Source organism: Streptomyces sp. NPDC087263 (assembly GCF_044744645.1).
Classification (GTDB): domain Bacteria; phylum Actinomycetota; class Actinomycetes; order Streptomycetales; family Streptomycetaceae; genus Streptomyces.
This window is the reverse complement of record NZ_JBIUYT010000002.1, coordinates 571717-687059: the sequence shown is the minus strand read 5'-3', so window position 1 is coordinate 687059 and position 115343 is coordinate 571717. Positions and strand designations below refer to the sequence as shown.

General features: G+C 69.5%; 97 protein-coding genes, 2 tRNA genes, 3 pseudogenes and 1 riboswitch (2 of these 103 only partly in view). Of the genes and pseudogenes, 60 read left to right on the top strand and 42 right to left on the bottom strand.

All coding sequences use genetic code 11. The features are described from left to right. Both ACIPC1_RS08300 and ACIPC1_RS08295 read left to right on the top strand, forming a co-directional pair. A protein-coding gene (locus ACIPC1_RS08300; protein WP_402514409.1) for a PHP domain-containing protein crosses the window boundary here: on the top strand, positions 1-473 show its 3' portion. It extends 394 nt beyond the left edge of the window; only the last 473 of its 867 coding nucleotides appear in the window; the start codon falls outside the window, past its left edge; it ends in the stop codon at positions 471-473. 105 nt (positions 474-578) lie between these two features. Further along, positions 579-1184 carry a MarC family protein gene (locus ACIPC1_RS08295; protein WP_402514406.1) on the top strand — a complete coding sequence of 202 codons (606 nt, stop codon included), beginning with the start codon at positions 579-581 and terminating at the stop codon, positions 1182-1184. A 75-nt stretch (positions 1185-1259) separates the two neighbouring features. Here the strand turns inward: ACIPC1_RS08295 and ACIPC1_RS08290 are convergent, their stop codons facing one another. Then, complete coding sequence (locus tag ACIPC1_RS08290; RefSeq protein ID WP_356270542.1) at positions 1260-1412, bottom strand: hypothetical protein; 153 nt, start codon at positions 1410-1412, stop codon at positions 1260-1262. A gap of 215 nt (positions 1413-1627) precedes the next feature. Here ACIPC1_RS08290 and ACIPC1_RS08285 point away from each other — a divergent pair, with 215 nt between their 5' ends. Next, complete coding sequence (locus tag ACIPC1_RS08285) at positions 1628-2524, top strand: NYN domain-containing protein (protein WP_384393688.1); 897 nt, start codon at positions 1628-1630, stop codon at positions 2522-2524. 9 nt (positions 2525-2533) lie between these two features. On the opposite strand, the gene ACIPC1_RS08280 is transcribed toward ACIPC1_RS08285, so the two are convergent. Together ACIPC1_RS08280 and ACIPC1_RS08275 are read right to left on the bottom strand one after the other, a co-directional pair. Beyond that, entirely contained in the window at positions 2534-3406 is an 873-nt protein-coding gene (locus ACIPC1_RS08280; RefSeq protein ID WP_402514403.1) for an alpha/beta fold hydrolase, read from the bottom strand. 534 nt (positions 3407-3940) lie between these two features. Next, positions 3941-6115 carry a DEAD/DEAH box helicase gene (locus tag ACIPC1_RS08275; protein ID WP_402514401.1) on the bottom strand — a complete coding sequence of 725 codons (2175 nt, stop codon included), beginning with the start codon at positions 6113-6115 and terminating at the stop codon, positions 3941-3943. A gap of 472 nt (positions 6116-6587) precedes the next feature. Between ACIPC1_RS08275 and ACIPC1_RS08270 the strand changes: the two genes are divergently transcribed. After that, on the top strand, positions 6588-7373 hold the full coding sequence (locus ACIPC1_RS08270; RefSeq protein WP_402514399.1) for a ferritin-like fold-containing protein: 786 nt from the start codon (positions 6588-6590) through the stop codon (positions 7371-7373). A 69-nt stretch (positions 7374-7442) separates the two neighbouring features. Here the strand turns inward: ACIPC1_RS08270 and ACIPC1_RS08265 are convergent, their stop codons facing one another. The 4 genes from ACIPC1_RS08265 to ACIPC1_RS08250 form a co-directional block, all read right to left on the bottom strand. Continuing rightward, a complete protein-coding gene (locus ACIPC1_RS08265) occupies positions 7443-7712 on the bottom strand; it encodes a hypothetical protein (RefSeq protein ID WP_384393924.1) in 270 nt (89 codons plus the stop codon). Positions 7713-7931: 219 nt separating this feature from the next. Next, a complete protein-coding gene (locus ACIPC1_RS08260) occupies positions 7932-8159 on the bottom strand; it encodes a DUF3107 domain-containing protein (RefSeq protein ID WP_028801993.1) in 228 nt (75 codons plus the stop codon). 206 nt (positions 8160-8365) lie between these two features. Then, positions 8366-9007, bottom strand: coding sequence for a TetR/AcrR family transcriptional regulator (locus ACIPC1_RS08255; RefSeq protein ID WP_402514396.1), 642 nt, complete (start codon positions 9005-9007; stop codon positions 8366-8368). A gap of 264 nt (positions 9008-9271) precedes the next feature. After that, positions 9272-9490: a hypothetical protein gene (locus ACIPC1_RS08250; RefSeq protein ID WP_402514393.1), complete on the bottom strand. Its 219-nt coding sequence runs from the start codon at positions 9488-9490 to the stop codon at positions 9272-9274. Positions 9491-9823: 333 nt separating this feature from the next. On the opposite strand from ACIPC1_RS08250, the gene ACIPC1_RS08245 reads away from it, so the two are divergent. The 9 genes and pseudogenes from ACIPC1_RS08245 (at position 9824) to moeZ (ending at position 20757) form a co-directional block, all read left to right on the top strand. Further along, entirely contained in the window at positions 9824-10882 is a 1059-nt protein-coding gene (locus ACIPC1_RS08245) for an alpha/beta fold hydrolase (protein ID WP_402514390.1), read from the top strand. 8 nt (positions 10883-10890) lie between these two features. After that, positions 10891-12225, top strand: a complete 1335-nt coding sequence (locus ACIPC1_RS08240) for a DUF3152 domain-containing protein (protein WP_402514388.1) — start codon at positions 10891-10893, stop codon at positions 12223-12225. Between the two features lie 119 nt (positions 12226-12344). Then, positions 12345-13115: pseudogene (locus ACIPC1_RS08235) on the top strand (ABC transporter permease); the annotation flags it as partial. 1 nt (position 13116) lies between these two features. Next, positions 13117-13872 (top strand): annotated as a pseudogene (locus ACIPC1_RS08230) (ATP-binding cassette domain-containing protein); the annotation flags it as partial. A 190-nt stretch (positions 13873-14062) separates the two neighbouring features. After that, positions 14063-15913, top strand: coding sequence for a DUF3492 domain-containing protein (locus ACIPC1_RS08225; RefSeq protein WP_402514386.1), 1851 nt, complete (start codon positions 14063-14065; stop codon positions 15911-15913). Continuing rightward, on the top strand, positions 15913-17373 hold the full coding sequence (locus tag ACIPC1_RS08220; RefSeq protein ID WP_402514383.1) for a hypothetical protein: 1461 nt from the start codon (positions 15913-15915) through the stop codon (positions 17371-17373). The genes ACIPC1_RS08225 and ACIPC1_RS08220 overlap by 1 nt, the downstream gene beginning before the upstream one ends. A 445-nt stretch (positions 17374-17818) precedes the next feature. After that, positions 17819-18778 carry an NAD-dependent epimerase/dehydratase family protein gene (locus tag ACIPC1_RS08215; protein ID WP_402514382.1) on the top strand — a complete coding sequence of 320 codons (960 nt, stop codon included), beginning with the start codon at positions 17819-17821 and terminating at the stop codon, positions 18776-18778. Next, a complete protein-coding gene (locus ACIPC1_RS08210) occupies positions 18766-19515 on the top strand; it encodes a spherulation-specific family 4 protein (RefSeq protein ID WP_402514379.1) in 750 nt (249 codons plus the stop codon). Before ACIPC1_RS08215 ends, ACIPC1_RS08210 begins: the two co-directional genes overlap by 13 nt. A gap of 63 nt (positions 19516-19578) precedes the next feature. Beyond that, positions 19579-20757, top strand: a complete 1179-nt coding sequence (gene moeZ, locus ACIPC1_RS08205; protein ID WP_384382683.1) for an adenylyltransferase/sulfurtransferase MoeZ — start codon at positions 19579-19581, stop codon at positions 20755-20757. 74 nt (positions 20758-20831) lie between these two features. On the opposite strand, the gene ACIPC1_RS08200 is transcribed toward moeZ, so the two are convergent. The 3 genes from ACIPC1_RS08200 to ACIPC1_RS08190 form a co-directional block, all read right to left on the bottom strand. Next, entirely contained in the window at positions 20832-22385 is a 1554-nt protein-coding gene (locus tag ACIPC1_RS08200; protein WP_402514376.1) for an alpha/beta hydrolase, read from the bottom strand. Between the two features lie 116 nt (positions 22386-22501). After that, complete coding sequence (locus tag ACIPC1_RS08195; RefSeq protein ID WP_402514374.1) at positions 22502-24046, bottom strand: alpha/beta hydrolase; 1545 nt, start codon at positions 24044-24046, stop codon at positions 22502-22504. A gap of 295 nt (positions 24047-24341) precedes the next feature. Next, positions 24342-27206 (bottom strand): lysylphosphatidylglycerol synthase domain-containing protein, encoded by a 2865-nt coding sequence (locus tag ACIPC1_RS08190; RefSeq protein ID WP_402514373.1) that lies wholly within the window; start codon positions 27204-27206, stop codon positions 24342-24344. Between the two features lie 186 nt (positions 27207-27392). Between ACIPC1_RS08190 and ACIPC1_RS08185 the strand changes: the two genes are divergently transcribed. From ACIPC1_RS08185 to nudC, 5 genes are all read left to right on the top strand, one after another. Continuing rightward, positions 27393-27758 (top strand): MGMT family protein, encoded by a 366-nt coding sequence (locus ACIPC1_RS08185; RefSeq protein ID WP_402514372.1) that lies wholly within the window; start codon positions 27393-27395, stop codon positions 27756-27758. Between the two features lie 306 nt (positions 27759-28064). Then, positions 28065-31529, top strand: coding sequence for an ATP-dependent helicase (locus ACIPC1_RS08180; RefSeq protein ID WP_402514370.1), 3465 nt, complete (start codon positions 28065-28067; stop codon positions 31527-31529). A 199-nt stretch (positions 31530-31728) separates the two neighbouring features. Beyond that, positions 31729-35262, top strand: a complete 3534-nt coding sequence (locus ACIPC1_RS08175) for a UvrD-helicase domain-containing protein (protein WP_402514368.1) — start codon at positions 31729-31731, stop codon at positions 35260-35262. Positions 35263-35272: 10 nt separating this feature from the next. Further along, on the top strand, positions 35273-36685 hold the full coding sequence (locus tag ACIPC1_RS08170; protein WP_402514367.1) for a dipeptidase: 1413 nt from the start codon (positions 35273-35275) through the stop codon (positions 36683-36685). A 109-nt stretch (positions 36686-36794) separates the two neighbouring features. Beyond that, entirely contained in the window at positions 36795-37742 is a 948-nt protein-coding gene (gene nudC / locus ACIPC1_RS08165) for an NAD(+) diphosphatase (RefSeq protein WP_402514365.1), read from the top strand. Between the two features lie 170 nt (positions 37743-37912). On the opposite strand, the gene ACIPC1_RS08160 is transcribed toward nudC, so the two are convergent. Beyond that, positions 37913-38167: a mycoredoxin gene (locus ACIPC1_RS08160; protein ID WP_384382674.1), complete on the bottom strand. Its 255-nt coding sequence runs from the start codon at positions 38165-38167 to the stop codon at positions 37913-37915. A gap of 184 nt (positions 38168-38351) precedes the next feature. Here ACIPC1_RS08160 and ACIPC1_RS08155 point away from each other — a divergent pair, with 184 nt between their 5' ends. The 5 genes from ACIPC1_RS08155 to ACIPC1_RS08135 all read left to right on the top strand — a co-directional run bounded on the left by ACIPC1_RS08155 (position 38352) and on the right by ACIPC1_RS08135 (position 42275). Continuing rightward, complete coding sequence (locus tag ACIPC1_RS08155; RefSeq protein ID WP_402514363.1) at positions 38352-40547, top strand: ATP-dependent DNA helicase UvrD2; 2196 nt, start codon at positions 38352-38354, stop codon at positions 40545-40547. 162 nt (positions 40548-40709) lie between these two features. Then, positions 40710-41033: a hypothetical protein gene (locus ACIPC1_RS08150; RefSeq protein WP_384382672.1), complete on the top strand. Its 324-nt coding sequence runs from the start codon at positions 40710-40712 to the stop codon at positions 41031-41033. Between the two features lie 174 nt (positions 41034-41207). Next, positions 41208-41576: a WhiB family transcriptional regulator gene (locus ACIPC1_RS08145; RefSeq protein WP_266454605.1), complete on the top strand. Its 369-nt coding sequence runs from the start codon at positions 41208-41210 to the stop codon at positions 41574-41576. Continuing rightward, positions 41573-41896 carry a hypothetical protein gene (locus ACIPC1_RS08140; protein WP_384382671.1) on the top strand — a complete coding sequence of 108 codons (324 nt, stop codon included), beginning with the start codon at positions 41573-41575 and terminating at the stop codon, positions 41894-41896. The genes ACIPC1_RS08145 and ACIPC1_RS08140 overlap by 4 nt, the downstream gene beginning before the upstream one ends. Positions 41897-42050: 154 nt before the next feature. After that, positions 42051-42275, top strand: coding sequence for a hypothetical protein (locus ACIPC1_RS08135; RefSeq protein WP_402514361.1), 225 nt, complete (start codon positions 42051-42053; stop codon positions 42273-42275). 11 nt (positions 42276-42286) lie between these two features. On the opposite strand, the gene ACIPC1_RS08130 is transcribed toward ACIPC1_RS08135, so the two are convergent. Continuing rightward, entirely contained in the window at positions 42287-43648 is a 1362-nt protein-coding gene (locus tag ACIPC1_RS08130) for an ABC1 kinase family protein (protein WP_402514360.1), read from the bottom strand. Beyond that, a pseudogene (locus tag ACIPC1_RS08125) lies at positions 43641-44823 on the bottom strand (TOMM precursor leader peptide-binding protein). Before ACIPC1_RS08125 ends, ACIPC1_RS08130 begins: the two are co-directional and overlap by 8 nt. A 218-nt stretch (positions 44824-45041) precedes the next feature. Between ACIPC1_RS08125 and ACIPC1_RS08120 the strand changes: the two are divergent. The 4 genes from ACIPC1_RS08120 to ACIPC1_RS08105 all read left to right on the top strand — a co-directional run bounded on the left by ACIPC1_RS08120 (position 45042) and on the right by ACIPC1_RS08105 (position 48988). After that, entirely contained in the window at positions 45042-45638 is a 597-nt protein-coding gene (locus ACIPC1_RS08120) for a M48 family metallopeptidase (RefSeq protein WP_384382668.1), read from the top strand. Positions 45639-45784: 146 nt separating this feature from the next. Then, positions 45785-47524, top strand: a complete 1740-nt coding sequence (locus tag ACIPC1_RS08115) for a TerD family protein (RefSeq protein ID WP_402514358.1) — start codon at positions 45785-45787, stop codon at positions 47522-47524. Between the two features lie 11 nt (positions 47525-47535). Further along, positions 47536-48216 (top strand): AIM24 family protein, encoded by a 681-nt coding sequence (locus ACIPC1_RS08110; RefSeq protein ID WP_266832316.1) that lies wholly within the window; start codon positions 47536-47538, stop codon positions 48214-48216. Between the two features lie 16 nt (positions 48217-48232). After that, positions 48233-48988, top strand: coding sequence for an AIM24 family protein (locus ACIPC1_RS08105; RefSeq protein ID WP_402514356.1), 756 nt, complete (start codon positions 48233-48235; stop codon positions 48986-48988). Positions 48989-49043: 55 nt separating this feature from the next. On the opposite strand, the gene ACIPC1_RS08100 is transcribed toward ACIPC1_RS08105, so the two are convergent. Both ACIPC1_RS08100 and ACIPC1_RS08095 read right to left on the bottom strand, forming a co-directional pair. Then, a complete protein-coding gene (locus tag ACIPC1_RS08100; protein ID WP_402514354.1) occupies positions 49044-49565 on the bottom strand; it encodes an NUDIX hydrolase in 522 nt (173 codons plus the stop codon). Beyond that, positions 49562-51001 carry a zinc-dependent metalloprotease gene (locus tag ACIPC1_RS08095; RefSeq protein WP_402514351.1) on the bottom strand — a complete coding sequence of 480 codons (1440 nt, stop codon included), beginning with the start codon at positions 50999-51001 and terminating at the stop codon, positions 49562-49564. Before ACIPC1_RS08095 ends, ACIPC1_RS08100 begins: the two co-directional genes overlap by 4 nt. A 194-nt stretch (positions 51002-51195) precedes the next feature. Here ACIPC1_RS08095 and ACIPC1_RS08090 point away from each other — a divergent pair, with 194 nt between their 5' ends. The 4 genes from ACIPC1_RS08090 (at position 51196) to ACIPC1_RS08075 (ending at position 54806) form a co-directional block, all read left to right on the top strand. Then, positions 51196-52308, top strand: coding sequence for an SDR family oxidoreductase (locus tag ACIPC1_RS08090; RefSeq protein WP_402514350.1), 1113 nt, complete (start codon positions 51196-51198; stop codon positions 52306-52308). A 305-nt stretch (positions 52309-52613) separates the two neighbouring features. Further along, positions 52614-53075: a molybdenum cofactor biosynthesis protein MoaE gene (locus ACIPC1_RS08085; RefSeq protein ID WP_402514348.1), complete on the top strand. Its 462-nt coding sequence runs from the start codon at positions 52614-52616 to the stop codon at positions 53073-53075. Positions 53076-53226: 151 nt separating this feature from the next. Continuing rightward, positions 53227-53625 (top strand): hypothetical protein, encoded by a 399-nt coding sequence (locus tag ACIPC1_RS08080; protein WP_402514896.1) that lies wholly within the window; start codon positions 53227-53229, stop codon positions 53623-53625. A gap of 86 nt (positions 53626-53711) precedes the next feature. Continuing rightward, positions 53712-54806 carry a PDZ domain-containing protein gene (locus ACIPC1_RS08075; protein WP_384382660.1) on the top strand — a complete coding sequence of 365 codons (1095 nt, stop codon included), beginning with the start codon at positions 53712-53714 and terminating at the stop codon, positions 54804-54806. A gap of 9 nt (positions 54807-54815) precedes the next feature. Here ACIPC1_RS08075 and ACIPC1_RS08070 read toward each other — a convergent pair whose 3' ends face one another. After that, the gene (locus tag ACIPC1_RS08070; RefSeq protein ID WP_384382659.1) at positions 54816-55358 is read right to left on the bottom strand and encodes a PPA1309 family protein; all 543 of its coding nucleotides are present in this window, start codon (positions 55356-55358) and stop codon (positions 54816-54818) included. Positions 55359-55522: 164 nt separating this feature from the next. On the opposite strand from ACIPC1_RS08070, the gene ACIPC1_RS08065 reads away from it, so the two are divergent. The 4 genes from ACIPC1_RS08065 to ACIPC1_RS08050 all read left to right on the top strand — a co-directional run bounded on the left by ACIPC1_RS08065 (position 55523) and on the right by ACIPC1_RS08050 (position 60869). After that, a complete protein-coding gene (locus ACIPC1_RS08065; protein ID WP_402514868.1) occupies positions 55523-58459 on the top strand; it encodes a UPF0182 family protein in 2937 nt (978 codons plus the stop codon). A 43-nt stretch (positions 58460-58502) separates the two neighbouring features. Continuing rightward, positions 58503-58576: transfer RNA gene (locus ACIPC1_RS08060), tRNA-Met, on the top strand. A gap of 229 nt (positions 58577-58805) precedes the next feature. After that, entirely contained in the window at positions 58806-60620 is a 1815-nt protein-coding gene (locus ACIPC1_RS08055) for a tetratricopeptide repeat protein (RefSeq protein ID WP_402514346.1), read from the top strand. Positions 60621-60795: 175 nt separating this feature from the next. Further along, positions 60796-60869: transfer RNA gene (locus tag ACIPC1_RS08050), tRNA-Met, on the top strand. A gap of 82 nt (positions 60870-60951) precedes the next feature. Here the strand turns inward: ACIPC1_RS08050 and ACIPC1_RS08045 are convergent. Further along, entirely contained in the window at positions 60952-61368 is a 417-nt protein-coding gene (locus ACIPC1_RS08045) for a Fur family transcriptional regulator (protein WP_384382657.1), read from the bottom strand. Between the two features lie 132 nt (positions 61369-61500). On the opposite strand from ACIPC1_RS08045, the gene ACIPC1_RS08040 reads away from it, so the two are divergent. Further along, entirely contained in the window at positions 61501-62970 is a 1470-nt protein-coding gene (locus tag ACIPC1_RS08040; protein WP_402514343.1) for a catalase, read from the top strand. 103 nt (positions 62971-63073) lie between these two features. Here ACIPC1_RS08040 and ACIPC1_RS08035 read toward each other — a convergent pair whose 3' ends face one another. Continuing rightward, positions 63074-63472, bottom strand: a complete 399-nt coding sequence (locus ACIPC1_RS08035; protein WP_402514341.1) for a cyclic nucleotide-binding/CBS domain-containing protein — start codon at positions 63470-63472, stop codon at positions 63074-63076. A gap of 463 nt (positions 63473-63935) precedes the next feature. Then, the gene (gene hisN / locus ACIPC1_RS08030; RefSeq protein ID WP_384382654.1) at positions 63936-64736 is read right to left on the bottom strand and encodes a histidinol-phosphatase; all 801 of its coding nucleotides are present in this window, start codon (positions 64734-64736) and stop codon (positions 63936-63938) included. 507 nt (positions 64737-65243) lie between these two features. On the opposite strand from hisN, the gene ACIPC1_RS08025 reads away from it, so the two are divergent. Beyond that, positions 65244-65849: a TetR/AcrR family transcriptional regulator gene (locus ACIPC1_RS08025; protein ID WP_402514867.1), complete on the top strand. Its 606-nt coding sequence runs from the start codon at positions 65244-65246 to the stop codon at positions 65847-65849. 3 nt (positions 65850-65852) lie between these two features. Here the strand turns inward: ACIPC1_RS08025 and ACIPC1_RS08020 are convergent, their stop codons facing one another. Continuing rightward, a complete protein-coding gene (locus ACIPC1_RS08020) occupies positions 65853-67538 on the bottom strand; it encodes an ABC transporter family substrate-binding protein (RefSeq protein WP_402514337.1) in 1686 nt (561 codons plus the stop codon). Between the two features lie 170 nt (positions 67539-67708). On the opposite strand from ACIPC1_RS08020, the gene ACIPC1_RS08015 reads away from it, so the two are divergent. From ACIPC1_RS08015 to ACIPC1_RS08005, 3 genes are read left to right on the top strand one after another with little or no spacing between them, the layout of a single operon-like run. Further along, complete coding sequence (locus tag ACIPC1_RS08015) at positions 67709-68695, top strand: ABC transporter permease (RefSeq protein ID WP_402514336.1); 987 nt, start codon at positions 67709-67711, stop codon at positions 68693-68695. Then, positions 68692-69591, top strand: coding sequence for an ABC transporter permease (locus ACIPC1_RS08010; RefSeq protein WP_402514333.1), 900 nt, complete (start codon positions 68692-68694; stop codon positions 69589-69591). The genes ACIPC1_RS08015 and ACIPC1_RS08010 overlap by 4 nt, the downstream gene beginning before the upstream one ends. Before the next feature lie 14 nt (positions 69592-69605). Next, positions 69606-71414, top strand: coding sequence for a dipeptide ABC transporter ATP-binding protein (locus tag ACIPC1_RS08005; protein ID WP_402514866.1), 1809 nt, complete (start codon positions 69606-69608; stop codon positions 71412-71414). 28 nt (positions 71415-71442) lie between these two features. Here the strand turns inward: ACIPC1_RS08005 and ACIPC1_RS08000 are convergent, their stop codons facing one another. The 4 genes from ACIPC1_RS08000 to ACIPC1_RS07985 form a co-directional block, all read right to left on the bottom strand. Further along, positions 71443-71766, bottom strand: a complete 324-nt coding sequence (locus ACIPC1_RS08000; protein ID WP_384382648.1) for a DMT family transporter — start codon at positions 71764-71766, stop codon at positions 71443-71445. Between the two features lie 149 nt (positions 71767-71915). Next, positions 71916-72926, bottom strand: a complete 1011-nt coding sequence (rsgA, locus tag ACIPC1_RS07995; protein WP_384382647.1) for a ribosome small subunit-dependent GTPase A — start codon at positions 72924-72926, stop codon at positions 71916-71918. A 16-nt stretch (positions 72927-72942) separates the two neighbouring features. Continuing rightward, positions 72943-74283, bottom strand: a complete 1341-nt coding sequence (aroA, locus tag ACIPC1_RS07990; protein WP_402514330.1) for a 3-phosphoshikimate 1-carboxyvinyltransferase — start codon at positions 74281-74283, stop codon at positions 72943-72945. Positions 74284-74358: 75 nt separating this feature from the next. Then, positions 74359-75081, bottom strand: a complete 723-nt coding sequence (locus tag ACIPC1_RS07985) for a M50 family metallopeptidase (RefSeq protein WP_402514327.1) — start codon at positions 75079-75081, stop codon at positions 74359-74361. Between the two features lie 50 nt (positions 75082-75131). On the opposite strand from ACIPC1_RS07985, the gene ACIPC1_RS07980 reads away from it, so the two are divergent. From ACIPC1_RS07980 to ACIPC1_RS07935, 10 genes are all read left to right on the top strand, one after another. Further along, the gene (locus tag ACIPC1_RS07980) at positions 75132-75947 is read left to right on the top strand and encodes an SOS response-associated peptidase (protein ID WP_402514324.1); all 816 of its coding nucleotides are present in this window, start codon (positions 75132-75134) and stop codon (positions 75945-75947) included. A gap of 1 nt (position 75948) precedes the next feature. After that, positions 75949-76587, top strand: a complete 639-nt coding sequence (locus tag ACIPC1_RS07975; RefSeq protein ID WP_402514322.1) for an alpha/beta family hydrolase — start codon at positions 75949-75951, stop codon at positions 76585-76587. Between the two features lie 258 nt (positions 76588-76845). Next, positions 76846-77538: an RNA polymerase sigma factor SigR gene (gene sigR / locus ACIPC1_RS07970; protein WP_384382697.1), complete on the top strand. Its 693-nt coding sequence runs from the start codon at positions 76846-76848 to the stop codon at positions 77536-77538. Then, positions 77535-77837 (top strand): mycothiol system anti-sigma-R factor, encoded by a 303-nt coding sequence (rsrA, locus tag ACIPC1_RS07965; protein ID WP_384382642.1) that lies wholly within the window; start codon positions 77535-77537, stop codon positions 77835-77837. The genes sigR and rsrA overlap by 4 nt, the downstream gene beginning before the upstream one ends. A gap of 152 nt (positions 77838-77989) precedes the next feature. After that, complete coding sequence (locus ACIPC1_RS07960; protein WP_402514320.1) at positions 77990-79378, top strand: HD-GYP domain-containing protein; 1389 nt, start codon at positions 77990-77992, stop codon at positions 79376-79378. Beyond that, a complete protein-coding gene (locus ACIPC1_RS07955; RefSeq protein WP_402514318.1) occupies positions 79375-80616 on the top strand; it encodes an HD-GYP domain-containing protein in 1242 nt (413 codons plus the stop codon). The genes ACIPC1_RS07960 and ACIPC1_RS07955 overlap by 4 nt, the downstream gene beginning before the upstream one ends. Positions 80617-80833: 217 nt before the next feature. Continuing rightward, complete coding sequence (locus tag ACIPC1_RS07950) at positions 80834-81814, top strand: tetratricopeptide repeat protein (RefSeq protein ID WP_383681745.1); 981 nt, start codon at positions 80834-80836, stop codon at positions 81812-81814. 91 nt (positions 81815-81905) lie between these two features. Beyond that, on the top strand, positions 81906-82556 hold the full coding sequence (def, locus tag ACIPC1_RS07945) for a peptide deformylase (RefSeq protein ID WP_402514316.1): 651 nt from the start codon (positions 81906-81908) through the stop codon (positions 82554-82556). 363 nt (positions 82557-82919) lie between these two features. Beyond that, complete coding sequence (gene cyc1 / locus ACIPC1_RS07940; protein ID WP_402514314.1) at positions 82920-84005, top strand: epi-isozizaene synthase; 1086 nt, start codon at positions 82920-82922, stop codon at positions 84003-84005. After that, entirely contained in the window at positions 84002-85372 is a 1371-nt protein-coding gene (locus ACIPC1_RS07935; protein ID WP_402514312.1) for a cytochrome P450, read from the top strand. Before cyc1 ends, ACIPC1_RS07935 begins: the two co-directional genes overlap by 4 nt. A gap of 24 nt (positions 85373-85396) precedes the next feature. Here the strand turns inward: ACIPC1_RS07935 and ACIPC1_RS07930 are convergent, their stop codons facing one another. Further along, entirely contained in the window at positions 85397-86362 is a 966-nt protein-coding gene (locus ACIPC1_RS07930) for a GlxA family transcriptional regulator (protein ID WP_402514310.1), read from the bottom strand. 183 nt (positions 86363-86545) lie between these two features. Between ACIPC1_RS07930 and ACIPC1_RS07925 the strand changes: the two genes are divergently transcribed. After that, a complete protein-coding gene (locus tag ACIPC1_RS07925; RefSeq protein WP_402514308.1) occupies positions 86546-86740 on the top strand; it encodes a hypothetical protein in 195 nt (64 codons plus the stop codon). 92 nt (positions 86741-86832) lie between these two features. On the opposite strand, the gene ACIPC1_RS07920 is transcribed toward ACIPC1_RS07925, so the two are convergent. From ACIPC1_RS07920 to ACIPC1_RS07890, 7 genes are all read right to left on the bottom strand, one after another. Next, the gene (locus ACIPC1_RS07920) at positions 86833-87789 is read right to left on the bottom strand and encodes a ribonucleotide-diphosphate reductase subunit beta (protein WP_402514864.1); all 957 of its coding nucleotides are present in this window, start codon (positions 87787-87789) and stop codon (positions 86833-86835) included. 53 nt (positions 87790-87842) lie between these two features. Continuing rightward, positions 87843-90239: a ribonucleoside-diphosphate reductase subunit alpha gene (locus tag ACIPC1_RS07915; protein ID WP_402514307.1), complete on the bottom strand. Its 2397-nt coding sequence runs from the start codon at positions 90237-90239 to the stop codon at positions 87843-87845. A 134-nt stretch (positions 90240-90373) separates the two neighbouring features. Then, a riboswitch (cobalamin riboswitch) is annotated at positions 90374-90510 on the bottom strand. Between the two features lie 331 nt (positions 90511-90841). Further along, positions 90842-92449, bottom strand: coding sequence for a monocarboxylate uptake permease MctP (gene mctP / locus ACIPC1_RS07910; RefSeq protein ID WP_384382632.1), 1608 nt, complete (start codon positions 92447-92449; stop codon positions 90842-90844). Next, positions 92446-92700: a DUF3311 domain-containing protein gene (locus tag ACIPC1_RS07905; protein WP_402514303.1), complete on the bottom strand. Its 255-nt coding sequence runs from the start codon at positions 92698-92700 to the stop codon at positions 92446-92448. The genes mctP and ACIPC1_RS07905 overlap by 4 nt, the downstream gene beginning before the upstream one ends. A gap of 129 nt (positions 92701-92829) precedes the next feature. Then, entirely contained in the window at positions 92830-93030 is a 201-nt protein-coding gene (locus ACIPC1_RS07900; protein WP_402514302.1) for a CstA-like transporter-associated (seleno)protein, read from the bottom strand. Further along, positions 93002-95140, bottom strand: a complete 2139-nt coding sequence (locus tag ACIPC1_RS07895) for a carbon starvation CstA family protein (RefSeq protein ID WP_402514299.1) — start codon at positions 95138-95140, stop codon at positions 93002-93004. The genes ACIPC1_RS07900 and ACIPC1_RS07895 overlap by 29 nt, the downstream gene beginning before the upstream one ends. Positions 95141-95255: 115 nt before the next feature. Next, the gene (locus tag ACIPC1_RS07890; RefSeq protein ID WP_402514296.1) at positions 95256-96020 is read right to left on the bottom strand and encodes a GntR family transcriptional regulator; all 765 of its coding nucleotides are present in this window, start codon (positions 96018-96020) and stop codon (positions 95256-95258) included. 404 nt (positions 96021-96424) lie between these two features. Here ACIPC1_RS07890 and ACIPC1_RS07885 point away from each other — a divergent pair, with 404 nt between their 5' ends. The 4 genes from ACIPC1_RS07885 (at position 96425) to ACIPC1_RS07870 (ending at position 101213) form a co-directional block, all read left to right on the top strand. Further along, positions 96425-97705, top strand: coding sequence for an extracellular solute-binding protein (locus tag ACIPC1_RS07885; protein ID WP_402514294.1), 1281 nt, complete (start codon positions 96425-96427; stop codon positions 97703-97705). A gap of 143 nt (positions 97706-97848) precedes the next feature. Further along, entirely contained in the window at positions 97849-98838 is a 990-nt protein-coding gene (locus ACIPC1_RS07880; RefSeq protein WP_402514292.1) for a carbohydrate ABC transporter permease, read from the top strand. Then, positions 98835-99704 carry a carbohydrate ABC transporter permease gene (locus ACIPC1_RS07875; protein WP_384382625.1) on the top strand — a complete coding sequence of 290 codons (870 nt, stop codon included), beginning with the start codon at positions 98835-98837 and terminating at the stop codon, positions 99702-99704. The genes ACIPC1_RS07880 and ACIPC1_RS07875 overlap by 4 nt, the downstream gene beginning before the upstream one ends. A 9-nt stretch (positions 99705-99713) precedes the next feature. Next, complete coding sequence (locus ACIPC1_RS07870; RefSeq protein ID WP_402514288.1) at positions 99714-101213, top strand: glycoside hydrolase family 3 protein; 1500 nt, start codon at positions 99714-99716, stop codon at positions 101211-101213. Positions 101214-101410: 197 nt separating this feature from the next. On the opposite strand, the gene nagB is transcribed toward ACIPC1_RS07870, so the two are convergent. Both nagB and ACIPC1_RS07860 read right to left on the bottom strand, forming a co-directional pair. Then, on the bottom strand, positions 101411-102196 hold the full coding sequence (nagB, locus tag ACIPC1_RS07865) for a glucosamine-6-phosphate deaminase (RefSeq protein WP_402514287.1): 786 nt from the start codon (positions 102194-102196) through the stop codon (positions 101411-101413). Positions 102197-102360: 164 nt separating this feature from the next. Next, the gene (locus ACIPC1_RS07860; protein WP_384382622.1) at positions 102361-103113 is read right to left on the bottom strand and encodes an SDR family oxidoreductase; all 753 of its coding nucleotides are present in this window, start codon (positions 103111-103113) and stop codon (positions 102361-102363) included. 98 nt (positions 103114-103211) lie between these two features. Here ACIPC1_RS07860 and ACIPC1_RS07855 point away from each other — a divergent pair, with 98 nt between their 5' ends. After that, positions 103212-103907 carry a TetR/AcrR family transcriptional regulator gene (locus ACIPC1_RS07855; RefSeq protein WP_402514285.1) on the top strand — a complete coding sequence of 232 codons (696 nt, stop codon included), beginning with the start codon at positions 103212-103214 and terminating at the stop codon, positions 103905-103907. A gap of 398 nt (positions 103908-104305) precedes the next feature. Then, entirely contained in the window at positions 104306-105772 is a 1467-nt protein-coding gene (locus ACIPC1_RS07850; RefSeq protein WP_384382695.1) for a sensor histidine kinase, read from the top strand. Between the two features lie 228 nt (positions 105773-106000). On the opposite strand, the gene ACIPC1_RS07845 is transcribed toward ACIPC1_RS07850, so the two are convergent. Together ACIPC1_RS07845 and ACIPC1_RS07840 are read right to left on the bottom strand one after the other, a co-directional pair. Further along, positions 106001-106258: a WhiB family transcriptional regulator gene (locus ACIPC1_RS07845; protein WP_016639615.1), complete on the bottom strand. Its 258-nt coding sequence runs from the start codon at positions 106256-106258 to the stop codon at positions 106001-106003. 318 nt (positions 106259-106576) lie between these two features. Beyond that, positions 106577-107545, bottom strand: coding sequence for a diacylglycerol/lipid kinase family protein (locus ACIPC1_RS07840; protein ID WP_384382620.1), 969 nt, complete (start codon positions 107543-107545; stop codon positions 106577-106579). 197 nt (positions 107546-107742) lie between these two features. Here ACIPC1_RS07840 and ACIPC1_RS07835 point away from each other — a divergent pair, with 197 nt between their 5' ends. Then, positions 107743-108189, top strand: coding sequence for a hypothetical protein (locus tag ACIPC1_RS07835; RefSeq protein ID WP_402514282.1), 447 nt, complete (start codon positions 107743-107745; stop codon positions 108187-108189). A gap of 32 nt (positions 108190-108221) precedes the next feature. Here the strand turns inward: ACIPC1_RS07835 and ACIPC1_RS07830 are convergent, their stop codons facing one another. The 3 genes from ACIPC1_RS07830 to ACIPC1_RS07820 form a co-directional block, all read right to left on the bottom strand. Further along, a complete protein-coding gene (locus tag ACIPC1_RS07830; RefSeq protein ID WP_402514279.1) occupies positions 108222-109385 on the bottom strand; it encodes an RNA polymerase sigma factor SigF in 1164 nt (387 codons plus the stop codon). Continuing rightward, positions 109382-109795: an anti-sigma regulatory factor gene (locus ACIPC1_RS07825; RefSeq protein ID WP_266454474.1), complete on the bottom strand. Its 414-nt coding sequence runs from the start codon at positions 109793-109795 to the stop codon at positions 109382-109384. The genes ACIPC1_RS07830 and ACIPC1_RS07825 overlap by 4 nt, the downstream gene beginning before the upstream one ends. Before the next feature lie 310 nt (positions 109796-110105). Further along, positions 110106-110366: a UBP-type zinc finger domain-containing protein gene (locus ACIPC1_RS07820; RefSeq protein WP_402514277.1), complete on the bottom strand. Its 261-nt coding sequence runs from the start codon at positions 110364-110366 to the stop codon at positions 110106-110108. A gap of 62 nt (positions 110367-110428) precedes the next feature. On the opposite strand from ACIPC1_RS07820, the gene ACIPC1_RS07815 reads away from it, so the two are divergent. Next, complete coding sequence (locus ACIPC1_RS07815) at positions 110429-112009, top strand: Na+/H+ antiporter (RefSeq protein ID WP_402514275.1); 1581 nt, start codon at positions 110429-110431, stop codon at positions 112007-112009. Positions 112010-112037: 28 nt separating this feature from the next. Here ACIPC1_RS07815 and ACIPC1_RS07810 read toward each other — a convergent pair whose 3' ends face one another. The 3 genes from ACIPC1_RS07810 to ACIPC1_RS07800 form a co-directional block, all read right to left on the bottom strand. Then, positions 112038-113054 carry a 1-aminocyclopropane-1-carboxylate deaminase/D-cysteine desulfhydrase gene (locus tag ACIPC1_RS07810; protein WP_402514273.1) on the bottom strand — a complete coding sequence of 339 codons (1017 nt, stop codon included), beginning with the start codon at positions 113052-113054 and terminating at the stop codon, positions 112038-112040. 487 nt (positions 113055-113541) lie between these two features. Beyond that, entirely contained in the window at positions 113542-114132 is a 591-nt protein-coding gene (locus ACIPC1_RS07805; RefSeq protein ID WP_402514270.1) for an N-acetylmuramoyl-L-alanine amidase, read from the bottom strand. Between the two features lie 185 nt (positions 114133-114317). After that, positions 114318-114551, bottom strand: a complete 234-nt coding sequence (locus tag ACIPC1_RS07800) for a hypothetical protein (RefSeq protein WP_384382613.1) — start codon at positions 114549-114551, stop codon at positions 114318-114320. Positions 114552-114805: 254 nt separating this feature from the next. On the opposite strand from ACIPC1_RS07800, the gene ACIPC1_RS07795 reads away from it, so the two are divergent. Continuing rightward, positions 114806-115343 carry the beginning of a family 2B encapsulin nanocompartment shell protein gene (locus ACIPC1_RS07795; protein ID WP_402514268.1) on the top strand. It continues 869 nt past the right edge of the window, so the window shows 538 of its 1407 coding nt (coding positions 1-538); its start codon is at positions 114806-114808; its stop codon lies beyond the right edge, outside the window.

The window sequence follows — 115343 nt, the reverse complement described above, 5'->3', positions numbered from 1 at the left end:
CTCATGTCGCCTCCGCCCTGGTCGAGCTCGGCGTCGTACCGACCGTGAACGACGCCTTCACCGGGCACTGGCTGTCCGACGGCGGCCGGGCCTTCGTCGAGAAGCACGAGACGGACCCCTTCGAGGCGATCCGGCTGGTCAAGGGAGCGGGCGGTGTCACCGTCTTCGCGCATCCGGCCGCCGGCAAGCGGGGCCGGACCGTGCCCGACTCCGCCATCGCGGAGCTCGCGGCCGCGGGCCTCGACGGCATCGAGGTCGACCACATGGACCACGAACCGGCCACCCGGGCGCGGTTGCGCGGGCTGGCGGCCGAGCTGGGGCTGCTGACCACCGGGTCCAGCGACTACCACGGCAGCCGAAAGACGTGCGTGCTCGGCGAGTTCACGACCGACCCCGAGGTGTACGGGGAGATCACCCGGCGGGCGACGGGGGCGTTTCCGGTGCCTGGGGCGGGTGGGGGCCGGGGCGAGTAGGTCCCTGGTTTTCCGGTTTCCTCTTCCTGGTTGCCCAGTTCGCGCTGCCTGGTTGCTCACTTCCTGTTTTCGGTCCCGCCCCTCCATACCTGCAAGGCCTCAGCTGTGTTCGACGTCGCCGTCTTCGGCTCCCTTTTCCTCACTCTCTTCGTGATCATGGATCCCCCCGGGATCACTCCGATCTTTCTCGCGCTCACCGCGGGTCGCCCCGCCAAGGTGCAGCGGCGGATGGCCTTCCAGGCCGTCTGTGTGGCCGGCGGAGTGATCACCGTGTTCGGGCTGCTCGGGCACCAGATCCTGGACTACCTGCATGTGTCCGTGCCCGCGCTGATGATCGCGGGCGGCCTGCTGCTCCTGCTGATCGCCCTCGACCTGCTCACCGGCAAGACCGACGAACCCAAGCAGACCAAGGACGTCAACGTCGCCCTCGTACCGCTGGGCATGCCGCTGCTCGCCGGACCCGGCGCGATCGTGTCGGTGATCCTGGCCGTGCAGAAGGCCGACAGCGTCGCCACGCAGGTGTCGGTGTGGGCCGCGATCCTCGCCATCCATGTCGTGCTGTGGATCGTGATGCGGTACTCGCTGCTGATCATCCGCGTCATCAAGGACGGCGGTGTGGTGCTGGTGACGCGGCTCGCGGGCATGATGCTGTCGGCGATCGCGGTCCAGCAGATCATCAACGGGGTGACGCAGGTGGTTCGGGGGAGCTGAGTTGCTCTGCCCCCGTCATGAGCAGAGCCCCGTACGGCATGGTTGCCGTACGGGGCTCTGAAGTCTGTCCGCGTGTTATGAAGCGGATGAGTCGGCCGGGCGGATCCAGAGTCGCTGTCCTATGGCGGCAGCCTGCTGAACGATCCGGTTGACGGAGGCGGCGTCCACGACGGTGCTGTCCACGGCTGTTCCGTCGACATCGTCGAGTCGCATGATTTCGAAGCGCATTGGCTTCTCCCTTCGTCTGGTCATCCTCCTGAGGAGAACTACTTGTGAGTGGTGCGTGGGGCGTCGGTGTCCCTCGCTCCATATGGATTCAACGGGATGCGTGTTACAAACATTCCCTACGCTAAGGAAATTTTTCGAGTCGCTAACTACTTGCCGGTAGCGGACTGATTGGGACCGGTTGTGTTCGAAGCGTGACCACCGGGACAATGGAAGCGATGAACGACGACCTCGGGGCGCTCGGCGCCCGCATCGACCACACGAACGAACTGCTCCAGCGCATGCTCGCCGAGGTGGCCAAGACGCCCTCGACCCATGCGATCTTCGTCGACGCCGGGTATCTGTACGCGGCCGCCGGACGGCTGGTCGCCGGCACCGAGGACCGTCGCTCCTTCGATCTGGACACCGGGGGTCTCATCGAGGCGCTCATCGACCGGGCCCGCACCATCTTCGCGGACAGCAGGCTGCTGCGCGTCTACTGGTACGACGGCGCCCGGCGTCGCATCCACACCGCGGAACAGCAGTCCATCGCCGAACTGCCGGACGTGAAGGTGCGGTTGGGCAACCTCAACGCCAACAACCAGCAGAAGGGCGTCGACTCACTCATCAGGTCCGACCTGGAGTCCCTCGCCCGGCACCGCGCCATCAGCGACGCCGCGCTGCTCGGCGGCGACGAGGATCTGGTGTCGGCGGTCGAGGCGGCGCAGGGGTACGGGGCGCGCGTCCACCTGTGGGGCATCGAGGCGCCGGAGGGCCGCAACCAGGCCGAGCCGCTGCTCTGGGAGGTCGACAGCCAGCGCACCTTCGACCTCGACTTCTTCAAGCCGTACGTAGCTCGGCGGACCGCCGCCACGTACGACGCGACGGCGGCTGCCCGGCCCACGCGTGAGGACGTCCGGTTCGTGGGCGCCCAGGTCGCCGCGAAGTGGCTGGCGGCGCGCGGGCGGGAGGCGCTGGTGGAGCTGCTGCCCGGGCATCCGTATCTGCCCGGCTCGGTCGACCAGGATCTGCTGGTCGAGGCCGAGGGGTTGTTGCAGTACTCGCTGCGGGGACAGGCGGATCTGCGGCGGGCGCTTCGGGATGGGTTCTGGGAGCATCTTCGGGCGCAGTACTAGGCCGCAGAACTAGCGTTTGTGGATGTGGTTCCAGAAGTCTGCGAGGGCGCGGGCTGTTTCCTCGGGGCGGTCCGTGTTCGGGGAGTGCTCCGAGCCGTGGATGACCGTGCGGCGCGCGTCGAGGCGTACGGCCATGTCGTCGAGGAGCGGGAGCGGCCAGGTGTTGTCCTCGTCGCCGGACAGGACATGCTTCGGCAGGGGGAGCGCCACGAGTTCGGCGACGCGGTCGGGTTCGGTGCACAGCTGGCGGCCGGTCGCGATGAGCTGCGCCGGGCTGTTGCCGAGCCAGCGGCGGCGTAGGTCGGCGAGGTCGTCGAGGCCCTCGTCGAGGCCGCCGGTGTCGGTGTCCTCCGGCGGTTCCATCGCCTGCATGGCTTCCCACACCTGGGCCATGTCCATGACGGCGAGCGCGTCCCGGAGCAGTTTGACGCGCTGCTGCTGGGAGACGGAGATCTGGGCGGGGCCGGAGGAGATGAGGGTGAGGGAGACGAAGGGGGACGGGTTCAGCAGTACGGCGGCGCGGGCGATCTGGCCGCCGAGGGAGTGGCCGACGAGGTGTACGGGGGTGCCGACGGCGTCCGCCTGCGCGAGTACGTCCCTTGCCAACTCACCCTGCGCGTACGCCGTTTCGTCGTCCCGGGGGCCGGGGGACTCGTGCTGGCCCCGGCCGTCCACGGCCACGGTGCGGTAGCCGTCCGCCGCCAGCGGCTCGTGCAGCGAGATGAAGTCCTCCTTGCTGCCGGTGAACCCCGGCAGGAACAGCACGGTGCCCTTGCGCTGTCCCTGCGCCGCCGCTTCGAGCGTGGCGAAGTCGCCGCGTGCGGTGTGGAGGCGGTGGGCGTGGACGCCGGGGGGAGGGGTGAAGGTGGCGGGCCTGCTCATGGTTCGAGGCTATCCGGCGTTGCTGGTGGTGCGCCGGGTGGGTGGGTCGGGGCCGGGGGCCGGTACATCCGCCCGTCGCCGCCGGATCAGACGTGGGGCAGGGGGGTGGGGTCCGGTGACGCGGACGTACGCGACGGGCATGTGATGTACCGGCCCCCGGCCCCTTCCGCCGTCTTCCGGGTGCGGGTCGCAGCGACGTCCGCATGGGCCGGGCCGCAGTTGTCGCAGTCCTCATCCCGGTTCCCATCCGCGCGATCCCCGCTCGTACGCAGGGGCCCGGCTCTTCGGCTCCGGTCCGGCTTCTGAGGAGGAGGCAGTGCCGTCCCGATCCCCCACCCACCCGTGAGGGGGAGATCTTTTAGCCCGTCCGGCGTTTGAGGACGAGGCCGTTCAGGCCGAAGCGGGGGTGTGGGGGCGGCAGCCCCCAGGTACGGGATGGGTGGGGGCGGAGGGGGCGAAAGAAGTAGCCGGGCGGGAACGCCGATGGCCCGGCCCCACGGGAAGTGGGACCGGGCCATCGGGCAGGGCAGGGGATCAGCCCTCGGACGGCTCCGCGGTGGCCGCGGCCTTGCGGGTGCGACGACGCGGCTTCGACTCGGCCGTCTGGGCCGGAATCTCGGCATCGACGGCCACGACGGTGGTCTTCGCGGCACGGGTACGACGCGGCTTGGGCTCCGCATCGGGCGTGACCTCGACCGCGGGGACGGCGGCCTTGCGGGTGCGGCGCGGCTTGGCCGGGGCCTCCGTGACGCCCTCGGCCGTGTCGACCGCGGCCTCCGCCACCTTGCGGGTGCGTCGGCGCGGTGCGGCAGGGGCCTCGGGCTCCTCGGCCGTCTGGGCCGGGATCCCGGCCTCGACGGTCGCGGCGGCGGCCTTGCGGGTGCGTCGGCGCGGCTTCGCCTCGACGCCTTCGGCGGTGTCCACAGCAGCCTCGGCGGCAACCTCAGTGGTGGCGGCCGTGGTGGCCTTTGTGGCGCGCGTGCGGCGCGGCTTGGCCTCCGTGTCCGTGTCGGGCGTGGCTTCGTCCGTGGCGACGGCGACCTTGCTGCGGGTGCGGCGGCGCGGTGCGGCGGGGGCCTCGGCGGCGTCCTCGGTGATGGCGACGGCCTCGGCCACGACGGTCTCGGCCACGACGGTCTCGGCCGTGACCTGCGTCGTCTCCACCGACTCCGCGGTCCTGCGGGTCCGGCGGCGGCGCGGCTTGGCCGGCTCGGCCGACTCGTCCGTGACGCCCTCGGCGGTCGCCACGGCGGTCTCCGCGGCCTCGGGCACGGCGACCAGATCCGCGGCGCCGTTGCGCGTACGGCGACGGCGGCGGGGGGTGCGGGGCTCGCGCGCTGCCACCTCGGCGGCCTCGGTCGTCACCTCGGGAGAGGTGGACGCCTCGTCCATCGACGCGCCGTTGCGGGTGCGGCGACGGCTGCGCGGCGTACGCGCCGGGCGCTCACGTTCACGCTCGACGACCGGCGCCGGAGCGGCGGAACGGCCACCGCGACCGCGCGGACCGCCACGGCCGCCGGTCTCGCCGAGGTCCTCGACCTGCTCGGCCGCGAGGCCGGCGCGGGTGCGCTCGGCGCGCGGCAGGACACCCTTGGTGCCGGCCGGGATGCTCAGTTCCTCGAAGAGGTGCGGGGACGTGGAGTACGTCTCCGGCGGGTCCGGGAAGCCGAGGTCCAGCGCCTTGTTGATGAGCTGCCAGCGCGGGATGTCGTCCCAGTCGACGAGGGTGACGGCGATGCCCTTGGCGCCCGCGCGGCCCGTACGGCCGATGCGGTGCAGGTACGTCTTCTCGTCCTCGGGGGACTGGTAGTTGATGACGTGCGTGACACCCTCGACGTCGATGCCGCGGGCGGCGACGTCGGTGCAGACGAGGACGTCGACCTTGCCGTTGCGGAAGGCGCGCAGTGCCTGCTCGCGGGCGCCCTGGCCGAGGTCGCCGTGGACCGCGCCGGAGGCGAAGCCGCGCTGCTGGAGCTGGTCGGCGAGGTCCGCCGCCGTCCGCTTGGTGCGGCAGAAGACCATCGCGAGACCGCGGCCGTCGGCCTGCAGTATGCGCGCGACGAGCTCGGGCTTGTCCATGTTGTGCGCGCGGTAGATGTACTGCGCGGTGTTCGCGACCGTCGCGCCCTCGCCGTCCTCCGAGGTGGCGCGGATGTGCGTCGGCTGCGACATGTAGCGGCGCGCGAGGCCGATGACCGCGCCCGGCATGGTCGCCGAGAACAGCATCGTCTGGCGGCGGGCCGGCAGCATGTTCATGATCTTCTCGACGTCGGGCAGGAAGCCCAGGTCGAGCATCTCGTCGGCCTCGTCCAGGACGAGCGCCCGGATGTGCTGGAGGTTGAGCTTCTTCTGGCCCGCGAGGTCGAGCAGTCGGCCCGGGGTGCCGACGATCACGTCGACGCCCTTCTTGAGGGCCTCGACCTGCGGCTCGTACGCCCGGCCGCCGTAGATGGCGAGAACGCGTACGTTGCGGACCTTGCCCGCGGTCAGCAGGTCGTTCGTGACCTGCTGGCACAGCTCGCGCGTCGGGACGACGACGAGGGCCTGCGGGGCGTCGGTGAGCTGCTCGGGCTGCGCCCGGCCCGCCTCGACGTCCGCGGGGACGGTGACGCGCTCGAGGAGCGGGAGCCCGAAGCCCAGCGTCTTGCCGGTGCCGGTCTTGGCCTGGCCGATGACGTCGCTGCCGGAGAGGGCAACGGGGAGCGTCATCTCCTGGATGGGGAAGGGATTGATGATGCCGACGGCCTCAAGGGCCTCAGCGGTCTCGGCAAGGATTCCGAGGTCTCGAAAAGTGGTAGTCAGGGTGCTGCCTGTTCTGTGTACGCAGTGCGAGGCGAGCGCGGGGGGTCGTGTCGGGACCGTGCCGGGGACGTCGGCCGCTCTTGACGGGCGGGCCGAGTGGCATGGGACCACTGCCGACGCTCGAGCTCTCGTACCACTGAGGGTTCCCTCCGGATGTCGTACGCAAAGTGACGTACCGACGTGGAGGGCTGTCAGGTCGGAGCCGATCGGGCCACCGACCGGGCATCCTCATTCATGCGGCCCGTCGAATAGTCGCCGGGCGCATTACCACCATACCCCGGAATCGCGCATATGCGATGGCCGATTTGGTCACGTAGTGGTCGTCACAGTGATTGACCAGGGACTTCCGGGTTGTGGTGAGCGGGCTATTGTGCGCTTCATGACGACGCCCGACAACGCCGCTGACACGCCCGCCGAGGCCGCGGACGACACCGTCCCCGCAGCCACGGACGACACCGCTCCCACGGCCACCGGGATCGCCGCCCAGGCCTGGGAGACGGCCTCCGTCGACCCGCAGTACCGCGCCGCGGTCGTGGATCTCCTCGGAGCGCTCGCGTACGGCGAGCTGGCAGCGTTCGAGCGGCTCGCGGAGGACGCCAAGCTGGCGCCCACGCTGGGCGACAAGGCCGAGTTGGCGAAGATGGCGTCGGCCGAGTTCCACCACTTCGAGCAGTTGCGTGACCGGCTCTCGGCGGTCGGCGCGGACGCGACGCAGGCGATGGAGCCGTTCGTCGCCGCGCTCGACGGCTTTCACCGCCAGACAGCGCCCTCGGACTGGCTGGAGGGACTCGTCAAGGCGTACGTCGGCGACTCGATCGCCAGTGACTTCTACCGTGAGGTCGCGGCCCGCCTCGACTCGGACACCCGCAGCCTCGTGCTCGCAGTCCTCGACGACACCGGGCACGCGAGCTTCGCCATCGAGAAGGTCCGCGCCGCGATCGACGCGGAGCCGCGGTTGGGCGGCCGGCTCGCGCTGTGGGCGCGACGGCTGATGGGTGAGGCGCTGTCCCAGTCGCAGCGGGTGGTCGCCGAGCGCGACGCCCTGTCGACCATGCTCGTGGGAGGCGTCGCGGACGGCTTCGACCTCGCGGAGGTCGGCCGGATGTTCTCGCGGATCACCGAGGCGCACACGAAGCGGATGGCGGCGCTGGGGCTGGCTGCCTAACGCCGCCTCGTCCGGCGCCTCACACGGCGGTCGGTCCGGCGGGCCTTGTGCAGTCGGTCACGCAGCGGGTTACGCCGTCGCCGAGCGGCGGCGAAATCCCTCTGCGGGACGCAGCAGCAGGGACAGCGAGGCGGTGGAGACCGCCACAGCGCCGATGAAGATGACCAGCAGGTGGCCGGCGTCCAGCGCGGTGTGCGTCAGGAAGGCGCCGAACAGGGCTCCGGCGACGCCGGTCGGCAGGACCAGCGTGCGGTTCGGGAGGCGGTGCGGCAGGCGGTACGCGGCCGCCCATGCCAGTGCCAGACCGAGCATCGCGGAGCCGAGCGTTTCCAAGAGCATGGTGGGGGTCCCTCCCGGACGGCCGGTGCGATTCGGTCGTAGCCGGTCTTACCCCTGAGCTGCGGAATACAATCCTCCTCTGTGGTGGATCTGTGCTCCATCTGTGGTGAACATCTGAACTGTCCGAAACTGGACGGAGGCATCCGGCCACCTCCGTGGGCGGATGAGGAGGGGCCCGGTGGCACTGCCACCGGGCCCCTCCTCATCCGCTCGCCAGAACTACAGCGCGCTGAATCCCACCTTGCGCTGGGTGGGCTCGCCGAGCTCCACGTACGCGAGGCGGTCGGCCGGAACCAGGACCTTACGGCCGTGGTCGTCCACGAGGCTCAGCAGCTGTGACTTGCCGGCCAGCGCTTCGGACACCGCGCGCTCGACCTCTTCCGGGGTCTGACCGCTCTCCAGAACGATCTCGCGGGGCGCGTGCTGCACGCCGATCTTGACCTCCACGGCTTTGTCCCTCCGACGGTCAGTGATGTGCGCGTGTGTCCGCGCCGTACGCAGCACACATTAGCCCGGTGAGGGGATGCGCATGCTCCGCCCAGGAACGCCAGGAGCGAACAGTGGGCGGGAACAAACGGACGGCCGGTGCCGACCGGCGCGGACCTGCCGGTCGTCGACCGCCGAGGGCCGACCCGTTCGCACGCGTCAGCCGGTCAGTGGTGATCCGTGCCGTGCAGGGGGAAACCCGCGATGCCCCGCCAGGCCAGTGAGGCCAGTAGCTGGACCGCATGCTCGCGCGGGACGCTGCGGTCGCTGTGCAGCCAGGACCGGGCGACGACCTGGGCCAGGCCGCCGAGGCCCGAGGCGAGGAGCATCGACTCGTCACGCGACAGGCCGGTGTCCCCCGCGATGACCTCGCAGATCGCCTCCGCGCACTGGTGCGTGACCTTGTCCACGCGCTCGCGGACCGCGGGCTCGTTCGTCAGGTCGGACTCGAAGACCAGCCGGAAGGCGCCGCCGTCGTCCTCGACGTACGCGAAGTAGGCGTCCATCGTCGCGTGTACACGCAGCTTGTTGTCCGTGGTGGACGCGAGTGCCGTCCGTACGGACTGGAGCAGGGACTCGCAGTGCTGGTCCAGCAGGGCGAGGTACAGGTCGAGCTTGCCCGGGAAGTGCTGGTAGAGGACCGGCTTGCTGACGCCCGCGCGCTCGGCGATGTCGTCCATGGCGGCCGAGTGATACCCCTGCGCAACGAATACTTCCTGGGCGGCGCCGAGGAGCTGGTTGCGTCGGGCACGGCGCGGCAGGCGAGTGCCCCGCGGGCGCGCTGCCTCTGTCTGCTCGATGGCTGTCACGCCGCCTCCCAAAATTGTCCACATGCGGTGAGCGCCGCGCCGCCATCGTACTTTTCGGTAACCGTGGTGTGCGCGGTGCGAGCGCACAATTTCACGTACCGGACGCCGAGTGACAACGGCACATAGCATGCCGAAAGCGGGCGAGGCGGGCGCTTCGAGCTTTCGGTGCCCTGATGGCCGGGCTGATCAGCGGCTCGCTTCCGGGGCGGCCGCGTCAGGGGCGGCCGTGCCGACAGCTCCGGCGGCGGCCGGGTCACCGGGCCGTCACCGGTAGTCGTCCTCGTCGAGTGTCACGACTCTGGCCTGCTCGGCGAGGTCCCCTTCGTCCGCGTTGGCGGGGTCCCCGACCGTCGCCAGGTCGTCCTCCTGCGGTTCCAGGCCCGTGCGCTGTTCGGCCGCGTCGGCCTCGGGGGCTTCCGGGTCGAGCTCCTCGGGCTCGTCCTCGTTCGCGAATGTCTCGGGGTCTGTGGGGTCGACAGTCATGATTCCTCTTCCCGAGCGGTGCGCGTGATTCCCGGGCGGTATGCGCGTTCCCGGGCGATGCGCGTGATTCCCGGGCGATGCGCGCGCGTGATTCCCGAGCGGTGCGCGTGCGCTCCTGTACGAGATTCGCTCCTGTACGAGATACGAGTGCCCCTGTCTGAGCCTAGGAGACACTCGATCGGGGCGCGATGCGATCAGTTCGCCATGGGCCCGCGGTCTCCGACGGCGAATGATGGCGATCTGTGACGCTGGATGTGGGTGACTTGTGACGTCGAACAGATCTGTGACGGCGAACACACGAACCACTGCGTGATCGTCTCGTAACATTGCCGCATGTCTTCGACCGAGCTGCCCTCCGTGCTGGCCACCACCGTCACACCGAAGGTCGGCGCCGTCAGGGTCGCGGAGGGTGAGCGGCTGAGGTCGGTCGGCCTGCCCGGGATCACGCTGACGGTGCGGTCGCGGCCGCCGGTGCGTGCGGGGCTGCCGCCCGCGCTGTACGTCCATGGCCTCGGCGGTTCCTCGCAGAACTGGTCGGGACTGATGCCGCTGCTCGGCGACCTCGTGGACAGCGAGGCCCTCGATCTGCCGGGCTTCGGGGACTCGCCGCCGCCGGACGACGGGAACTACTCGGTCACCGGGCACGCGCGCGCGGTCATCCGTTACCTCGACTCCTCCGGGCGCGGACCCGTACATCTCTTCGGGAACTCGCTCGGCGGCGCCATCACCACGCGCGTCGCGGCCGCACGGCCCGATCTCGTCCGCACACTGACGTTGGTCGCGCCCGCGCTGCCGGAGCTCCGGGCGCAGCGCACCACGTGGCCGACCGTGATGATCGCGCTGCCCGGGGTGGCGAGGCTCTTCGCCAGGCTCACCAAGGACTTGAGCGCAGAGCAGCGCGTACGCGGGGTGCTGGCGCTCTGTTACGGGGATCCCGGCATGGTGACGCCCGAGGGGTTCCGCGAGGCGGTCGAGGAGATGGAGCGGCGGCTCGCCCTCCCGTACTTCTGGGACTCCATGGCGCGGTCGGCGCGCGGCATCGTGGACGCGTACACGATGGGCGGCCAGCACGGGCTGTGGCGCCAGGCCGAGCGGGTCCTCGCGCCGACGCTCCTCGTCTACGGAGGCCGCGACCAGCTCGTCTCCTATCGCATGGCCCAGCGAGCGGTCCGCGCCTTCCGGGACTCCCGGCTGCTGACGCTGCCGGACGCGGGGCACGTCCCGATGATGGAGTACCCGGAGACGGTGGCCACGGCCTTCCGTGAACTCCTCATGGACACTGGCGAGTTGACTTCTCCATCCGGTCCATCCGGTCCACCGGGTGCACCTGGTCTATCCGGTCCATCGTCTTCATCGGGTTCGTCGTCGACCGCCGCCGGTGCGGGGAGCTGAGGGGGGTCGTGGGACGTCATAGCCGTCGGGGCCGGTCCGACGAGAGGGCCGACAAGGCCAGGAACACCGACAGTGCCGACAGCGTCGGCAGAGCGTCCGGGGCGGACGCCTCGCAGTCGGCCGCGGCGCCGGTCGCCGGGACGCCCGCGCACGGTGTGCCCCGATTCCCCGACGGGACGCCCGCGAGTGGTGTCCCGCAGGTGCGCGGAGGCCATCCCGAGGCGCATGAACCGGGCGGTGGCTGGGGGCAGTTGAGGTCCGGCGCTCCCCAGGGTGTGGCGGCAGGTGTCCCGCAGGGCGGTGAGGCCGGGTATTACGGGCCGCGGATACCACCACAGCGTCACATGTCCGCGCCGAGTGTTCGGCAGGCCTACCTCGACGCCTTCGGCGGCGAACCCGACGAGGGCGACGACCTTTTCGCGTCCCGTACCGGCGCCGCGCGCCGCGGCGACCTCTACGCCTCCGTCACCGACTGGGGCACGGACGTCGACGCGCAGCCGCCGGCGGAGTTCGGGCAGCCGGGGAAGGACAGGGCCGGCAAGGGGCGGACGTTCACCGGGATCGCGGCGGCCGCCGTCACCACCGTGCTCGCCGTCGTCGTGGCCGGACAGGTGGCCAGCGGACGGGAGGGCACCGGGAGCGAGGACAGCGGAGTGCGCGCGCAGTCCACCAACGGTGACAACCGCGGAGTCCTCGACGTCTCGGCGGCACCGGCCCCCTCGGTGACACCGAGCGCGACGCCACTGACGTACGACCAGAAGATGACCAAGAAGTACGCGCTCGGCGCGACGCTCGACGGATCGGGGGAGTTCGACGCCGTCCCCGGGCTCGCCAAGGCGCCCGGCAAGGGGCAGAAGTTCACCTATCGCGTCGACGTGGAACAGGGGCTCGGTCTCGATGCCTCGCTCTTCGCGCAGGCCGTGCAGAAGACTCTGAACGACGACCGGAGTTGGGCTCACAACGGCGGCCGTACTTTCGAGCGGATTTCCTCAGGGAAGCCCGACTTCGTGATTACCCTGGCGAGCCCGGGCACCACCGCCGAATGGTGTGCCATGTCCGGGCTCGACACGACCGAGGACAATGTGTCGTGCGACTCGGCGTCGACCGAGCGCGTCATGATCAACGCATACCGCTGGGCGCAGGGCTCCGAGACCTACGGTGACCAAATGCAGGCATACCGGCAGATGCTGATCAATCACGAGATCGGTCACCGACTCGGCTACAGCCACGTGACCTGCGACAAGGATGGCGAACTGGCCCCCGTGATGCAGCAGCAGACCAAATTCCTCGACCACGACGGGATCCACTGCAAGGCCAACCCCTGGCCCTATCCCGGGAGTTGATCGAGGTCCCAGGGTCACGTCGACATGCGGCGACAAGGACATCAAGGACATCAAGAACGTCGTGATCAGCGACTGGACCGGTGTGCTGGACATCTCCCAGGTCGCGGTGAAGTAGCGCGATGAGTGAGGCCCTTGTGGCCTTGGACGCCACCGGGACGGACACCTCCGTCCCGGTGGCATCCGGGCTCGTCAGTTCTGGCGGCGGCTGCGTACGCAGCGTGCCGCCCTTGTCGCGGCGGCCGTCGTCGCGCTGCTCGCCCTGGTCGCGCTCGCCGCGCCGCTGCTCACGGCGGTCGAGGGCCAGGATCCGACCACCTACCACCCTGCTCTGGTGGACTCCGCCCGTGGCGGCGTACCCGTCGGAACGCTCGGCGGCATCAGCGGTGACCACTGGCTCGGCGTCGAACCGCAGACCGGCCGCGACCTCCTGGCACGGCTCGTGTACGGCGCCCGCGTCTCCCTCGGTGTCGCGTTCGCGGCGACCGTGGTGCAGGTCCTCATCGGTGACGTGGTCGGTGTCGCGGCCGGCCTCGGTAGGGCCTCGGTAGTCAATGGGTTGATCAACTGTTGAGCCGCATCACGGACATCATCATTGCGATGCCACTGATGATCATGTCTCTCGCGCTGCTCGCGATCGTGCCCAGCAGCTTCCCGAGGCCGCTTTCCGACTCCCCCGTCGACGTGACCAGCCCGCCGCTGCTCGGCGAGCACAACCCTCCTGGTCGCGCTCGGCATCGGCCTGATCGCCTGGGGCGGGACCGCGAAGATCGTGCGCGCACACGCTGACGCTCAAGGAGCTCGACCATGTGGCGGCCGCCCGGCTCAGCGGCTGGGGCTCCCGGCGCGTCGCCCGTCGCGAGCCGCTGCCCGCGCCGGCCGCGCCCGTCATGCGAATTCGGCCGGGGGAAACGGCGGTTCACGGCCGTGGACGACGTGTCGCTCACGATCCGGCGAGGGAGACACTCGGCGTTGTGGGGGAGAGCGGCAGCGGCAGGACGACGCTGGGACGGATGCTGGTGGGACTCCTGGAGCCGACGGCCGGCTCGGTCCGTATGAGGGCCGGGAACAGACCGGGGTGAGTCCCGCCGTACAGATGGTCTTCCAGGATCCGGTCTCCTCGCTCAATCCCCGGCGCAGTGTGGGGCGTTCATCGCCGATCCCCTACGCGCCCGTGGCGAACGGGACGAGGGGCGCATTCGGGGGCGCGTACGGGAGCTGCTGGAGCGCGTGGGGCTCGAAGGGGCGCACTACGCCCGCTATCCGCACGAGTTCAGCGGCGGACAGCGTCAGCGCGTCGGCATCGCGCGGGCGCTCGCGGCCGAGCCGCACGCCATCGTGTGCGACGAACCGGTTTCCGCACTCGACGTCACCACCCAGGCCCAAGTGATCGCCCTGCTCGCCGAACCGCAACGGGAACTCGGGCTCGTGCTGGTTTTCGTGGCGCACGACCTCGCCGTCGTACGCCAGGTCAGCGACCGGGTGGCCGTGACGCGGCGCGGGCGGATCGTCGAATACGGACCCGTCGACGAGGTGTACGAATCCCCGCGAGACCCGTACACAAAGCGGCTGCTGGCCGCCGTACCGGTGCTCGATCCGGAGATCGCTGCCCAGCGCCGAACCGCCCGCCGGGCACTGGCCGTGGTCTAGCGAAACGTAACTGCTTGATCCCTTAGCGCGTAGGAACGCGACCTGCGCGGGAAAGTTACGACCGTTCACCCCTTTTGGTGGCGCGATGGACAACCGTCCGTCGCGCGACCGCCATATCCGCATACGTTCGTCCCGCTGCGAGCCGCCGGGTCAACGGCGGCTCCCCATATGGGAGATCGGGGGTGCACACGTGCGCATCGGACTGCTTACGGAGGGTGGCTATCCGTATGTGAGCGGTGACGCCAGGCTCTGGTGCGACCGGCTCGTACGCGGGCTCGGGCAGCACGAGTTCGACATCTATGCGCTCAGCCGTAGCGAGCGCCAGGAGGACGAGGGCTGGATCCAACTGCCACCGCAGGTCAGCCGGGTACGGACGGCCCCGCTGTGGATGGCTGAGGACGACGGCGTGGTGTACGGGCGGCGGGCGCGACGGCGCTTCGCCGAGGCGTACGGGGAGTTGGCCGCCGCCGTGTGCGAGGGGCCGGGAGCGGCCGTTGCCGATGCGGGGACCTCCGTCGGCAGGGGGACTGCTGGTGCTGGTGGCAGGAGGACTACTGGTGACGCGGGGGCTTTTGGCGACACGAGGACTTCTGGCGAGACGGGGGCTTCTGGTGGCCTGGGGGCTTTTGGCGACGCGGGGGCTTCTGCCGGAGTTGAGGCGGACCGTTTCGGCAGTGCGCTGTACGAGCTCGCCGAACTTGCTCGTGACGAGGGCGGTCTGATCGGGGCGCTTCGCTCCGAGAGTGCCGTGCGTGCGTTGGAGCGTGCGTGTCGCGCACCCGGCGCACTCCGAGCCGCGCGCGCCGCACGTGTGCCCGATCTGCTCGCGGTCGCCGCCCACTTCGAGCGGGCACTGCGCCCCTTGTCCCTCGACTGGTACGAGGGCGACGGGCTCGACTCGGTCGACCTGTGCCACGCGACCGCCGGCGGCACGGCGGCCCTGCCCGGCCTCCTTGCGCGGCACTTCTCCGGGGTGCCCCTGCTCGTCACGGAGTACGCCGTGCAGTTGCGGGCGCACTATCTCGCGTCCGCCTCCGTCGGAAACGCCCCCGCCGTGCGGGCGCTGCTCGCCGCGTTCCACGGCAGGCTCACCGGCGAGGTGTACCGCGCGGCCGCTCTCCTCACGCCCGGCAACACGCACGCCCGCCGCTGGCAGGAGCGGTGCGGCGCCGACCGCACCAAACTGCGCACCGTCTACCCCGGCATGGAGGCCTCCCGCTTCGCGGAGGTCGGGGAGAACACGGAGGCCGCCGGGTACGCGGACCCCGACACGCTGGTGTGGGTCGGCCGCATCGAACCCGCCAAGGACCTGATCTCCCTGCTGCACTCCTTCGCGGAGATCCGCAAAGAGGAGCCGAAGACGCGGCTCAGGATCGTCGGAGCGCCCGCCGACGGAGCGGACGGCGCGACCTACCTGGCCCACTGCAAGGCGCTGGCGGCGCAGCTCTTCCCCGACGAGGCGGACGGCGTCCACGCGGTTGGCGACAACCCGGTGTCGTTCGAGGAGATCGGCGGCCCGGAGGTCCCCAGCCTCCCGGAGGCCTACGCCTCCGGAGCGGTGATCGTCCTGTCCAGCGTGGTCGAAGGCTTCCCGATCAGCCTGGTGGAAGCCATGTTCTGCGGTCGCGCCACCGTCTCCACGGATGTGGGCGCGGTCGTCGAGGTCATCGGCGGTACGGGGCTTGTGGTGCCGCCGCGCAATCCGCGGGCGCTCGCCGAGGCGTGCGTGGCGCTGCTGCGCGACCCCGAGCGCCGTGAGCGCCTCGGCGCGGCCGCCCGTGCACGCGCCCTCGAACTGTTCACCGTCGAGCAGAACATCACAGCATTTCACGGCATTTACCTGGAGATCGTCTCGCACTCCCCGGTACGGCGCGTGGTCGTCGACGAGGCGGGAGAGCCGCTCCCCTTCGGTGTCCCGGCGGAGGCCCACGTGCCCGGCCGCTGGACCGAGGCCCGCCTGATGCCCACGGGCCGACCGCGCTGGGCGGCGGGCGCTCCGGTGCGTGCGACGGTTCCCGTCCCCGCCGGGGAGGGCGCGTGATGAACGAACTCGGGGAACTGGACCGTCCGGGGCGGCCGAGCAGCCCCGGCGCCTGGGACGCGCCGTCGGAGGAGTGGCTTGTGACGGGGGTTGGCGACATGGCCGTACGGATTGAGAACGGTGAGCGGGAGTTGGAGGCGGAGTCGGAGGCGGCGTCTGCGTCTGCGTCGGAGGCGACTGAGGGAGGGGTGCGTGGGGCGCACGGGGTTGTGGACGGCGCGGACGCGGGAGCGAGTGGGGTGCGCGAGAGCGCGGGTGGCTTGAGCGAGCTTCTTGATGAGCCTCATGAGGAGACTCGCGAGGCGCTTGAAGGGGCCCGTGATGCCCTTGCGGAGGTTCGCGAGGCGTTTGGCGCGGCGCGCGACGGTGTAGGTGGCGCCGCGCGCAAAGCCGGCAGCAGGCGTGGTGCCGTGGACCCGGTGAAAGCCCTGATACACCGGCACCGGGAGCTCTGCGAACGGGCCGTGGACCCGCTGGAGATCGCGGCGGGCCTTGAGGCACACGGGGTGACCGACCGGACCGCCGCGCGGTTCCGGCACCGGGACGTGTTCTCGCTCGCCGAGGAGTTGTACGCACGCGTGCCCCGCGACGGGGAGTCCACGCAGCGCTCCGCGCCCTCCGGACCTCTGTGGGTGCGCGCCGACTGGGCCGTGCTCGCCCTGCTGCCGGGCGCCCTGTGCGCGGCGGCCGTGACCGGGGTGCGGCTCACCGAGGGGCAGCCGCGCCTGGTGGTCGCCGCGGTCGGCGCCCTCGCCGTGGCGCTCGGCCTGCGCGTCGCCCTCCTCCGCGGCCCCCTGAGCGTCACGCACCACACGACGAGCGGCACCCGTGCGTGGACATGCTGGCTGATCGCGTACGCCCTCCTTGGCGACGGGCTGCTGAGCGCCGGTGTCGAAGGCGGCCCCGACGGCCCGTGGCCCCTGGCCACCGCACCCGTCCTTGCCCTTGCCCTGGCCTGCGCGCCGGCGGCCTGGTGCGCGCACCTCTTCGCCGTACGCGCCCGCCGCAGGCTGACCGCCAGCCGCGGCCTGGAGGAGTTCGCGGCCTCCGTGCGGCCCCTGCTCCTCGGGGTGTTCGGGCTCTTCCTCTGCGCCCTCGGCGGGCTGCTCGCCCTGTGCGGGGCCGCGCTCGACGAGCCTGCCGGGTACGCCGGGGCCGGTGCCCTCGGCGCGCTGCTCCTGCTCGCCCGGCTGCTCGCGGCGCGCGGCTTCACCCACGCCCCGGCCGTCGTCCTCGCCACCGCGGGTGCCGTCGAGGCGACCGCCCTGGCCACCGTCTTCGCGGGCCGCCTCCCCGGCTGCGCGTTCCTGTCGGTACCCGTCGACACGGTCGTCGCCGCCTGGGGCCCGGGCGCCGTCCCTGCCCTGATGTGCGGCGCGGCCACCCTCGTCCTCCTCATCCACTCCACCCGCACGCTGACCCGAGCCTCTGCCCACGCCCTCCCCTGCGGGGCGCCATGACCAGCCGACGGGCCGGTGAGCGCTCTGCCCTGGAGACCGGTACCGGTTCACGGGCAGACCCGAGCCTCGGCTCGCGCGCAGCCCTGAAGGCGGGCTCGGGGGAAGGCCTGTGGACCGGCTCAGGGGCAGCGCCGGCAGAGCCCAAGTCCGCCTTGTGCGCGGAGCCGAGTCCCGGCTCAGGGGTCGACCCGAAGGCCGCCTCGCGCGCAGCCCTGAAGACCGGCGCACCGCAATCGGTGCCGTGTGCCGCGACCCGAAACCTGGCTCACGGTGCGCCCCAGCGCAGTGAGCCGCGCCCGGCGGCCGGGGCTTTTCCCCCGTACCGGGCCCATTGCTCCCGCGGGGCCGACACCGCGGGCCCTCTCCCTGACCCACGGCATCACCCCGAAGGAGAACGCCAGATGATCACCTCCCGAACCGGAGAATCCGCCCCGGGAGCTGCCCGATGAGGGTCCTGCTGATCGGAGCCAACGGATACCTCGGCCGCTTCGTCGCCGACAGACTGCTCGCCGACCCGGCCGTGCAGCTCACCGCACTCGGCCGGGGCGACGACGCCGACGTACGATTCGACCTCGCCTCCGGCAGCCCCGGCGCGCTCACCCGCTTCCTGGACGCGGTGCACCCCGGAGTCGTCATCAACTGCGCGGGCGCCACCCGCGGCGGCGCACGCGAACTCACCCGGCACAACACCGTCGCCGTCGCCACCGTCTGCGAGGCCCTGCGCCGCAGCGGCTGCGGAGCGCGACTCGTGCAGATCGGCTGCGGCGCCGAGTACGGACCGAGTCAGCCCGGCTCCTCCACGGCCGAGGACGCCGTGCCACGCCCGGGTGGCCCGTACGGCGTGAGCAAGCTCGCCGCCACCGAACTCGTCCTCGGGTCGGGCCTGGACGCCGTCGTACTGCGGGTCTTCTCGCCCGCCGGGCCCAGCACCCCGGCAGGCTCCCCGCTGGGCCGCCTCGCCGAGGCCCTGCGCCGCGCCATGCAGTCCGGCGACGGCGAACTCAAGCTCGGCGGACTCGGCGTCCAGCGCGACTTCATCGACGTCCGCGATGTCGCCCGCGCCGTCCACGCCGCCTCGCTCTCCGCCGCCCAGGGCGTCATCAACATCGGCTCCGGCCGCGCCGTACGCCTCCGCGACGCCGCCGCCGTCCTCGCCCGCGTCGCCGGTTACGGCGGCGCGCTGCACGAACTCGACGGCCCTTCCAACCCCATCAGGCCGACCATCGGCCACCCCCGCACCGAACCGGACCATGTGGCCCCGGCCGCCTACCCCTATCCGGACGGCTGCGGCAGCTGGCAGCAGGCCGACGTACGCACCGCACGCGACCGGCTCGGCTGGCGGCCCCGGATCAACCTCGAGGAATCCCTCGCCGACATCTGGATGGAGGCGGCATGCCGTATCTGACCAGCACCGCAACGGGCACCGCGAGCACCGACTTAGGCCTCGGCTTCGGCATCCCCGGCTATGCACACCCCCTTGTGGCTCCCGTGGAATGGAGCGAACTCACCCGCCCCGGCACCCCCTTGCACTGGGTCGTCCTGAACGTGGCCAACGGCCCCGGCAGCCGACCCGACCCGCACTGCCTGGAGGCCGCCGGACGGCTGCGCAACGCGGGCGTCCGGGTGCTCGGGAGCCTGGACAACACATGTGGCGCGCGCACCTTCGGTGAGCTGGTTTCCGACGCGCACCGGTATCTCGACTGGTACCAGGTCGACGGGTTCCTGCTCGACCGCTGCCCCACCGAGCGCGCCGCGCTCCCCGACGTCCGCCGCACGGTCACCACACTCCGCGCGCTCCTCGACGGGGCGCACATCGTGCTGGGCCACGGCAGCCACCCGTACCCCGGATATGCCGAGATCGCCGACCAGTTGGTGACCTTCTCCGGCCCCTGGAGCGACTACCGCTGGTCGCAGGTCGCCGAGTGGACCGCCGACTATCCGCCCGAGCGCTTCTGCCACTTCGTGCATGGCGTACCGCGCGGCCATCTCGACGAGGCGCTGCGCATCGCCCGCTGGCAGGGCGCCTCGACGATCTACTTCACCGACCGCACGGATCGCGGCGGCCGCATTGACCCCTGGGGGAACGTGCCCGGCTACTGGGACGAAATCGTCTCGCGGGTCGGAACGGGTGTCTCGGAATGAAGAAGGGCGTGGCAGTGTTACGGGGAGAGCAACTGTAGTGATTGACCGACCAACGGAGTCCCCGTGTCGCTGCCACCCCTGGTCGAGCCCGCCGGCGAGCTCACCGTAGACGAGGTCCGTAGGTACTCCCGCCACCTGATCATCCCTGACGTGGGCATGGACGGGCAGAAGCGGCTGAAGAACGCCAAGGTGCTCTGTGTGGGCGCCGGCGGCCTCGGATCGCCGGCGCTGATGTACCTGGCCGCCGCGGGCGTGGGCACGCTCGGCATCGTGGAGTTCGACGAGGTCGACGAGTCGAACCTGCAGCGCCAGATCATCCACAGTCAGGCGGACATCGGCCGCTCGAAGGCCCAGTCGGCCCGCGACTCCGTCCTCGGCATCAACCCGTACGTGAACGTGGTCCTTCACGAAGTGCGGCTCGAAGCCGAGAACGTGATGGACATCTTCAGCCAGTACGACCTGATCGTCGACGGCACGGACAACTTCGCGACCCGCTACCTGGTCAACGACGCGGCCGTGCTCCTCAACAAGCCGTACGTGTGGGGCTCGATCTACCGCTTCGACGGCCAGGCGTCCGTCTTCTGGTCCGAGCACGGCCCCTGCTACCGCTGCCTCTACCCGGAGCCCCCGCCCCCCGGCATGGTCCCCTCCTGCGCCGAGGGCGGCGTCCTTGGCGTGCTGTGCGCGTCCATCGGCTCCATCCAGGTCAACGAGGCGATCAAGCTCCTCGCGGGCATCGGCGAGCCGCTGGTCGGCCGCCTGATGATCTACGACGCCCTGGAGATGCAGTACCGCCAGGTCAAGGTCCGCAAGGACCCGGACTGCGCGGTCTGCGGTGAGAACCCGACCGTCACCGAGCTCATCGACTACGAGGCCTTCTGCGGCGTCGTGTCCGAGGAGGCCCAGGAGGCGGCCGCCGGCTCGACGATCACTCCCAAGCAGCTCAAGGAGTGGATCGACGACGGCGAGAACATCGAGATCATCGACGTCCGCGAGATCAACGAGTACGAGATCGTCTCGATCCCCGGCGCCAAGCTGATCCCGAAGAACGAGTTCCTCATGGGCACCGCCCTGGAGACCCTTCCGCAGGACAAGAAGATCGTCCTGCACTGCAAGACGGGTGTCCGCAGTGCGGAAGTCCTCGCCGTCCTGAAGTCCGCGGGTTTCGCGGACGCGGTGCACCTCGGCGGCGGAGTGATCGGCTGGGTCAACCAGATCGAGCCGGACAAGCCGGTGTACTGATCGATGTACTGAGCAGCTGCTCTTCCGATGGCGGGGGTTGTGGGCACCGAGGGTGCCCGGAGCCCCCGCCATCGTCATGAACAGACCTTGCCGTCCTTCGGCACCGTCCCGTTCAGCAGATAGCTGTTCACCGTGGAGTCGACGCAGTCGCTCCCGCTCCCGTACGCCCCATGTCCCTCGCCCTTCCAGGTGAGCTCCACGCCGACACCGCTGCCCAGCTCGTCGGCCATCTTGCGGGCGCCCTCGTACGGCGTCGCCGGGTCCCCGGTGTTGCCCACGACCAGGACGGGCTCGGCTCCCGGCGCGCTGACCTCCGGGTTGTCGAACTGACCGGCCACCGGCCAGTCGTGGCACCAGCCCGCCGTGTCCCAGCCAAGGAAGTCGCCGAAGACGGGCGAGATCTTCTCGAACTCGGCCAGCTGCTTCTTCGTCTCCTCGGGAGTCGGCCGCTGCTTGTCGTCCAAGCACGATATGACCCGTTGTGAATGCGTCGCCGTGCCGTAGTTGCCCGAGGCGTCGCGGTCGTTGTAGCTGTCGGCGAGTGACAGCAGCTCCGAACCGTCTCCGTCCTCGGCCGCGTTCAGAGCGCTGGTCAGTGCCGGCCAGCTCTGCTCGCTGTAGAGCGGCACGACGATCCCGGTCAAGGCCAGCGTCTGGGTGAGCTTGCGTCCGGAAGAGCTCGGCAGCGGACTCGCGTCGATCCGGTCCAGCAGGTCCGTGATCTTCTGGGAGCCCTGCTTGGGGTCCTGGCCTGTGGACGTGAGGTAGTTGTCCAGGGCGCGCTGGAAGCCCAGGGCCTGGTTCTTGGCATGGCCCACGGTGTCGGCGCTCGGGTCGACGACGGCGTCCAACACCAGGCGTCCCACGTTCTTCGGGAACAAGTGGGCGTACACACCGCCGAGTTCGGTGCCGTACGAGATGCCGAAGTAGTGCATCTTCCGGTCGCCGAGGACCTGACGCATCAGGTCCATGTCGCGGGCCGTGTCGGTCGTCGAGACGTGTGACAGCAGCTTGCCGGCGGCCTTCTCGCAGCCCTTGCCGAAGGCGGTGGCGTCCTTGAAGTACGCCGTCTCCTCAGCCGCGTCGTCCGGTGTGGCGTCCACCGACTCGGCGGCCTGGATCTCCTCGTCGCTGCGGCAGCGCACGCCTTCGCTGGCGCCGACCCCGCGCGGGTCCCAGCTCACCAGGTCGTACCGGTCGTGAAGCTGGCCCACAGCACTCTCGTACGCGGGCATCGTGGAGACGCCCGAGCCGCCGGGGCCACCGAAGTTGAACAGGAGAGAGCCGATGCGGTCGCTCTGGTCGCCGCTCGCCTTCGAGCGGATCAGCGCGAGGCCGATCGTCTCGCCGTCCGGCTTCGCGTAGTCCAGCGGCACCTTGAGCGTCGCGCACTGCCAGTCGCTGCCCGGCGCGAGGGAATCCGAAGCGGCCTTGCAACGGCCCCAGTCGAGCTTCTGCGAGGTCAGTGAGGCGGGCAGCCCGGACGGTGTGGCGGAAGAAGGCGCGGCGGCGGACGGGCTGTCGCTGTTCTTTCCCTCGTTCTCGCCGTCATCGGACGAGCCTCCGCTACAGCCGGCCACCAGCAGCGCGGCGGCGGCCGCGGCCGTCCACCGTGCGAATCGCGTCATGAACTTCCCCCCTTGCCCGTGCTCCGCCGGAAGTCGCGGATCACATGCAGGCAATATTAGGCGGCCACGGGCAGCGATCGTCGCGCCCTGTGGATAACCGTTTGACCTGCGGTTTTCTAGGAGCAGACGATTCCCGCCGACGGCACGGTTCCCTCCAGCAGATAGCCGTTCACCGTGTCTTGCACGCACTTGTTCCCGCTGTCGTACGCGCCGTGCCCCTGGCCCTTGTACGTCAGCTCGACACCGACTCCCTTGCCCAGCGCGTCCACCATCTTCTTCGCCCCCTCGTACGGCGTCGCCGGGTCGCCGGTGTTTCCGACGACGAGGATCGGCGCCGCACCGGCAGCGCTCACGTCAGGGTGGTCGGCGGCGCCCCCCACTGCCCAGTCGGTGCAGCTGACCATGCCCCAGGCCAGATAGTCGCCGAACAACGGCGAAGCGGCGCGGAACTCCGGAAGCTTCGACTCCACATATTCGGAGGTGTAGCGCGGCTTGTCGTCCGCGCAGTTGACGGAGATGTTCGCCGCCGTGATGTTGCTGTACTGCCCGTTCTGGTTGCGCCCGTTCATCGAGTCCGACAGCAGCATCAGCACCTTGCCGTCACCGTCGTACGCCTGCTCCAGACCTTCCGTCAGGTACTCCCAGAAGTCCTTGGAGTACAGGGCCTGCGCGATGCCGTTGGTCGCGGCGGTCTGAGTGAGCTGACGCGGGAAGACGCCGGCGATCGGCTTGCTGTCGAGGTCCGCGAGGAGCTTCGCGATGCGGTCCTTGACGTCCTGCGCGGTGTCGCCGATCGGGCAGTCCTCGGTCTTCGAGGTGCAGTCCTCGGCGAAGTTGTCGAGCGCGAGCTGGAAGCCCTCCGCCTGCCCCAGCGAGCCCTGCTCCGCGTTCTGTGTCGGGTCGACGACCGCGTCGAACACCGCCCGTCCCACGTTCTTGGGGAACAAGTGTGCGTAGACCCCGCCGAGTTCGGTGCCGTACGAAATGCCGAAGTAGTGCAGCTTGTCATCGCCGAGAACCTGGCGCATCAGATCCATGTCCCGGGCCGCGTCGGTGGTGCGCAGGTGCGGGAGGGTCTTGCCCGAGTTCTTCTCGCAGGCCGCGTTGAAGCTCTTGGTGTCCTCCAGCAGTTTCTCCCGCTCGGCGCTGTCGTCCGGCGTGGCGTCCTGCTGGAAGTACTCGTCGAGCTGGTCGTCGCTCTCGCATTTCACGCCGGCACTGCGGCCGACCCCGCGCGGGTCGAAGCTCACCAGGTCGTAGCGAGTGCGCAGCTTCGCGTAGTCCTCGCCGAAGGCGGGCAGTGTGGTGACGCCGGAGCCGCCGGGGCCCCCGAAGTTGAAGACGAGCGAGCCGACGCGCTTGCTCTGGTCGCCGCTGGTCGTCGCCCGGATCAGCGCGAGCCCGATCGTGTCGCCCTTGGGCACGGCCCAGTCGAGGGGCGCCTTCAAGGTGGCGCACTGCCACTGCGTACCGCCCGGAAGAGGCGAGGGAGCATCCCCGCCACCCTCGGACTCGGACGGCGCCGGGCAGTCCTTCCAGCTCAGCTTCTGGGCCGTCAGATCCTCGTCCTTGGAGTCGTCGCCGCAGCCCGTCATCAAGGACGACAACAGGACGGCGGTGACGGTCAGGGCGGCGGCGCGCAGCTGGGGAGGGTTCGGCATGCTCCCCATCCTGCGGTCGTGCGGGGCGGGGCGCTCGGGGCGCGAGCCGTGTGGGTGAGGACGCGCTGTGTCGCGTACGAGGTGGCCCGTATGGTGCGGCGTGTCGCGTACGAGGTGGCCCGTACGTGCGGCGTGTCGCGTACGAGACGGCCCGTACGTGCGGCGTGTCGCGTACGAGACGGCCCGGACGTGCGGCGTGTCGCGTACGAGACGGCCCGGACGTGCGGCGTGTCGCGTACGAGACGGCCCGGACGCTGCGGCGTGTCACGTACGAGACGGATTGGCGTGTCCGTGGTTAGAGCGCGCCCTTGCGCGTCAGGTGGTTGAAGAACAGCCACCCCGGCAGCACCGGAATCCACAGCGTCAGCAACCGGTACAGGAGCACGGCGGGTGCTGCGACCTCCTTCGGGAGGCCGACGGCGATCAGACCGACCGTGAGGGTCGCTTCGACCGCGCCGACGCCACCGGGGGTCGGCGCCGCCGAGCCGAGCGCGTTACCGGCGAGGAAGACGACGGCGACGCTGGCGAGGCTGAGGGTGTGGGTCTCCTCGTGGCCGAATGCACGGATCGACGCGTCCAGGCACATCACGAAGCAGGCGGTGAGCAGGAGCATGCCGCCGATGCCGGTGATCAGCTTCTGCGGCCGCTGTAGCACGTCGAGCATGCGCGGGATGACGCCCGCGAACAGCGACCTCACGCGCGTGGAGACGAATTTGCGCAGGAACGGCACCGATGTCACCACGAGGACCAGTACGGCGACGGTGAGCAGACCGGCGATGACCGTGCGGGACGGCGACAGGGAGGGTGTCTTCTCGGTGCCGGTCAGGTAGCCGAAGGAGAGCAGCATCAGGATGTGGCAGCCGAGTCCGAACAGCTGCGACGCGCCGACGCTGGCCACCGCGAGCCCCGGCCGCACTCCGGCGCGCTGCAGGAATCGTGTGTTCAGGGCCACACCGCCGACCGCGGCGGGGGCCACGATCTTCACGAACGAGCCTGCCACCTGTGCCGCCACGGCGCGCAGGAACGGAACGCGCTCGGGCACGAAGCCGAGCAGACTCATCGCCGCCGCGAAGTAGCTCAGCGCCGAGAACAGCACCGCCGCGGCGACCCAGCCCCATTCGGCGCTGTCGAAGAGGGTGCCGAACTCGATATGGGTGAGCTGGGTCAGCAGGAAGTAGGCGCCGATAGCGCCGGCGATGAAACTGAGCAGGGTGCGCGGCCGAACACGCTCCAGGCGGACGGGTTCGACCGGTGCCTGCGGCCTGATCAGCAGCACCTGGTGGCGGATCTGGGTGAGCAGATCCTCCTCGCGCGCCTCGTCCAGCGCATCGTCGATCGCCCGCTTCTCGGCCCGCTGCTCCGCCCGTACGGCCTTCTTGTCCGGCTTTTCCAGTACGGATGCGGTGTCTTCCTTGGCTTCCTCGGCGCGGGCGAGCCTGTCCAGCCGGGAGGCCTCCAGAACCGCTTCACGCTCGCGCTGGGCGCGCTCCCGGGCGAGTTTGCGCAGCGTCGCGCGCGTGGCGCGCGTCAGCGCGATGGGCTGGAGCATCGGCAGACAGTCGGCGACCGAGTCCGGACCGAGTACGCCGACCGCAGAGGCCACCGCGCGCTCGGCGCCCACGCGAAGCCCCATGGTGGTGACCAGCTGGGCGATGTCCACGCGCAGCAACAGGTCACCGGCGGCGATCTCGCCGCCGCGCAGATCGGTGAGGATCACCGTGCCGGAACGATCCACCAGAATCGCGTCTCCCGCGAGCCTGCGATGCGCGATGCGCCGGGACTGCAGTGCCTGCACCTGATGCCAGGTGTCGCGCAGGAGGTCGTCGGTGATGAACTCGTCGGGCAGTGAGTCGAGGGTGCGGCCACCGGTGTGCTCGTAGACGAGCATCACGGCGTCCGGGCCGAGTTCGGAGGTCGCGATCAGCTTGGGCGCGTTGGCTCCGGCCGCGATGGCCGCGTACGCGAGAAGGGCCTCCTGTTCGAGGGCCTGGCGCAGGGACTGGAGGCTGCGGCGGGTGGTGATGCCGCGCAACGTGAGCCGTCGCCATACGCGGTAGAAGAAGCCCTGTGCCTGCTGCTCGCGGTCGACCACCGTGACGTCCAGTGGTGGGCCGTCCTCCAGGGTGACGAAGTAGCGTCGGCCGCGGTCGCCGTTCTCCGTGGCGACCTCATGGGCCTCCTCGCGGGCCGCCGTCACCGGATGGAAGCCGACGTGCCGCAGTCCCGCCATCAGCGTCCGCCCGGTGGGCCGTACGTTCGGCGAGCCGACCGCGTACAGCGTCCCGTACGCGACAGTCCAGCCGATCAGCACTGTCAGGATGATCGAGAACGGCGTCGTATAGCCGGTGACCAGCATCGAGAAGGCGTCGAGGAGCAGCACCACCCACAGCACCGCGCGCCAGCGGGGTCGACGGGACATGCCGACGGCCGTCATGTACGCGATGACTGGCGCGAGATAGCCGTGCACCGGGTCGGTGAGGGCGTGGATGTCGCCCGGTGAGGGCTGGGTGAGCGCTTCCTGGATGGAGTTCGGGGCGGCTTTCGCGACCCACAGGTCGGTGGCGAGTGTCACTCCGTGCGCGAGGACCGCGGCGAGGACGCCGTCGGCGATCCGCAGCCCGTCCCGTTTGATCAGCCGTTCGATCGCGAATGCGACCGGTACCAGGAGGATCGCGATGCTCGATGCCAGACCTGCGATCTTGATCAGTAGATCGGGTGCCTGGCCCGTGCCCTTGTTGATGTCCTGTTCGAGTCCGGATGTGGTGCCGTGTGCGAACGCGGCGATGGCGAGCAGCAGGACGATCGCGAGGAACCCGACCAGGAGGCGCATCAGATCGGACGGACGGTGCACGCGCGCGGGGAGCAGCGGTTCGTCGCCCTCGACCTCGTCGTTGTGGACTTCGTCCACGCAGTCGGCGTCCCGCTCGACCTGCTTCTTCTCGTCGTCGTACGTCTTTTTGAATGTCTTGGGGGCGAGATCGTCGTCCGGCTTGGTAAGGGGCTCGGCGTGCGATGTGGCACTGGGCGCTTTGTCAGCCTTGGGGGTGGACTCGGTGATCTGCTCGCCCGTCTCCTTCTCGTCGGCTTCGCCGGAGTCCGGGCGCGACGAAGCCGCGGAGGTGCCCTCCGCGTTTTCGGGGTGCACGCCCTGCTGCCTCATGGACTCTTCTTGATCTCGTATCACCGGTCACCGCCCGCACGATGGTGGCATGCCCCACCGACACACGGGGGCATCAGGGTGCAAATGCGGGGGCGCACAGTCTGCCCCACGCGCTGCCTCGGAGCGAGGAATACGCACAGTCTTCACCACGTCACATTGTCGGTGGGGTGGTGCAGGATGGGGCGGATGAGCGAGGAGAGCCTTCCGGCGGACGACCTGCCGGAGTACGCGGAGCAGGTCCTTGAGGTCGCCGAGCTGATCCCGCCCGGGCGCGTGATGACGTACGGGGATGTCGCCGAGTGGCTGGAGGACGGCGGGCCGCGCCAGGTGGGCCGCGTGATGGCCCTCTACGGGGGAGCGGTTGCGTGGTGGCGTGTCATACGCGCGGACGGTGTGCTGCTCCCGGGCCACGAACTCGAGGCGCTGGCCCACTATCGCGTCGAGGGGACTCCGCTGAAGGAGGCGGGCAGGGCGTCCGAAGGGCACCTGCCGCGCGTCGACATGAGACGGGCGCGGTGGGACGGCGGCGAACGCGCGGAGAGTCACACCTGACAGCTTCCGGTATCGGACGGGCGGAGGGGGAACCTGTGGCCCGTACGGGGGAAGCGAGGCACATCCGTGACATGCCGTACGTTCGAGGAACGGGGGACGCACGGGGCCTGCGAGAAGAAGGGGAAGGCCTCCTTCCACAGTGCTCACCGGCGTAGCGTCGTCGACGCGGATCCCTCTCACCCCGCGGCCACCGCCCCGAACGCGCGGCAGTCCACCCATCACTCGCCCGATCACCACCCCCGTCACGACGGCGTTCAGCGCCGACCGTGACGATCCCCAGCACAACCACCAGGACCGGCGAACCACGTGAGCTCCACTTCCTCCATCAGGCGCCTGTCGCACCCCAACGTGCGACAGGGGACCCGCGGCGCGTACCGACTGGTTCGTACCCCGCCGGTCCGAGTGGATCCCCCTCGTCTGGACGCAGGACAGCGCTCCGTGGTTGACCACAAGGGCGGCCCACTCCTCGTTCTCGCAGGTCCGGGTACTGGAAAGACGACCACGCTGGTCGAGTCCGTGGCCGCCCGGATCGCACAGGGCTGCGATCCGGAACGGGTTCTGGTGCTGACCTTCAGCAGGAAGGCCGCCGTAGAGCTGCGCGACCGCATGGCGCTGCGCATAGGCGCCGCGCGCGCCCCACAGGCGACCACCTTCCACTCCTTCTGCTACGCCCTTGTCCGCGCCCACCAGGACAGCGACCTGTTCGTGGAACCCCTCCGGCTGCTGTCGGGTCCCGAACAGGACGTGGCGGTGCGCGAGCTGCTCGCGGGCCAGCCCGACCTGGAGCGCCTCGGTCTCGCGCATGTGCGCTGGCCGGACGATCTGCGTGCCTGCCTGACCACCCGAGGCTTCGCCGACGAGGTCCGCGCGGTCCTGGCCCGCAGCCGTGAGCTCGGCCTGAGCCCCGATGCCCTGAACGCCTTCGCCGCCCGCATCGGCCGGCCCGACTGGGGCGCCGCCGCGGCCTTCCTCGCCGAGTACCTCGACGTTCTCGACATGCAAGGAGTGCTCGACTACGCGGAACTCGTCCACCGCGCGGTGCTGCTCGCCGGACGCCCCGGTGTCGCCGAACGCCTGGCCGCGCGGTACGACGCCGTCTACGTCGACGAGTACCAGGACACCGACCCGGCGCAGGTACGACTGCTGCGGGCCCTCGCAGGCAGTGGCCGTACCCTCGTCGCCTTCGGCGACCCCGACCAGTCCATTTACACCTTCCGGGGCGCCGACGTGAACGGCATCCTGGACTTCCCCGACGCCTTCCCGCGCGCGGACGGCCGCCCGGCGCCGGTCGAGGTTCTCAGGACGTCCCGCCGCTCGGGCGCCGTCCTGCTGACCGCCACCCGCCTGGTCACCCAGCGCATGCCGCTGACCCGCCTTCCGGCGGAGAAGGTGCGGGCCCACCGCGAGCTGTCCCCGGTACGGGACGGCGGCCGGATCGAGGTCTACACGTACCCGACGTCCGGCACGGAGCTGGACAACATCGCCGACATCGTCCGCCGCGCCCACCTGGAGGACGGCGTCCCCTGGAGCGAGATGGCCGTCCTGGTGCGCGCCGGCTCCCGCACGATCCCGACGATCCGACGTGCGCTCACCGCGGCCGGGGTGCCGCTCGACATCGACGGCGACGATCTGCCGCTGCGGCACGAGCCGGCGGTCGCGCCGCTGCTGACAGCGCTGCGGGCGGTGGCGCGGGCGGAGCTGGGTACGGATACCGACTCCGGCGCCGACATCGACGTACCCGAGGTGGACGCTGCGGGGGACCTGCCTGGGCAGGAACACGCATCCGCGGAGGAAGCCGAGAGCGCCGACTCCCGGGAGTCCCATGAGGCCGATGAGCCCCATGAGGTGGCTGTATCGGCCGTACCGGCCGAGCCGGAGCCGGAGACGCCGGAGACCCCCTGGCTCGACGCCGAAACCGCCCTCACCCTGCTCGCCTCGCCCCTCGCGAGCATGGACACCGCCGACCTGCGGCGCCTGGGCCGCGCACTGCGCGAGGAGGAGCGCGCGGCCGGCAACCACGTACCGCCGCCCTCCGACGAACTGCTGGCCCGCGCGCTGGCCGAGCCGGAGCGGCTCGTCGCGCACGACCCTGCGTACGCCCGCGGCGCCCAGCGCCTGGGTGCGCTGCTGCGGAAGGCGCGGGAGCGCCTCGCGGGCGGTGGGACGGCCGAGGAGGCGCTCTGGGACCTGTGGGAGGGCACGCCGTGGCCGCAGCGCCTGGAGCGGGCTGCCCGGCGTGGCGGCGCGGCCGGGCGCAACGCCGACCGCGACCTCGACGCCGTGTGCGCGCTGTTCGCGACCGCGACCCGCGCCGAGGAGCGCACCGGCGGTCGTGGCACCCTCAACTTCCTGGCGGAGATCGAGGCCCAGGACATCGCCGCCGACACGCTCACCCGTAGGGCTGTACGTCCCGACGCCGTGCGTCTGATGACCGCGCACCGCTCCAAGGGCCTGGAGTGGCGCCTTGTTGTCGTCGCGGGCGTCCAGGAGGGGCTGTGGCCGGACCTGCGCCGCCGCGGGTCCCTGCTGGAGGCCGACCGCATCGGACGCGACGGCCTGGCCGAACCCCTCACGCCCGGAGCGCTCCTCTCCGAAGAGCGCCGATTGTTCTACGTGGCCGCCACGCGCGCGCGTGAACGCCTCGTCGTCACCGCGGTGAAGGCCCCCGCCGACGACGGCGACCAGCCCTCCCGCTTCCTCACCGAACTCGGCGTCGAGCCCAAGGACGTCACCGGCCGCCCGCGCCGCCCGCTGTCCGTCGCGGCGCTGGTCGCCGAACTGCGCGCCACGACCGTGGATCCGCGAGTCTCGGACACCCTCAGGCAGGCCGCGGCCCACCGCCTGGCCAAGCTCGCCGCGCTCGGCGACGAGGACGGCCGACCTCTGGTGCCGTCCGCACACCCCTACCGCTGGTGGGGTCTGTACGAGCCGACCGAGAGCAAGATTCCGCTGCGCAACCGCGACCAGCCCGTCGTGCTCTCCGGAAGCGCTCTCGACCAGCTCGCCAACACCTGCGCCCTGCAGTGGTTCCTGGGGCGCGAGGTGAAGGCCGACGCGCCCGCGACCGCAGCCCAGGGCTTCGGCAACGTGGTGCACGTCCTCGCCGACGAGGTCGCCTCCGGACGCACCCCGGCCGACCTGACCGTCCTCATGGAGCGCCTCGACTCGGTGTGGAACGCGCTCGCCTTCGACGCGCCGTGGAAGTCCGCGCAGGAGAAGGAGCACGCGCGCGTGGCGCTCGAACGCTTCCTGAAGTGGCACGTGATGGACCGCACCGGACGTACGCCGGTGGCCAGTGAGCACGACTTCGACGTGACTCTCGAAGCGGGCGACTACGAAGTACGCATCCGCGGCTCCATGGACCGCGTCGAGGCGGACGCCGAAGGTCGCGCCTATGTGGTCGACTTCAAGACCGGCAAGCAGGCGCCGAGCGCCGCCGAGGTGGCGCACCACCCGCAACTCGCCGTCTACCAGCTCGCCATCAGCGAGGGCGCGGCCGACGACGCCTTCGACGGCGTAAGGCCCGAGCCCGGCGGCGCCGAACTCGTCCAGTTGCGCCAGGGTGCCGCCAAGAAGAACGGTGGTGAGACCCTCCCCAAGGTGCAGGCCCAGGAGCCCCTGGAGGGCGAGTGGGTCGGCGATCTGCTCGCCACCGCTGCGGGCAAGGTCCTCGACGAGCGGTTCTCGCCCACGACCGGTCAGCACTGCACGCACTGCGCGTTCCGGGCGTCGTGCAGCGCGCGGCCCGAAGGGCGGCAGGTGGTCGAGTGACGCGTGTGCCGCTCCGTGACGTGTGCGCAGTTCCGTGATCCGTGGGTAGTTCTGTGACCTGTGCGTGCTGAGTGGTGCGGGCGCGGTCGAGTGGTGCGACGTGCGTGACGTATCGCACCACCCGCGCTGACCAGCGCATCCTTCGGCCCCGCAGCCGATGTGGCCCGCGCTGTCAGTGCGCGCCGCTAGCCTCTCTGACGTGCCAGCCCGTATCACCGACCCCGAGCAGCTCAACGAGCTCTTGGGCATCCCGTTCACCCCGGAGCAGACGGCCTGCATCACCGCACCGCCCGCCCCGCAGGTGATCGTGGCCGGAGCCGGTTCGGGCAAGACCACGGTGATGGCGGCACGCGTGGTGTGGCTGGTCGGCACCGGACAGGTCGCCCCCGAGCAGGTCCTCGGCCTGACGTTCACCAACAAGGCGGCCGGTGAACTCGCCGAGCGCGTCCGCAAGGCGCTGATCAAGGCAGGCGTCACCGACCCGGACGCGATCGACCCGGACAACCCGCCGGGCGAGCCGGTCATCTCCACGTACCACGCCTTCGCGGGCCGCCTGCTGACCGACCACGGCCTGCGCATCGGACTCGAACCGACATCGCGCCTCCTCGCCGACGCCACCCGCTACCAGCTCGCCGCCCGCGTGCTGCGTGAGGCACCGGGACCGTACCCGGCGCTCACCCGCTCCTTCCCGGACCTGGTCGGCGACCTCCTCACGCTCGACTCCGAACTCGCCGAACACCTTGTACGCCCCGAGGACCTACGCAGGTACGACGCCGAACTGCTGCGATCCCTGGAGGGTGCCAAACTCACCAACGCCGACCTCCGCAAGGTCCCCGACGCGGCGGCGGCCCGGCGCGAACTGGCCGAGCTGGTGGGCCGCTACCGGGCGGCCAAACGCGAACGCGATCTCCTCGACTTCGGCGACCAGATCGCCCTGTCGGCCACCCTGGCCCGCACCCGCCCCGAGGTCGGAACCATCCTGCGCGACGAGTTCCGCGTGGTCCTGCTGGACGAGTACCAGGACACCTCCGTGGCCCAGCGCGTCCTGCTCGCCGGGCTCTTCGGCGGCGGCACCGGTCACCCGGTGACCGCGGTCGGCGACCCCTGCCAGGCGATCTACGGCTGGCGCGGCGCCTCCGTCGCCAACCTCGACGACTTCCCCGAGCACTTCGCACACCCCGACGGCCGCCTCGCGACCCGCCAGGCACTCAGCGAGAACCGCCGCAGCGGGGGGCGCCTCCTGGACCTCGCCAACGGCCTCGCCGAGCCCCTGCGCGCCATGCACGCGGGCGTGGAGGCACTCCGCCCCGCCCCCGGAGCCGAGCGCGACGGCCTGGTCCGTTGCGCGCTGCTGCGGACCCACGCCGAGGAGATCGACTGGCTCGCCGACTCCATCGCCCATCTCGTACGCACCGGAAAGGCGCCCGGCGAGATCGCGGTGCTGTGCCGTACGGCGACCGACTTCGCCGAGATCCAGGGCGCGCTCGTCGCCCGCGACATCCCCGTGGAGGTGGTGGGCCTCTCCGGGCTGCTGCACCTCCCCGAGGTCGCCGACCTCGTCGCCGTCTGCGAAGTCCTCCAGGACCCCGGCGCCAACGCCTCCCTCGTACGCCTGCTCACCGGCCCGCGCTGGCGCATCGGACCGCGCGACCTGGCCCTCCTGGGGAGGCGCGCCCGCCATCTCGTGACCCACACGCGCGTGGGCGCCGACGACGACCCGGACCGCCGGCTCGCCGCGGCAGTCGAGGGGGTCGACCCGGCCGAGGTGATATCGCTCGCGGACGCGCTCGACACGTTCCTGGAGATGCCCATCGAGGCCCAAGGGGACGACGACGGACTGCCCTTCTCGCCGGACGCGCGCGTGCGCTTCGCGCGGCTCGCCGCCGAACTGCGCGATCTGCGCCGCTCGCTGGCCGACCCACTGATGGACGTCCTGCACCGGGTGCTCGCCGTCACCGGCCTGGAGGTCGAACTCTCCGCGTCCCCGCACGCGCTGGCCGCCCGGCGACGCGAGACGCTGTCGAACTTCCTGGACGTCGCCGCGTCCTTCGCCGCGGGCGACGGAGAGGCGACCCTGCTGGCCTTCCTGGGCTTCCTGCGGACGGCCGCGCAGTACGAGAAAGGCCTCGACAACGCCCTCCCGGGTGGCGAGAACACCGTCAAGGTGCTCACCGCGCACAAGTCCAAGGGCCTGGAGTGGGACGTCGTCGTGGTCCCCGGCCTGGTCACCGGCACCTTCCCCAGCACCCAGGGGCGCGAGAAATGGACCGCCCAGGGCAAGGTCCTGCCGCACGAGCTGCGTGGAGACGCCGACACCCTGCCCGACATCGAAGCGTGGGACGCCAAGGGCATCAAGGCCTTCCACGAGGCGATGAAGGAGCACCAGCACACCGAGGAACTCCGCCTCGGCTACGTCACCTTCACCCGCCCCCGCTCACTCCTGATCGGCTCCGGCCACTGGTGGGGGCCCTCCCAGAAGAAGCCGCGCGGCCCTTCGGACTTCCTGTGCGCCCTGTACGAGCACTGCGCGGCCGGACACGGAGACATCGAGGTCTGGGCGGACGAACCCGCCGAGGACGACGAGAACCCCGCCCTTCACGAGGCGTCCGCCGACCACGCCTGGCCGCTTCCGCTCGATGACGCGGCGCTCGTACGCCGCCGCGCGGCCGCGGAGACCGTACTCGCCCACCTGGAGCGGGTCGCGTCCCACCAGGAGGCCCATCCAGGGGCCGCCCACGCCTCGTCCCCCTCCCCTTCGACCCAGTTCCCGGCTTCGGCTCCGTCCTCGTACGAGGACCCTGAGTGGCCGCCTCCACCCGAGGACGACGAACCGCCGGACCCCCGGGAGGACGACGGCTCCGAGTGGGACTCCTGGACGGCTGACCGCCCGAAGGTTCCGCACCAGGCACTGGCCCCCGAGGCTCGTCCTCACCCCGAGGACCCGGAGCGTCTCACCCTCGAGGAATCCCGCACGCTCGCCTCCTGGGACCGCGACCTGGACGCGCTCACAGGAGAGCTCCTGCGCGCCCGCGCGGGCGTCACGGACGTACCCCTGCCGTCGTCGCTCACCGCGTCGCAGGTGCTGCGCCTTGCCGCCGACCCGGACGGCTTCGCGCAGGAGCTGGCCCGCCCCATGCCGCGCCCCCCGCAGCCCGCCGCGCGCCGCGGCACCCGCTTCCACGCGTGGGTGGAGTCCCGCTTCGAGGAGCTGCGGCTGCCCATGCTGGAGCCGGATGAGTTGCCCGGCAGCGAGGCCGAGATCGCCGACGAGCGCGACCTGGAGGCTCTCAAGGACGCCTTCGAACGCACCCCGTACGCACACCGCACTCCCTACCGCGTCGAGGTTCCCTTCCAGCTCGCCATCGCGGGCCGCGTGGTGCGCGGCCGTATCGACGCGGTCTACAGGGAGGCCGAAAACAACGGTGACGGCATCGGCGCGGCCGGCAGGGAGGGCGGCGACGGCGGCACGACGTACGAGATCGTGGACTGGAAGACCAACCGCAGTCGCACCGCGGACCCCCTCCAGCTCGCGCTCTACCGCCTGGCCTGGGCAGAACAGCAGGGCGTGCCTCTGGAGGCGGTCAAGGCGGCGTTCCTGTACGTCCGCAGCGGAGAGGTAGTACGACCGGACGGCCTTCCGGACCGGGCCGCACTGGAGCGGCTGCTCATGGAGGGCCCACAGGAAGAGGCATCCGGGGAACCACCGGACGAACACGCCTCTGTGGGCGGATAGGCTCGTGGTCATGAGCAAGCCCGTTGACAACGCCGTCAGCACCGTGCGTACGTACATCCAGAACCACCGCGCCGCCTTCCTCGACGACCTCGCCGAATGGCTGCGCATCCCCTCGGTGTCGGCTCAGCCCGACCACGCCGCGGACGTACGGCGCAGCGCCGACTGGCTTGCCGCCAAGCTTCGGGAGACCGGCTTTCCCGCCGTCGAGGTCTGGGCCACGGACGGCGCCCCGGCCGTCTTCGCCGAATGGCCCTCCGAGGACCCGGAAGCCCCTACCGTCCTGGTCTACGGCCACCACGACGTGCAGCCCGCCGCCATCGAGGACGGCTGGGACACAGAGCCCTTCGAGCCGGTGATCCGCGGAAACCGCCTCCACGCGCGCGGGGCGGCCGATGACAAGGGCCAGGTGTTCTTCCACACACTCGGCGTCCGCGCCCACCTCGCCGCCACCGGGCGCACCGCTCCCGCCGTCCACCTCAAGCTCCTCATCGAGGGCGAGGAGGAATCCGGCTCCCCGCACTTCCGTGAACTCGTCGAGGCGAACGCGGAGCGGCTCGTGGCCGACGCCGTGATCGTCTCCGACACCGGTATGTGGTCCGAGGACACCCCCACGGTGTGCACCGGCATGCGCGGCCTCGCCGAGTGCGAGATCGCGCTGTACGGGCCCGACCAGGACATCCACTCCGGATCCTTCGGCGGCGCCGTGCCCAACCCGGCCACCGCCGTCGCACGCCTCGTCGCCGCCCTGCACGACGAGCATGCGCGCGTGGCCGTACCGGGCTTCTACGAAGGCATCACCGAGCTGACCGACCGTGAGCGCGAGCTCTTCGCCGAGCTGCCCTTCGACGAGGCCGAGTGGCTGCGCACCGCCAGGTCGACGGCCTCCTACGGAGAGGCCGGACACACCACTTTGGAGCGCGTCTGGGCCCGTCCGACCGCCGAGGTCAACGGCATCGGCGGCGGCTACCAGGGCCCCGGCAGCAAGACGGTCATCCCGTCCTCGGCGATGGTGAAGCTCTCCTTCAGGCTGGTCGCGGGACAGGAGCCCGACCACATCGAGAAGGCCGTACGCGCGTGGGCCGCCGAACAGGTACCCGCGGGCATCCGGCACGAGATCACGTTCGGGGCGGCCACCCGCCCCTGCCTGACGCCCCTGGACCACCCCGCTCTGCAGTCCGTCGTACGCGCCATGAGCCGCGCCTTCGAGCAGCCCGTCCGCTTCACCCGTGAGGGCGGCTCGGGGCCCGCGGCCGACCTCCAGGAAGTCCTCGGCGCCCCGGTGCTCTTCCTGGGTATCTCCGTCCCGTCCGACGGCTGGCACGCCCCCAACGAGAAGGTCGAACTGGACCTCCTCCTGAAGGGCGTCGAAACAACTGCCTACCTGTGGGGCGATCTGGCCGAGAACTGGCGCGAGGCACACTGAATAGGCATCCCCGAAGAAGGCGATCAACGCCCTGAACAGCCCCCTCCACACCCGCCCTGCTGAACCGTCCGTCGAAATATCCGTTACACCGGGGGAGTTGGAAGCACCCGTGACCACCTGGACCAATCACACCGCCGACCGTCCCATCTCGCTCACCGTCCCGAACGGCATCGACCGGGCCGCCCACCACCGGCTCGACGAGGCCTGGCTCGCCGCGGCGTGGAGCCACCCCACCACCCGCGCCTTCGTGGTCTCCGGCGGCCAGGTCCTGATCGACGAGAGGGCGGACGGCACCACCGAACTGGTGATGACCCCCTCCTTCGAGGCGCCGCTCACCGAGGCACACCGCTACTTCCTGGGCACCGACGACGACGGTGTGAGCTATTTCGCACTCCAGAAGGACGCCCTCCCCGGCCGCATCGACCAGTCGGCGCGCTCGGCGGGCCTTCGCGAGGCGGGACTCCTGCTGTCTCCCCGCGACGCGGGCCTCATGGTGCACGCGGTCGCCCTGGAGAACTGGCAGCGGCTCCACCGCTTCTGCTCACGCTGCGGCGAACGCACCGTCATCGCGGCAGCCGGCCACATCCGCCGCTGCCCGGCCTGCGGCGCCGAGCACTACCCGCGCACCGACCCGGCCGTGATCATGGCGGTCACGGACGACGAGGACCGCATCCTGCTCGGCCGCCAGGTGCACTGGCCCGAGGGCCGCTTCTCGACACTCGCCGGCTTCGTCGAGCCCGGTGAGTCCATCGAGCAGTCGGTGCGCCGCGAGGTCTTCGAGGAGGCCGGTATCACGGTCGGTGAGGTCGAGTACGTCGCCAGCCAGCCCTGGCCGTTCCCCTCCAGCCTCATGCTGGGCTTCATGGCCCGCGCCCAGTCGTCCGAGATCAACGTCGATGGCGAGGAGATCGAAGAGGCCCGCTGGTTCTCCCGCGAAGACCTGCGGGCCGCCTTCGAGTCCGGGGAGGTACTGCCCCCCTACGGGATCTCGATTGCGGCCCGGCTGATCGAGCTCTGGTACGGCAAGCCCCTGCCGACCCGGGGATCAGCCACCTGACACCGACCGGACGGTCGGCGGCCCGGCGTGCGGTGCACGTCCGACGCGGGCGCCGGCCGACTGAGGCCGACCACACGCCGATCTTCTGCCTGACCTGCGCCAGCGACGGGTTCGTCAACGTCGTACCGTCCGGGAAGCGGACGGTACGAACCGTCTGGGGTTCCTGGCTCTCAGGTAGCGAGGGCGGCCTTCACCTGGGCAAGGCTCGGGTTGGTCATGATCGACTCATTGCCCGAGGGGGCAACAATCAAGACCGTGGGAACCGTCTGGTTTCCGCCGTTCGCCTTCTCCACGAACGCCGCGGACTGCGGGTCCTGCTCGATGTTGATCTCTTCGTACGTGATGCCCTCGCGGTCCATCTGGCTCTTCAGCCGACGGCAGTAGCCGCACCACGTGGTGCTGTACATCGTCACAGTGCCCGGCATGTCGATTGCGCTCCTTTACGGCGTCGGGGTACGTGCTCGCGTCTGGGGAACGTACGCGACACGGCCGCCATTCCTGCGGGGGGTACCCCGGTGGGATGCAACGCCTGCCGCATTAGTACGACTGCGGGTGCCCCCTGTGGACAACCCGGCTCACCCGTCCCCGGCGACCTGGCAGCATGGCGGGGTGACAGCAGCAACGCACTCCACACTCTTCCCGCAGGTTCCGGACACGGCCGACGCGGTGCTCGACGGGCTCGACCCCGAGCAACGCGAGGTCGCCACCGCCCTGCACGGACCGGTGTGCGTGCTGGCGGGCGCCGGCACGGGCAAGACACGGGCCATCACCCACCGCATCGCCTACGGGGTGCGCGCGGGGATCCTCCAGCCCTCCACCGTGCTGGCCGTCACCTTCACCAACCGTGCCGCGGGTGAGATGCGCGGCCGCCTCAGGCAGCTCGGCGCGGGCGGCGTCCAGGCCCGGACGTTCCACTCGGCCGCGCTGCGCCAGCTCCAGTACTTCTGGCCGAAAGCGGTCGGCGGCAGCCTGCCCCGGCTTGTCGATCGCAAGATCCAGCTGGTCGCCGATGCGGCGGCCGCCTGCCGCATCCGCCTCGACCGGGGCGAACTGCGGGACGTCACCGCCGAGATCGAGTGGTCCAAGGTCACCCAGACCATCCCCGCCGACTACGCGGCCGCCGCCGCCAAGGCCGGCCGCGAAGCCCCCCGCAACCCGGCCGAGATCGCCCAGCTCTACGGGACCTACGAAGACCTCAAGCGCGATCGCGGGGTCATCGACTTCGAAGACGTCCTGCTGCTCACGGTCGCCGTCCTTCAGGACCGCCACGACATCGCGGAGCAGGTCCGCGCCCAGTACCAGCACTTCGTGGTCGACGAGTACCAGGACGTCAGCCCCCTCCAGCAGCGTCTGCTGGACCTGTGGCTCGGCGAGCGCGACAGCCTCTGTGTCGTCGGCGACGCCAGCCAGACGATCTATTCGTTCACCGGTGCAACTCCTGACCACCTTCTCGACTTCCGCACCCGCCACCCCGGAGCCACCGTCGTCAAGCTCGTCCGTGACTACCGCTCCTCGCCCCAGGTGGTCCACCTCGCCAACGGCCTGCTCGCCCAGGCCCGCGGCCGGGCCGCCGAGCACCGCCTGGAACTGATCTCCCAGCGGTCCCCTGGCCCCGAACCCGTCTACGCCGAGTACCCGGACGAGCCCGCCGAGGCCGAGGGCGCGGCCCGCCGCATCCGCGACCTCATCGCATCCGGCGTCCCGGCGGGCGAGATCGCGATTCTCTTCCGTACGAACTCGCAGTCCGAGCTCTACGAACAGGCACTCGCCGACGCCGGTGTGCCCTACCAGCTGCGGGGCGCCGAGCGGTTCTTCGACCGCCCCGAAGTGCGCAGGGCGGGCACCGCCCTGCGCGCCGCGGCCCGGTTCGGAGGCAACGACTCGCTCCTCGACGATGTCATCGACCTGCCCTCGCAGGTCCGCGCGGTGCTTTCGGGCGAAGGATGGACCAACCAGCCCCCTGCCGGCTCCGGTGCTGTCAGAGAGCGCTGGGAATCGCTGGCCGCCCTCGTCCATCTTGCCCACGACTTCGCCGCGGCCAAGGAGGGCGCCACTCTCGGAGACCTGGTGGCAGAGCTCGACGAGCGCGCGAGTGCCCAGCACGCCCCGACCGTCCAGGGCGTCACCCTCGCCTCCCTCCACTCCGCCAAGGGACTGGAGTGGGACGTTGTCTTCCTGGTCGCGGTCGCCGAGGGCATGATGCCGATCACCTACGCAAAGACCGACGAGCAGATCGAGGAGGAACGCCGCCTCCTCTACGTCGGCGTAACCCGCGCCAGAGAGCACCTCTGTGTCTCCTGGGCGCTGTCCCGCTCACCCGGCGGCAGACCCAACCGACGGCCCAGCCGCTTCCTCGACGGGCTGCGCCCCGGCTCGGTCACCACGGCGGGCCGAAGCGGTGGCGGGGGCCCGGGAGGTATCGAGCGAGGTATCGGGAGCAGCGGCGGCACAGTCGTGCGGCGGTCGGTCCGGACCCCTGCCCGCTGCCGGGTCTGCGGCCGCACTCTGACAGACGCCGGTGAGATGAAACTGATGCGCTGCGAGGACTGTCCCTCCGACATGGACGAGGGTCTCTATGAGCGGTTGCGGGAGTGGCGGGCGGTGCAGGCGCAGCGCAGTGGGCAGCCCGCGTTCTGTGTCTTCACCGACAAGACGCTGATGGCCATCGCCGAGACCGTGCCCGACGACGCGGGCGAGCTGGCTCGGATCCCTGGCGTCGGAGTCCGCAAGCTGAACCGCTTCGGCACCGATGTTCTGGCCATCTGTGCAGGTCAAGATGTTGAAGAGGGCGATGAAGGCGACTGATACGAACTCGTCGAAAAAATAGTTTGCGCATGCCCCAGCAATCCCCATAGGTTCTTAACACGGAACGGCGGCCTTCTCCGAGGCCCTGGTTTCGTGCTGTACTTAATAACCGTCGGACTGGCTCACCCCGGTCCCCCTAGACGCCGAGAGGAGGCGATTCCAGTGATCAGCATCACCACGAGCTTCATCAGCACCGTCAAATTGACCGATCTCTCGGTCGCCTCCACGTGCCTGCTCGGCGCCTCGAACCTGGGCACCGGTCTGACCGGCAATCCTGCCGTCCGTCCGGCGTCCTCCGTGTCTCTCTCGGGTCTTCCCATCCGGGAGCGCAATGAGCGACCGATCCAGGCACTGGAATCAGCAGTAGTGGCAGAGGCGCGTGCCTATGCCTTTGCAGCAGCCGGTGCCGGATCCCTGAAGCAGACGAAGCAGCACCACACGATGTGGGCCTTCCGTGGGCCTGAACCCTGGAGTGATCCAGCCTGATTCTCGATCAGGCCGGCGCCTTCAGGGCCGCGGAACCCCACCCGGGATCCGCGGCCCTTCTGTTTGTCCCCGACCGGGGACGGCGGAGCGAAGGGGCCTCGGGACAAGAAAAGAACCCGGTACCAGCCGCCAACCGGCCAACCGGCCGGCACGACCAGACGAGGAAGACGAACCGTGCAACTCGAAGCGCACGCCCCGTCCGTACCGCCTTCCGAAACGATCTCCCCGCCCGGCCTCACGGAGGACTCCACCTTGATCCCGCTCACTGCGCTCACCGCGCTCGACGACGCCATCGAGAACCTCGGCGTACCCGTCCCCTGCCGTTCCTACGACCCGGAGGTCTTCTTCGCCGAGTCGCCGGCCGATGTCGAGTACGCCAAGTCCCTCTGCCGTACCTGCCCGCTGGTCGAGGCCTGCCTCGCCGGTGCCAAGGAGCGGCGTGAGCCTTGGGGCGTCTGGGGTGGCGAGCTCTTCGTCCAGGGTGTTGTCGTGGCCCGGAAGCGGCCGCGTGGCCGCCCCCGCAAGAACCCGGTCGCGGCATGAACATCCGAGGAACGATCGACCGCCCCCTGACGAACGACCCCAAGAAGCAGGCCCCGATGAAGCCGTCCACCAGCGAACCCGCCGGTTCTGCGATCCCAGACTTCACCACCACCGACGCGAAGGACTCGCGTCAGAACAGGACCCGAGAGATGCAACTCATTCCAGAAGCCCTGGCTCGTGCGCATATGCACGAGCGACTGCAGGAGGCTGAGCGGGAACGCCGGGCCATGCGCCTGGCGACCGCACGCCGGATGCAGCGTCGTGCCGAGCGCGCCTCGATGCGTGCCCGGCGTGCGCTGGCCATGGCGGTCATGCAGTAGCCGACAGCAGTCGCGGGCACAGCAGCAGAAAGTAACTCCTCGCGGGGGTCGGTCCGTCCGGACCGGCCCCCGCAGTGCGTCCGCCCCGCAGTGCGTCCGCCCCCGCGGTGCGTTGCGTCCGGCGAACCGTCGATCACGGCGATATCGTCGCCGGGTGACGAGTCTTCCCGGGGACAGTGACAGCACCGGCTCAGCGCGGCGGCCAGACGTTGCCGAGGCCGAGCACATCGTGTGCGCTCGCTGCGGCACTCCGGCCGACGGCCCCCGGCCGACGTGGACCTGTTCTGTGGAGAACGGCAGCCGTCACTATTTTTGTGACAGCTGCGCTCGTACGCATCTGAGGGCGATCGAGGGGCGGCTGGACTCCGCGTGGTGGTGAACCGCGCCTCGTCAGGCTTCGGCGGCCTGCTCCCTCTCGTCCAACTCCTCCTCCGGCAGGAAACCGGGCAGCCACTCCTCCAGTTCATCGCGTAGACGGACCGTCGCGCCCAGTTGGCACAGGACACCGATGGTGCTGAGGGTCACGCGGTGTATCAGGAGATACGACGGAGGCAGGTTGAGTCGCTTGCCCAGCTGGTGCGCGGGGGAGCGGGGGTCGCCCACGCGAGCGGCCTGGCTGCGCATCCAGCCTCGGGTGAAGGTGAACTCGTCCGCCTGGGCCGGTTCGATGATCGGCAGGAGATAGTCCAGGACCGCGTCGGGTTCGAGCTCGATGGACTCCTTGACGAAGCCTTCCTCGCAGAGCAGTTCGTAGACCGCCTCGGCCTCGCCGTCGAGGGTCATACGGAGGGACGCGCCGATCGTTGCGGGCAGGCCGCCGGGGAGGCGGTCCACCGTGCCGAAGTCCAGGACACCCAGACGCCAGCCACTCTTCTCGTCGGGCAGGAGGCGGAAGTTACCCGGGTGCGGATCGGCGTGCAGCAGTCCGGTGCGGGCCGGGCCAGAGAAGAGGAAGCGGGCCAGTAGCTGGCCGGCGCGGTCCCGCTGCTCCTGCGTGCCGTTGGCGATCACCTCCGACATGGGAATGCCGTCGATCCATTCGGTCACCAGAATCTGGTCGCACTGGTGGACCACCGCCGGTACCAGGACATCCGGGTCGCCCGCGAACTCGGCCGCATGGGTCTCCTGGGCCTGCGCCTCCAGTGCGTAGTCGAGCTCCTCGGACACCCGGTCGCGCAGCTCCGCGATGAGCGGCTTGATGTCCATTCCCGGGATCAGAGGACCCAGGAGCCTGGCGAACCGGCTGAGCTGAGTCAGATCGGACAGCAGGGCCTCGCCCGCTCCGGGGTACTGCACCTTCACCGCGACCTCTCGTCCGTCATGCCACACCGCGTGATGCACCTGGCCGATGGAGGCCGCCGCGGACGGCTTGTCCTCGAACTCGAGGAACAGCTCGGACCACTCCTTACCGAGCCTTTCCTCCAGCACGGAGTGCACGGTGCGTGTCGGCATCGGAGGCGCCGCCTCCTGGAGCTTCGTCAGCGCCGCGCGATAGGGTCCCGCGACCTCTTCGGGCAGCGCCGACTCGAAGACGGACAGTGCCTGCCCGAACTTCATCGCGCCGCCCTTGAGCTCACCGAGCACCTTGAACAACTGCTCGGCTGTGCGCTGCTGCAACTCGCGGCCGACGATCTCTGCCGACTTCCCACCGATCCGTTTGCCGAGCCCCCAGGTGGCCCGCCCCGCGAAGCCCAATGGCAGCGCGGCGAGTTTGGCCGTACGGGTGACTGCCTTCCGAGGAAGATCAGACATGCGCCCTCCAGTTAGCCGGACAGCCGAGCCGCGTACGGCTGTTCCTCCGCCATTGTCTCGTGCGGCTCCCCGACTTCCGAGGCGCGCTCCCCCTTATTACCTTTCTCCGCTGCGCCGCACAGGCATGCGGGATGCGGCCAGACCGGCCTCGCGTGCCAGTCGAACCCCGGAACAGACGCCTCCCAGCGTGCCCCGGCACTGGAAGGCAGCTCCCCGTCGAGGTAGGCAAGCGCATGGCCCGCGGCCATTCCGGCTACCCCGGCCGCCAGCGCGAGGTCGCACGCCGGGACCTGGCGCTGTTGGCCGGAGCGCCACTGCGCGACCAGGCGTGGCCAGGTCGGATCACGGTCGGCGCGCCCCTGGTCGAGACAGCCCGAGCAACCGGTGTCGCCAGGCAGCACCAGGGGGCCGACCACCCCCGTGCCCTCCACGACGCCCGCGTACAGATGTGGTGTTCCCGAGGTGATCAACGGCTCGGCGGCCATCGGGTCGGGCGCGTGGACGGCGAGGCCGTCTCGCGGCGTGAGGATCACCAGCGACAGTCCGAGTTTCTCCGCGTCCGGGGTTGTCCGCGGCGGACGCGCCGATGCCGCTCGGCGTACCGCCCGCCGGGCGGCTTCCTCCCGGCGTTCACCGATGGACTCGGCGGGCAGTCCGCCCGGTGCGACGTCCCACGGTTCGACGCAGCCGCTGTCGCGGACATCGACCTCGCCCACGCCCGCGCCGACGAGCAGCGAGGCCAGGAGCACTCCCACCCGGCCTGCACCCCGCACCTGTACGCGCAGTGAGCGGCGGGCGGCCAGCCGTTTCATGCCTTCGCCCGGCTCGGGGGTGACGAGGGAGAGAGACGCGAGGTCGGGGCGCAGCCGGTCGAGGACCGCTTTCTTCTTACGCAAGGTGTCTGCGGCCGGGCCGCCTCCGGTGGCGTCGTCCAGCAGGCCGGACCGGGCGAGCCGGTCCAGCAGCTCGTCGACATGCCCGTCGGGAAACCCCATTCTGCGCCCTTCCTCGCGGAGGAGCGGCAGACCGCGTGTCCCGTTGAGGAGATCGAGGAAACTGCCTGTCGCCGTGTCGACCGGGCCAAGGATTATCGCGTGCGCGGGCGCCATTCCGAACTGAACGGTGTTGAGATCTCGCCAGCCGCGCCGCAGCGCGGGCTTCACGATCGGATGCATGACCTACCCCCGTACTCCGTGGATCTTCCCCGTGTGTCGGCCGGTGTGGGTCCCGCTTCGCCGACCGAATGCCAGCATGCCCTTCGCGGTCCGAGGGTGCCGAAAGTTATCCACAGGCAGCGGTATACGTCGTACAAATCGAGCGCACAGGGTGCGGATCGGCATCGAACCGTCTCGGGGACGGGACTTCCCCCATGTGCAGCGGGTAACGTCGAGGCGTGCCCGCCGACCCACTGCACCGCGCCGGAAACCCACAGCGCAGTACGACGAGCCCGCCGCCAAGCGGCTCGGGGGCGAGCGCGATCGAGGTCCGCAGGAGCGCGCGAAGGCGCAGAACGGTCTCCGCGTACCGCGAGGGCGATCGCACCATTGTGCTCATCCCCGCCCGGATGTCCGAGGCGGAAGAACAGCGCTGGGTGACCGTCATGCTCGACAAACTGGCCGCCCAGGAGAAGAAGAGGGTGCCCTGTGATGCCGAGCTGAGCGAGCGCGCCGCGCGTCTATCAGGTCAGTACTTCGATGGCAGGGCGCGCCCCACCTCGGTTCGCTGGGTCACCAACCAGAACACGCGCTGGGGCTCATGCACACCGGCCGAGGGCAGTATCCGTCTGTCGCACCGGTTGCAGGGCATGCCCGAGTACGTCGTCGACTACGTACTCGTCCATGAACTCGCGCATCTGCTCGTGCCCGGCCATGGGCCCCGCTTCTGGCGGCTCCTGGAGGCATATCCGCGTACGGAGCGTGCGCGCGGCTACCTCGAAGGGGTGGTTGCCGCCGATCGGCTGCCCCACCCGCCCGCCACACGCGAGGATTGAGGGCCGGTCCACCCGCGTCCAAGCCGGCCCGTCCGCACCGAAGGGGCTGTTGTGTACCGGGTCTGTACCGGCTCCCTCCACTGTCAGAGTTTGCCGTTAGCCTGACGCGACGCACTTGCATTCGGGATGGGGGACGGTCGTTACGCATGGCCAGGGAATTCCAACGCGGCCACAAGGCCAAGATCAGTGATCTCACCGCGGGCACCGATCTGTACGTAGGCGTGCAGATCGCCGGGCCCGGGCTGACCTTCGACATCAGTTGCTTCGGTCTGGACGCCGACGAACGGCTTTCGGACGATCAGTTCTTCGTCTTCTTCAACCAGCCGAAGTCCCCTGAGGAGTCCATTCAGCTTCTCGGCGCCCAGGCGGGTGACACCGAGTCCTTCCGTGTCACGCTCGACCGGATCCCGGCGAAGATCCAGAAACTGTCGTTCACCGCGACCCTCGACGGCGCCGGGCAGATGTCCCAGATCGCCCCCGGATATCTCCGTATCGTCGCGGGCGGCGAGGAGGTGGCCCGGTACCCGTTCAGCGGCGCGGAGTTCTCCACGGAACGTGCCGTGATGCTGGGCGACTTCTACCTGAAGGACGTCTGGCGGTTCGCCGCCGTGGGACAGGGCTTCGACGGCGGGCTCGACGCGCTGCTGAAGAACTTCGGTGGCGAGGTCGCCGAGGAGGAGCCCGCCGTGCAGCCGCCGCAGGCCGCCGTTACACCGTCCTTCGCGCCGCCGGCACAGGCCACCGCGCCCCCCGCGTTCGGCGCGCCGAACGCACCGGCACCGGTGCCGCACCCCGCCGCGCAGGGCTTCGCGCCGCCTCCGGGAACCACACCGCCGCCCGCCCCGGCGCCCGCGCCTTCGGTGCACGGCGCCCCGACCATCGTCGCGCCGCTGCACACTCCGCCGGGTGGAAGCGTGCCGCCGCCGGGCCCCGCACCGTACGTGCAGCCTCCAGGACAGCCCGGTCCGCCGCCGGGCTACGGCCGGCAGTCTCCCGGCCAGACGGCTCCACCGCCGCCCGGCTATGGCCAGCAGGCCCCGCCCGCACCCCCGGGCTATGGCCAGCAGGCCCCGCCCACGCCCCCCGGCTACGGTCAGCAGGCTCCCACCGCACCTCCCGGTTACGGTCAGCAGCCGCCGTACGGCCAGGCCCCCGGGCAGATTCCCGGGCAGCCGGGTGCGCCCTCCCCGTATGGGGTTCCCCAGGGAGCCCCACAGGGTGGTGCCGGTGTGTCCGCCGCGTTGCAGGCCTTCAAGGAGACGCCCACCGGGCAGCGCTGGACCCAGCAGAACAAGAAGCTGGTCCGCGTCGACCTGGGCGCGGGCGGCGATCAGGCAGTCCTGGCGCGCCAGGGCAGCATGGTGCTCTACCAGGGCAAGGTCGACTTCAGCTACAAGGGCGCCGGCTTCGCCGGGCGGATCGTGGGCAACGCGACCGGCCAGGAGATGCAGCTGATGCGCTGCTCGGGTCGCGGCCAGGTGTTTCTCGCCGAGAACGGCTCCCATGTGCACCCCATCGAACTCCAGGGCGACGGAATCTGCGTGTCCGCCGAGAGCGTCCTCGCCTTCGACGAGACGCTTCAGTACGAGGTCCGCAGGATCGAGGGGCACGGCATCCCCGGGGGTGCGCTGTTCACGATGCAGTTCCAGGGGACCGGCACGATCGTCGTGAAGACCCACGGAGCACCCGTCGTCCTGCCCGTCACGCCCACGACCTTCGCCGACTGCAACGCGGTCGTCGCCTGGTCCGCGGCCTCCCAGGTGATCGTCTCCAGCCAGGTCCGGATGCGCCGGAACGCCTACCCGGGCGACACCGGAGAGAGCGTGAACCTGCAGTTCCGCGGCGCGCCCGGCAATTTCATCGTCGTCCAGCCGTACGAGGTCTGAGGGAGCCCGTCATGAATCAGCCACTCTCGGGCTTCGCCCCGGCACCCGTCACCGCCCGCATGGAGAACCACGGCAACCACATGCTGAAGGTCGCCATGCAGACCGGAAACGACCTCCTCGCGCGCGTGGGGTCGATGGTCGCCTACGAAGGGTTCGTCCAGTACGAGCCCAACCCGCCCGCCGTACGTCAGATCGCCCGCGACTGGGCCACCGGCGAGGGCGCGCCGTTGATGAAGGCCTCCGGTGACGGCCTGCTCTACCTCGCCGACTACGGGGCGAACGTCGTCGTCATCAACCTCAACGGGGACGCGATCTCCGTCAACGCGACGAACCTGCTCGCCTTCGACGCCCACCTCACGTGGGGCGTCGAGCGCGTCAAGGGGCTCGCCAAGTTCGCCGGTCAGGGCCTGTGGAACACGAAGATCTCCGGGCAGGGCTGGGTCGCGCTGACCTCCCGGGGCAAGCCGATCGTCGTCGACTGCGGCGGCGGTGAGGACGAGACGTACGTCGACCCGGACGCGCTCGTCGCCTGGTCCCCGAACCTCAAGGTGAAGGGCAAGCGCAGCTTCAAGGCGCAGTCGCTGATCGGACGCGGCAGCGGCGAGGCCTTCCAGATGGCGTTCTCCGGGCAGGGCATCGTCGTCGTCCAGCCGAGCGAGGACAGCACCGACCGTCTCCGAGTCCGGGGCTGAGGGGGAGCAGGACACCATGCAGAGCCCGCTTTTCGGCTACAACGAACAGCAGACCCAGGAGCGCTACAGCCTGCAGAACTCGCAGATGCTGCGCGTCGTCCTGGAGGGTCACGACGACATCCTCGCGCGCAAGGGCACCATGGTCGCGTACCAGGGACTCGTCGAGTTCGACGCCGAGTACCAGAACAGCGGCCAGCAGCGGTCGCGCGCGTTCACCGGCGAGGGCCTCGACCTGATGCGCTGCCACGGGCAGGGGACCGTCTATCTGGCGAACCTCGCCCAGCACGTGCACGTGGTCGACGTGGACCAGGACGGTCTCACCGTCGACAGCAGCTACGTACTGGCGATGGACTCCTCGCTGCACCACGAGGTCATCGCCGTGGACAGCCAGTACGGCATCTCCGGCTCCGGCAAGTACCAGCTCAACATCACGGGTCGCGGCAAGGTCGCGCTGATGACCTCAGGGATGCCGCTGCTGATGCAGGTCACGCCCGACAAGTACGTCAACTGCGACGCCGACGCGATCGTGGCGTGGTCCACGGGCCTGCGGGTACAGATGCAGGCCCAGACGCACTCCTCCGGAGTGTGGCGGCGCCGTGGCAGCACGGGTGAGGGCTGGGAGCTCAGCTTCCTGGGACAGGGCTACGCGCTCGTCCAGCCCAGCGAGCTGCTGCCGCCGCAGAACGCCGTGATCGGCCAGGGGGTGCGCGCCCAGTACGGCATGGGGCAGCAGGGCGCGCACGCACAGAACCAGGGGAACGCCTGGAGCTGAGCGTCAACGAAGCATGGGTAAGGGGCGGCCGCCATAGCGGTCGCCCCTTACCCGTTCACAGTCGCGCGCGGGTCGCTTCCAGGAGTCGTACGACCGACTCGTCGGCCACGCCCGCGACCTCCTCGTACGCGAACCAGCGCAGGTCCAGCGACTCGTCGCTGATCTCCTGCACGGCTCCGGGTGCGGCCACCGCCGCGTACTGGACGTCGAAATGGCAGTGGCACGGCGGCGGGATCGGATGCCGGTCCAGCCGCACCGGACCGCCGGGGAGCAGTTCGAGAGCCGCGATGCCTGACTCCTCCGTCGCCTCACGCAGAGCCGCGGCCTCCAGCGTGGCGTCCTGCGGCTCGCAGTGACCACCCATCTGGAGCCACATGCGCAGCTTCTTGTGGAGGGTCAGCAGTACGCGGTCGTGCTCGGGGTCGATCACGAGGGCGCTCGCCGTGATGTGACCGGCGGTGCAGGCCTTCCACATGCCGTTCGGATGCGCCGCCAGATGGTCCAGGTACGCCTGGCGCAGCTCTTCCTGGTCCTCGTAGCTTTTGAGTACGAGGACCGCGTCGTCGTACAGGCTCACTCGGCGTCGTCGCCCTTGTCGTCGTCCTTCTTCAGGTTCGGCTTCTCGCCGGAGCCGGAGCCGGAGCCGTCCGCCGCCTCGCCGAGCATCTTGTCGATCTCGGAGAAGTCCAGCTGCTCGCGGTGCACGAAGCCGTCCGGGTCGTCCAGGTCGGAGGCGGTGGGAAGCATGTCCGGGTGGGCCCACAGACCGTCACGCCCGTCGACACCGCGCGCGTCGGTGAGCGAGGCCCACAGGCGCGAGGCGTCCCGCAGACGGCGCGGGCGCAGCTCCAGGCCGATCAGCGTGGCGAAGGTCTGCTCGGCGGGACCGCCCGAGGCGCGACGGCGGCGCAGCGTCTCCCGCAGCGCGTCGGCGGACGTCAGACGCGGCTTGGCGGCCGCGTGCACAACCGCGTCCACCCAGCCCTCGACGAGCGCGAGAGCCGTCTCCAGGCGGGCCAGCGCGGCTTTCTGCTCCGGAGTGTCCTCCGGCTGGAACATGCCCTGCTGAAGCGCGTTCTGCAGCTCTTCCGGGTTCTGCGGGTCGAACTGGCCGACCACGTCCTCCAGCTTGGCCGTGTCGACCTTGATCCCGCGCGCGTAGCCCTCGACAGCGCCGAACAGGTGCGAGCGCAGCCACGGCACGTGCGCGAAGAGGCGCTGGTGGGCGGCCTCGCGCAGGGCGAGATAGAGCCGCACCTCGTCCTGGGGGATGCCCAGGTCCTTGCCGAACGACTCGATGTTCAGAGGCAGCAGAGCGGCCTTGCCGGCCGGGCCGAGCGGCAGACCGATGTCACTCGAACCGACGACCTCGCCTGCGAGCACGCCCACGGCCTGCCCGATCTGCGTACCGAACATGGCGCCGCCCATGGAGCGCATCATGCCGATGAGCGGGCCCGCCATGGCCTGCATCTCCTCCGGCAGGACTTCGCCCATGGCCGCGCCGACGCGCTCGGCGACCGGGTCGACGAGCTCCTTCCACACCGGCAGGGTCGCCTCGACCCACTCCGCGCGGCTCCAGGCCACGGCGGAGCCGGCGCCGGACGGCAGGGAGGTCGCGTCGTCCAGCCACAGGTCGGCCAGGCGCACGGCCTCTTCGATCGCGGTGCGCTCGGCGGGGCCGACGCTCGCGTCCTTGGTGCCGTCAGAGGTGCCCTGGGAGACCGTCTGGCGGGCGATCTGCTTGGCCATGTCCCAGTTCACCGGACCGCCCTCGTACGAGAGCATCTGGCCCAGCTGCTGGAAGGCGGCGCCCAGGTCATTGGGGTTCATGGAACCGAACATGGCTGCGAGCGGATTGTCGGCGCCGGGGCCGCCGGCTCCGGGGAATCCCCCGAAACCGAGCGGGTTGGCCGGTCCCTGACCACCGCCGCTCTCCTGGTCCTTCTTCTTGCCCTCGTCGCCGTTCTCCGGCTCCTCCGGCGGAAGGCCGAATCCGAATGGGGTGTCACTCACGGGATTCCTCGGCTGGTAAGGCCGCCGGTTCGTTCCCCGACGGCGGCTTGCCCGACAACACCACCCAGCGTAGACACCTCAGCCCGATCAGGCCTCGGTGCTTCGCCGACTCTCCGCCTGCGGCAGGATGGATGCCACCTGGTACGCACGCGTCACGCGCGTCCGTTACTGAAGACAACCGCTGGAGACGCCCGGTGAGTTCCCCAGATCCGCAGGTTCGCGCAGCGCGAAACCACTCAACCAGCCCGGCAGCGCGCGGGCCCGTCGTCGCGGTCACCGGCGCCGCGTCCGGCGTGGGTGCGCTGCTCACCGAGCGGCTCGCCGCCAGCGAGGGGATCAAACAGGTCATCGCCATCGACGAGCGGCGCGGCGAGTGCGCGGCCGCTCAGTGGCACATCCTGGACGTCCGCGACCCGGTGATCGCCGAGAAGCTGCGCGGAGCGGATGTCGTCGTGCACCTCGCGCTCGATCTCGATCTGGAGTCGGACGCGGCGGCACGGACGGCGTACAACGTACGGGGGACGCAGACCGTGCTCACGGCTGCCGCCGCGGCCGGGGTGCACCGGGTGGTGCTGTGCACCTCCGCGATGGTCTACGGGGCGCTGCCCGACAACGAACTGCCCCTCTCCGAAGACGCCGAACTGCGGGCGACCGCCGAGGCCACAGGGGTGGGTGACCTGCTGGAGATCGAGCGGCTCGCGCGACGGGCGCCGCGCGCGCATCCGGGACTTAATGTCACCGTCGTCCGCCCCGCTGTGCTGGTCGGCGGCACCGATACGGCTCTGACCAGGTATTTCGAGTCGCCGCGGCTGCTTGTGGTGACGGGGTCGCGGCCCGCGTGGCAGTTCTGTCACGTCGAGGACCTGTGCAGTGCTCTGGAGTACGCCGTCGTGGAGAAGGTGGAGGGGGAACTGGCCGTCGGGTGCGACGGGTGGCTGGAGCAGGAGGAGGTCGAGGAGCTCAGCGGGATCCGGCGGATGGAGCTGCCGTCGGCGGTCGCTCTTGGCGCGGCGGCTCGGCTGCACCGGATCGGGCTCACTCCCTCGCCTGCCGGTGATCTTGCCTACACGATGTATCCCTGGGTCGTGAGCGGGAGTCGGCTGCATGACGCCGGGTGGCGGCCTCGGTGGACCAATGAGGAGGTCCTTGCGGAACTGCTGGAGGAGGTCGCCGGGCGGCACACTGTGGTGGGGCGGCGGCTTGGGCGCAAGGATGCGACTGCGGCTGGGGCCGCGGGGGCCACGGTGGCGTTGTTGGGGGCGGCTGCGGTGGTGCGGCGGGCGAGGAAGGCTCGGCGGCGGATCTGAGTTCCGGGCTTGGGTGCACCCGCGCGCGTGTTCATGGCCCCCTCCGGCTCTGCCGGCGTAGAGGCGGGTTTCCGCCCCCTCCGCCCCCTCCCGTCCCTTCCCGTCCCGTTCCTGGGGGCTGCCGCCCCCAGACCCCCGCTTCGGCCTGGACGGCCTCGTCCTCAAGCGCCGGACGGGCTGAAGGCTGTGCCTCGTCCTCAGGCGCCGGACGACCTGGATTCTCGGAGGCTCCTCCGAAGGGATATGCCCTGTGCCGGGTGATGACGGTATTCCTAGGTGTCCGTGGGGTGCGGCACGATGGGCGTATGGCACCTACCTATGAGCATCCCGGTGAGCAGGGCGCGCAGGATCCTATTCGGCTGCTTGCGATTCGCGAGGAGGCGTTGTCGCTCGACGAAGTTTTCCGGGCTGTGGGGGACGACGCCGCCGGGGGGACCGCGTTGTTCGTGGGGACGGTGCGGAATCATGACGGGGGAGCCGACGTCGATGAGCTGGGGTATTCGTGTCACCCCAGTGCGGAGGCCGAGATGCGGCGGGTCGCCGAGAAGGTGATCGCCGAGTACCCGGTGCGGGCGCTCGCCGCCGTCCACCGGGTCGGGGACCTGGGCGTCGGGGATCTCGCCGTCGTCGTCGCCGTGTCGTGCCCGCACCGGGGTGAGGCGTTCGAGGCGTGCCGCAAGCTCATCGACGATCTGAAGCACGAAGTGCCGATCTGGAAGCACCAGAAGTTCTCGGACGGCACGGAGGAGTGGGTCGGGGCCTGCTGAGGGTTCACCGGAGTGGTTGGCCGAGTTCGTTCACCGACGTGTCATCCGCCCTCCGGTTGCGTAACCGACCCCCTGGCCTGAGCGTTGACACTGCTGATGGTTAATCTGCTGATCAGTCAGTTGCGGTCGCTCACGGGGTTGGGAGGTCGGCATGGCGGCGCTCGCCTGGTTGCTGATTCCGCTTTTGGCTGCGATCGGTGCCGGACTGTGGGGAAGTTGGGCCAACCGGAATCGCAAGACCGCGGGAGACGGCATCGAGCTCGACGGTTACGCACGCTTCCGCGCGGCCATGGAAAGGCCCGAGGTCGTGGCCAGGCATGAGGTCGTGGCCAGGCATGAGGTCGTGGGCAGGCATGAGGTTGTGGGCAGGCATGAGGTTGTGGAGAGGCCCGGCGTCGCCACGACGTCCGTGACAGTCGCCAAGACGTCCGTGGCCGTCGCCAAGACGCCTGTGGCCGTGGCCAAGACCTCCGTGACTGTGGCCAAGACGCCTGTGGCCGTGGCCAAGGCCTCCGGGGCCCTGGAGAAGTCCTCCTCCGACGCCGTCTGACGCTTCGGGGCTTTCCCGCCGACGGCAGGGCCCCGTACGGACGGCCCCGACGGTGCGTTGACAGTGCCGTCCCGTAATGTCGTGGCATGCCACGCCGCACCGCGACGATGCTCGCCTCCACCCTGATCCTGATCGCGCTCCTGTGCGCGGGAGTGTTCATCAAAGTGCCGTACTCGGAGATGTCGCCGGGCCCGACCGTGAACACGCTGGGCGATCACGACGGCGAGCCCGTGCTGCAGATCACCGGGCGCAAGACCTACCCGGCCACCGGGAACCTCAATATGACGACCGTCCGGGTCACCAGCGCCGACTACAACATGAACCTCGTCGAAGCGGTCTACGGCTGGCTGGCGCACGACAACAAGGTGGTTCCGCACGACACGCTCTACCCCGACGGCAAGACGGAGGAGCAGTCGACGCAGGAGAACGCCGAGGAGTTCAGCCAGTCCCAGGAGAGCGCCAAGGTCGCGGCCCTGGAGGAGCTGGACATCCCGGTGCAGTCCTGGGTGATCGTCTCCACGGTCCTCAAGGACTCCCCGGCCGAGGGCGAGCTGCACGCCGGAGACGTGATCAAGGCTGTCGACGGTACGGCGGTGAAGGCGTACGACGACGTCGCGAAGCTGGTCACCAAGCACAAGCCGGGCGAGAAGGTCGTCTTCACGATCGTGCCCGCCAAGGCTCAGGCCGCCGCCGAGAAGGAGCACAAGACGGCGACCGAGACCGAGGACATCACGCTCACCACCAAGAAGTCCGATGACGAAGGTGAATCCCGTGCCATCGTCGGCATCTCCGCCGGGACCGACCACACCTTCCCGTTCACCATCGACATCAAGCTCGCCGATGTCGGCGGACCGAGCGCGGGGCTGATGTTCGCGCTCGGAATCGTGGACAAGCTCACCCCGGGCAACCTCACCGGCGGCAAGTTCGTCGCCGGCACCGGCACCATCGACGACGCCGGCAAGGTCGGCCCGATCGGCGGCATCGAAATGAAGACGGTCGGCGCGCGGGAGAAGGGCGCCCAGTACTTCCTGACGCCCGCGGACAACTGCGCGGACGCTGCCAAGGACACCCCCAAGGGGCTCACGCTCGTCAAGGTGAACACCATCGACGACGCGATGAGCGCCCTCAAGGACATCAGCTCCGGCAAGACGGGCGACCTGACGGAGTGCAGCACCAAGTAGTCCGAGGGACTACTCCGCGAAGGTCGCCGACAGCGCCTCCGCCAGTCCCGGTACCAGGCCCGAGCCCGTGAGCACCTCCGTCGGGGCGTCCTTCTCGCGCAGGCGCAGCGCGGAGTCGCGGGTGCCGTCGCGCAGCACACCGACCGTCATACGTACCTCCTGACGGTCCGGGTGCTCGGCGACCCACCTCGTGAGCTTCTTCTCGCTGAGGCCCTCCGGGACGGAGGCCTCGGCGGACGGCGGCAGCATCAGCCGCTCCACGGTGAGCGCGCAGCCGACCACGGCGTCCGGCCAGGCGATGGTGCCGAGGAACTCGTCCAGCGGCTTGTCGGCAGGGATCTCGTCCTGCTCGATGGGGGTGAGACCGGTGGTCTCCGGCTTGTCCTGCAGGCCGAGCTGGGCCGCGAGGCCGGGTTCCTGGGTCCGCAGCCGAGCGGTGTCTACGAGGGCGAAGAGGCGAGCGGGCTGGTCCCAGCCGAGGCCGGAGGCGTACTCGTCGATCTCGAGTACGGCCCGGGTGAGCGGGCTCGCCGCCATGGGAGTGTTGGACATGGTCACAATCCTGCCTCGTTGGTACCCGAAAACGGGAACCGAGTAAAGCGTGAGTAAGTTGCATAGATGAGGCCCCACGATCACGGAGCCTGACGAATGGTCCACGATCACGGGGACCTGACGGACCAACAGCGAACTTCGAGGTGCGCACCTTGGCTTTCCAGATGCCGGACCGCGGCGGAGGCCCGACGGGGCCACGGATCAGAATGGGCCGACCGTCCCGGCGTGTCCGGACCCTGCTCATGACCCTGGGCGTGCTGGCCGCACTGGCCATGGCCTTCGTCATGTTCGCGGGGTTCTGGACGGACTGGCTCTGGTACCGCTCGGTTCATTACTCGTCCGTGTTCACGACCACGTTGTGGACGAAAATCGGGCTGTTCTTTGCCTTCGGTCTCCTCATGGCGGCCTCGGTCGGTGTGAACATCTGGCTGGCGCACCGGCTGCGCCCGCCGCTGAGTGCCATGTCGATGGAGCAGCAGAGCCTCGACCGGTACCGGATGGGGATCGCGCCGTACAAGAGGTGGTTGCTGCTCGGGATCACGTCCCTGGTGGGGCTGATCGCCGGCGCGTCCGCCTCGGGCCAGTGGCGTACGTGGCTGATGTGGGTGAACGGGGTTCCCTTCCACCAGAAGGACCCCCAGTTCGGTCTCGACATCTCCTTCTACACCTTCGACCTGCCCTGGTACCGCTTCCTGCTCGGGTTCGGCTTCGCGGCCATCGTGCTCTCGCTGATCGCAGCCGCGCTCACGCATTACTTGTACGGGGGGCTGCGCGTCACCAGCCCGGGGGCGCGTGCCACGGCCGCCGCCACCGGTCATCTCTCGGTGCTGCTGGGCCTCTTCGTCGCGCTGAAGGCGGTCGCCTACTGGCTCGACCGGTACGGACTCGCCGTGAAGTCCAGTGACTTCAAGGCGACCGACAACTGGACGGGTCTCAGGTACGTCGACGCCAACGCGTATCTCCCGGCCAAGACGATCCTGTTCTGCATCGCCGTCATCTGCGCGCTGCTGTTCTTCGCCACCCTGTGGCGGCGCACCTGGCAGCTGCCCGTCATCGGCTTCGGTCTGATGGTGCTCTCCGCGATCCTCATCGGCGGCCTGTACCCGGCGATCGTCCAGAAGTTCCAGGTCCAGCCGAACGAGCAGGCCAAGGAAGCGCCGTACGTCGAGAAGAACCTCAAGGCGACCCGGGAGGCCTACGGGATCCAGGACGCCGAGGTCACGGACTACGCGGGCACCAGCGAGACCAAGGACACGACCAAGCTGCGTGAGGACGCCGACACCACGGCGAGCGTCCGCCTGCTGGACCCGAACATCGTCTCGCCGGCGTTCCAGCAGTTGCAGCAGATGAAGAACTACTACGCTTTCCCGACCAACCTGGACGTCGACCGGTACACCGTGGACGGCACCGACCAGGACACGGTCATCGGTCTGCGCGAGCTGAACCTCGCCGGTATTCCGAAGAACAACTGGATCAACGACCACTTCCGTTACACGCACGGATACGGCGTGGTCGCTGCCAAGGGCACCACGGCGACCTCCGGTGGTCAGCCGGTCTTCACCGAGTCCGACCTGCCGTCCAAGGGCGACCTGGGCACGTACGAGCAGCGGGTCTACTACGGCGAGAAGACCACGCAGTACTCGATCGTCGGCGGTCCCCAGAAGGAGATCGACTACTCGGACGACGACGGCGAGAAGACCACCAGCTACACGGGCAAGAGCGGGGTCAACCTCTCGAACCCCGTCAACCGGGCCGCGTACGCAGTGGCGTTCAGTGAGCCGCAGATCCTCTACTCGGGCGCTATCGGTGAGGGTTCGCGGATTCTCTACAACCGCACGCCCAAGGACCGTGTCGAGGCGGTGGCCCCCTGGCTGACCATCGACGGTGACGCCTACCCGGCCGTGGTCGACGGGAAGATCCAGTGGATCGTCGACGCGTACACGACCACGAACGGCTATCCGTACGCCTCCCGCACCACCCTGGGCGACACGACGGCGGACTCGCTGACCGCGACCAACAACCAGCGTGCGGTGGTGGCCCAGCAGAACCAGGTCAACTACATCCGCAACTCGGTGAAGGCGACCGTCGACGCGTACACCGGCGAGGTCAAGCTCTACCAGTGGGACACCGAGGACCCGGTCCTGAAGACCTGGATGAAGGCGTTCCCGAACACGGTGGAGCCCAAGAGCGACATCTCGGCCGACCTGATGGCCCATCTCCGGTACCCGCAGGACCTGTTCAAGGTCCAGCGCGAGCTGCTGACCCGCTACCACGTGAAGGACGCTGACACCTTCCTCAGCGGCAGCGAGGTGTGGCAGGTGCCGGACGACCCGACGAACAAGTCGGGCGACGCGGTCCCGCCGTACTACCTGAGCATGGAGATGCCCGGCCAGACGGCGCAGGAGTTCTCGCTGACGACGACCTTGACGCCGAACGGCAGAGACAACCTGAGCGCCTTCATGTCGGTCAACGCCGAGGCGGGCACCCCTGACTACGGCAAGATCAGAATTCTGAAACTGCCGACCAGCGAACCGGTCGACGGGCCCAAACAGGTCCAGAGTCAGTTCAACTCCCAACCGACCATCGCCGAGTCCATCAGACTTTTGCAGGGCGGCGACTCGGAAGTCGAGTACGGCAACCTGCTGACGGTGCCACTCGACGGAGGGCTGCTCTATGTGGAGCCCGTCTACGTACGCGGTGGTGGACTGAAGTACCCGCTGCTGCGGAAGGTGTTGGTGAGTTACGGAGGCAGGACCGCCTTCGAGAACACCCTCGACGTAGCGCTCAACAAGGTCTTGGGGGCAGAGGGTTCGACCACCGAGCCACCACCACCGGACGAGACCACGGAGCCACCGCCGACGTCGAACAACCCGACGGTCCAAGAGGCGCTCGGCGACGCTCAGAAGGCCTTCGACCAAGGCCAGGAAGCTCTCCAGAAGGGCGACTGGGAGGCGTACGGCGTGGCTCAGAAGGATCTTGAGGACGCGCTGAAGCGGGCCGAGGAAGCGCAGGCCAAGGCCGACGAGACCAGCGGTGGCAGCGGCAGCAGTCCGAGTCCGAGCGGTAGTCCGAGCAGCAGTCCGAGCCCGGGCGGCGACTGAGTCAGGGGCCACCCCGCGCCGTGGTACGGTTGCAACACAACGGCGCGGGGTGGAGCAGCTCGGTAGCTCGCTGGGCTCATAACCCAGAGGTCGCAGGTTCAAATCCTGTCCCCGCTACTGAAAATCGAAGGCCCGGATCCTGATCAAGGATCCGGGCCTTCGACGCATGCGGCGACGCGCGAGACTTCCGTGGTGACCTGGCGACTTCCGTGAAGTGCTGCTCCAAACGGGGGTAGTTGGGAAATCCGTGTTTGACTTGTCTCTCTGTGGGCATGTCGACAAAACGCTGAAGTGACCTCACTGGCTGCGGTATACCAGGTGTACCCAGGTTGCAGGTGGTGCGACGATGGACGTTATGGGGGACAAGGCAACTCTGTTGGATACAGGGCGTTTTGTGCAGCCTTCGGATCGGGACGAAACCGGCGAGGCTGTCGAGGAGGCACGTCAACGGCTCGCCGCGGAAGCCGGCGATGTCGAGGCGATGAGTGTCCTCGGAGCGATGCTGCTGCGCCGCGGTGATCTCGACGGAGCCGAGCCTCAGCTGCGCGCTGCCACAGCCGCCGGTGACCGCGCGGCCGCCAACAACCTGGGTGTCCTCCTGCACCAGCGTGGGTACGCCGAAGACGCCGCCGGCTGGTGGCGGATCGCCGCCGTCGCGGGTTCCACGGCCGCCGCGCACGCCCTCGGCCGCTACCACCGCGAGCGCGGCGACGAGCCCGCCGCCGAGTACTGGCTGCGCCAGTCCGCCGAGCAGGGGCACGCGCTGGGCGCGTACGCGCTCGCGGATCTGCTGGAGCACCGCGCCGACGTGGGCGCGGAGCAGTGGATGCGGGCCGCCGCCGAGCGCGGGCACCGCGAGGCCGCGTACCGGCTGGCGCGGGCTCTTGACCGCAAGGTCGTGGACTCGGGCCGGGCCAGGGCCGACAACGGCGTCATCGGCGCCGGCGGTGAAGAGGCTGAACAGTGGTACCGGCAGGCCGCCGCACGCGGGCACCGGAGGGCTGCGCTGCATCTCGGGGCGATCCTGGAGAAGCGCGGCCAGCTCAAGGAGGCGGGGCGCTGGTATCTCACGTCCGCCAAGGACGGCGAGGCGCGGGCCGCCTGTGCGCTCGGCTTCCTGCTCCGGGACGCGGGCGACCCCGACAGCGCCGCCGTGTGGTGGCTGCGGGCCGCCCAGGACGGCGACGGGAACGCGGCCAACGCCCTGGGCGCGCTGCACGCCGAGCGCGGCGAGACGCAGACCGCCGAGCGCTGGTACCGCGCCGCGATGGACGCCGGTGATGTGAACGGGGCGTACAACCTCGGGCTGCTCTGTGCCGAGCAGGGGCGGACCGCGCAGGCCGAGCAGTGGTACCGGCGTGCCGCGTACGCGGGGCACCGCGAGGCGGCGAACGCGCTCGCCATCCTGCTGCTCCAGGTCGGCGACGCGGCCGGGGCCCAGCCGTGGTTCTCCAAGGCCGCGGAGGCCGGAAGCGTGGACGCCGCGTTCAATCTCGGGATTCTGCATGCCGGGCGGGGGACCGAGGACGACGACGAGGCGGCGCTGCGGTGGTACGAGCGGGCCGCTGCCGCCGGGCACACCGAGGCGGCGCTTCAGGTGGCCATCGCGCGGCTGCGGGAGGGCGACGAGCGGGAGGCCGAGCGGCATCTGAGGGGTGCGGCGGGCGGCGGCAGCGCGGAGGCGGCGTACCGGCTTGCCGCCGTGCTCGACGCTCGGCGGCCGCCGGTGCCCGCGCATGAGCTGGGGGAGCCCGCGCAGGAGAAGAGCGAGTGCGAGGAGTGGTACGAGCGGGCGGCGTCCCAGGGGCACCGCCGGGCGCAGGTGCGGGTCGGCATGCTGGCCGCCGCGCGGGGCGACGTGGTGGAGGCGGCGCGGTGGTACCGCGAGGCCGCGGAAGCCGGGTCGCGGAACGGTGCGTTCAATCTGGGGCTGCTGCTCGCCCGGGAGGGGAGTGAGCCGGAGGCCGCGGTGTGGTGGGAGCGGGCCGCTGACGCAGGGCACGGGCGGGCGGCGCTTCGGCTCGCGCTCGTGTATGCGCGGGGCGGGGAGCTTGCCGAGGGGCAGCGGTGGGCCGACCGGGCCGTGTCTCTCGGGCCCGCCGAGGTTTCCGAGCGGGCGGCTCGGTTGCGGGATGCGTTGCGGGAGGAGTTGTCGGCGTGAGGGTTCGGGTGATGGGGGGCGTGGATTGTCTTCGCCCCCTCCGCCCCTGGCCTTCCCGTATCTGGGGGCTCTGCCTCCAGACCCGCGGTCGCCCGAGGGATCGTCCTCGAACGCCGGACGGGCTGAAAGGGATTTGCGCTGGTCCGCAGGGGTGACGTACTGTTCAGATCAACGGCGCGGGGTGGAGCAGCTCGGTAGCTCGCTGGGCTCATAACCCAGAGGTCGCAGGTTCAAATCCTGTCCCCGCTACTCAAGACCGAAGGCCCGGAACCATTGGTTCCGGGCCTTCGGTGTGTTCGGCTTCGGGTGCGCCGGGAAGGGCGGGAAGTCGTCAGGCCGCCGCGCAGTTCGGACAGAGGCCGCGGTAGGTCACCTCGACGTCCGAAACCGTGAAGCCGAAGCGCTCCGAGTCGGGGAGATCGCTGAGCGGGTTGCCGTCCGGGTGGACGTCGCGGATCGCGCCGCACCGGGCGCAGACCAGGTGGTGGTGCGGACGGTGCGCGTTCGGGTCGTACCGCTTGGCGCGCTTGTCGGTCGCCACTTCCAGCACCTCGCCGAGTGAGACCAGCTCGCCCAGCGTGTTGTAGACGGTCGCCCGGGAGATCTCGGGCAGCTTGGCGACGGCGCGGGCGTGTACCTCGTCGGCCGTCAGGTGGACGTGATCGCCGTCGAGGACTTCGGCCACGACACGCCGCTGCGAGGTCATCCGCCATCCGCGTCCGCGCAGTCGTTCCAACAGGTCACTCATAGGAGCCAGCCTAACAGTAAGAGGAACAGATCCCGAAGAGGTGTGACTTTGGAGCCTTCATTGATTTAGATATTGTCTAATGTAGGATCTGTTCTGGCAGTGGTGCAGTGGCCAAGGACAGAACTTGCAGGAATGACGCAGGAGGCGCACGTGACGCAGGGACCGCTTACGACGGAGGCCGGTGCGCCGGTGGCCGACAATCAGAACAGCGAGACCGCGGGTGCCGGCGGGCCCGTCCTCGTCCAGGACCAGGCGCTGCTGGAGAAGCTCGCGCACTTCAACCGTGAGCGGATCCCGGAGCGCATCGTGCACGCGCGTGGCGCCGGCGCGTACGGCACCTTCACGCTCACCCGTGACGTCTCACCGTGGACCCGCGCGAAGTTCCTCTCCGAGGTCGGCAAGCAGACCGAGACCTTCCTGCGGTTCTCGACCGTGGCCGGCAACCTCGGGTCCGCGGACGCGGTCCGTGACCCCCGCGGCTTCGCGCTGAAGTTCTACACCGAAGAGGGCAACTACGACCTCGTCGGCAACAACACCCCGGTGTTCTTCATCAAGGACGCCATCAAGTTCCCCGACTTCATCCACACCCAGAAGCGCGACCCGTACACCGGATCGCAGGAAGCCGACAACGTGTGGGACTTCTGGGGGCTCTCGCCCGAGTCCACCCATCAGGTGACCTGGCTCTTCGGCGACCGTGGTATCCCGGCGACGCTGCGCCACATGAACGGCTACGGGTCCCACACATACCAGTGGAACAATGAGGCCGGCGAGGTCTTCTGGGTCAAGTACCACTTCAAGACCGATCAGGGCATCAAGAACCTCACCACCGAAGAGGCCGTCCGGCTCTCCGGTGTCGACCCCGACTCGCACCAGCGCGATCTGCGCGAGGCCATCGAGCGCGGTGACTTCCCGTCCTGGACCGTGCAGGTGCAGATCATGCCGGCGGCCGAGGCGGCGCACTACCGCTTCAACCCCTTCGACCTCACCAAGGTGTGGCCGCACGCGGACTATCCGCCCGTCGAGATCGGCAGGCTCGAGCTGAACCGCAACCCGGAGAACATCTTCGCCGAGGTCGAGCAGAGCATCTTCTCGCCGGCCCACTTCGTGCCGGGCATCGGGCCCTCGCCCGACAAGATGCTTCAGGGGCGGCTGTTCGCGTACGGCGACGCCCACCGCTACCGCGTCGGCATCAACGCCGACCACCTGCCGGTGAACCGGCCGCATGCCACCGAGGCGCGCACCCACTCGCGTGACGGCTTCCTGTACGACGGCCGCCACAAGGGTGCGAAGAACTATGAGCCCAACTCCTTCGGCGGTCCCCTCCAGACCGACCGTCCGCTGTGGGTGTCGACCCCGGTCTCCGGTGGAACCGGCAACCACGAGGCTCCCCTTCACGCCGAGGACGACGACTTCGTGCAGGCGGGCAATCTGTACCGGCTGTTCTCCGAGGACGAGAAGGTTCGGCTGATCGAGAATCTGGCGGGGTTCATCGCCAAGGTCTCCCGGGACGACATCGCCGAGCGGGCGATCGCCAACTTCCGGCGAGCCGACGGGGAGTTCGGGAAGCGGTTGGAGGTTGCGGTTCTGGGGCTGCGGGGCTAGCCGTCGGCGGTTGGTCTGACAGTCGGCGGCTGGTGTGACCGTTTCTTGTGGGGCGGGCCGGATCTCCTGGATCAGGGGGTCCGGCCCGTTTGCGCGGGCGGGCTCAGACCTGTGCGGGTGTGCGTCGGCGGGTCGGGGCCCAGCAGCGGATGATGTCGCGGACCGAGACGATGCCGACGGGGCCTGCTCCGTCGAGCACGATCAGGTGCCGGAAGCCGCCGTGCGACATGGCCGTCGCGGCTTCCTCCAGGGTCCAGGCGGGGGCGGCGAAGACTACGTCGGTGGTGGTGTGACCGGCTGCGGTCTCCGTGTCGGGGTTCTGACCGAGGGCCACCGAGTTGAGGATGTCGCGCTCGGTGAGGATTCCTAGTCCGCTGGAGTCCTCGTCGAGGACTACGGCCGCGCCGATGCGGCGCGCGGACATCAGGCGGGCCGCCTGGCGGAGGGTGTGTGCCGGGCCGATGGTGAGGACCACCGTGCTCATGGCGTCGCGGACGAGCATGGGCTGGAGCCACCTCCTTGGTGAATCGCTTGTCCTGGTGGGGGCCGGTTGCTGGCTGCGTTCAGGTCTTCGGCGGGTGTCGATTCACGGGGTGTGTCCGGTGCTTCGGCGGGGTGTCGATTCACTCGGTGTGTCCCGTGTATCGGCGGGGTGCCGATTTACTGGGTGCGCCGGTTCTTCGGCGAGTGGCCGAGTCGCCGGGTGCGCCGGTTCTTCGGCGAGTGGCCGAGTCGCTGGGTGCGTTCAGTTCGTCGGGCGGGTGCCGAGTCGCTGGGTGCGTTCAGTTCTTCGGCGGGGTGCCGAGTCCCTGGCCGTGGCGTCAGGTTTCCTGGCGGGCCGTCATGAGAAGCGGTTCACATGTTCACAAGTGGGGGGACTCTCAGAGTCGCAGGTAAAAGGAGGGTCAACAAGGGGGCGCGTGCGGCGAATTCGGGGCGCCCGGGGGGTGCGCAGGAGCCTCGGTTCAGTACCGCTGGTTCAGGTATCCCAGTAGTTCGTCGTGGAGGATGCCGTTCGATGCCGCCGCGTTGCCGCTGTGCGGGCCGGGGCGGCCGTCGAGGCCGGTGAAGGAGCCGCCCGCCTCCGTCACGATGATCGCGGTCGCCGCCATGTCCCAGAGCGACAGCTCGGGTTCGGCGCAGATGTCGACCGAGCCCTCGGCGACCATCATGTACGGCCAGAAGTCGCCGTAGCCGCGGGTGCGCCAGACGACCTTCGTGAGGTCGAGGAAGCCGTCGAGGCGGCCCTGGTTCTCCCAGCCGCTGAGCGACGAGTACGCGAAGGAGGCGTCCGTCATGCGCGAGACCTGGGAGACGCGGAGCGGGGAGGCCGAGGTGAGGCTGCGGCCCGTGAACGCGCCGTGGCCCTTCGCGGCCCACCAGCGGCGGCCGAGCGCGGGGGCGGAGACCACGCCGACGACCGGCTGGTAGCCGCCCTCGGCTGCCGCCATCAGGGAGATGAGGGTCGCCCAGACGGGTACGCCGCGTACGTAGTTCTTGGTGCCGTCGATCGGGTCGATCACCCAGCGGCGGGGGCCTGTGCCCTCGATGCCGTACTCCTCGCCGAGGATCGCGTCGCGCGGCCTTGCCCGCTGGAGCTGGCCGCGGATGAGTTCCTCGGCGGCCTTGTCGGCCTCGCTCACCGGGGTCATGTCCGGCTTGGTCTCGACCTTCAGATCGAGCGCCTTGAACCGGGCCATCGTGGCGGCGTCGGCGGCGTCCGCGAGGACGTGGGCGAGACGCAGGTCATCGTGATAGTCGGGCATGAGCGAACCGTATCTGCCCGTTCGTCGGGAGGGCTATACGGACTGGGGGATCTTCGTGGGGGCGGTGCGGGGGCGCGTGCCTGGCTGAGGTTGGCCGGCTGCGCGGCTGCGCGGGTGCGTGTGCCTTTGCGTGTGCCTTCGCGTTTCCGCCGGGAGTGGGTCGGGGCCGCGCCGGAGCCTCCGTCCTCGGTCTGGCGCGGAATCGGCCGTTCAGGAAGCTGACGGTGTTGACGCGCCAGCCGCTGCGGGCGGAGGTTCCGGCGCGGCCCCTTCGGTGGGGTGGCGGGTTCGGGTGCGTGGGGGCGTGCGTGCGCTGTGCGGCCCGCTCCGGGTGCCCACCGGTGCCCGGTGGGCACGTGCCCGTCCCGTTGGGGGAGCGGCTCGGCTTCGCCTTCGGGTGGGGGCGTGCGGTGGGGGCGTGCGCCTTGGGGTTGTCGCTAACCCTTGACAGTGAAGCTGTGCGCGTCAAATCTGAGCTGCGGAGCCGATCGCCCCAGGGAGGCGATGATGCCTGCTGCTCGGGAATCCCTTTTGGACGCTGCCTTTACGGCGCTTGCGCGTCGTGCGTGGTCTGCGGTGCGGATGGTTGATGTGGCCGCTGTCGCCGGGGTGTCGCGCCAGACGCTCTACAACGAGTTCGGGAGTAAAGAGGGGCTTGCGCGTGCCCTCGTACGGCGGGAGGCCGATGGCTATCTCGCGGGGGTCGAGCGGGTGTTGAGTGCTCACGCGGATGCGCGGGAGCGGCTGGTCGCTACGGCTGAGTGGACCGCGTCGGCGGCGCGGAGCAATGTGCTCGTACGGGCTTTGCTGACCGGGTGCTGGAGTGAGCGGCTGCCCTCGCCGACGCTCACTGCGGTGCCCTCTTCGTCCGTCGTGCCCGCGCAGCGGCGGGCGGACGGGCCGCTGCCCTCGCCCGCGGACTTCGTGGCGTTGGTTCGCGACCGGGCCGTCGCCTCGCTCGGCGCGTCGAGGGCGGATGCGGCCGAACTCGCCCGCTCCTGCGAACTGGTGGTGCGTCTGTCGCTGTCCTGTGTGGCGGCGCCGCCCGGCGACGGCGGGATCACGGACCTGGTGAAGGCCGCGCTGACCCCGCCGCACCGGCTCAGCTCTTGAAGGTCATTTCTTGAGCCAGCCGACCTTCGTGAAGTCGTCGTCGGCCAGACCGCCCGCACCGTAGTTGGCGAGGTCGGAGCGGACGGCGAGGACCTGGGGGCGCTGGTAGAGCGGGATGGAATGGCCCAGGGCCCAGATCTTGGTGTCGGCCTCGTTGTAGAGCTTGGCCTGCTCGGTGGGGTCGGTGGTCTCGGCGGCCTGCTTCAGGAGGGTGTCGATCTCCGGGGAGCCGACGGAGCCGTAGTTCTCGTACAGGTTCTTTCCGTCGACCTGGCGGTAGATCGGATAGGCCTCGGAGCGGAAGACCTGGTCCACCCAGCGGAAGCTGGCGAGCTCGAAGTTGCCGATGGTGATGTATTTCGAGAAGTAGTCGTTGGCGGGCACCTTCTTGATGGTGACCTTGATCCCGACCGCCGCGAGTTGCGCCTGCACCAGCTCGGCCTGGTCCTCCTGGGCGGAGGTGCTGCCCGCGCTGAGGGTGTAGGAGAGGGTGAGCTGCTTGCCGTCCTTCTCCCGGTTCTCGCCCTTGAGCTTCCAGCCCGCCGCGTCGAGCAGCTTGCCCGCCGCGTCGAGGTCGTACGTGCCGTACGTACCGGAGTTGTCCTGGTAGCCGGCCTGGTTGGGCATGAAGAAGTGGCTGCCGTACGGCTCCAGTTCGACCGGGAGGTCCTTGCCGAAGGCGGTGGCGATGGACTTGCGGTCGATGGCGTGCTGGAGTGCCTGGCGGACGCGGACGTCCTTGAGCGGGCCGCTCGCGCCGTTGAGCGTGATGTGGACCTCGTCCCAGCGGGCGCCGGTGCGGATGTCCGTGTCGGCGGCTTTCACCAGGCGCTTGTAGTCCTCGGGGAGGATCGCCGAGGCGTAGTCGATCTCCTTGTTGAGGTACGCGTCCGTCCAGGCCGTGTAGTCAAGGGCGCGGAAGACGATGGAGTCCAGCTTGGGCTTCGTACCCCACCAGTCGGGGTCCGGGACCGCGGTGATCGTCTGGGCGGTCTTGTCGTACGAGGAGATCTTGAAGGCGGCACCGGTGACCGGGATCTTCTCCGTCCAGCCCTTGTTGAACTTGGCCGGGGTGTCGATCCCCACCGCAGGCAGCAGCGGGTCGAACAGCCGCTTCCAGTCGGCGTACGGCGAGGAGTAGGTGACCTGCACCTGGTGGGCGTCGGCGCCCTGCTCGACCTTGCTGACCTGGTCGTAGCCGGAGGTGTTGGCGGCCTCGTACTCCTTGTCGGTGCCGTTGTTCGCCTTCCACAGGGCGTTGAAGTCCCGCCAGCTCAGCGCCTTGCCGTCGGACCACTTGGCCTTGGGGTTGAGCTTGTATACGACGACCTGGGGGCTGGTGGAGGTCACCGAGGCGGAGAGCAGGAAGTTCGTGTTCGGGTGGACCTCGCCGCGTGCGTCGGCGGAGAAGAGGTCGGGCTCGACGAGTTCGCTGATCTCGGCGGCGTCGCTCTGGTTGCCGTTGGCGGTGTAGCGGTTGAAGTCCGCGATGTACTGGGAGATCGGGAACTTGACGGTGCCGCCCTGCTGGATGTCGGCCAGCGGGTGGGCGTTGATCTGCTGGCTGCCGGCCGGGGCGGCGCTCTGCTGGGCCTGGGGCTTGTCGTCGTCGGACGAGCCGCAGCCGCTCACCAGCAACGCGGCGGCCGCGGTGGCGGCGGCCAGGGCCGCGGTGGGGGTTCTGCGCATGTCGGTGTCCTTTGTGGGGTGGACTGTTTGCCTATGCGGTCCGGCGAGCGCCGGCGGGCATCAGTGAACGCGCCGAACGTAGAACGGCTACGGCGGTCGTGGGAGCTGTTCTGGACTGCTGTCATGGTCTCTTCATGGCCACGTAACAGTGGGCCGGAAGGATGCGTTCCGTGCCTGCCTACCTGGCCAAGCGCCTCGGCTACTACGCCGTCCTGCTGCTGGCCGCCGTGTGCCTCTCCTATCTGCTGTCCTCGTATGCGCTCGACCCCCGCGCCTACTACGAGGGCCGGCAGCCGCCCATCTCCCCGGACGCGGTGAACCACCACCTCACCGCGATCGGTGTCAACGACCAGGAGCCGCTGCTCAGCCGCTTCCTGAACTGGGCGGGGCACGCGGCCCGCGGTGACCTGGGGCAGACGATCGACGGCACCTCCGTCAACGCGGAGTTCGGGCGGCGCGTCGGGGTCAGCCTGCGGCTGTTGCTCGCGGGGACCCTGCTCGGCACGGTCGCGGGCGTGCTGATCGGAGCCTGGACGGCGGTGCGCCAGTACCGCCTCAGCGATCAGGCCGTGACCCTCGCGTCCTTCGCGCTGCTCTCGACTCCCGTGTTCCTGCTGGCGGTTCTGCTCAAGACCGGGGCCATCTGGTTCAACCAGACGACCGGGACGGATCTCATCCAGTTCACCGGGGAGAAGAGTCCGGGTCTTGAGGGCGGGTTCGGGACCGTGCTCAGGGACCGGGCGGTGCACCTGCTGTTGCCGACGCTTTCCGTCGCCCTCTTCGCCATCGCGAGCTACAGCCGCTACCAGCGCAACACCATGCTCGACGTGCTCGGCTCCGACTATCTGCGCACGGCGCGGGCGAAGGGGCTCAGCCGTCGGGCCGTGCTGCTCAAGCACGGACTGCGGACGGCCCTGATCCCGATGTCGACGTATTTCTCGTACGGATTCCTCGCCCTCTTCACCGGCGCCATCTTCACCGAGACGATCTTCGGCTGGCACGGCATGGGGGAGTGGTTCATCGCCTCCGTCGGCAAGAACGACGTCAACTCGGTCGTCGCCGTCAACCTCTTCGCGGCGGTCACCGTGCTGCTGTCCGGCTTCCTCGCGGATGTGCTGCACGCCGCGCTCGACCCGCGTATCCGGCAGGCGTCATGACGGCCACCATCGCCCCCACCGCGGTGGCAGGCCCGGCGGGGCGCGGGTCCGTGGTGCTGCGCCGCTTCGTCCGCCACCGGGGCGCGCTCGCCGGGGCCGTCGTCCTCGTGCTGCTGTTCCTGCTGGCCTTCGTCGGGCCGTACGTCACCCCGTGGTCGTACAGCCACATCGACTACACCGCGCTGCGGTCGGCGCCGAGCGCCGAGCACTGGTGGGGGACCAACCGGATCGGGCAGGACGTGTTCGCGCAGACCGTGCGGGGGCTTCAGAAGTCGTTGCTCATCGGGTTGTTGGTGGCGGTCTTCTCGACCGGGCTCGCTTCGTTGGTCGGTGCGTGTGCCGGGTACTTCGGGGGGTGGGCCGACCGGGCGCTGATGTTCTTCGTCGATCTGCTGCTGGTCTTCCCGTCCTTTCTCGTCATCGCGGCCGTCTCGCCGCGGATGCCCAGCGGCAGCTGGTTCGTGCTCGTCGTGCTGCTCGCCGTCTTCGGGTGGATGATCACCGCGCGGGTGGTGCGGTCGATGACGCTGTCCCTGAAGGAGCGCGAATTCGTGCGCGCGGCACGGTTCATGGGGGTCGGCCCGTTCCGGATCATCTGGCGGCATGTGCTGCCGAACGTCGCCTCCTTTCTGATCATCGACGCGACCATCGCGGTGGGCGGGGCCGTGATGAGCGAGACCGCGCTGTCGTACTTCGGGTTCGGCGTCCAGTCCCCCGACGTCTCGCTCGGCACGCTGATCGCCTCGGGGACCGGTGCGGCCGTGACGTACCCCTGGATGTTCTTCTTCGCGGCCGGGCTCCTGGTCGTGTTCGTGCTGGCGGTGAACCTGGTGGGGGACGGGCTGCGGGACGCGCTGGATCCGACCTCGCGCCGAAGGAAAGAGGCCTCCCGGTGACCTCGGTGACCCCTATGACCTCGGTGACCACGGTGCTCGAAGTGGCCGGTCTGGACGTCGACTTCGACGGCAGACCCGCCGTCCGTGACGTGAGCTTCTCGCTGGCCCGGGGCGAAGTCCTCGGCCTGGTCGGCGAGTCGGGCTCGGGGAAGTCCGCCACCGCGCTCGCCGTCCTTGGACTGCTACCCGACAACGCGGCTGTACGAGGGTCCGTACGGCTCGACGGACAGGAGCTGATCGGCGCCGGTGAAAGGGAGTTGACGCGGATCAGGGGCAGCCGCGTCTCCATGGTCTTCCAGGACCCGCTCTCCGCGTTCACGCCGGTCTACCGGATCGGCGACCAGATCGCGGAGGCCGTACGAGCACATCAGGACGTCTCCCGGGAACGCGCCCTGGAGCGTGCGGCCGAACTGCTCGACCTCGTCGGCATTCCCGCGTCGCGGGCGCGAGCTTTCCCGCACGAGTTCTCCGGCGGAATGCGTCAGCGCGCCATGATCGCCATGGCGATGGCGAACGAACCCGACGTGATCCTCGCCGACGAGCCGACCACCGCCCTCGACGTCACCATCCAGGCCCAGGTCCTCGACGTGCTGCGCACGGCCCAGCGGGAGACCGGCGCCGCCCTGCTCCTGGTCAGCCACGACCTCGGCGTGATCGCCGGGATGGCGGACCGGGTGGCCGTCATGTACGAGGGGCGGGTGGTCGAGGCGGGGACGGCCGTGGAGGTGTTCGGGCGGCCGCGGGAGTCGTACACCCGGCAGCTGATCGCGGCCGTGCCCCGACTTGACGACGTACGGCCCCGTGCGACCGAACTCCGCACGGGAGAACCCGTGTTGAAGGTGCGCGGGCTCACCAGGACCTTCCCCCTCCTCAAGGGGAGCGTCTTCAAGCGGCGGGTCGGGAGCGTGTACGCCGTCGACGGCGTCGATCTCGACATCCGGCGCGGGGAGACCCTCGCGCTCGTCGGGGAGTCGGGGTCGGGCAAGTCGACGACCCTCTTCGAGCTGCTCGAACTGGCCGCGCCCGAGGGCGGGACCGTGGAGTTGTTCGGGCAGCGGCTCGGGACACTGGGGAAAGCCGAGCTGAAGGCGCTGCGCCGGCGGATGCAGATCGTCTTCCAGGATCCGATGGCCTCCCTCGACCCGCGTCTGCCGGTCGGCGACATCATCGCCGAGCCCCTGCGCACCCAGGGCGCCGACCGGTCGACGATCGCCCGGCGCGTCCCCGAGCTGCTCGCCCAGGTCGGGCTCGAAGCGGCGCACGCCGAGCGCTACCCGCACGAGTTCTCCGGCGGTCAGCGCCAGCGCGTCGGCATCGCGCGGGCGCTGTCGGTCGAACCGGAGCTGCTGGTCCTCGACGAGCCGGTGTCCGCGCTGGACGTCTCCGTCCAGGCCGGAGTCCTCGAACTCCTCGACCGGCTGAAGAACGAGCTGGGGCTCGCCTATCTGTTCGTCTCGCACGACCTGTCCGTCGTACGGCACATCGCGGACCGCGTGAGCGTCGTCTACCTCGGCCGGACCGTCGAGTCGGGCTCGGTCGAGGAGGTCTTCGAGCGCCCCCGGCACCCGTACACGCAGGCCCTGCTGTCCGCCGTACCGCTGCCCGATCCGGAGCGTGAGCGCGAGCGGCAGCGCACCCGGATCCTGCTGGCCGGGGACCCGCCGAGCCCGACCGAGCGGTACGAGGGCTGTCGGTTCCGGGCCCGCTGCCCGCTGTACGCGGGGCTCGCCGAGGGGGAGCGGAAGAGATGCGCCCACGACGTGCCCGTGCTGGACGGGGACGGGGCGGCCTGCCACTTCCCACGGGTACGCGAAGTCATCTGACCTTCAGTGAGCCGGACCTGAGTGGCCGTCAGTGTGCGGAGCCCGAGAGCTGAAGCCCGATGACCCCCGCGATCACGAAGCCGATCGAGACGATCTTCAGGGTCGATACCAGGTCGCCGAGGAAGATCATGCCGTAGATCGCCGTGCCCGCCGCGCCGATGCCGGTCCACACCGCGTACGCGGGGCCGACGTCCAGCTTCTTCAGGGAGAGGGTCAGCAGGCCGAAGCTGCCGAGCGCGAAGATGCAGAACGCGACCGTGGGCCAGAGTCTGGTGAAGCCGTGCGAGAGCTTCAGACAGACTGCGAAACCGGTTTCCAGCAGTCCTGCCACAACGACCAGCAGCCATGCCATGGCTTGTCCTCCCACGTCCGAACGTCGACTGCTTGGTCTGGTGTGTGTGGTTCAGGTCAGCGGTTTCCCGGGGCACTCGGTGCGATTATGCATTTACCGGCGCGGTACGGGCGCAAACAACGCGGAGGTCACCCGGCGAACAAACCGGGTCAGTCGCCCTCGTGCCGCTCCCGCGTCGCGAGCAGCCGGCGCAGCGAGTAGAGCCGCGCGGGGTCCGCGTGACCGTCGGCCACCCACTGGTCCAGTGCGCAGTCCGGCTCGTCGTGACTGCACGCGCGCGGGCAGCCCTCGGTGCCCGGTTCGAGGTCGGGGAAGGCCTTGATGACGCGGGACGGATCCACGTGGTGCAGGCCGAAGGACCGCAGGCCCGGGGTGTCGACGACCCAGCCCGCGCCTTCCGGCAGCGGGATCGCGCGTGCCGAGGTCGTGGTGTGCCGGCCGCGGCCGGTGACGGCGTTGACATGGCCGGTGGTGCGCCGCCGGTCCCGTGCGACGAGCGCGTTGACCAGGGTCGTCTTGCCGACGCCGGAGTGTCCGATGAACGCCGTGATCTTGTTGTTCAGTTGCTCGCGGACACGGTCCACCGCGTGGCCGTCCTCGAACTCCTCGCGGGTGGTGACGACGTAGGGGATGTCCAAGTCGCCGTACAGCTCGAGGAGTTTGTCCGGCGGGGCGAGGTCCGACTTCGTCAGCACGAGGAGAGGTTCCAGTCCGCCGTCGTACGCCGCCACCAGGCAGCGGTCGATCAGGCGCGGGCGCGGCTCGGGGTCGGCGAGGGCCGTGACGATGGCGAGCTGGTCGGCGTTGGCGACGACCACGCGCTCGAACGGGTCGTCGTCGTCGGCCGTGCGGCGCAGGACCGAGGTGCGCGGCTCGATGCGGACGATGCGGGCGAGGGTGTCCTTGGCGCCGGACAGGTCACCGATGATGGCGACGCGGTCACCGACCACCGCCGCCTTGCGGCCCAGTTCGCGGGCCTTCACGGCCATCACGACACGGTCGTCGACGAGGCAGGTGAGCCGTCCTCGGTCGACGGTGAGGACCATGCCCTCCGAGGCGTCCTCGTGCTTGGGGCGGATGTTCGTACGCGGACGGTTGCCCTTGCGGTTCGGGCGGGTGGGGATGTCGTCCTCGTCGGGGTTCTTGCCGTAGCGGCGCATGATCGTGATCCGCCCGTCAGTTCCCGAGCATTCCGGTCCACAGATCGGGGAAGTCCGGGAGGGTCTTCGCCGTCGTCGCCACGTTCTCGATCTGTACGCCCTCCACCGCCAGGCCGATGATCGCGCCCGCGGTCGCCATGCGGTGGTCGTCGTAGGTGTGGAAGATGCCGCCGTGCAGTCGGCGCGGGCGGATGTGCAGGCCGTCGGCGGTCTCGGTGACATCGCCGCCGAGTTCGTTGATCTCCTTGGTGAGCGCGGCCAGGCGGTCCGTCTCGTGCAGGCGCAGATGAGCCACGCCGTGCAGGGTCGAGGGGGAGTCGGCGAGGGCCGCCACCGCCGCGATGCCCGGGGTCAGCTCGCCGACCTCGCTCAGGTCCACGTCGATGCCGTGCACCGAGCCCGAGCCGGTGAACTCCAGGCCCGCCTCGGTCAGTTCGCAGGAACCGCCCATGTCGGTGAAGATCTCGCGCAGCCTGTCGCCGGGCTGGGTGGTGTGCGCGGGCCAGTCGGGGACGACGACCTTGCCGCCGGTCACCAGGGCCGCCGCCAGGAACGGCTGCGCGTTGGACAGGTCCGGCTCGACGGTGAGGTCCCGGCCGAGCAGGGCGCCCGGCGTGACCCGCCAGACGTTGGGCTCGCCGCCCGACTCCGGGGTGTCCACCTGGGCGCCGACCGCGCGCAGCATGTCGACCGTCATCCGGATGTGCGGCATGGAGGGCAGTGAGGAGCCGGTGTGGCGGACCTCCACGCCCTGGTTGAAGCGCGGGCCGGAGAGCAGGAGGGCGCTCACGAACTGGGAGGACGAGGACGCGTCGATCTCCACCGGGCCGCCGTCCAGGGCGCCGCCGCCGTGCACGGTCAGCGGCAGGGTGCCGCGGCCGTCGTCGTCGATCCGGGCGCCGAGCAGGCGCAGCGCGTCGATCACACCGTTCAGCGGGCGCTCGTACGAACGCGGGTCGCCGTCGAAGCGGATGGGGCCGTCGGCGAGCGCGGCGACCGGGGGCAGGAAACGCATCACCGTGCCGGCGTTGCCGACGTCGACCGTGGCCGGGCCGTGCAGGCCCGAGGGGATGACCCGCCAGGCCTCGCCCGAGGCGTCCGGGCCCACGGCGACCGTGGAGCTGGACGACACCGTCTCCTCGATGCCCACGCCCATCGCACGCAGCGCGCCCGCCATCAGCAAGGTGTCGCGGGAGCGGAGCGGGCGGCGCAGCCAGCCGGGCTCGGAGGCGAGCGCCGCGAGGACGAGGGCGCGGTTGGTGACCGACTTGGACCCCGGCACGTGGACCGTCGCGTCGACGGCTCCGCTTGCGTGCGGGGCGGGCCAGAGGGCGGTGTGGGCGGGGTTAACGGTCATGCGCCCCACTTTAGTGGGGGTTCGCTGTGCTGGGTTTGGCCGGGGAACGGCCCCGCGCCGCCGAGTTCCCGGACGTCACACCTCCAGGAGCCACCGGCCCCCGCCTATCAGGGAGCACAGGGACACCGCGTGGAACAGGAAGAGCCACAGACCCGCCGGTACGTGCGTGAGGCGGGACAGCTGGTCCGCGTCGGAGTCGCCGGCGCCGCCGCGGCTTCGCTTGGCCTGGAGTTCGAAGGCCGGGCGGACGCCTCCGACCAGCAGGAACCACACCACCGCGTACGCGAACGCCGCCTGGACCTGGGGGCCGGCGAGCCAGGACACCACCACGAAGGTGCCGCCGGTCAGCAGCACCGTGAGCGCGCCGTACGCGTTGCGGATCATCACCAGCATCGCGACCAGCAGGGCCGTGGCCAGCCACAGCAGGGCGGTGATGTGGCCGGCGCCGAGCAGTGCGGCGCCGCCGAGGCCGAGCAGTGGGGGAGCGGTGTAGCCCGAGGCGGCGGTGAGGATCATGCCGAGCCCGGTGGGCTTGCCGCGGCTGACGGTGAGGCCGCTGGTGTCGGAGTGCAGCCGTATACCGCTCAGGCTGCGCCCGGTGAGCAGGGCGACCAGACCGTGGCCGCCCTCGTGCGCGATGGTGATGGCGTTGCGGGCGAGCCGCCAGACGCCGTGCGGGACGGTCACGGCGAGGGCCGCGACCAGGGTGGCGATCACCACCCACAGATCGGGGTCCGGCTGGCTCCCGAAGATCTCGTCCCAGAGCCCTGACAGCGAGGTGGCTGCGGTGCTGTCCATTGTCGGCGGTGGCTCCCTCTGGGGTCGTGGAATCTGGCAGTGTGGCACGTATGTGCGGACGGTATGCAGCGAGTCGTGGCCCCGAGGATCTCGCAGGAATCTTTGAGATCGAGCAGTGGGAGCCCGAGGAGACTCTGGCCCCCGATTTCAACGTGGCCCCGACCAAAGAGGTCTACGCGGTTCTCGACCGTCCCGTTAAGGACGCCGATACCCCGGAACCGGTTCGCCAGCTGCGCACACTCAAGTGGGGGCTCGTTCCGTCCTGGGCCAAGACGCCCGAGGGCGGCGCACGGATGATCAACGCGCGCGCCGAGACCGTCCACGAGAAACCCTCGTACCGCCGTGCCTTCGCCACCCGGCGCTGCATCATCCCCGCCGACGGTTACTACGAGTGGGTCACCGGCGCCGGGGAGCGCGATCTGGAGGTCGAGGGGAAGAAGAAGCGGCCGCGCAAGCAGCCGTACTTCGTGACGCCGGCCGACGGCTCGGTCTTCGCTATGGCCGGGCTGTACGAGTTCTGGCGGGACAAGACGCTTCCCGACGAGCATCCGCTGGCCTGGTGGGTGACGTGTTCCGTCATCACGACCGAGGCGGAGACCACGCCGCTCGCGGGCGCTCCCGGCGACGGGCCGCACGCGCTGGCCGACATCCATCCCCGTATGCCCCTGATGCTCACACCGGATCGCTGGGACGCGTGGCTGGATCCCGCGCGCACGGACGTCGAGGACCTGCGCTCGCTGCTCGCTCCGCCTCCGGCGGGGTTGATGCGGGCGTATCCCGTCTCCACGGCCGTGAGCAATGTGCGGAACAACGGGCCGGAGCTGTTGAAGGAGCTGGAGGGGCCGGAAGAGGGCACACTCTTCTGACGTGAGTTCTGATGTGACTGAGGTCGTTGAAACGGACGCCGGCACCGCCCGCGTCACCTGGCACCAGGCACGTGACGCGCGGCTTGTTCTTGCCGTCAGCCATGGGGCGGGTGGGGGAATCGAGGCGCGGGATCTTCAGGCGCTGGCGGCGGTGCTGCCCGCGCACGGGGTGAGTGTCGCGCTGGTCGAGCAGCCCTGGCGGGTGGCCGGCAAGAAGGTGGCGCCCGCGCCGAAGACGCTCGACGTGGGGTGGCGTGGAGTGTGGCCCGCGGTGACCGAGCCCGGGCTTCCGGTGATCGCGGGCGGCCGCAGCGCCGGAGCCCGCGTGGCCTGTCGTACCGCGGTGGAGCTGGGCGCCGCTGCCGTGCTCGCGCTCAGTTTCCCCTTGCACCCGCCGGGCAGGCCCGAGAAGTCGCGCGCCGAGGAGCTGCTCGGCTCCGGGGTGCCCACCCTCGTCGTACAGGGCGGGAACGATCCGTTCGGGAAACCCGAGGAGTTCCCGGCGGGGTCGTACGAGATCGTCGAGGTGCCGTACGGCGATCATGGCTTCGCCGTCCCGAAAAGGGCGCCGATCGACCAGGAGGAGGCCGTGAGGATGGTCACTGACGGTGTGGTGAAGTGGACCTCGTCACTCGGGTAACCCCCGGGAATGTTGAGCGGCGGACCTCTGTTGACCGAATACAGACAGCACGGAGCGTGTGCTGGACCGTTCGTACGAGAGGAAGTCCGCCGCATGGGTTCGACCATCTGCCCGAGCCGCAACAGCAGCGCTGACCTGGACTGGACGGTGCTGCACGCGGGTAAGAACGCGCCTATTCGGGCGGCGGCGGGTGTCGATGTTCGTCTATCCTCCGATTCCAGTGGGACCGGTCTCGGTCTCGCTACGTCGCTGGAGGAGGTGGGTCCGGTCACTGGGACCGACGCAGGGACCGAACATGGCCAGGCGGACCAGCCCGAGGGCCAGGGCACGAGCGACGCGACGACGGAATCATCCACGGAGCGCAGCGCGCGCTTCGAGCGGGACGCGCTCGAATTCCTCGACCAGATGTACTCGGCCGCGCTGCGCATGACGCGCAATCCGGCCGATGCCGAGGACCTGGTGCAGGAGACGTACGCGAAGGCGTACGCGTCCTTCCACCAGTTCCGCGAAGGCACCAACCTCAAGGCGTGGCTCTACCGCATCCTCACCAACACCTTCATCAACTCCTACCGCAAGAAGCAGCGTGAGCCCCAGCGCAGTGCGGCCGAGGAGATCGAGGACTGGCAGCTGGCGCGCGCCGAGTCGCACATGTCGACCGGTCTGCGTTCGGCCGAGTCGCAGGCGCTCGACCACCTGCCCGACTCTGACGTCAAGTCGGCGCTACAGGCGATCCCCGAGGAATTCCGGATCGCCGTCTATCTCGCGGACGTAGAGGGCTTTGCGTACAAGGAGATCGCCGACATCATGGGGACACCCATCGGCACGGTGATGTCCCGACTGCACCGGGGCCGTCGCCAACTGCGCGGCATGCTCGAGGACTACGCGCGTGACCGCGGGTTGGTTCCGGCCGGTGTCGGAGAGTCGAACGAAGCGAAAGGCTCGGGCTCATGAGCTGCGGAGAGCCGCACGAGACGGACTGCAGTGAGGTACTCGACCATCTTTACGAGTTCCTCGACCACGAGATGCCGGATTCGGACTGCACCAAGTTCGAAGTGCACTTCGAGGAGTGCTCGCCGTGCCTGGAGAAGTACGGGCTCGAGCAGGCCGTGAAGAAGCTGGTCAAGCGGTGCTGCGGACAGGACGATGTGCCGACCGATCTGCGCGCCAAGGTCATGGGCCGCATCGATCTGATCCGGTCCGGGCAGACCGTGCCCGAGCATGACGTGGCCGCCGCGCCCCAGGAGTCCTGAGCCACCGGCCCGGAGGCGTCCCCGCAGGGCCTCTCGTCACCCGTACGTGCTAATCCGTGGGCTCTGAGCCCACGGATTAGGCCGTTGGTGTCCCCCGGCCTTTCTCGCCGCCCTAGGCTCCGGAGTTCTGGAGTCGGGGAGGGGACGAGGTGATGGGGTCGGTGCCGGCCTGGGCCCGTGTGTACGTGGCCTGTGTCGTTCTCGCTGCCCTGGCCTGTCTCGCCCCGCTGCCGGCCGTCCGGGTTCCCTGGTGGATCGTCGCGCTGCTCTCCGCGCTGTACGCCGGGTGTGAGCGGATCACCCTCCCGCGGGGACCGAGGACCGCGGGTGCCCCCGGCCGCGAGGCCCCCAGAGGGATGGGCACCTTTCTCCCCGTGCTGCTCGCCGGGGCCTTTCTGCTGCCGCCCCCGGCCGCCGCGCTCGTCGTGCTGCCGGGGGCTCTGTTCGCCCGGGTCGAGCAGCGGCCGCGCCGGCTGCGCCGGGTCTGGCGGGCCGCGCAGCTCGCCGTGGCGATCTGGGCGGCCTCCCGGGTGCACTGGGCGCTGGGCGGCCGGGACGCCGTGGTCGCGCCGCACTTCCCGTACGCGCTCGTGCCCGCCGGGGCCGCGGTGCTGACCTTCTGCCTGGTGCTCACCCTCCTCGACGGCGGCATTCTCGCGCTGGCCGAGCGGGTGCCGGTGCGCGGCGCCTGGCGCGGCCTCTTTCCGCGCTCGCTCGCGCCCGCCGCCGTGCACGGGCTCGCGGGGCTGATGATGGCGGTGCTGTGGCGCAGTCCGTACGGGCCCGTCGCCGCGCTGCTCGTGCTGTTGCCGATGTACGTCTCCTGCTGGGTGTTCGCCCAGTACCACCGGGAACGGGCCGCCCACCAGGCCACCATTCGCGCACTCGTCCAGGCCGTCGACATCAAGGACGAGTACACGCGCGGACACAGTGAGCGGGTCGGGCAGGCGTCGATGATGATCGCGCGTGAACTCGGCATGGACGACGAGCGGGTCGAGGTACTGCGGTTCGCCGGGATCCTGCACGACGTGGGGAAACTGGGGGTTCCCACCCGGCTGTTGCAGAAGGACGGGCCGCTGACCCCCGAGGAGCGGCGGGTGATCGAGCTGCATCCCGAGTACGGGCACGAGATGGTGCGGGGCATCGGGTTTCTGGGGGAGGCCCGGTCGGCGATTCTGCATCACCATGAGCGGCTGGACGGGAGCGGATACCCGTACGGGCTGATCGGGGCGCAGATTCCGGAGTTCGCCCGGGTGGTGGCTGTCGCGGACGCCTTCGACGCGATGACGTCCACGCGGTCCTATCGCCGGGCGCGGCCGGTGCCGGCGGCGCTGGAGGAGCTCGAGCGGTGTGCGGGGGCGCAGTTCGATCCGGGGATGGTGGGGGCACTATCGCGGGCGCTGGCTCGGTACGGGTGGCATCCCGCCGTTACGGCGGACAGCCCCACGCCGCTTCGCGGCGGTGTTCACCCGCCCGCTGCGCCACCTGTTTCCAGTCGGATGGATGGGCACCCTACAAACGTCGGCAGGAGAGGCCCGTGAGTCCCCCGCTCGCCCTCATCCTCGCCCGAACCCTCGCCCTCCTCCTCGCCCTCGTCTGCCTTGCCGTCACCCTCTGGACCGGCGTCGAAGACCGCTCTGCGGCCCTCGCCTTCGGCATCCTCATCGCCGTGGGGGAGCTCACCCGGTGGAGTGGCGGCGAGGAGCGGGAGTCCGCGCCGCTCGGGGCCGCGGGGGCGCTGTCGTACGCGCTGCTCGGGGAGAACGCCGGGCAGGCCACGCATCACGGGGTGCCACAGGTCGTCGCGGTGGTCGCGGCGGCCGCTCTTCTGGGGTGTGTCCCGCATGTGGCGAGGGGGCACGGGCCGACCGCCGACCACCTCACCCGCCGGGTGCTCACCGCCGGATTCGCGGCCGTCTGCTTCCAACCCCTCTACAACCAGGGGGAGTTCCTGGAATGGGGCGGTCCGGCGTACGCCCTGTTGCTGGTCGCGCTGCTGGTCCTCACCGCTCTGTGTGATGCCGTACTCGCGGCGGCGATGAAGCATTCGCGGACCCGGTGGCCGTTCGGGCCGCTGCTGCGGGACGAGTTGCGGGCCATGCCGGGGATCGGGTCCGCCGTGTGTGCGACGGGGGCCGTGATGGCGCCGGCCGTCGCGGTGGTCGGGCTCTGGGCGCTGCCCGTGTTCTCGCTGCCGTTGCTGCTCACGCAACTGTCCTTCCGGCGGTATGCCGCCGTGCGGGTCACCTACCGGCAGACCATCGCCTCGCTGGCCAGGGCCACCGAGATCGCGGGGTACACACCTGCCGGGCACGCCCGGCGGGTGGCCGCGCTCAGCCGGGCCGTCGGGCGCGAGCTGGGACTTTCGGAGGCCGACCTGACCGTGTTGGAGTACGCGGCACTGATGCACGACATCGGACAGCTCAGCCTCCTCGATCCGGTTCCGGCCGGGGCCACCGCCGTGCTCCCCGCGGACGAACAGCGGCGGATAGCGCTGCTCGGCGGCGCCGTCGTACGGCAGACGGGGGTCGACGCGGAGGTGGCGGTGGTGGTGGAACGGCAGGCCGATCCGTACCGGGAGCAACCGGTCACCGCCCGGATCGTGCGGGTCGTGAACGCATACGAGGAGATGGCCAGGGAAGCAGGGCCCACAGGCCCTCTCACGGCGCTGGAGAAGCTGCGCCTGGGCACCGCCCGCGACTATCAGCCAGAGGTGGTGGAGTCGCTGGCCAGGGTGCTGTTGCAGAATCGGGGGGCCGCGCGTGAGCGCGTCGGCTGAGGGTGGTGGCGGCAGACGGGCGGGCGGCCTTAGCCTGCCCCAGGCTGGGTAACCCATGGGTAATGAGCGGCCGTCGGACGGTACGTGGTTGGATGCGAGGAAGAGGGTGTTCGGGGGCATGGGCCAGCCCAAAGCTGCGCTGTTCTCCAGGGACTCCTCAGGGAACTTTTCGAGGGACCGGCAGGCGGGAATCGCAAGGAACTGGCAGGCGGGAATCGTGAGGATCTTCGGCAAGGGACGACACCGGCCCTCCGCCTCATGGCGGCAGGCCACCGACCGTGCGTTCACGCTGATCGGCGACGGACGGTACGAGGACGCGGGCGCGCTGCTGACACGCGCCGCGGACCTGGAGCCGTGGCTGTCGGAGTCCTGGTTCAACCTGGCGCTGCTGCACAAGTTCCGGCACGACTGGGAGCAGGCGCGGGCGGCCGGACTCAGGGCCGTGGCCCTCCTCGACCGGGAGACGGGCGCACCTGACTGGTGGAACGTGGGCATTGCCGCGACCGCCCTCCAGGACTGGCCGCTGGCCCGCCGTGCCTGGCAGGCGTACGGGCTGCGGGTGCCGGGCGGCGCCGCCGTCTCCGGGGAACCGGTGGGCATGGACCTCGGCAGTGCGGCCGTACGGCTGTCTCCCGAGGGTGAGGCCGAGGTCGTGTGGGGGCGGCGGCTCGACCCCGCCCGCATCGAGGTGCTGTCCATTCCGCTGCCGTCCTCCGGGCGGCGCTGGGGCGAGGTCGTGCTGCACGACGGGGTGCCGCACGGTGAGCGGACGATCGCCGCCGGGCACGCCTACCCGGTGTTCGACGAGATCGAGCTGTGGGCGCCGTCGCCCGTCCCCACCTGGGTGGTGCTGCTCGAAGCGGCCACCGAGGACGACCGGGACGCCCTGGAGCAGCTCGCCGCCGACGCCGGCTTCGCCGCCGAGGACTGGTCGTCATCCGTACGGCTGCTGTGCCGGATGTGCTCCGAGTCGCGCATGCCCTCCGACGAGGGCGACGGTGAGCACCTCGACCCGCACGACCACAGTGAGCCCGGCCATCCGGGGCCGCTGGGCCACCGCACCGACGGGCAGCTGTGGGTGCCGGAGCGCGAGTGCGGCCTTGCCGCGCCCGCCTCGCTGGTGCGCGGTCTGCTCGACGGCTGGGTCGCCGACAGCCCGGACAGCCGGGACTGGCGGGACCTGGAAGAGGTCTGCTGAGCGGTCACCGAGGATCGCCGGGAAGTCACCTTGCCGTCCCCCGTAGGCTGTACCCGCAGATTTCAGGGATTCAGGAAGGCGTACGTCGGTCATGGCGCAGCAGGACACCGATCAGCAGCACACGGGCGTGCTCCCCGTGGACGACGAGGGCTTCGTCCTCGACACCGAGGACTGCGAGGAGCGCGAGGCCGCCTACCGCGAGCGCGGTACCTCGCGGCCGATCACCGTCGTCGGGAACCCGGTGCTGCACAAGGAGTGCAGGGACGTCACCGAGTTCGGCGACGAGCTGGCGCAGCTGGTCGCCGACATGTTCGCCAGCCAGCACACCGCCGAGGGCGTGGGCCTGGCCGCGAACCAGATCGGCGTCGACCTCAAGGTGTTCGTGTACGACTGCCCGGACGACGACGGCAAGCGGCACACCGGCGTGGTCTGCAACCCCGTGCTCGTCGAACTGCCCGCCGAGCAGCGCCGTCTGGACGACAGCAACGAAGGCTGCCTCTCCGTGCCGACCGCGTACGCGCCGCTCGCACGCCCCGACTACGCCGAGGTCACCGGGCAGGACGAGCGAGGCCACCCCATCAAGGTGCGCGGCACCGGTTACTTCTCGCGCTGCCTCCAGCACGAGACGGACCACCTGTACGGATACCTGTACATCGACCGGCTCTCCAAGCGTGAACGCAAGGACGCACTGCGCCAGATGGCCGAGAACGAGCCTCGCTACCCGATCGTGGCGAACGGCTGAGTGCAGCCCTGACGAGCGCCCGAGGCGTTGTGGTGAACGTCTGAGACAGAAAATGTCAGCTGATGCTCGCGATCTCTTGTGAGTCATCGCCATGGGTCTGCCTGTGTGGCGCCTGGTCAGGGACCTCCTGACCAGGCGCCGTTCGTATGTCCGTCGCACGTTCGATCCCATGTGCTCATCAAGTGATCCAGATTCAGTCATACAAGGGGAGATTCTCGGCACCATGGGGTAGTGAGTGGAGCAAATCCGTTCCCAGAACGGTCAGTTGTGGTGCTGAATGGGAAGTGCGGGGATACGCAACGGCGCACGCCCGGCACAGCGGGAGGGGCGCGGCGCCAACAGGCGGCTGAGAGGGGTTTGTTCGTGCATGCTTTCTCACAGAGCACTTCATCGACACCAACAGTGGTCGCGGTCCCACCGGCGCTCTCTCTCCCGGTGATCGAGGCCGAGTTTCCCCGTCAACTCCACCCGTATTGGCCCAGGCTTCAGGAGAACACCCGGACCTGGCTCCTCGAAAAGCGGCTGATGCCGCCCAACAAGGTCGAGGAATATGCCGACGGCCTGTGCTACACGGACCTCATGGCGGGCTACTACATTGGCGCCCCCGACGAGGTCATGCAGGCGATAGCGGACTACAGCGCGTGGTTCTTCGTCTGGGACGACCGCCACGACCGCGATGTGATCCACCGTCGTCCCGGGGCCTGGCGGACGCTCAGGTTCCAATTGCACGCGGCCCTCGACTCACCGGGGAACCATCTGCACCACAAGGATCCCCTGGTCGCGGGGTTCGCGGACAGCATGGTGCGGCTGTACTCGTTCCTCGGCGCGAAGTGGAACGAGCGGTTCGCGCTCCACTTCCACGCGGTGATCGAGGCGTACGACCGGGAGTTCCACAACCGGACGTCCGGCACGGTTCCGACGGTCGAGGAATACCTCGAACTCCGTCGGCTGACGTTCGCGCACTGGATCTGGACCGACCTTCTCGAACCCAGCGCGGGGTGTGAACTCCCCGTCTCGGTGCGGAATCATCCGGCATACCGGAAGGCGGCTCTGCTCAGCCAGGAATTCGCCGCCTGGTACAACGATCTGTGTTCGCTCCCCAAGGAAATAGCGGGCGACGAGGTCCACAATCTCGGAATCAGTCTCATTCACCATGAGGGGCTGAATCTCGAAGAGGCCGTCACGGAAGTCAGGCGACGCGTCGATGAATGCATCGGTGAATTCTCGGTCGCCGAGAAAGACGTATTGCGGCTCGCGGACACTCTCGCGGACGGGACAGCGCAGGGCAAAGAATCGAGCGTCGCCCTGAAGGCGTGCGTGGGCAATATGCGGAACTGGTTCAGTTCCGTGTACTGGTTCCACCACGAGTCCGGCCGGTACATGGTCGACAGCTGGGACGACCGCTCCACACCCCCGTACGTCAACAATGAAGCGGCAGGTGAGAAATGACCGTCGAGTCTGTGCGACCTGAGGTCCCTCGGACGCTGGAGCTGTCCGCCCCGCCCCTCGCGGGCGGCGGAGTGCCGGGCCTCGGCCACGGTTGGAAACTGGTCCGTGACCCGCTCGGCTTCCTGGCCCAGCTCCGCGACCACGGCGACGTCGTCCGGCTGAAGCTGGGCCCCAAGACCGTGTACGCGGTCACCACCCCCGAGCTCACCGGGGCGCTGGCGCTCAACCCCGACTACGCGATAGGCGGCCCGCTGTGGGAGTCCCTCGAAGGGCTTCTCGGCAAGAAGGGGGTCGCCACCGCCAACGGGCCGCAGCACCGGCGCCAGCGGCGGACGATCCAGCCCGCGTTCCGGCTCGACGTCATCCCCGAGTACGGGCCGATCATGGAGGAGGAGGCGCGTGCGTTCGCGGCGCGCTGGGAGCCCGGAGGCGCCGTCGACTGCACGTCGGAGTCGTTCCGTGTCGCCGTCCGGATCGCGGCCCGCTGCCTGCTGCGCGGCCAGTTCATGGACGAACGGGCCGAGCGGCTGAGCATCGCGCTCGCCACCGTCTTCCGCGGCATGTACCGGCGCATGGTCATCCCGGCGGGACCGCTCTATCGGCTGCCGCTCCCGGCCTACCGCAAATTCGATCGCGCATTGGCCGATTTGCACGCACTTGTCGACGAGATCATCGTCGAACGTCGCACATCTGGTCAAAAGCCGGACGATTTGCTGACAGCATTGCTGGAAGCGAAGGACGACAACGGTGACCCGATCGACGAACAGGAGATCCACGACCAAGTCGTCGCGATACTCACCCCCGGCAGCGAAACCATCGCGTCCACGGTCATGTGGCTGCTGCAAGTCCTCGCCGCGTATCCGGAACAGGCGCGGCGGATCAGCGAGGAGGTCGAATCCGTCACGGGTGGCCGACCTGTGGGATTCGGCGACGTCCGGAAGCTGTCGCACACGAACAATGTCGTCGTCGAGGCGATGCGTTTGCGTCCGGCCGTATGGATATTGACGCGGCGGGCGGTGACCGAAACCGAGCTGGGCGGCTATCGCATTCCGGCCGGTGCCGACATCGTCTACAGTCCGTACGCGGTCCAGCGCGACCCGCTGTCGTATGAGCGGCACCGTGATTTCGACCCCGACCGCTGGCTTCCGGAACGGTCCAAGGACGTGCCGAAGCACGCTATGCGACCGTTCAGCGTGGGTAACCGGAAGTGCCCGAGCGACCACTTCTCGATGGCCCAGCTGACCCTCATCACGGCGACGGTCGCGTCGAGGTGGCGCTTCGAGCAGGTGTCCGGCTCCAATGACGCGACACGCGTCGGCATCACGCTGCGGCCGCACCGGCTGCTGCTGAAGGCCCTTCCGCGCTGATCCCGCGTCCGTACTGGCGCACGTTCAGGCAGCCTGCGGGCCCCTGAACGTGCGCCGGTACGCCTGCGGGGTCGTCCCCAGACTCCGTACGAACTGATGGCGCAGCGCCGCCGCGTTCCCGAACCCCGTGCGGCCCGCGATCGCGTCCATCGTCTCGTCCGACGCCTCCAGGAGGTCCTGGGCAAGCAACACCCGTTGGCGCAGGATCCAGCGGTAGGGCGTGGTGCCCGTCTCCTGCTGGAAGCGGCGCGCGAAGGTGCGGGGCGACATGTGGGCGCGGGCCGCGAGCTGTTCGACGGTCACCTCCTCGTCCAGGTGGCGCTCCATCCACACCAGCACCTCGCCGACCGTGTCGCACTCGCTGCGCGGCAGCGGCCGCTCGATGTACTGGGCCTGGCCCCCGTCGCGGTGCGGCGGTACCACCATGCGCCGTGCGATGGCGTTGGCGACCTCCGGCCCGTGTTCCTTGCGCACGATGTGCAGGCAGGCGTCGATCCCGGAGGCCGTGCCTGCCGAGGTGATCACCGGGTCCTCGTCGACGTACAGCACGTCCGGCTCGACGATCGCGCGCGGATACTGCCGGGCGAGCATCTCGGCGTGATGCCAGTGCACGGCGCAGCGCCGCCCGTCCAGGAGCCCGGCCGCGCCGAGCACGAAGGCCCCGGAGCAGACACTGAGCACCCGGGCGCCACGGTCCACCACCCGGCGCAGGGCGTCGAGCAGCTCGGGCGGATAGTCGCGTACGGCGTAGGCCCTGCCGGCCGGTACGACGACCAGGTCGGCCTCCTCGAGGCGGTCCAGGCCGTGGGGAGTGGAGACCGTCAGCCCGGGGACATGGGTGCCGAGCGTCGACCCCTCGGCCGAGACGGCCGCGAAGTCGTACACGGGCAGCCCCTCGTCGCCGCGGTCGAGACCGAACACCTCGCAGACGACGCCGAGTTCGAAGGGGTGTACGCCGTCGAGCAGGGCGACGGCCACGTTCTTCAGCACGACTTCACCTCGTCCGGTGGTTCGGGCCGGCCTGTCCGGCGTCTTCGGCCGGGAGTCCGGGGTTGGTCCCCGGACGGGCACAGCAGGGCGTTTACCAGTGTGCCTCAGAAGTGGCAGTAATTCGAGGGTGTGCGGCAGTCCTGCCACTGACCCCGGTGGGCGATCGGCGCGACAGTGGACGACATGAACGCACTCACAGACACACTCACCGTCCTCGGAATCCTCCTGGTCCTGGCCCTTCCCGCACTGGTCGGATACGCCCACGAATGGCGCATCGACCGGCAGCTCCGGGCGGCGGCCGTGCGCCGGTCCGGCCAGGCCTCGGCCGAGCGGGACCTGCGCGGTCTCACCACGAACGATGTCGCGCGTGCGGCGTGAGCGGCGACGAAAAAGCGGCATGAGAGGCAAGGGAAAAAAGTGACCGCCCCCGGCCTCACGGCCCGGGGCGGTCACTGTGACAGCGGCAGTTCCTAGAAGTCCTCGTCCAGATCGACGGTGCCTTCCACCGCCACCTGGTACGCGGACGCGCGGCGCTCGAAGAAGTTCGTCAGCTCCTGGACGCCCTGGAGCTCCATGAACGAGAACGGGTTCTCCGAGCCGTACACCGGGGCGAAGCCCAGGCGCTGGAGGCGCTGGTCGGCCACGCACTCCAGGTACTGGCGCATCGAGTCGGTGTTCATGCCCGGCAGACCCTCACCGCACAGGTCGCGCCCGAACTGAAGCTCGGCCTCGACGGCCTCCCGCAGCATGTCGGTCACCTCCCGCTGAAGCTGCTCGTCGAAGAGCTCCGGCTCCTCCTTGCGGACGGTGTCGACGACCTCGAAGGCGAAGGACATGTGCATCGTCTCGTCGCGGAACACCCAGTTGGTGCCGGTCGCCAGGCCGTGCAGCAGACCCCGGCTGCGGAACCAGTAGACGTACGCGAAGGCGCCGTAGAAGAAGAGCCCCTCGATGCACGCGGCGAAGCAGATCAGGTTGAGCAGGAAGCGGCGGCGGTCGGCCTGGGTCTGCAGGCTGTCCAGCTTCTCGACCTCGTTGATCCACTTGAAGCAGAACTCGGCCTTCTCGCGGATGGAGGGGATGTTCTCCACCGCGTCGAAGGCGGCCGTGCGGTCGTCCGGGTTGGGCAGGTAGGTGTCCAGCAGCGTCAGATAGAACTGGACGTGCACCGCTTCCTCGAAGAGCTGGCGGCTCAAGTACAGCCGCGCCTCAGGGGAGTTGATGTGCTTGTAGAGGGTCAGCACCAGGTTGTTCGCCACGATCGAGTCGCCTGTCGCGAAGAACGCCACCAGGCGGCCGATCATGTGCTGCTCGCCCTCCGAGAGCTTCGCGAGATCGGCGACGTCCGAGTGGAGGTCGACCTCCTCCACAGTCCAGGTGTTCTTGATGGCGTCCCGGTAGCGCTCGTAGAAGTCGGGGTAGCGCATGGGGCGGAGGGTGAGTTCGAAGCCCGGGTCGAGAAGGTTCTTCTGGGGGGTACTCACTGGCAGGCCTCGCAGGAATCGGGGTTTTCGAGGGAGCAGGCGACGGCGTCCTCGTCGGGGGTCGCCTGCACGGGGATGGTCTTTTCGGGCTGTGCCTGCGCCTGTGCCGCGCGGGCGATGCGGGTCGCCGGGCGGGAGCGCAGGTAGTACGTCGTCTTCAGACCCGACTTCCAGGCGTACGCGTACATCGAGGAGAGCTTGCCGATGGTCGGCGTCTCCAGGAAGAGGTTCAGGGACTGCGCCTGGTCGAGGAACGGGGTGCGGGCCGCGGCCATGTCGATCAGGCCGCGCTGCGGGATCTCCCACGCCGTGCGGTACAGGTCGCGGACGTCCTGGGGAACCCAGGTGAAGCCCTGCACCGAGCCGTTGGACTCGCGCAGCGCCTCCCTCGTCTGCGCGTCCCACACGCCGAGCTTCTTCAGCTCGGCCACCAGGTAGGAGTTGACCTGGAGGAACTCGCCGGAGAGCGTCTCGCGCTTGAACAGGTTCGACACCTGCGGCTCGATGCACTCGTAGACGCCCGCGATGGAGGCGATGGTGGCGGTGGGCGCGATCGCGAGGAGGAGCGAGTTGCGCATACCGGTCTTGGCGATACGTTCCCGCAGGGTCGTCCAGCGCTCGGGCCAGGTGAGTTCGGTGTCGTAGTGGTCCGGGTGCAGGACGCCACGGGCCGTACGGGTCTTCTCCCACGCGGGGAGCGGGCCGTTGCGCTCGGCGAGGTCCGCGGAGGCCTCGTACGCGGCGAGCATGACGCGCTCGGCGATACGGGTGGAGAGCGCCTTGGCCTCCGGCGAGTCGAAGGGCAGCCGCAGCTTGAAGAAGACGTCCTGGAGGCCCATCGCGCCGAGGCCGACCGGGCGCCACCTGGCGTTGGAGCGGCCCGCCTGCTCGGTCGGGTAGAAGTTGATGTCGACCACGCGGTCCAGGAAGGTGACCGCCGTGCGGACGGTCTCGTCGAGGCGCTCCCAGTCGATGTCCCCGGCCGTCGTGTCGACGAACGCGCCCAGGTTCACCGAGCCCAGGTTGCAGACCGCCGTCTCGCCGTCGTCCGTGACCTCCAGGATCTCCGTGCAGAGGTTGGAGGAGTGGACGGTGTGGCCCGGCTCCGCCGTCTGGTTGGCGGTGCGGTTGGCGGCGTCCTTGAAGGTCATCCAGCCGTTGCCGGTCTGCGCGAGGGTGCGCATCATGCGGCCGTAGAGGTCGCGGGCGGGGATCGTTTTCCTGGCGAGGCCCTGGGCTTCCGCCTTGTGGTAGGCCGCGTCGAACTCGTCGCCCCACAGGTCGACCAGTTCGGGCACGTCGGACGGGGAGAAGAGGGACCAGAGGGCGTTCTCGTTCACCCGGCGCATGAACTCGTCCGGGATCCAGTGCGCCAGGTTCAGGTTGTGCGTACGGCGGGCGTCCTCACCGGTGTTGTCGCGCAGCTCCAGGAACTCCTCGATGTCGGAGTGCCAGGTCTCCAGGTAGACCGCGGCCGCGCCCTTGCGCCGGCCGCCCTGGTTCACCGCGGCGACCGAGGCGTCGAGGGTCTTCAGGAACGGGACGATGCCGTTGGAGTGCCCGTTCGTGCCGCGGATCAGTGAACCGCGGGAGCGGATACGGGAGTACGAAAGGCCGATGCCGCCCGCGTGCTTGGAGAGGCGCGCGACCTGGTGGTAGCGGTCGTAGATGGAGTCCAGCTCGTCCAGCGGGGAGTCGAGGAGGTAGCAGGACGACATCTGGGGGTGGCGCGTGCCGGAGTTGAAGAGGGTGGGGGAGGAGGGGAGGTAGTCGAGGCGGCTCATGAGCCGGTAGAGCGCCTCGACTTCGGTGAGGGCGCGCGTTGTGTCGTCTTCAGCCAGGCCCGACGCCACGCGGAGCATGAAGTGCTGGGGCGTCTCGACGACCTTGCGGGTGATCGGGTGGCGCAGGAGGTAGCGGCTGTGCAGCGTGCGCAGGCCGAAGTAGCCGAAGCGGTCGTCGCCTTCCGTGTCGATCAGTGCGTCCAGGCGGGCGGTGTGCAGGCGTACGAAGTCCGCTGTGCGGTCGGCGATGAGGCCCTCGCGGTGGCCGACGGTGACCGAGTCGGAGAAGGTCCGCACGCCCTGCGAGGCGGCTTCCGCCGCGATACTGACCGTCAGGAGCCGGGCGGCCAGCCTGGAGTAGACGGGGTCCTCGGAGATCAGGCCCGCCGCGGCCTCGGTGGCCAGCTCGCGCAGCTCCACAGCGATTTCGGAGGCCCCCCGTGCGGAGCGGCCACGCAGCGCGGCGGCGGCGACCCGGCCGGGGTCGGCGCCGGGGAGGTCGGCGGTGAGGTCGGTCAGGGTCCGCAGCAGTGCGGTACCGGGGCCGTCCGTCTCCACCGGGGCCTGCTGCGTAGTCGCTGAGGCCGGGTCGACTGGCGCGATGGTCACGTGGGGCTCTCCCTCGCTGGGCACGGGGCCTTGGGGAGGGTGGCGGGGCACACGAGCGCACGCTTTTGGGCAGCGATGCGCCGCGTCCACCGGCCCATTCCGCGAGGCCCGGACGTCATGTCACCCGGGCCGGCTGGCCGGGGCGCACTGTCGGCAGGTCCTCGGACTGGACTCCATACGCGAACGAACGCGCATAAGTACACCGTTGCGGGACAGTTCCGGATTTGCACCGGATTCCCCTGCGGCGACAGCGAGCATGAGCATACATCTTGTGTTGGGCTGCTGTGGTACCCCCACATGTTGTGTCGTGTCACGCCGCCGAGGTGTCGTCGTGGGTCGGGGCCGTACCGGAGCATCCGTCCTCGGTCTGGCGCGGAATCGGTCACTTTTCGAGCGAACGGTGTTGACGCGCCATCCGCTGCGGGCGGACATTCCGGCACGTCCCCTTCTGACGGAGGGGGCCTCCATCTCCCTAGCCCGTCCGGCGTGGGCTGCCGCGCCCAGACCCCCGCTGCCGGTCTGAACGGCCTTGTCCTCAACAGGTACGGGACGGGTAGGGGCGGAGGGGGCGAAAAATCCCTCCCTCGGCCCCCACCCGGCGTCTAGTGGGTTGTTCCCGCCGTCGCCGGCGGGAGTTCCACCTGTACGCCCTTGTCGCCGGCGTCTGCCGTGTAGTCCTCGGGGCTTGTCTCGTCGATGCCGTCGGGGGCGTTGAAGGCGCGGAGGGCGAAGGTGAGGATCACGGTCACCACGACGTTCAGGACGAAGGCCGTCAGGCCGATGTAGCCGATCTCACCGATGCCGGGGATCTCCTTGGAGCTGCCGCCGAAGTGCTTCTGGGTGGGGGAGGCCACGCCGTACGCGGCGAGGGTGCCGTAGAGCATGCCGACGGCCCAGCCCGCGAGGAGGGCCCAGCGGTGGAACCAGCGGGTGAAGAGGCCGCCGACCAGGGCCGGGAAGGTCTGCAGGATCCAGATGCCGCCCAGTAGCTGGAAGTTGATGGCGACCGTCTTGTCCATGGTGAGGACGAAGACGAGGGCGCCGACCTTCACGAGGAGGGAGACCAGCTTGGAGATCTTCATCTCCTGCGCGGGAGTGGCGTCCGGCTTGATGAAGTCCTTGTAGATGTTCCGGGTGAAGAGGTTCGCCGCCGCGATGGACATGATGGCGGCGGGGACCAGGGCGCCGATGCCGATCGCCGCGAAGGCGACGCCCGCGAACCAGTCCGGGAACATGTTCTCGAAGAGCTGGGGGATCGCCAGCTGGGCGTTCTCCACCTTCACCCCGGCCGCGATCGCCATGAAGCCGAGCAGGGCCAGGAGGCCCAGCATGAGGGAGTACAGAGGGAGGATCGTGGTGTTGCGACGGATCACCTCGCGGCTGCGGGAGGAGAGCGTCGCCGTGATCGAGTGCGGGTACATGAACAGGGCCAGCGCCGAGCCGAGGGCGAGGGTGGCGTACGTCCACTGGCCGGCCTCGGCCGGGACGGTCCCGCCCGCGCCTGCTGCCGTGTACTTGTCGTTCGCCGCCTTGAAGATCTCGTCGAATCCGCCCAGCTTGATCGGGATGTAGATGATGGCCACCGCGATCACGATGTAGATCAGGGTGTCCTTCACGAACGCGATCATGGCGGGGGCTCGGAGGCCCGAGGAGTAGGTGTACGCCGCCAGTACGCCGAAGGCGATCAGGAGGGGGAGGTCCTTGACGAACCAGTTGGTGTCGTCGCCGCCTCCTACGCCCATGACGTCCAGAACCGCCTGGATGCCGACCAGTTGGAGTGCGATGTACGGCATCGTGGCGAGGATGCCGGTCACGGCTACGGCCAGGGACAGGCCCTTTGAGCCGAAGCGGCCACGCACGAAGTCCGAGGTCGTCACGTAGCCGTGCTTGTGCGAGACCGACCAGAGGCGGGGGAGGAAGGTGAAGATCAGCGGGTAGACGAGGATCGTGTACGGCACGGCGAAGAAGCCGGCCGCGCCCGCCGCGTAGATCGCGGCCGGTACGGCGACGAAGGTGTACGCCGTGTAGAGGTCGCCGCCCAGCAGGAACCAGGTGACCCAGGTGCCGAACGACCGGCCGCCCAGGCCCCATTCGTCGAGGCTTTCGTCGGCCGCCCTGCGCCAGCGTGCGGCCAGGAAGCCCATGACCGTGACGGCCAGGAAGAAGAAGATGAAGACGGCGAGTGCGACGCCGTTCACGCCGTCGTTCATGCTCCGGCACCCCTCTTGCGGGCGCGCTGGTCACGCTGCCACAGCTTGTACGCGGTCATGGTGAGGGCGGCCGAGATGAACACCCACAGCATCTGGTACCAGTAGAAGAACGGGATTCCGATGAAGGCCGGGTCGGTCTTGGCGTACGAACCGACCCACAGCATCGCCACGAACGGCGCGAGCAGGCAGAGGGCGATCACCACCCGGACCGGTGTCACCACCGGTGGCTTCACTTCAGGCGCATCTGACATATGGCGGCTCCGTCCCCTCACTGATCACCTGTGTAACGCGCAGGCAATCTAGGCGACGAGGTCAGGTAAGCGGAACCCCTGTCCGTATGTCAGTCGGCAAATGGCGTCCGGATAGCCGTATATACGTCCTCAGCAGCAGCGGAACCCCTGTCGGGGGTCCTTGTCCCGGCGGTCCGTTCGCATCCGCTCGAACTCGCGCCGGGTGGGGATGAGGGCGGCAGGGTGGTCCTCTCGGATGTGCGCGATATGGCGGTCGTAGGATGATTCGTCCGTCAATTCCCTTACGTACCAACGGATTCCGCTAATCGCTCTGTGCAGCGCCGACCGCATCGCGTTCCTCCGCCCTCTCCTGTTTGGTTGTGATCAGACCGGCCGGGGCGATGATCTTCGACTTCACGTACGGTGCCTCGGTCAGGGTGGAGAGCGCGGGGCGGCGCACGTGGCGGATGCAGACCCGGGCCGCGTCCGCGATCACGACGATGACCAGGACGGCCAGGACCGCCGCGAGGACGCCGTCCACCGTGGAGTTGGTGACGACCGTGTGCATGTCGTCCATGTTCTTGGCCGGTGGCAGGACCTTGCCCGCGTCGATGCCGTCCTGGTACACCGAACGCTGCTTGAAGAAGCCCACGCGCGGGTCGCCGGAGAAGACCTTCTGCCAGCTCGCGGTGAGGGTGACGACCGCGTCCCAGAGGAGTGGAATCCCGGTCACCCAGGCCCACTTGAGGCGTCCGGATTTCACGAGGAGTGTGGTGCAGACGGCCAGGGCCACCGCGGCCAGCAGCTGGTTGGAGATGCCGAAGATCGGGAACAGCTGGTTGATGCCGCCCAGTGGCTCGTGGACGCCGACCCAGAGGAAGTAGCCCCACAGGGCGCACACGATGCCGCTCGTGATGACGAGGCCGGGCTTCCAGCTCACGTTCCTGAAGGGCCGGTAGACGTTGCCCAGCATGTCCTGGAGCATGAACCGGCCCACACGCGTGCCCGCGTCGAGGGCGGTCAGGATGAACAGCGCCTCGAACATGATGGCGAAGTGGTACCAGAAGGCGCGCAGGCTTCCCCCGGTGACCTGGGAGAAGATCTCCGAGACGCCGAGGGCCAGGGTGGGCGCGCCGCCGGTACGGGAGAGCAGGGTTGCCTCTTCCACCTGGTCGGCCGCCTTCGCCAGGTCCGCGGGCGAGATGGTGTAGCCGAGGTTCGCGACCGCCTGGGACGCCGATTCGACGGTGCTGCCGATGACCCCGGACGGCGCGTTCATCGCGAAGTACAGACCCGGGTCGATGATGCTGGCGGCGACCAGCGCCATCACGGCGACCGACGACTCCATGAGCATGGAGCCGTACCCGATCATGCGGATCTGCGTCTCTTTCTGGATCATCTTCGGTGTGGTGCCGCTCGATATGAGCGAGTGGAAGCCCGACAGCGCGCCGCACGCGATGGTGATGAAGACGAACGGGAACAGCGAGCCCGCGAAGACCGGGCCGTCGCCCCGCGAGGCGAAGTCCGTGACCGGGTCCATTTTGAGTGTCGGCAGGGCTATGACCACGCCGAGGGCGAGCAGTGCGATCGTGCCGATCTTCATGAAGGTGGAGAGGTAGTCGCGGGGTGCCAGCAGCATCCAGACGGGCAGGATCGAGGCGATGAAGCCGTACGCCACCATCCAGACGACCAGGGTGGCGGGGGCGAGGGTGAAGGTGTCGGCCCAGGAGGATTCGGCGACCCAGCGGCCCGCGATCAGCGCGAGCAGCAGCAACGCGACGCCGATCAGCGATACTTCGGAGACCCGGCCCGGCCGCAGCACCCGCAGGTAGAAGCCCATCAGGAGGGCGATCGGGATGGTCATCGCGATGGAGAAGGTGCCCCACGGCGACTGCGCGAGCGCGTTGACGATGACCAGAGCGAGTACGCCGAGCAGGATGATCATGATGGCGAAGGTGGCGACCAGCGCGGCGGCCCCGCCGAACGGGCCGATCTCCTCGCGGGCCATCTGCCCCAGCGAGCGGCCGTCGCGGCGCGTGGAGAAGAACAGGACGACCATGTCCTGGACCGCCCCCGCGAAGATCACGCCGACGATGATCCAGATGGTGCCGGGCAAGTAGCCCATCTGCGCGGCCAGTACGGGGCCGACGAGCGGGCCCGCGCCCGCGATCGCCGCGAAGTGGTGGCCGAGCAGCACGCGCCGGTCGGTCGGATGGAAGTCGATGCCGTCGTTCAGCCGCTCCGCCGGGGTCGCCCGGGTGCCGTCGAGCTTGAGCACCTTGTAGGCGATGAACTTCGAGTAGAAGCGATAGGCGATGGCGTACGAGCAGAGCGCGGCGGCGACCATCCAGGCGGCCGACACCTCCTCGCCCCGCGCGAGCGCGAGTACGGACCAGCCCGCGGCGCCGACCAGCGCGACGAGGGTCCAGATGACGATGGATCGAGTGTTCGCGGTGCGCACCGGGTCGTCCTCCCGTCCATGCGATGACGGGAGGACCGTAGAACAGGAAGAGGAGCAGCGCTACACCTCCTGCACCACCCCAAGTGGTTTATTCCTGGGGGAGCTTGAGCGGCTGCTAGTCCTGCGGGCGCTTCAGGCGTGCCACGAACTTGTACCGGTCGCCCCGGTACACCGACCGCACCCACTCCACCGGCTCGCCGAGTCTGTCGAGCGAGTGGCGGGAGAGCATCAGCATGGGCAGGCCGACGTCGGTGCCGAGCAGGCCGGCCTCGCGCGGGGTGGCCAGCGAGGTCTCGATGGTCTCCTCGGCCTCGGCGAGGTGGACGTCGTACACCTCGGCGAGTGCGGTGTAGAGCGAGGTGTACTTGACGAGCGACCTGCGCAGGGCGGGGAACCTCTTCGCCGACAGGTGGGTCGTCTCGATGGCCATCGGTTCGCCGCTCGCCAGGCGCAGTCGCTCGATGCGCAGGATCCGGCCGCCCGCGGTGATGTCGAGCAGGCCGGCGAGGGTCTCGTCGGCGGTGATGTAGCCGATGTCCAGCAGCTGCGAGGTGGGTTCGAGGCCCTGGGCGCGCATGTCCTCGGTGTACGAGGTGAGTTGGAGAGCCTGGGAGACCTTCGGCTTGGCGACGAACGTGCCCTTGCCCTGGATGCGTTCGAGGCGGCCCTCGACGACCAGTTCCTGGAGGGCCTGACGGACGGTGGTGCGGGAGGTGTCGAACTCCGCGGCCAGGGTGCGCTCGGGCGGTACCGGGGTGCCCGGCGGGAGCGTCTCCGTCATGTCGAGCAAATGTTTCTTCAGGCGGTAGTACTTGGGCACGCGCGCGGTACGGATGGGGGCCCCACCCTCGTTCTCCGCACTGCTGACGTCGGTGCTCATGTCCTGCCTTCCCGGCTCCGGTGCCGAAGCGACCGACATACCCGATCGGCCACGGCTCACATCGTGGCACGGCTTGCCGTGCGAGTATCCCCCCGCACGCTCCGTGATCCCCTCTTATACCGTCGGCGTTCATGGTTGGTCTAGTCCATCGCGCGCGGACGGGGCGCGTGTCCGCGTGAACGCGCCTGCCTGTTATGCCACTTACCTACTTAAAGGTCCCTGCGTATGTCGGTCCCATAACGTCCGACTGGACGGGCTTACATACCCTTGACACCCGTTCTAGGTCTAGGCCAAGCTCCCCGTACTGGTCTACACCATTGGTCCAGGTCCCAGCCCCACGGGCAGTACTCGGCGTGTGTCACGCGGTGGGCAGGGGGGATTGTGGCATCTCCGAGGAGGATGGCGTGAAGCGCAAGCTGATAGCCGCGATCGGTATCGCGGGCATGATGGTTTCCATCGCTGCGTGTGGGGGCAGTGGCGACGAGGGGACGGACCAGGGCGCGGATGTCAAGGAGCTGACCGTCTGGCTCACCGTGGACGCGCAGAACAACTGGCCCGAGCTGGTCAAGGCCGCCGATGACGCCGTCAAGGCGGAGCACCCCGGTATCAAGATCAACCACGAGTACTACGGCTGGCCCGACAAGAACGCCAAGCTCGACGCCGTCCTCGCCACCGACAAGGTGCCCGACGTGGTCGAGATGGGCAACACCGAGATGCTCAGCTACATGGTCAAGGGTGCCTTCGCGCCCCTCGACACGTCGAAGTTCGACAACTCGGACCAGTGGCTGGACGGCCTCAAGGCGTCGGTCACGTATGAGGACAAGACCTACGGCGTTCCGTACTACGCCGGTGGCCGTGTCGGCAACTGGCGTACGGACGTGGCCGAGGCTGCCGGCATCAAGACCACCCCGAAGACGTACGAGGAGCTCACCTCCGACCTGGACAAGATCCAGGCGAAGGAGGGTGACAAGTTCAGCGCCTGGTACCAGCCCACCCGCGACTGGTACGCCGCGATGTCCTTCGTGTACGACGCCGGCGGTTCCATCGCCGTCGAAGAGGGCGGCCAGTGGAAGGCCAACTTCTCCTCGCCCGAGTCCCTGAAGGGCCTCGACGAGTTCAAGACGGTCATCGACAAGTACATGCACGGCGACAAGACCAAGGACGAGTCCGACCGCTACATCGTGTACGGCCAGGGCAACGCCGGGATGATCTTCGGTAACGCCTGGGAGGGCGCGACCGCCGAGGCCCCGGAGAACGACAAGACCGGCAAGCTCAAGGGCAACCTCGCGAGCTTCGTGGTTCCCGGCCCGTCGGGCAAGAACCTCCCCGTCTTCCTCGGTGGTTCCGACCTCGCGGTTCCGGTGAAGTCCGACGCGCAGACCGTCGCCGCCGAGTGGATCAACGCCCTCACGGGTGCCAAGGGGCAGAAGGGTCTGATCGCGAAGGGCAACCTGCCCAACAACAAGACCGACCTCGCGACGCTGAAGGACGACCCGGCGACCGTGGTCCCGGCCACCGCTGCCGAGAGCAACTGGTTCGTTCCGATGGCGCCGGGCTGGGGTCAGGTCGAGAAGGCCCAGATCCTGCAGACGATGCTGCAGAGCATCGGCACGGGCAAGAAGTCGGTCAAGGACGCTGCGAAGGAAGCGGACGCCGCGATCGACAAGGTCATCAACACCAAGTGACCTGAGGCAGGGCCCCGTTGCCGACGGGGCCCTGCCTTTCCGCATGACCTGGTCAGGGGGCGGGACTTGATTCCCGTACGACCTGGTCGAGGGGCGGGGGCTTGTTTCCCGTACGACCTGAGGGACCGCTGAGGAGCGCGCGGATGAGTGCCGCTGATACGACCACTGCCAAAGTGCCGCCCACGCGGCAGGCGCCACCACCACCATCGACCACCGGGGACGGGCCACGCAGAAAGCGGACCACCGGCAGCGCGGCTGTCCCCTGGGGACTGCTCGCACCCTGTCTGCTGATCCTCGCGTTTGTTCTCGGCTATCCCCTTGTCCGTCTGGTCACCCTCTCCTTCCAGGAGTTCGGGCAGTCCCAGCTCTGGGGCTTCCAGCCGGCCAAGTCGGTCGGCTTCGACAACTTCAGCAAGGTGCTCGGGGACAGCGAGTTCTGGGCGGTGGTCGTCCGCACGATCATTTTCGCGGCTGGCTGCGTCATCTTCACGATGGTCATCGGCATGATGATCGCGCTGCTCCTCCAGCGGGTCTCGGTCTGGGTGAAGACGCTCATCAACATCGCGCTCGTGGCCAGCTGGGGCATGCCGATCATCGTGGCGACCACAGTCTTCAAGTGGCTCTTCGACTCCGACTACGGCATCTTCAACGCGGTACTCAGCAGGCTGCCGGGCGTCGACATGATCGGCCACAACTGGTTCGCGAGCGGACCGCAGGGCCTGGCCGTGATCATGCTGCTCGTGGTCTGGGGCGCGGTGCCGTTCGTCGTCATCACGCTCAGCGCGGGACTGACGCAGGTGCCGAAGGAGATGGAGGAAGCAGCCCGCCTCGACGGCGCCGGCGCGTGGGGGGTCTTCCGCTACGTCACGCTCCCCATCCTCAAGCCCATCATCGTGATGCTCACGACGCTCTCCGTCATCTGGGACATGGGTGTCTTCCCGCAGGTCTTCGTGATGCGCAACGGCCACCCCGAGGCCGAGTTCCAACTGCTCACCACGTACTCGTACGACCGCGCGTTCGTGGTCAACGACTACGCGCAGGGATCGGCGATCGCCCTGCTCACCGTGCTGCTGTTGCTGGGCGTGGTCGCCGTGTACATGCGTCAGATGCTCAAGATCGGAGAAGTGGAATGAGCGTGATCACCACTTCGGTGCGCGCGGCCTCGGGGAAGCGCCCCGGACGCCGGAAGACCAAGCTCGGCTGGAACCTGCTCGGTCTGTTCGTCTTCGTCACCGCGGGTTTCCCGGTCTACTGGATGCTCAACACGGCGTTCAAGCCGGCCAAGGACGCCATCGATCCGGACCCGAGCCTGCTCCCCACGGCGCTGACGTTCGACAACTTCAGCCGGGCGCTGGACATCGCGGACTTCTGGGGCCCGGTGGGCCGCAGCCTGATCGTGTCCCTGACGGTCGTCGTGATCGGGATCTTCGTCGGCATGCTCGCGGCGCTGGCCATCTCCCGCTTCGCCTTCCGCGGCCGCAAGGCCGTGATCGTCGGCATCCTGGCGGTCCAGATGGTGCCGCTGGTTGCCATGATCATCCCGGTGTTCCTGCTGCTCAACGACCTGGGTCAGTACGACAAGCTCACGGGCCTGATCCTCACCTACCTGACCTTCATCCTCCCCTTCACTGTGTGGACGCTGCGCGGCTTCATCGTCAACATCCCGAAGGAACTGGAGGAGGCGGCGATGGTCGACGGCTGCTCGCGCAGCGGCGCCTTCATGCGCGTGGTCTTCCCGCTCCTGGCCCCCGGCATGGTCGCGACATCGGTCTACGGCTTCATCCAGGCGTGGAACGAATACCTCTACGCCCTGATGCTGATGAGCCAGCAGAACCAGACCGCCACCGTGTGGCTGGGGAACTTCACCACCAAGCACGGCACCGAGTACGCCCCGATGATGGCCGGTTCCACGATGATGGCCGTGCCGATCGTCGTCCTCTTCCTCCTCGTCCAGCGCAAGATGGCCGCGGGTCTCACCGCGGGCGCTGTGAAGGGATAACGCCAACCGATGACGACACTCGCCAGCAGTACGGACACACTCACGCGCGACGCGCTGACTGTCCTCCAGCCCGGCTTCACCGGCACCACGGCCCCCGACTGGCTGCTCCGCCACCTGGGAGAGGGCCTGGCCTCGGTCGGCCTGTTCAGCCGCAACATCGCCACGCCCGACCAAGTCGCCGCCCTGACCGCCCAGTTGCGCGCCGAACGCGACGACGTGCTCGTCGCGATCGACGAGGAGAGCGGCGACGTCACCCGCCTGGAGGTCCACACCGGCTCCTCCTTCCCCGGCAACCACGCCCTGGGCGCGGTCGACGACGTCTCGCTGACCCACGACGTCGCCTTCGAACTCGGCCGCCGCCTGGCCGCGTGCGGGGTGAACCTCAACTGGGCTCCGTCCGCGGACGTGAACTCGAACCCGGGCAACCCCGTGATCGGCGTACGTTCCTTCGGCGCCGACACCGACCTGGTGGCCCGGCACACGGCCGCCTACGTCACCGGCCTCCAGGCGGCGGGCGTCGCCGCCTGCACCAAGCACTTCCCGGGGCACGGCGACACGGCGATCGACTCGCACCACGCGCTGCCGCGCATCGACGCCGACCTGTCGGTGCTCGACGCCCGCGAACTCGCCCCGTTCCGGGCCGCGATCGCCGCCGGCACCCGCGCGGTGATGAGCGCGCACATCCTGGTCCCGGCGCTCGATCCCGACCGGCCGGCCACGCTCTCCCCGCGTATCCTCCAGGGCCTGCTCCGCGAGGAACTCGGCTACGACGGCCTCATCGTCACCGACGGCATGGAGATGCAGGCCATCGCCGCCACCTACGGGATCCAACGCGGCAGTGTCCTCGCCATCGCCGCGGGCGCCGACGCGATCTGCGTGGGCGGCGGGCTGTCGGACGACGACACCGTACGTCTCCTCCGCGACGCCCTCGTCTCGGCGGTGCGCACCGGCGAACTCCCCGAGGAACGCCTCGCGGACGCGGCGGCGCGGGTACGGGCGCTCGCCCGGTGGACGGCCTCCGCGGCTGCTGCCGGATCGAGGACGGCCGCCGGCCCGGACGGGCTTGCCGAGGTCGGACTCGTCGCCGCCCGCCGTGCGCTCACCGTGACACGCACCGAGGCGTACGCCCCGGTCACCGACGCGCCGTACATCGTCGCCCTCACCCCCGTCGCGAACATCGCCGTCGGCGACGAGACCCCCTGGGGGGTGACGGCGGAACTCAGCCGTCTGCTGCCGGGCACGGAGACCGGCAGCTTCGTCGGCGAGGACGCCGGTCCGGTGGCGCTCTCCGCCGCCGGCACCCGTCGCATCGTCGCCGTCGTCCGTGACGAACACCGCCACCCCTGGATGGCGACGGCTCTCGACACCCTCCTCGCCGCCCGCCCCGACACCATCGTGGTCGAGATGGGCGTACCTCAGGCCCCGCCGAGGGGCGCCCTCCACATCGCCACGCACGGCGCCGCGAACGTGTGCGGCCGGGCGGCGGCGGAGGTCATCGCGGGGCAGTAGCAGCCCCGCGGTTCTCCCTGTACGAAGGTGCCTGGCCGCCCACGGGGGGCGGCCAGGCACCTTCGCGCATCTCTGCTTCCTGGCGGCTGCGACCGGCATCGGCGTCCGTGCGGCTGCGGTCGTGTGTCCGCGGTCGGTATTCCGGGCCCGCGCTGCTGCGGCCGTGTTCCGCGTCCGTGCGGTTGCGGCCTGATCCCTTAAATACCCTGCCAGTCCGGCTTGTTGACGAAGGTGTGCCGGAAGTAGTCGGCGAGCTTCAGCTTGGATGCCGCCGCCTCGTCCACCACAACCGTGGCATGCGGGTGGAGCTGGAGTGCCGAGGCCGGGCACACCGCGGCGATCGGCCCCTCCACGGTCGCCGCGACCGCGTCGGCCTTGCCCTCGCCCGTCGCGAGCAGCACCAGGTGCCGCGCCTCCAGAATCGTGCCGATGCCCTGCGTGATGACGTGGTGCGGCACCTGCTCGATGTCACCCTCGAAGAACCGCGCGTTGTCGACCCGGGTCTGCTCGGTCAGCGTCTTGATCCGGGTCCGCGAGGCGAGCGAGGAGCACGGCTCGTTGAACCCGATGTGCCCGTCGGTACCGATCCCGAGCAGCTGGAGGTCGACTCCGCCCGCCGAGGCCAGTGCCGCGTCGTACGCCTCGCACGCGGCCCGCACGTCCTCGGCGGTACCGTCCGGCCCCAGGAACGCGTCCAGGCCGAGCCCGAGCGGCTCGAGCACCTCCCGCCGCAACACCGACCGGTACGACTCGGGGTGGTCGGCCGGCAGCCCCACGTACTCGTCGAGCTGCGCTATCCGGGCCCGCGAGGCGTCCACGGCGCCGGAGCTCACCTTCGCCGCCAGCGCTTGGTAGATGGGCAGCGGAGTCGAGCCGGTGGCCACGCCGAGCAGAGCGTCGGGCTTGTGCCGGAGCAGCTCCGACATGGCCTCGGCGATCAGCTCGCCGCCCGCCTTGGCGTCCGGGACGATGACAACTTCCACGCTGGGCCTGCCGATCTGGAGAGGGGACTCGACTGGAATCCAAAGGGGGACTCATGTGGTATAGACCAATCTAGCAGAGCCTCACCGTCTCATCGTGTCGAACGCCCCCCGTTCCCGCACCCCACCACCCCACCGTCGGGCCGGCGGAACCCCGGTGGCCGGCCCTACGTCAGGGAACCCCCGGTCGCGTCCACCCAGCTGCCTGTCACCCAACGCCCCGCGTCCGAGGCCAGGAACGCCACCACATCCGCCACGTCCGCCGGTGTCCCCACCCTGCCCAGCGCCGAATAGGCCGCGGCCTGGGCCCATGACTCGTCACTCGCGTGCAGGAACTCGGCGTTGACGTCGGTGTCGATGATGCCCGGCGCCACCGAGTTCACGGTGATACCGCGGGGGCCGAGGACCTTGGACAGATCGCGGGTGAAGACGTCCAGGGCGCCCTTCGTCATCGCGTACGCCATCTTGTCCGGCATCGCCGCGGTCCGCGCGAGCCCCGAGGAGATGTTGACGACCCGCCCGCCGTCCCGGAGCCTGCCGAGGCCGTGCCTGACGATGAAGTGGGGCGCTTTCACGTTCACCGCGAACACCTTGTCGTACTCCACCTCGTCTATCTCGCCGAGCGCACTCGACGTACCGATCCCCGCGTTGTTCACCAGGATGTCCAGACCGTCCGCGTGCCGGTCGAAGGCCTCCCAGAGGGCCTCCGCGTCGCCCGGTCGGCCCAGCTCGACCCCGATCGCGAAGGCCGATCCGCCCGCCGCCTCGATCGTGGTGACCGTCTGCTTCGCCGCCGTCTCATTGCTGCCGTAGTGCACGGCCACCCGCGCGCCGTCCCTCCCCAGCCGCTCGGCGATGCCCCGCCCGATGCCCCTGCTGCCGCCCGTGACGAGTGCCGTCCTGCCTGCAAGTACGCCCATGTCGACGCCCCCCTTCGCATTTCGCTAGTGGTCGTTACAGAAAAAACCGTACAACAGCCCACCGACATTTCTCTAGCACCCGCTATAAAATCCACTCCATGGTGAGCAGACAGCAGACCGGGCTGAATGACCCGACGGACGGCGGCGTGGAGGCCGAGGCGCCGGGTGCGGCGCCGGTCAAGGCGCCCGTCAAGCCGCGTGGCCGTCCCCGTTCCTTCGACCGCGAGACCGCGCTGGAGAAGGCGATCCTCGCCTTCTGGGAGCACGGGTACGAGGCGACCTCCGTCGCCGATCTGACGCGCGTCATGGGCATCGGCGCCCCGAGTCTGTACGCCGCGTTCGGTGACAAGCGGTCGCTCTTCGACGAGGTCGTCCGCGCGTACGGCACGAAGTACGGCTCGTTCGGGGAGCGCGCCCTCGCCGAGGAGCCCACGGCCCGAGCCGCAGTGGAACGGATGCTGCGCGAGGCCGCCGCCGAGTACACCGATCCGGGTCACCCGCACGGCTGCCTGGTCGTCCACGCGGCCACCAACTGCACCTCGCCGGAGGTCGAGGAATCCCTGCGCGAGCGGCGCAACGCCAACATCGCTCTCTTCGAGAGTCGTATAAAGGCGGGGATCGCCGCAGGTGAGCTGCCTTCGAGTACCGACGCCGCGGCCCTTGCCCGGCACACCGGCGCGATGATCCAGGGAATGTCCCAGCAGGCCCGCGACGGAGCCACCAAGGAGGAGCTGGAAGCCCTGGCCGAACTGGCGATGGCGATCTGGCCCCGCTCAGGAACCCCGGCGGGCTAGTCTGCTTGGTGGATGCTGCGAATGTTGGATAAAGAGACAACAACAAACATCCGCGCGCGCATGGACACAGGCACCATGGACGCAGGAGCATGGTCTAGTCCACAATGAATGGGCACGACATCAAGAGCTTCAACTGAACAAGCCTCCGTCTTCCCCGCACAGGAAGGCGGACCGAGGAACCGGCGCTCTCTGCCCTGACTGCTCCGGCTCCTCTCTTCGGCCGATCGGGACCGCACACCCCGTGGCCGTTGTTGCTCCGGGCTGCGGTGCCGGGCGGGCTGAGGGTCCCTCCCAGGCGCCGCGGCCCGCGGGTGTCTCCGGGCCCCGCCGAGGCCTCGTGACCCGGCTGATTTCGGGTCCTGTCGTAAGCGCCGGGTACGCTCGCACGTGTGCCCTCCATGAACGACCTCGTACGCCAGCACACCGCTCTCGGTGACTCCGACCTCGAGTGGCTGCATCTGCTGGTCTCGGAGTGGCAGCTGCTCTCCGACCTCTCCTTCGCCGACCTCGTCCTGTGGGTCCCCACGCGCGACGGCACCCGCTATGTCTCCGTGGCTCAGATGCGGCCCAACACCGGCCCCACCTCCTACCAGGACGACATGGTCGGCCACCTCGTCCCGCGCGGCCGCCGCCCCATGCTCGACATCGCGCTCGACGAGGGCCGGATCGTGCGCGAGGGCGACCCGGAGTGGCGGGAAGAGGTTCCCGTACGGGTCGAGTCCATTCCTGTACGGCGGGAGGGGCGCGTTCTTGGCGTCATCGCCCGCAACACCAACCTCCTCACCGTGCGCACCCCGAGCCGACTGGAACTGACGTACCTCCAGAGCGCCTCCGATCTCGCCCAGATGATCGCCGCGGGCTCCTTCCCGTTCCCGAACCAGCAGGTCGACATGGATGCCTCGCCGCGGGTCGGTGACGGGCTGATCAGGCTCGACGCGGACGGCATCGTCCAGTACGCGTCCCCGAACGCGCTGTCCGCGTACCACCGCCTGGGCCTGGCCTCCGACCTGGTGGGCCACAACCTCGGTGTGACGAGCGCCGAACTCGCCCCGTCCCGCGGCCCGGTGGACGAGGCGCTGGCCAAGGTCGCCAGTGGCTGGGCGCCCCGCGAGTTCGAGATCGAGAGCGGGGAGGGGGTGATCCAGCTGCGTGCGATCCCGCTCAAACCCAAGGGGACGCGCGTCGGTTCGCTGGTGCTGCTGCGTGATGTCACCGAACTGCGGCGCCGCGAGCGCGAGTTGATCACCAAGGACGCGACCATCCGGGAGATCCATCACCGGGTGAAGAACAACCTCCAGACGGTGGCGGCACTTCTGCGGCTGCAGGCCAGGCGGATCGAGTCGGACCGGGGCCGGGAGGCGCTGGAGGAGGCCGTACGCCGGGTCGGATCGATCGCGATCGTGCACGAGACGCTGTCCCAGAACCTGGACGAACGGGTGGAGTTCGACGAGATCGCCGACCGGGTGCTCGCCATGGTCGCCGAGATCTCGCCCGGCAAGGTCACCTGTCGGCGCACCGGCCGTTTCGGGATACTGGACGCCGAGGTCGCGACCCCGCTCTCCATGGTCCTCACCGAAATCCTGCAGAACGCCCTGGAGCACGGCTTCCGCGAGGGTGACCGCGGCACGGTCGAGGTCTCGGCGGTCCGTGGCGGCAGCAGCAAGGACGCCCGGCTGCTGGTCACCGTGCAGGACGACGGGGTCGGTCTCCCCGAGGGCTTCGACCCGCACCGCTCGGGAAACCTGGGCCTGCAGATCGTACGGACGCTGGTGGAGGGTGAGTTGGGCGGAACCTTCGACATGGTGGCGGCCCCGGAGCGAGGTACGCAGGTGATCCTCGACATCCCGGTGGTGGCGCACAAATAGCGGGCGGCGACGGTACAACTGACCGACACCTGCACGCAATCCACGCAGACGCGCCAAGGCCGGCGGCGGCAACGGGGCATGACAGTGGCCCCGGACCAATTGGTCCGGGGCCACTGTCAACGCTTACGCTGCTATGCGCATTGGGGGTACTGCGCGCTGCGGCTCGGGGGCGGGAGATGCGTACTCGCTGTACGCGCCGCCAAGCTCAGGCTCGTGCGGGGTGGTGCGTCAGGCGGAGGCCTGACGGGCTCGGTTGCGGGCGGCGCGGCGCTTCATCGCGCGACGCTCGTCCTCGCTGAGGCCACCCCAGACGCCGGAGTCCTGGCCGGACTCAAGCGCCCACTGCAGGCACTGCTCCATGACGGGGCAGCGGCGGCAGACGGCCTTGGCTTCCTCGATCTGCAGCAGCGCAGGACCGGTGTTGCCGATGGGGAAGAAGAGCTCGGGGTCTTCCTCGCGGCAAACGGCGTTGTGACGCCAGTCCATGGCTGCTACCTCTCCTTGGTATTACATGCACGTTGCTTGTGAATGTGAACGCTTTCACGAATCCCTCAACAAGTGAAGGGCCGACTGTCAGATGACCTGACGTGGTCCTGGTTTTTGAGGAGGGGTTCTGGCTCTACGTGGGGCCGATGTTGCGGGCCGTCCCGATCGCCACGTAGAGACTCGCAAACCTCAGCGGCGGATACAACCCCTTCTGGAAAGTTTTTTTTGATTCCTCGGTGTCGACTAGGTCACAGCCGTACTTCCATGGGGTGGACCCTGGCCTAAACGTTCGAGTGAAAGGACTTTGGGCCCTTCCGCTCACACAATCACACGCAGTGCACGGCGTACGCCTGTGAACGTCACGCTCGTACGCAGTCCGAGGTGGTCGCCGTCCATCTGGAGGGGGAGCGGCACCTTCGAATGCAAGGTGAAGTCGGTCAGATCATGCAGGGACACCGCATGCCTGCCATGGGGACCGCGTTCGGGGGACGAAGTGAGCAACTGGGTGGCATACCGGGCAACCGCGGCGGTCGACATGCGGCTGAGGCCGAGTACGTCCAGTCCGGTATCGAACGAGGCCTTAGGTGAGGCGTACACCGGACGATTGCCGAGAAACGTCCACGGCGCGGTGTTGCAGATTATGGACAGGATCAGATCGGTGACCGGGTCCTGGCCGGGGCGCTCCAGGGTGATCGTTCCGTGCCTGCGGTGAGGTTCGTCCAAAAACTGCCGTAGTACTTGGCGCAAATACAGTGCATGCGTGGAGCGCTTGCCGCGTTCGCGCTGTTGCTCGACCCGGCCGATCACGCCCGCGTCGAAGCCGAGGCCCGCGCAGAAGGTGAACCAGCGGGACGGCACCGACTCGTCCTCGGTGCCAGGGGTGCCGGCGGCGAGGCCCAGGCCGATCGTGCGCTCCCGTTCCTCGCGCAGTGCGTCGAGCAGGGCGCCGGTCGCCTCCACCGGCTCGTTGGGCAGGCCGAGGGCGCGGGCGAAGACATTGGTGGAACCGCCGGGGACCACCGCGAGGCGGGGCAGTCGGTCGGGGTCGGGGCCGTGGTGCAGCAGGCCGTTCACGACTTCGTTGACCGTTCCGTCGCCGCCGAGGGCGACGACCAGGTCTATGTCCTCGCTGTCCGCGGCCTGCCGACCGAGGTCTCTGGCGTGCCCGCGGTACTCGGTGGTGACCGCTTCCAGCTTCATCTCGCTCGCGAGTGCGTGAATCAAGACGTCACGCGTGCGCGCACTTGTGGTGGTTGCTGCCGGATTGACCACGAGAAGTGCACGCATGCGATGCAGCGTACCCAGTCGGCGGTACTCGGCCCACGCCGAGTAGGGATCAAGTAAGAGTCCGGGCCGTGAGCCGGGCCACGCCGGCAGGTGGGCCGAAGGGGCGGGCGACCGGCCTGACGTCCCCGGCGAGGGTCCCGTGCGAGGTGGCCCCCCGGGGCCCTGGGCCGGCCGAGGCTGCGGGCTACTCTTCAGGAGTGAGCCGTGAGCAGAATCCCACCCCCGAAGCCCCCACCGCCGAGCCCCGCCCCGGTCGGCTGACCGCCGCGGCGGCGCTGACCTCGCTGGAGGGGCTCGCCTTGGCCGTGGGGGGTGTCTACCTGCTCGTACTGGGCCTCATGGGTGACCCGGACGACCGGCAGCAGGCCGTCACCGGGGGCCTGACGCTGATGGTGCTCGCCCTGCTCCCGCTGCTGGCCACGCGCGGACTGCTGGGGCGCCGCAGCTGGAGCCGGGGCCCCGCGGTGGTCACCCAGATCATGGCGCTGCCCGTCGCCTACAACCTGCTCCAGGCCGACAGTGTGGCGATCCCCGCGGGCATCGCCCTGGCCGTCGTCGCGGTCGTGGCCCTGGTGCTGCTGGTGAACCCGGCGACGACCCGGGCGCTGGGAATCCAAGGCCCGGGCGGCGTCCCAGAGAAGTAACGGACCCCTCAGGACCCCGCCGCGGCAGGGTCCTACTCCTCGACGAGCAGCTTCTCGCGGAGCTGGGCCAGGGTCCGGGCCAGCAGCCGGGAGACGTGCATCTGGGAGATGCCCACTTCCTGGGCGATCTGGGACTGCGTCATGTTGCCGAAGAAGCGCAGCAGCAGGATCCGCTTCTCGCGGGGCGGCAGGTCTTCGAGGAGCGGCTTGAGGGACTCGCGGTACTCGACGCCCTCCAGAGCCTCGTCCTCGGAGCCCAGGGTGTCCGCGACGGCCGGGGACTCGTCGTCGGTGTCGGGAACGTCCAGGGACAGCGTGGAGTACGCGTTGGCGGACTCCAGGCCCTCCAGGACCTCCTCCTCCGAGATGGCGAGCTTCTCGGCCAGTTCGTGGACCGTGGGGGAGCGGCCGTGCTGCTGCGACAGCTCGGCCGTGGCCGTGGTGAGCGCCAGCCGCAGCTCCTGCAGACGGCGCGGAACGCGCACCGCCCAGCCCTTGTCACGGAAGTGCCGCTTGATCTCACCGACCACCGTCGGTGTCGCATACGTGGAGAACTCGACGCCGCGCTCCGGGTCGAAGCGGTCCACCGACTTGATCAGGCCGATGGTGGCGACCTGTGTGAGGTCGTCCAGCGGCTCACCGCGGTTGCGGAAGCGGCGCGCGAGGTGCTCGACGAGCGGCAGGTGCATGCGGACCAGCTGGTTGCGCAGCTCCGCGTACTCGGCGCTGCCGTCCGTCAGCTTGCGCAGCTCGATGAACATCGTCCGTGCCCCGCTGCGGTCCCGGGGGTCGTGCCGGATGTGCTGGGCACTGGGCCCGTGCTGCGCGCCCTGCACGCTCTGCGCCTCCGGCTTGTCGTGCCGCTCGTGCTCGCTCATAGTCCCGCCCGTCACCATTCCCCGAGCTCTCGGCTCCGCCCGAGCAGGGGAGATGCCCAGCTGTCCTTCTGCGGACGTGCTCGGCGCGGCACCCTCCGGATCCCGTCGCCCGTCGCCCCGGCCGGAGAGCTTCTCCCGTTCGTCCTCGTCGACCGGCGCGGTCCCCGCGGACACCGCGCCGTCCTCCGGGTGCGGCCGGGCCTGCTCGGGGAAGCCGTCGACGCCGTCCGCCGTGCGCCGCGGCCCGCCCACCAGCTCGGCGGGAAGCTCCCGTGTGCCGCGCTCTTCCTCCCGCACCGGCCCGTCCCCGTTCCTCACGCCGGCCCGGGTCCCGCGCCGCGCTGTTTGTAGAGGCTGATCGTCACGGTCTTGTCCTCGGCGACGGTGGATTCGACCTTGCCCGCGAGGGCGGAGAGGACGGTCCAGGCGAAGGTGTCCCGCGCGGGGGCGTGACCGTCCGTGGTCGGGGCCGAGACCGTGACCTCCAGTGAGTCGTCGATGAGCCGGAAGACACAGCTGAGCACCGAACCGGGGACGGCCTGTTGCAACAGGATCGCGCAGGCCTCGTCCACCGCGATGCGCAGGTCCTCGATCTCGTCGAGGGTGAAGTCCAAACGGGCCGCGAGTCCGGCCGTGGCCGTACGCAGCACCGACAGGTAGGCGCCCGCGGCGGGCAGCCGGACTTCCACGAAGTCCTTGGTCGCGGGCTCGCCTGCGATCTGGGACACCCTCACCTCCATGGTGGTACAAGCTCTTTCAGGGGCCGAGGGTCGCCCCCCGGGGTAACGCGCTAGGTGGTTCAGCGGTGACGCTACCGCGCTCCCAAGTTTCCTGTCCCGGGGGCCCCGCCCCTTGCTGTCACTCATAGTAAGCATATGAGTACGGACAGTGGCTAGGGGTCTGCGGCCCCAATTAGGAAGAGAACGCGCCGGGTTGACGTACCCAGGCGTCAGACGGTCGAACCGTCCGGGTCGCGGGTCACACGCGCAGGTGATCCGCGACCCCTGTCAGTATGCCGTCGACGCGGCGGTCGTCGGGTCATACGAGTACGTGGTCGACGAAGCACCAACGCCAGTTCTCACCGGGCTCGAAGGTGCGCATGATCGGGTGCCCGGTGTCCTTGAAGTGCTCCGTCGCATGCCGCAACGGAGAGGAGTCGCAACAGCCCAGGTGCCCGCACGAGAGACACAGGCGAAGCTGCACGAAGTGCGTGCCGGCGGCAAGGCACTCCAGGCAGGTCTCGCTCAGGGGCTCGGGCTCGGGGTGCGGCAGCGCGTCGGCGTGCGTGCACTGTTTCATGATTGCCAGGTTACGTCGGGTGTGCGGAAAGTCGCGCGAAAACAGAGGGAGGGCGGAAGACGATGCACATTTTGCCACTGCTGTTGCTGGTCGCGGGAAGCGCGGCATGTGCGGCGGCCGCACGCCGCACATCGGTGCCGGCACCGCTGCTGCTTGTCACCGTGGGCCTGATGATCTCGTACGTCCCCGGGATGCCCGACTACGAACTCGACCCCGACGTCGTCCTCCCGCTGCTGCTGCCCCCGCTGCTGTATACGGCGGCCACCGACAGCTCGTACCTCGATCTGCGGGCGCAACTGCGACCCGTCGCTCTGTTGTCGGTCGGCTACGTCCTCTTCGCGACCCTGGTCGTCGGCTGGTTCGCCTATCTGCTCGTGCCGAGCCTGCCGCTGACCGCGGCACTGGTCCTGGGGGCGGTGGTGGCGCCGCCGGACGCGGTCGCGGCCACGGCGGTGGCGCGCCGGGTGGGGCTGCCCTCACGGATCACCACGATCCTGCAGGGCGAGTCCCTGGTGAACGACGCGACCGCGATCACCGCCTACAAGGTGGCGCTCGCCGCGGCGGTCGGCGAGGGTGCGACCTGGGCGGGCGGCATCGGCGAGTTCCTGCTCGCGGCGGTCGGCGGCGTCGCGGTCGGACTGCTCTTGATGGTGCCGCTCCACTGGCTGCGCACGCACCTCAGGGAGGCACTTCTCCAGAACACCCTCTCCTTGTTGATCCCTTTCGTCGCGTACGGGGTCGCCGAGCAGGTGCACGCCTCCGGGGTGCTCGCCGTGGTCGTCGTCGCGCTCTATCTCGGACACCGCTCCTGGGAGGTCGATTTCGCGACCCGACTCCAGGAGGAGGCGGTGTGGAAGATGGTCGCCTTCGTCCTGGAGTCGGCGGTCTTCGCGCTGATCGGGCTGCAACTGCCGGTCGTCCTCAGGGACCTTGGGGACTACCAGGGCGTCGACGCCGCCTGGTACGCGGTGGCCCTCTTCCTCGTCGTGGTCGCCACCCGGTTCGTGTGGGTGTATCCCGCGACCTTCCTGCCGCGCATTTTCTCGGCACGCATCCGGAAACGGGAGGAGAACCCCACCTGGAAGGGGCCCTTCGTCATCGGCTGGGCCGGGATGCGGGGTGTGGTCTCCCTCGCCATCGCCTTCTCGATCCCGAGTGAGCCCTTTCCGGACCGCAATCTCATCCTCTTCCTGACCTTCACGACGGTGATCGGGACCCTGGTCGTGCAGGGGCTGACCCTGCCCCCGCTGATCCGCCTGCTGAAGCTGCCAGGGCGCGACACGCAGACCGAGACGCTCGCCGAGGCCAACGCCCAGGCGCAGGCGTCCCGGGTCGCCGAACAGCGCCTGGAGGAGCTCCTCGAGGACGAACGCAACGCTTTGCCCCCACCGCTCGCCGACCGCCTCCGCGCGGTCCTGGAGCGCCGCCGCAACGCCGTCTGGGAGCGCCTCGGCGCGGTGAACCCGCTGACCGGCGAAACCGCCGACGACACCTACCGCCGACTGTCCCGCGAGATGATCGGCGCCGAGCGCGAGGTCTTCGTACGGCTGCGCGACCTCCGCTACATCGACGACGAGATGCTGCGCACGCTGCTGCGCAGGCTGGACCTGGAGGAGGCGGCGGCGTTCCGGGAGACGACGTGAGCGGTCACTTCGGCTTGCGACACCCGCTTTAGGAGAGCGGTGCTCCCGTGATCACGGCTGCCACCGTCGTCCCGCGCGGGAACGCGCCCTCGTCGGCCAGAGCGACAAGTCCGTACAGCGTCTTGGCGACATAGAGACGTTCGACGGGCAGGCCGTGGCGTTGCTCGAAGTCCTCGGCGAAGGTGTCGAGTTCGGGGGTGGTACGGGCGTAGCCGCCGAAGTGGAAGCGTTCGTCGAGGGACCAGTCACCGCGGCGGGAGCCGAAGGCGGTGACCTGGAGGGCCTCTATCTCGGCGCTCAGGAAGTCGCCCTTGAGGACGGGTATGCCCAGGGCACGCTGGTCAGGGGCGAGCCCGGCGGCCAGACCCGCCAGCGTGCCGCCGGTGCCGCAGGGCAGGGCGACGACGTCGGCGTGACCGCGCAGCTCCTCGCCGAGCGCCTGGCAGCCACGTACGGCAAGGGAGTTGCTGCCGCCCTCGGGCACGACGTACGCGTCCTCGGCGCCCAGCGCGCTCAGGATCCCGGCGAGTGTCTGTGGCTCGGACTTGTGGCGGTACGTCGATCTGTCGACGAAGTGCAGTCGCATGCCGTCGGCCGAACATCGGGCAAGTGAGGGGTTGAGGGGGCGCCCGGAGAGCTCCTGGCCGCGGACCACGCCGATGGTGGGGAACCCGAGCAGGCGGCCGGCTGCCGCCGTGGCCCGCAGGTGGTTCGAGTACGCCCCGCCAAAAGTGACCACCATGCGGCCTGCCGCCGCCTCCAGGTTCAGAGCCAGCTTGCGCCACTTGTTGCCGACCAACTCCGGGTGGATCAGGTCGTCCCGCTTGACCACCAGCCGGACGCCGTGGCGGTCGAAGCGCTCATCCAGGACGTCCTGCGACGGTGAAGGGAGGTGGGGGCGAAGGACGTCTAGGTCGACCGTCGGCGCCTTGGGGGCCTCGGGGGCCTCGGGAGCGTCGGGGGTGGTGGGGCGTCGGGAGGCGGTGTTGGGGAGGTTGGCGGCGGTGGGGATGTCCGGGCGCGTCACCCCGCCATTGTCGGACATGCGTCAGGGCTGGGCTCTCCGATGGCCTTTGGAGGGGCCAGGGCCGGCCCCTTGGAGGGCGGCTGCGGGCGGTGTGCGGGCCGGGGGTTTGGAGGGGCTGGCGGTGGGCGGCCGGGGGCTTGGAAGGGCTGGGCGGTGTGCGGCCGGGTGTTCGGAGGGGCTGGCGGTGGGCGGGCCGGATGTTCGGAGGGTTGGGTGGTGTGTGAGCCGGGTCTCCGGAAGGGCGGTGGTGTGAGCCTGGTTTTCGGGCGGCCGGTGGTGTGTGAGCCGGGTCCTGGAGGGGTGGATGGTGTGTGAGCCGGGCTTTCGGGCGGTGGGTGGTGCGTCAGCCGGGTCTTCGGGGGACGGGTGGTGTGTGACCGGGGCATGGGCATACGGACGGCGGGTGGTGCGCGGCAGGGTGGGTGGCAGCCGTACCGGGCCTGCGCGGACGACGGGCTCCGGGGGCCCGGTGCCCTGCCCCCAGGTGCCCGGCCCGGCGCTACGGTCACTTCAGCCGGTCGCGCACGCGGTTCCTCATGGAGTCCATCGTGAAGCCGCGCGGGTCGATCTTGCCCGGTTGCCATTCCAGGTGGCCGATCACCGAGCGCTCCGTCCAGCCGTGGTGGCGGCAGATCGCGGCGGCGACCTTCTCGATCGTGGCCAGCTGGGCTTCGGGCCAGGGGTCCTCGCCGTTGCCGAGGTTCTCGCACTCGAAGCCGTAGAAGTGGCGGTTGCCGTCGGTGTTCGCCTCGTTGTCCGGCGGGAGTCGCTTCTCCGCGATCACGGCGCGAAGTACCTCGTCGTCACCCAGGCCCGCGTGGTTGACCCGGCCGTAGCCGACGAGGTGGACGACGCCGTCCTTGGTGATGACGCCGTGGCACAGCGGCCCGGGCAGCTCCGCGTAGCCGTCGCGGCAGAGCTCGACGGTGCGCTCGCTGCCCGAGGTCACCGTGTGATGGATCATCACGCCATACACCGGACCCCACGGGCCCTTGTGATTGCGATGGTGACGCTCCCAGTCGCCGACCTCGACGACGGTGACTCCCGCCGCCCTGAGCCGGTCCAGGAAACCGCTCGCGGACATGGGTGGGGCCATGACCGCCCTCCTTCGCGCTGAACGCCGACCACCTGTCGCGGCCGTCTCCTACCACTGCTTTGTACTCGGAACGCGGTGGCCGGGCCCAGTCGCTCGCACAGCGTGCGAGCCGATCCGGTCAGTGAAGTGCGGTGACGTGCGGTGACGTCCGGCGGTGAGCTGTGGCGCGAAGCGAAGCCCGGGGATCAGGCGTGCAGGAAGCTGTCTCCGTGGGTCGCGATGTGGTTCTCCACCGCTTGCAGGGCCTGCTGCGTCGCCTGCGGGGAGCCGCTGCCGCGCCGCTCCGCCAGGTACGCGGCGCCCAGCTTCTTCAACAGGTCGCCGCCGGCGCGCTGCGCCTGCACGTCGTCGATCTTCTGCTTGCCCTGCGTGAGCCCTCGCTGTGCCTGTTCTTTGGCGCGGTCCAGAAAGCCTGCCATGCCGATTCCCGTCCTCGTACGTCGAAGCACCAGCCGAAGCGTCGATCGAAGCATCGGTCACAGCGTCAAACGTTTGACCAGATCTTGAAGTTCCCAACCGCAACAACCGCGCGCTGTTCGACGGCCTGACGAAAACCGGCCACCCTGCCCACTCCGCAGTGATCCATTCCCCCTCATTCGTGTAATAGCACCGGCACGCTCCGTGATGGAAGGGTTGTCCTCGCAGATCAGTGCACAACGGGAGGGCAATTTTCATGTCGGTAGGCGAAGAGGTCCGCGCGGGTCAGGGCAAGCCGCAGCAGAGTCTCGGCACATCCGCCGCGCGGAACCTGGCCACCACCACCAAGTCCGCACCCCAGATGCAGGAGATCAGCTCACGCTGGCTGCTGCGGATGCTTCCTTGGGTGAACGTGCAGGGTGGCACGTACCGCGTGAACCGGCGGCTCAGCTACTCCGTGGGCGACGGCCGCGTGACATTCGTGAAGACCGGTGACCGCGTCCAGGTCATCCCGGCGGAGCTCGGCGAACTGCCCGTGCTGCGGTCGTACGAGGATCAGGAGGTGCTCGGCGAGCTCGCTCAGCGCTGCCAGCAAAGGGAGTTCGCACCGGGGGAGGTGCTCGTCTCGTTCGGCAGCCCGTCCGACGAGGTGTTCCTGCTCGCGCACGGCAAGGTGGAGAAGACCGGCACAGGTCCCTACGGGGACGACGCGGTCCTCGGAGTCCTCGCCGACGGCGCCTACTTCGGGGAGCAGGCGCTCATCGACCCGGACGCCATCTGGGAGTACACGGCCC

What these genes read in the sequence shown, in the direction of transcription:
- ACIPC1_RS08290 (WP_356270542.1), bottom strand. Translation starts at nt 1,412, where the DNA reads ATGCGCTTCGAAATCATGCGACTCGACGATGTCGACGGAACAGCCGTG.
- ACIPC1_RS08285 (WP_384393688.1), top strand. Translation starts at nt 1,628, where the DNA reads ATGAACGACGACCTCGGGGCGCTCGGCGCCCGCATCGACCACACGAAC.
- ACIPC1_RS08280 (WP_402514403.1), bottom strand. Translation starts at nt 3,406, where the DNA reads ATGAGCAGGCCCGCCACCTTCACCCCTCCCCCCGGCGTCCACGCCCAC.
- ACIPC1_RS08275 (WP_402514401.1), bottom strand. Translation starts at nt 6,115, where the DNA reads ATGACGCTCCCCGTTGCCCTCTCCGGCAGCGACGTCATCGGCCAGGCC.
- ACIPC1_RS08270 (WP_402514399.1), top strand. Translation starts at nt 6,588, where the DNA reads ATGACGACGCCCGACAACGCCGCTGACACGCCCGCCGAGGCCGCGGAC.
- ACIPC1_RS08265 (WP_384393924.1), bottom strand. Translation starts at nt 7,712, where the DNA reads ATGCTCTTGGAAACGCTCGGCTCCGCGATGCTCGGTCTGGCACTGGCA.
- ACIPC1_RS08250 (WP_402514393.1), bottom strand. Translation starts at nt 9,490, where the DNA reads ATGACTGTCGACCCCACAGACCCCGAGACATTCGCGAACGAGGACGAG.
- ACIPC1_RS08245 (WP_402514390.1), top strand. Translation starts at nt 9,824, where the DNA reads ATGTCTTCGACCGAGCTGCCCTCCGTGCTGGCCACCACCGTCACACCG.
- ACIPC1_RS08220 (WP_402514383.1), top strand. Translation starts at nt 15,913, where the DNA reads ATGAACGAACTCGGGGAACTGGACCGTCCGGGGCGGCCGAGCAGCCCC.
- ACIPC1_RS08215 (WP_402514382.1), top strand. Translation starts at nt 17,819, where the DNA reads ATGAGGGTCCTGCTGATCGGAGCCAACGGATACCTCGGCCGCTTCGTC.
- ACIPC1_RS08210 (WP_402514379.1), top strand. Translation starts at nt 18,766, where the DNA reads ATGCCGTATCTGACCAGCACCGCAACGGGCACCGCGAGCACCGACTTA.
- ACIPC1_RS08200 (WP_402514376.1), bottom strand. Translation starts at nt 22,385, where the DNA reads ATGACGCGATTCGCACGGTGGACGGCCGCGGCCGCCGCCGCGCTGCTG.
- ACIPC1_RS08195 (WP_402514374.1), bottom strand. Translation starts at nt 24,046, where the DNA reads ATGCCGAACCCTCCCCAGCTGCGCGCCGCCGCCCTGACCGTCACCGCC.
- ACIPC1_RS08190 (WP_402514373.1), bottom strand. Translation starts at nt 27,206, where the DNA reads ATGAGGCAGCAGGGCGTGCACCCCGAAAACGCGGAGGGCACCTCCGCG.
- ACIPC1_RS08185 (WP_402514372.1), top strand. Translation starts at nt 27,393, where the DNA reads ATGAGCGAGGAGAGCCTTCCGGCGGACGACCTGCCGGAGTACGCGGAG.
- ACIPC1_RS08170 (WP_402514367.1), top strand. Translation starts at nt 35,273, where the DNA reads ATGAGCAAGCCCGTTGACAACGCCGTCAGCACCGTGCGTACGTACATC.
- ACIPC1_RS08160 (WP_384382674.1), bottom strand. Translation starts at nt 38,167, where the DNA reads ATGCCGGGCACTGTGACGATGTACAGCACCACGTGGTGCGGCTACTGC.
- ACIPC1_RS08140 (WP_384382671.1), top strand. Translation starts at nt 41,573, where the DNA reads ATGAACATCCGAGGAACGATCGACCGCCCCCTGACGAACGACCCCAAG.
- ACIPC1_RS08130 (WP_402514360.1), bottom strand. Translation starts at nt 43,648, where the DNA reads ATGTCTGATCTTCCTCGGAAGGCAGTCACCCGTACGGCCAAACTCGCC.
- ACIPC1_RS08115 (WP_402514358.1), top strand. Translation starts at nt 45,785, where the DNA reads ATGGCCAGGGAATTCCAACGCGGCCACAAGGCCAAGATCAGTGATCTC.
- ACIPC1_RS08110 (WP_266832316.1), top strand. Translation starts at nt 47,536, where the DNA reads ATGAATCAGCCACTCTCGGGCTTCGCCCCGGCACCCGTCACCGCCCGC.
- ACIPC1_RS08105 (WP_402514356.1), top strand. Translation starts at nt 48,233, where the DNA reads ATGCAGAGCCCGCTTTTCGGCTACAACGAACAGCAGACCCAGGAGCGC.
- ACIPC1_RS08085 (WP_402514348.1), top strand. Translation starts at nt 52,614, where the DNA reads ATGGCACCTACCTATGAGCATCCCGGTGAGCAGGGCGCGCAGGATCCT.
- ACIPC1_RS08080 (WP_402514896.1), top strand. Translation starts at nt 53,227, where the DNA reads ATGGCGGCGCTCGCCTGGTTGCTGATTCCGCTTTTGGCTGCGATCGGT.
- ACIPC1_RS08075 (WP_384382660.1), top strand. Translation starts at nt 53,712, where the DNA reads ATGCCACGCCGCACCGCGACGATGCTCGCCTCCACCCTGATCCTGATC.
- ACIPC1_RS08070 (WP_384382659.1), bottom strand. Translation starts at nt 55,358, where the DNA reads ATGTCCAACACTCCCATGGCGGCGAGCCCGCTCACCCGGGCCGTACTC.
- ACIPC1_RS08065 (WP_402514868.1), top strand. Translation starts at nt 55,523, where the DNA reads ATGCCGGACCGCGGCGGAGGCCCGACGGGGCCACGGATCAGAATGGGC.
- ACIPC1_RS08055 (WP_402514346.1), top strand. Translation starts at nt 58,806, where the DNA reads ATGGACGTTATGGGGGACAAGGCAACTCTGTTGGATACAGGGCGTTTT.
- ACIPC1_RS08045 (WP_384382657.1), bottom strand. Translation starts at nt 61,368, where the DNA reads ATGAGTGACCTGTTGGAACGACTGCGCGGACGCGGATGGCGGATGACC.
- ACIPC1_RS08040 (WP_402514343.1), top strand. Translation starts at nt 61,501, where the DNA reads ATGACGCAGGAGGCGCACGTGACGCAGGGACCGCTTACGACGGAGGCC.
- ACIPC1_RS08035 (WP_402514341.1), bottom strand. Translation starts at nt 63,472, where the DNA reads ATGCTCGTCCGCGACGCCATGAGCACGGTGGTCCTCACCATCGGCCCG.
- hisN (WP_384382654.1), bottom strand. Translation starts at nt 64,736, where the DNA reads ATGCCCGACTATCACGATGACCTGCGTCTCGCCCACGTCCTCGCGGAC.
- ACIPC1_RS08025 (WP_402514867.1), top strand. Translation starts at nt 65,244, where the DNA reads ATGCCTGCTGCTCGGGAATCCCTTTTGGACGCTGCCTTTACGGCGCTT.
- ACIPC1_RS08020 (WP_402514337.1), bottom strand. Translation starts at nt 67,538, where the DNA reads ATGCGCAGAACCCCCACCGCGGCCCTGGCCGCCGCCACCGCGGCCGCC.
- ACIPC1_RS08010 (WP_402514333.1), top strand. Translation starts at nt 68,692, where the DNA reads ATGACGGCCACCATCGCCCCCACCGCGGTGGCAGGCCCGGCGGGGCGC.
- ACIPC1_RS08005 (WP_402514866.1), top strand. Translation starts at nt 69,606, where the DNA reads ATGACCTCGGTGACCACGGTGCTCGAAGTGGCCGGTCTGGACGTCGAC.
- ACIPC1_RS08000 (WP_384382648.1), bottom strand. Translation starts at nt 71,766, where the DNA reads ATGGCATGGCTGCTGGTCGTTGTGGCAGGACTGCTGGAAACCGGTTTC.
- rsgA (WP_384382647.1), bottom strand. Translation starts at nt 72,926, where the DNA reads ATGCGCCGCTACGGCAAGAACCCCGACGAGGACGACATCCCCACCCGC.
- aroA (WP_402514330.1), bottom strand. Translation starts at nt 74,283, where the DNA reads ATGACCGTTAACCCCGCCCACACCGCCCTCTGGCCCGCCCCGCACGCA.
- ACIPC1_RS07985 (WP_402514327.1), bottom strand. Translation starts at nt 75,081, where the DNA reads ATGGACAGCACCGCAGCCACCTCGCTGTCAGGGCTCTGGGACGAGATC.
- ACIPC1_RS07980 (WP_402514324.1), top strand. Translation starts at nt 75,132, where the DNA reads ATGTGCGGACGGTATGCAGCGAGTCGTGGCCCCGAGGATCTCGCAGGA.
- rsrA (WP_384382642.1), top strand. Translation starts at nt 77,535, where the DNA reads ATGAGCTGCGGAGAGCCGCACGAGACGGACTGCAGTGAGGTACTCGAC.
- ACIPC1_RS07960 (WP_402514320.1), top strand. Translation starts at nt 77,990, where the DNA reads ATGGGGTCGGTGCCGGCCTGGGCCCGTGTGTACGTGGCCTGTGTCGTT.
- def (WP_402514316.1), top strand. Translation starts at nt 81,906, where the DNA reads ATGGCGCAGCAGGACACCGATCAGCAGCACACGGGCGTGCTCCCCGTG.
- ACIPC1_RS07935 (WP_402514312.1), top strand. Translation starts at nt 84,002, where the DNA reads ATGACCGTCGAGTCTGTGCGACCTGAGGTCCCTCGGACGCTGGAGCTG.
- ACIPC1_RS07925 (WP_402514308.1), top strand. Translation starts at nt 86,546, where the DNA reads ATGAACGCACTCACAGACACACTCACCGTCCTCGGAATCCTCCTGGTC.
- ACIPC1_RS07920 (WP_402514864.1), bottom strand. Translation starts at nt 87,789, where the DNA reads ATGCGCTACCCCGACTTCTACGAGCGCTACCGGGACGCCATCAAGAAC.
- mctP (WP_384382632.1), bottom strand. Translation starts at nt 92,449, where the DNA reads ATGAACGACGGCGTGAACGGCGTCGCACTCGCCGTCTTCATCTTCTTC.
- ACIPC1_RS07905 (WP_402514303.1), bottom strand. Translation starts at nt 92,700, where the DNA reads ATGTCAGATGCGCCTGAAGTGAAGCCACCGGTGGTGACACCGGTCCGG.
- ACIPC1_RS07900 (WP_402514302.1), bottom strand. Translation starts at nt 93,030, where the DNA reads ATGCGGTCGGCGCTGCACAGAGCGATTAGCGGAATCCGTTGGTACGTA.
- ACIPC1_RS07890 (WP_402514296.1), bottom strand. Translation starts at nt 96,020, where the DNA reads ATGAGCACCGACGTCAGCAGTGCGGAGAACGAGGGTGGGGCCCCCATC.
- ACIPC1_RS07880 (WP_402514292.1), top strand. Translation starts at nt 97,849, where the DNA reads ATGAGTGCCGCTGATACGACCACTGCCAAAGTGCCGCCCACGCGGCAG.
- ACIPC1_RS07875 (WP_384382625.1), top strand. Translation starts at nt 98,835, where the DNA reads ATGAGCGTGATCACCACTTCGGTGCGCGCGGCCTCGGGGAAGCGCCCC.
- ACIPC1_RS07870 (WP_402514288.1), top strand. Translation starts at nt 99,714, where the DNA reads ATGACGACACTCGCCAGCAGTACGGACACACTCACGCGCGACGCGCTG.
- ACIPC1_RS07860 (WP_384382622.1), bottom strand. Translation starts at nt 103,113, where the DNA reads ATGGGCGTACTTGCAGGCAGGACGGCACTCGTCACGGGCGGCAGCAGG.
- ACIPC1_RS07855 (WP_402514285.1), top strand. Translation starts at nt 103,212, where the DNA reads ATGGTGAGCAGACAGCAGACCGGGCTGAATGACCCGACGGACGGCGGC.
- ACIPC1_RS07850 (WP_384382695.1), top strand. Translation starts at nt 104,306, where the DNA reads ATGAACGACCTCGTACGCCAGCACACCGCTCTCGGTGACTCCGACCTC.
- ACIPC1_RS07845 (WP_016639615.1), bottom strand. Translation starts at nt 106,258, where the DNA reads ATGGACTGGCGTCACAACGCCGTTTGCCGCGAGGAAGACCCCGAGCTC.
- ACIPC1_RS07840 (WP_384382620.1), bottom strand. Translation starts at nt 107,545, where the DNA reads ATGCGTGCACTTCTCGTGGTCAATCCGGCAGCAACCACCACAAGTGCG.
- ACIPC1_RS07820 (WP_402514277.1), bottom strand. Translation starts at nt 110,366, where the DNA reads ATGAAACAGTGCACGCACGCCGACGCGCTGCCGCACCCCGAGCCCGAG.
- ACIPC1_RS07815 (WP_402514275.1), top strand. Translation starts at nt 110,429, where the DNA reads ATGCACATTTTGCCACTGCTGTTGCTGGTCGCGGGAAGCGCGGCATGT.
- ACIPC1_RS07810 (WP_402514273.1), bottom strand. Translation starts at nt 113,054, where the DNA reads ATGTCCGACAATGGCGGGGTGACGCGCCCGGACATCCCCACCGCCGCC.
- ACIPC1_RS07805 (WP_402514270.1), bottom strand. Translation starts at nt 114,132, where the DNA reads ATGGCCCCACCCATGTCCGCGAGCGGTTTCCTGGACCGGCTCAGGGCG.
- ACIPC1_RS07800 (WP_384382613.1), bottom strand. Translation starts at nt 114,551, where the DNA reads ATGGCAGGCTTTCTGGACCGCGCCAAAGAACAGGCACAGCGAGGGCTC.